Source organism: Sorangium sp. So ce145 (assembly GCF_051525985.1).
Taxonomy (GTDB): Bacteria; Myxococcota_A; Polyangia; order Polyangiales; family Polyangiaceae; genus Sorangium; species Sorangium cellulosum_B.
In genome coordinates, this window is sequence record NZ_CP150315.1 from 57,672 (window position 1) to 173,014 (window position 115,343).

General features: G+C 71.6%; 86 protein-coding genes (2 of these 86 cut by a window edge). 33 read left to right on the forward strand and 53 right to left on the reverse strand.

From position 1 onward, the window contains the following. From WMF34_RS00220 to fadI, 9 genes are all read right to left on the reverse strand, one after another. Positions 1–973, reverse strand: partial view of a tetratricopeptide repeat protein gene (locus tag WMF34_RS00220; protein ID WP_437992022.1) — the 5' portion only. The gene continues 35 nt to the left of window position 1, outside the view; the window shows 973 of its 1,008 coding nt (coding positions 1–973); it begins with the start codon at positions 971–973; its stop codon lies beyond the left edge, outside the window. Further along, entirely contained in the window at positions 960–2,357 is a 1,398-nt protein-coding gene (locus WMF34_RS00225) for a serine/threonine-protein kinase (protein WP_157906335.1), read from the reverse strand. The genes WMF34_RS00220 and WMF34_RS00225 overlap by 14 nt, the downstream gene beginning before the upstream one ends. Before the next feature lie 135 nt (positions 2,358–2,492). Continuing rightward, positions 2,493–3,485, reverse strand: a complete 993-nt coding sequence (locus WMF34_RS00230) for a M14 family metallopeptidase (RefSeq protein WP_437992023.1) — start codon at positions 3,483–3,485, stop codon at positions 2,493–2,495. A gap of 142 nt (positions 3,486–3,627) precedes the next feature. Continuing rightward, positions 3,628–4,605: an agmatinase gene (gene speB, locus WMF34_RS00235; RefSeq protein WP_012232678.1), complete on the reverse strand. Its 978-nt coding sequence runs from the start codon at positions 4,603–4,605 to the stop codon at positions 3,628–3,630. 8 nt (positions 4,606–4,613) lie between these two features. Then, entirely contained in the window at positions 4,614–5,393 is a 780-nt protein-coding gene (locus WMF34_RS00240; protein WP_437992024.1) for a lysophospholipid acyltransferase family protein, read from the reverse strand. Between the two features lie 12 nt (positions 5,394–5,405). Beyond that, positions 5,406–5,966, reverse strand: a complete 561-nt coding sequence (locus WMF34_RS00245; RefSeq protein ID WP_437992025.1) for a GNAT family N-acetyltransferase — start codon at positions 5,964–5,966, stop codon at positions 5,406–5,408. 163 nt (positions 5,967–6,129) lie between these two features. After that, positions 6,130–7,110: an SDR family oxidoreductase gene (locus WMF34_RS00250; protein WP_012232681.1), complete on the reverse strand. Its 981-nt coding sequence runs from the start codon at positions 7,108–7,110 to the stop codon at positions 6,130–6,132. Positions 7,111–7,345: 235 nt separating this feature from the next. Continuing rightward, on the reverse strand, positions 7,346–9,574 hold the full coding sequence (gene fadJ, locus WMF34_RS00255) for a fatty acid oxidation complex subunit alpha FadJ (protein ID WP_437992026.1): 2,229 nt from the start codon (positions 9,572–9,574) through the stop codon (positions 7,346–7,348). Further along, positions 9,571–10,881, reverse strand: a complete 1,311-nt coding sequence (fadI, locus tag WMF34_RS00260) for an acetyl-CoA C-acyltransferase FadI (protein ID WP_012232683.1) — start codon at positions 10,879–10,881, stop codon at positions 9,571–9,573. The genes fadJ and fadI overlap by 4 nt, the downstream gene beginning before the upstream one ends. Positions 10,882–11,349: 468 nt before the next feature. Between fadI and WMF34_RS00265 the strand changes: the two genes are divergently transcribed. Next, on the forward strand, positions 11,350–11,556 hold the full coding sequence (locus tag WMF34_RS00265) for a hypothetical protein (RefSeq protein ID WP_012232684.1): 207 nt from the start codon (positions 11,350–11,352) through the stop codon (positions 11,554–11,556). 187 nt (positions 11,557–11,743) lie between these two features. Here the strand turns inward: WMF34_RS00265 and WMF34_RS00270 are convergent, their stop codons facing one another. The 4 genes from WMF34_RS00270 to WMF34_RS00285 form a co-directional block, all read right to left on the reverse strand. Then, on the reverse strand, positions 11,744–13,690 hold the full coding sequence (locus WMF34_RS00270) for a CBS domain-containing protein (RefSeq protein WP_437992027.1): 1,947 nt from the start codon (positions 13,688–13,690) through the stop codon (positions 11,744–11,746). Positions 13,691–13,839: 149 nt separating this feature from the next. Beyond that, positions 13,840–14,577, reverse strand: coding sequence for a hypothetical protein (locus WMF34_RS00275; RefSeq protein WP_437992028.1), 738 nt, complete (start codon positions 14,575–14,577; stop codon positions 13,840–13,842). Positions 14,578–14,777: 200 nt separating this feature from the next. After that, a complete protein-coding gene (locus WMF34_RS00280) occupies positions 14,778–15,584 on the reverse strand; it encodes a hypothetical protein (RefSeq protein WP_012232687.1) in 807 nt (268 codons plus the stop codon). Between the two features lie 107 nt (positions 15,585–15,691). Beyond that, complete coding sequence (locus WMF34_RS00285) at positions 15,692–17,389, reverse strand: hypothetical protein (protein WP_437992029.1); 1,698 nt, start codon at positions 17,387–17,389, stop codon at positions 15,692–15,694. 80 nt (positions 17,390–17,469) lie between these two features. Between WMF34_RS00285 and WMF34_RS00290 the strand changes: the two genes are divergently transcribed. Both WMF34_RS00290 and WMF34_RS00295 read left to right on the forward strand, forming a co-directional pair. Continuing rightward, positions 17,470–18,795, forward strand: coding sequence for a hypothetical protein (locus tag WMF34_RS00290; RefSeq protein ID WP_437992030.1), 1,326 nt, complete (start codon positions 17,470–17,472; stop codon positions 18,793–18,795). A gap of 70 nt (positions 18,796–18,865) precedes the next feature. Continuing rightward, positions 18,866–22,153 carry a lamin tail domain-containing protein gene (locus WMF34_RS00295; RefSeq protein WP_437992031.1) on the forward strand — a complete coding sequence of 1,096 codons (3,288 nt, stop codon included), beginning with the start codon at positions 18,866–18,868 and terminating at the stop codon, positions 22,151–22,153. Between the two features lie 161 nt (positions 22,154–22,314). Here WMF34_RS00295 and WMF34_RS00300 read toward each other — a convergent pair whose 3' ends face one another. From WMF34_RS00300 to WMF34_RS00325, 6 genes are all read right to left on the reverse strand, one after another. Beyond that, positions 22,315–22,950 (reverse strand): hypothetical protein, encoded by a 636-nt coding sequence (locus WMF34_RS00300; RefSeq protein ID WP_012232691.1) that lies wholly within the window; start codon positions 22,948–22,950, stop codon positions 22,315–22,317. A gap of 483 nt (positions 22,951–23,433) precedes the next feature. Then, on the reverse strand, positions 23,434–25,104 hold the full coding sequence (locus tag WMF34_RS00305; protein ID WP_437992032.1) for an SBBP repeat-containing protein: 1,671 nt from the start codon (positions 25,102–25,104) through the stop codon (positions 23,434–23,436). Then, positions 25,104–26,096, reverse strand: coding sequence for a tetratricopeptide repeat protein (locus WMF34_RS00310; protein WP_437992033.1), 993 nt, complete (start codon positions 26,094–26,096; stop codon positions 25,104–25,106). Before WMF34_RS00310 ends, WMF34_RS00305 begins: the two co-directional genes overlap by 1 nt. A gap of 8 nt (positions 26,097–26,104) precedes the next feature. Then, the gene (locus WMF34_RS00315) at positions 26,105–27,619 is read right to left on the reverse strand and encodes a protein kinase domain-containing protein (RefSeq protein ID WP_437992034.1); all 1,515 of its coding nucleotides are present in this window, start codon (positions 27,617–27,619) and stop codon (positions 26,105–26,107) included. A 278-nt stretch (positions 27,620–27,897) separates the two neighbouring features. Next, entirely contained in the window at positions 27,898–29,253 is a 1,356-nt protein-coding gene (locus tag WMF34_RS00320) for a cyclic nucleotide-binding domain-containing protein (RefSeq protein WP_437992035.1), read from the reverse strand. A 105-nt stretch (positions 29,254–29,358) separates the two neighbouring features. Further along, positions 29,359–30,033 carry a dienelactone hydrolase family protein gene (locus tag WMF34_RS00325; protein WP_437992036.1) on the reverse strand — a complete coding sequence of 225 codons (675 nt, stop codon included), beginning with the start codon at positions 30,031–30,033 and terminating at the stop codon, positions 29,359–29,361. 217 nt (positions 30,034–30,250) lie between these two features. On the opposite strand from WMF34_RS00325, the gene WMF34_RS00330 reads away from it, so the two are divergent. Then, positions 30,251–30,991, forward strand: coding sequence for a hypothetical protein (locus WMF34_RS00330; RefSeq protein WP_049876124.1), 741 nt, complete (start codon positions 30,251–30,253; stop codon positions 30,989–30,991). Between the two features lie 169 nt (positions 30,992–31,160). Here the strand turns inward: WMF34_RS00330 and WMF34_RS00335 are convergent, their stop codons facing one another. The 4 genes from WMF34_RS00335 to WMF34_RS00350 all read right to left on the reverse strand — a co-directional run bounded on the left by WMF34_RS00335 (position 31,161) and on the right by WMF34_RS00350 (position 34,547). Beyond that, a complete protein-coding gene (locus WMF34_RS00335; RefSeq protein ID WP_231864635.1) occupies positions 31,161–32,297 on the reverse strand; it encodes a PLP-dependent aminotransferase family protein in 1,137 nt (378 codons plus the stop codon). Between the two features lie 463 nt (positions 32,298–32,760). Then, on the reverse strand, positions 32,761–33,411 hold the full coding sequence (locus tag WMF34_RS00340) for a cellulose binding domain-containing protein (protein WP_437992037.1): 651 nt from the start codon (positions 33,409–33,411) through the stop codon (positions 32,761–32,763). A gap of 265 nt (positions 33,412–33,676) precedes the next feature. Further along, a complete protein-coding gene (locus WMF34_RS00345) occupies positions 33,677–34,141 on the reverse strand; it encodes an SRPBCC family protein (protein ID WP_049876125.1) in 465 nt (154 codons plus the stop codon). A gap of 223 nt (positions 34,142–34,364) precedes the next feature. Next, complete coding sequence (locus tag WMF34_RS00350; protein WP_162143962.1) at positions 34,365–34,547, reverse strand: hypothetical protein; 183 nt, start codon at positions 34,545–34,547, stop codon at positions 34,365–34,367. Positions 34,548–34,755: 208 nt separating this feature from the next. Here WMF34_RS00350 and WMF34_RS00355 point away from each other — a divergent pair, with 208 nt between their 5' ends. After that, on the forward strand, positions 34,756–36,399 hold the full coding sequence (locus WMF34_RS00355; protein ID WP_437992038.1) for an FAD-dependent monooxygenase: 1,644 nt from the start codon (positions 34,756–34,758) through the stop codon (positions 36,397–36,399). 69 nt (positions 36,400–36,468) lie between these two features. Then, the gene (locus tag WMF34_RS00360; RefSeq protein ID WP_437992039.1) at positions 36,469–37,104 is read left to right on the forward strand and encodes a TetR/AcrR family transcriptional regulator; all 636 of its coding nucleotides are present in this window, start codon (positions 36,469–36,471) and stop codon (positions 37,102–37,104) included. A 50-nt stretch (positions 37,105–37,154) separates the two neighbouring features. On the opposite strand, the gene WMF34_RS00365 is transcribed toward WMF34_RS00360, so the two are convergent. The 3 genes from WMF34_RS00365 to WMF34_RS00375 all read right to left on the reverse strand — a co-directional run bounded on the left by WMF34_RS00365 (position 37,155) and on the right by WMF34_RS00375 (position 44,311). Beyond that, a complete protein-coding gene (locus WMF34_RS00365) occupies positions 37,155–38,021 on the reverse strand; it encodes an Hsp33 family molecular chaperone HslO (RefSeq protein WP_437992040.1) in 867 nt (288 codons plus the stop codon). A gap of 190 nt (positions 38,022–38,211) precedes the next feature. Continuing rightward, entirely contained in the window at positions 38,212–42,471 is a 4,260-nt protein-coding gene (locus tag WMF34_RS00370) for a hypothetical protein (protein ID WP_437992041.1), read from the reverse strand. Positions 42,472–42,484: 13 nt separating this feature from the next. Then, on the reverse strand, positions 42,485–44,311 hold the full coding sequence (locus WMF34_RS00375; RefSeq protein WP_012232704.1) for an OmpA family protein: 1,827 nt from the start codon (positions 44,309–44,311) through the stop codon (positions 42,485–42,487). 346 nt (positions 44,312–44,657) lie between these two features. On the opposite strand from WMF34_RS00375, the gene WMF34_RS00380 reads away from it, so the two are divergent. Beyond that, positions 44,658–45,269 (forward strand): superoxide dismutase, encoded by a 612-nt coding sequence (locus WMF34_RS00380; protein ID WP_012232705.1) that lies wholly within the window; start codon positions 44,658–44,660, stop codon positions 45,267–45,269. Between the two features lie 106 nt (positions 45,270–45,375). Then, a complete protein-coding gene (locus WMF34_RS00385; RefSeq protein ID WP_437992042.1) occupies positions 45,376–46,167 on the forward strand; it encodes a GNAT family N-acetyltransferase in 792 nt (263 codons plus the stop codon). Between the two features lie 45 nt (positions 46,168–46,212). On the opposite strand, the gene WMF34_RS00390 is transcribed toward WMF34_RS00385, so the two are convergent. Together WMF34_RS00390 and WMF34_RS00395 are read right to left on the reverse strand one after the other, a co-directional pair. After that, a complete protein-coding gene (locus tag WMF34_RS00390) occupies positions 46,213–47,547 on the reverse strand; it encodes an acetylglutamate kinase (RefSeq protein ID WP_437992043.1) in 1,335 nt (444 codons plus the stop codon). A 5-nt stretch (positions 47,548–47,552) separates the two neighbouring features. Then, positions 47,553–48,554: an N-acetylornithine carbamoyltransferase gene (locus tag WMF34_RS00395; protein ID WP_437548526.1), complete on the reverse strand. Its 1,002-nt coding sequence runs from the start codon at positions 48,552–48,554 to the stop codon at positions 47,553–47,555. A gap of 488 nt (positions 48,555–49,042) precedes the next feature. Here WMF34_RS00395 and WMF34_RS00400 point away from each other — a divergent pair, with 488 nt between their 5' ends. The 3 genes from WMF34_RS00400 (at position 49,043) to WMF34_RS00410 (ending at position 50,545) form a co-directional block, all read left to right on the forward strand. After that, complete coding sequence (locus WMF34_RS00400) at positions 49,043–49,354, forward strand: hypothetical protein (RefSeq protein ID WP_012232709.1); 312 nt, start codon at positions 49,043–49,045, stop codon at positions 49,352–49,354. A 207-nt stretch (positions 49,355–49,561) separates the two neighbouring features. Beyond that, the gene (locus tag WMF34_RS00405; protein ID WP_437992044.1) at positions 49,562–50,089 is read left to right on the forward strand and encodes a hypothetical protein; all 528 of its coding nucleotides are present in this window, start codon (positions 49,562–49,564) and stop codon (positions 50,087–50,089) included. A 132-nt stretch (positions 50,090–50,221) separates the two neighbouring features. Continuing rightward, a complete protein-coding gene (locus WMF34_RS00410) occupies positions 50,222–50,545 on the forward strand; it encodes a hypothetical protein (protein ID WP_157906340.1) in 324 nt (107 codons plus the stop codon). Here WMF34_RS00410 and WMF34_RS00415 read toward each other — a convergent pair. After that, the gene (locus WMF34_RS00415; protein ID WP_437992045.1) at positions 50,482–54,246 is read right to left on the reverse strand and encodes a UvrD-helicase domain-containing protein; all 3,765 of its coding nucleotides are present in this window, start codon (positions 54,244–54,246) and stop codon (positions 50,482–50,484) included. The two genes, WMF34_RS00410 and WMF34_RS00415, sit on opposite strands and share 64 nt — an antisense overlap. Before the next feature lie 251 nt (positions 54,247–54,497). Here WMF34_RS00415 and WMF34_RS00420 point away from each other — a divergent pair, with 251 nt between their 5' ends. The 4 genes from WMF34_RS00420 to WMF34_RS00435 are packed head-to-tail and all read left to right on the forward strand — an operon-like array spanning position 54,498 to position 57,836. After that, on the forward strand, positions 54,498–55,457 hold the full coding sequence (locus WMF34_RS00420; protein WP_437992046.1) for a prenyltransferase: 960 nt from the start codon (positions 54,498–54,500) through the stop codon (positions 55,455–55,457). Further along, entirely contained in the window at positions 55,454–56,188 is a 735-nt protein-coding gene (locus WMF34_RS00425) for a ferrochelatase (RefSeq protein ID WP_437992047.1), read from the forward strand. The genes WMF34_RS00420 and WMF34_RS00425 overlap by 4 nt, the downstream gene beginning before the upstream one ends. Next, a complete protein-coding gene (locus WMF34_RS00430; protein ID WP_437992048.1) occupies positions 56,185–57,102 on the forward strand; it encodes a prenyltransferase in 918 nt (305 codons plus the stop codon). Before WMF34_RS00425 ends, WMF34_RS00430 begins: the two co-directional genes overlap by 4 nt. 14 nt (positions 57,103–57,116) lie before the next feature. Then, entirely contained in the window at positions 57,117–57,836 is a 720-nt protein-coding gene (locus tag WMF34_RS00435; RefSeq protein WP_437992049.1) for a lycopene cyclase domain-containing protein, read from the forward strand. A gap of 194 nt (positions 57,837–58,030) precedes the next feature. Here the strand turns inward: WMF34_RS00435 and WMF34_RS00440 are convergent, their stop codons facing one another. From WMF34_RS00440 to leuC, 3 genes are all read right to left on the reverse strand, one after another. Beyond that, positions 58,031–59,440, reverse strand: coding sequence for a hypothetical protein (locus WMF34_RS00440; RefSeq protein WP_437992050.1), 1,410 nt, complete (start codon positions 59,438–59,440; stop codon positions 58,031–58,033). Positions 59,441–60,376: 936 nt separating this feature from the next. Then, positions 60,377–60,994, reverse strand: coding sequence for a 3-isopropylmalate dehydratase small subunit (leuD, locus tag WMF34_RS00445; RefSeq protein WP_437992051.1), 618 nt, complete (start codon positions 60,992–60,994; stop codon positions 60,377–60,379). A 27-nt stretch (positions 60,995–61,021) separates the two neighbouring features. Beyond that, the gene (gene leuC, locus WMF34_RS00450) at positions 61,022–62,431 is read right to left on the reverse strand and encodes a 3-isopropylmalate dehydratase large subunit (RefSeq protein WP_437992052.1); all 1,410 of its coding nucleotides are present in this window, start codon (positions 62,429–62,431) and stop codon (positions 61,022–61,024) included. 210 nt (positions 62,432–62,641) lie between these two features. Between leuC and WMF34_RS00455 the strand changes: the two genes are divergently transcribed. Next, positions 62,642–63,553, forward strand: coding sequence for a LysR family transcriptional regulator (locus tag WMF34_RS00455; RefSeq protein WP_044963587.1), 912 nt, complete (start codon positions 62,642–62,644; stop codon positions 63,551–63,553). A 124-nt stretch (positions 63,554–63,677) separates the two neighbouring features. Here WMF34_RS00455 and WMF34_RS00460 read toward each other — a convergent pair whose 3' ends face one another. Continuing rightward, on the reverse strand, positions 63,678–65,222 hold the full coding sequence (locus tag WMF34_RS00460; RefSeq protein ID WP_012232723.1) for an IMP dehydrogenase: 1,545 nt from the start codon (positions 65,220–65,222) through the stop codon (positions 63,678–63,680). 211 nt (positions 65,223–65,433) lie between these two features. After that, a complete protein-coding gene (locus tag WMF34_RS00465; RefSeq protein WP_437992053.1) occupies positions 65,434–66,399 on the reverse strand; it encodes an AraC family transcriptional regulator in 966 nt (321 codons plus the stop codon). Positions 66,400–66,758: 359 nt separating this feature from the next. On the opposite strand from WMF34_RS00465, the gene WMF34_RS00470 reads away from it, so the two are divergent. After that, the gene (locus WMF34_RS00470) at positions 66,759–67,679 is read left to right on the forward strand and encodes a transposase (protein ID WP_437992054.1); all 921 of its coding nucleotides are present in this window, start codon (positions 66,759–66,761) and stop codon (positions 67,677–67,679) included. 507 nt (positions 67,680–68,186) lie between these two features. On the opposite strand, the gene WMF34_RS00475 is transcribed toward WMF34_RS00470, so the two are convergent. From WMF34_RS00475 to WMF34_RS00485, 3 genes are all read right to left on the reverse strand, one after another. Beyond that, positions 68,187–69,308, reverse strand: coding sequence for a DUF4185 domain-containing protein (locus tag WMF34_RS00475; RefSeq protein ID WP_012232726.1), 1,122 nt, complete (start codon positions 69,306–69,308; stop codon positions 68,187–68,189). 202 nt (positions 69,309–69,510) lie between these two features. Continuing rightward, positions 69,511–69,735 (reverse strand): hypothetical protein, encoded by a 225-nt coding sequence (locus tag WMF34_RS00480; protein ID WP_437992055.1) that lies wholly within the window; start codon positions 69,733–69,735, stop codon positions 69,511–69,513. Positions 69,736–70,233: 498 nt separating this feature from the next. After that, positions 70,234–70,890 carry a ferritin-like domain-containing protein gene (locus WMF34_RS00485; protein ID WP_157906342.1) on the reverse strand — a complete coding sequence of 219 codons (657 nt, stop codon included), beginning with the start codon at positions 70,888–70,890 and terminating at the stop codon, positions 70,234–70,236. A 79-nt stretch (positions 70,891–70,969) separates the two neighbouring features. Here WMF34_RS00485 and WMF34_RS00490 point away from each other — a divergent pair, with 79 nt between their 5' ends. The 3 genes from WMF34_RS00490 (at position 70,970) to WMF34_RS00500 (ending at position 73,452) form a co-directional block, all read left to right on the forward strand. Then, positions 70,970–71,953 carry a hypothetical protein gene (locus WMF34_RS00490; RefSeq protein WP_437992056.1) on the forward strand — a complete coding sequence of 328 codons (984 nt, stop codon included), beginning with the start codon at positions 70,970–70,972 and terminating at the stop codon, positions 71,951–71,953. 82 nt (positions 71,954–72,035) lie between these two features. Next, entirely contained in the window at positions 72,036–72,854 is an 819-nt protein-coding gene (locus WMF34_RS00495) for an MOSC domain-containing protein (protein WP_437992057.1), read from the forward strand. Positions 72,855–72,975: 121 nt separating this feature from the next. Then, positions 72,976–73,452 carry a DUF2059 domain-containing protein gene (locus WMF34_RS00500; RefSeq protein WP_012232731.1) on the forward strand — a complete coding sequence of 159 codons (477 nt, stop codon included), beginning with the start codon at positions 72,976–72,978 and terminating at the stop codon, positions 73,450–73,452. Between the two features lie 32 nt (positions 73,453–73,484). Here the strand turns inward: WMF34_RS00500 and WMF34_RS00505 are convergent, their stop codons facing one another. The 13 genes from WMF34_RS00505 to WMF34_RS00565 form a co-directional block, all read right to left on the reverse strand. Next, complete coding sequence (locus WMF34_RS00505) at positions 73,485–74,345, reverse strand: alpha/beta fold hydrolase (protein ID WP_437992058.1); 861 nt, start codon at positions 74,343–74,345, stop codon at positions 73,485–73,487. Positions 74,346–74,471: 126 nt separating this feature from the next. Further along, complete coding sequence (locus WMF34_RS00510) at positions 74,472–75,725, reverse strand: dienelactone hydrolase family protein (RefSeq protein ID WP_437992059.1); 1,254 nt, start codon at positions 75,723–75,725, stop codon at positions 74,472–74,474. Next, positions 75,706–76,557: a dienelactone hydrolase family protein gene (locus WMF34_RS00515; protein WP_437992060.1), complete on the reverse strand. Its 852-nt coding sequence runs from the start codon at positions 76,555–76,557 to the stop codon at positions 75,706–75,708. The genes WMF34_RS00510 and WMF34_RS00515 overlap by 20 nt, the downstream gene beginning before the upstream one ends. Beyond that, entirely contained in the window at positions 76,554–77,537 is a 984-nt protein-coding gene (locus WMF34_RS00520; RefSeq protein ID WP_437992061.1) for a TauD/TfdA dioxygenase family protein, read from the reverse strand. Before WMF34_RS00520 ends, WMF34_RS00515 begins: the two co-directional genes overlap by 4 nt. 506 nt (positions 77,538–78,043) lie before the next feature. Further along, positions 78,044–78,214 (reverse strand): hypothetical protein, encoded by a 171-nt coding sequence (locus WMF34_RS00525; protein ID WP_437992062.1) that lies wholly within the window; start codon positions 78,212–78,214, stop codon positions 78,044–78,046. 141 nt (positions 78,215–78,355) lie between these two features. Further along, complete coding sequence (locus WMF34_RS00530; protein ID WP_437992063.1) at positions 78,356–79,231, reverse strand: transglutaminase family protein; 876 nt, start codon at positions 79,229–79,231, stop codon at positions 78,356–78,358. 30 nt (positions 79,232–79,261) lie between these two features. Next, complete coding sequence (locus WMF34_RS00535) at positions 79,262–79,675, reverse strand: DUF4150 domain-containing protein (protein WP_437297167.1); 414 nt, start codon at positions 79,673–79,675, stop codon at positions 79,262–79,264. Positions 79,676–79,687: 12 nt separating this feature from the next. Then, on the reverse strand, positions 79,688–80,437 hold the full coding sequence (locus WMF34_RS00540; RefSeq protein ID WP_437992064.1) for a DUF3540 domain-containing protein: 750 nt from the start codon (positions 80,435–80,437) through the stop codon (positions 79,688–79,690). A gap of 44 nt (positions 80,438–80,481) precedes the next feature. Beyond that, positions 80,482–82,494: a pentapeptide repeat-containing protein gene (locus WMF34_RS00545; RefSeq protein WP_437992065.1), complete on the reverse strand. Its 2,013-nt coding sequence runs from the start codon at positions 82,492–82,494 to the stop codon at positions 80,482–80,484. Continuing rightward, a complete protein-coding gene (locus tag WMF34_RS00550) occupies positions 82,491–84,857 on the reverse strand; it encodes a DUF2169 domain-containing protein (RefSeq protein ID WP_437992066.1) in 2,367 nt (788 codons plus the stop codon). Before WMF34_RS00550 ends, WMF34_RS00545 begins: the two co-directional genes overlap by 4 nt. Positions 84,858–84,914: 57 nt before the next feature. Then, complete coding sequence (locus WMF34_RS00555) at positions 84,915–87,638, reverse strand: type VI secretion system Vgr family protein (RefSeq protein WP_437992067.1); 2,724 nt, start codon at positions 87,636–87,638, stop codon at positions 84,915–84,917. Next, complete coding sequence (locus WMF34_RS00560; RefSeq protein ID WP_012232743.1) at positions 87,635–89,095, reverse strand: type VI secretion system Vgr family protein; 1,461 nt, start codon at positions 89,093–89,095, stop codon at positions 87,635–87,637. Before WMF34_RS00560 ends, WMF34_RS00555 begins: the two co-directional genes overlap by 4 nt. 162 nt (positions 89,096–89,257) lie before the next feature. Then, positions 89,258–90,847, reverse strand: coding sequence for a DUF2169 family type VI secretion system accessory protein (locus tag WMF34_RS00565; RefSeq protein ID WP_437992068.1), 1,590 nt, complete (start codon positions 90,845–90,847; stop codon positions 89,258–89,260). A gap of 300 nt (positions 90,848–91,147) precedes the next feature. Between WMF34_RS00565 and WMF34_RS00570 the strand changes: the two genes are divergently transcribed. The 8 genes from WMF34_RS00570 to WMF34_RS00605 all read left to right on the forward strand — a co-directional run bounded on the left by WMF34_RS00570 (position 91,148) and on the right by WMF34_RS00605 (position 102,279). After that, positions 91,148–91,723 carry a Uma2 family endonuclease gene (locus WMF34_RS00570; RefSeq protein ID WP_012232745.1) on the forward strand — a complete coding sequence of 192 codons (576 nt, stop codon included), beginning with the start codon at positions 91,148–91,150 and terminating at the stop codon, positions 91,721–91,723. 92 nt (positions 91,724–91,815) lie between these two features. After that, positions 91,816–94,137: a YwqJ-related putative deaminase gene (locus tag WMF34_RS00575; protein ID WP_437992069.1), complete on the forward strand. Its 2,322-nt coding sequence runs from the start codon at positions 91,816–91,818 to the stop codon at positions 94,135–94,137. Beyond that, positions 94,134–95,426, forward strand: a complete 1,293-nt coding sequence (locus WMF34_RS00580) for a hypothetical protein (protein ID WP_437992070.1) — start codon at positions 94,134–94,136, stop codon at positions 95,424–95,426. The genes WMF34_RS00575 and WMF34_RS00580 overlap by 4 nt, the downstream gene beginning before the upstream one ends. Before the next feature lie 484 nt (positions 95,427–95,910). Further along, on the forward strand, positions 95,911–96,879 hold the full coding sequence (locus WMF34_RS00585; protein WP_044963597.1) for a hypothetical protein: 969 nt from the start codon (positions 95,911–95,913) through the stop codon (positions 96,877–96,879). Between the two features lie 394 nt (positions 96,880–97,273). Next, on the forward strand, positions 97,274–98,308 hold the full coding sequence (locus tag WMF34_RS00590; RefSeq protein ID WP_437992071.1) for a hypothetical protein: 1,035 nt from the start codon (positions 97,274–97,276) through the stop codon (positions 98,306–98,308). A gap of 101 nt (positions 98,309–98,409) precedes the next feature. Beyond that, on the forward strand, positions 98,410–99,705 hold the full coding sequence (locus WMF34_RS00595; RefSeq protein WP_437992072.1) for a hypothetical protein: 1,296 nt from the start codon (positions 98,410–98,412) through the stop codon (positions 99,703–99,705). A gap of 170 nt (positions 99,706–99,875) precedes the next feature. Next, positions 99,876–101,573 carry an amidase gene (locus tag WMF34_RS00600; protein ID WP_437992073.1) on the forward strand — a complete coding sequence of 566 codons (1,698 nt, stop codon included), beginning with the start codon at positions 99,876–99,878 and terminating at the stop codon, positions 101,571–101,573. 10 nt (positions 101,574–101,583) lie between these two features. Continuing rightward, complete coding sequence (locus WMF34_RS00605; protein WP_437992074.1) at positions 101,584–102,279, forward strand: acetoacetate decarboxylase family protein; 696 nt, start codon at positions 101,584–101,586, stop codon at positions 102,277–102,279. A 64-nt stretch (positions 102,280–102,343) separates the two neighbouring features. Here the strand turns inward: WMF34_RS00605 and WMF34_RS00610 are convergent, their stop codons facing one another. From WMF34_RS00610 to WMF34_RS00620, 3 genes are all read right to left on the reverse strand, one after another. Next, entirely contained in the window at positions 102,344–102,757 is a 414-nt protein-coding gene (locus tag WMF34_RS00610; RefSeq protein WP_012232753.1) for a PilZ domain-containing protein, read from the reverse strand. Positions 102,758–102,998: 241 nt separating this feature from the next. Next, positions 102,999–107,102 (reverse strand): DUF3344 domain-containing protein, encoded by a 4,104-nt coding sequence (locus WMF34_RS00615; RefSeq protein ID WP_437992075.1) that lies wholly within the window; start codon positions 107,100–107,102, stop codon positions 102,999–103,001. After that, positions 107,099–108,952: an OmpA family protein gene (locus WMF34_RS00620; RefSeq protein ID WP_012232755.1), complete on the reverse strand. Its 1,854-nt coding sequence runs from the start codon at positions 108,950–108,952 to the stop codon at positions 107,099–107,101. Before WMF34_RS00620 ends, WMF34_RS00615 begins: the two co-directional genes overlap by 4 nt. Positions 108,953–109,473: 521 nt before the next feature. On the opposite strand from WMF34_RS00620, the gene WMF34_RS00625 reads away from it, so the two are divergent. The 5 genes from WMF34_RS00625 to WMF34_RS00645 all read left to right on the forward strand — a co-directional run. Further along, a complete protein-coding gene (locus WMF34_RS00625; protein ID WP_437992076.1) occupies positions 109,474–109,713 on the forward strand; it encodes a hypothetical protein in 240 nt (79 codons plus the stop codon). Positions 109,714–109,903: 190 nt separating this feature from the next. Then, positions 109,904–111,121, forward strand: a complete 1,218-nt coding sequence (locus WMF34_RS00630) for a cytochrome P450 (protein ID WP_437992077.1) — start codon at positions 109,904–109,906, stop codon at positions 111,119–111,121. A 728-nt stretch (positions 111,122–111,849) separates the two neighbouring features. After that, on the forward strand, positions 111,850–112,851 hold the full coding sequence (locus tag WMF34_RS00635) for a universal stress protein (protein ID WP_437992078.1): 1,002 nt from the start codon (positions 111,850–111,852) through the stop codon (positions 112,849–112,851). A 154-nt stretch (positions 112,852–113,005) separates the two neighbouring features. Next, complete coding sequence (locus tag WMF34_RS00640; RefSeq protein WP_437994718.1) at positions 113,006–114,841, forward strand: SLC13 family permease; 1,836 nt, start codon at positions 113,006–113,008, stop codon at positions 114,839–114,841. Positions 114,842–114,953: 112 nt separating this feature from the next. Beyond that, a protein-coding gene (locus WMF34_RS00645; RefSeq protein WP_437992079.1) for a glycoside hydrolase family 43 protein crosses the window boundary here: on the forward strand, positions 114,954–115,343 show its start. 1,311 nt of this gene lie beyond the right edge of the window; 390 of the gene's 1,701 nt are visible here — the first part of the coding sequence; it begins with the start codon at positions 114,954–114,956; its stop codon lies off the right edge, out of view.

The following is a 115,343-nucleotide window of genomic DNA, read 5'->3' on the forward strand; positions in this document are numbered from 1 at the left end:
CCGGCGCTGGCGTGAGGACGAGCTCCGCCGCAGGCTTGCCAGGGGACGGCGCCGTGGGCTCGGAAGGGCTCAGCAGGAGCAGCGTGACGCCGGCGCCGATCCCGACCAGGCCGACGCCGGCGAAGACGCCGGCGAGCGTCGAGGCGGTCTTGCCCGTGTCGTAGTCGCCCTGGAGCGACGGCGGGCACTCGTAGGCGCCTCCGCCGGCGGGGGAGCACCCGTCCTCGACCGCGGACAGCGCGCCGGCGCGCACGGCCAGCGCCACGACGGTCGCGATCGCGCCAGCGCCGCCGACGCCGAGCGCGACGTAGCCGCCCATGCGAATGCCGCTCGCCGGCATGCCGGAGGCGCTCGGCGCGGAGAGCGCGTCGCGCCCCGGGAGCGGCGCGGGGACGGCCAGCGTCACGACCTGGCGGGCGCCGGGCGTGAGCTCGGCGCGCTCCGCGATCGGCGCGGCGCCACCGTAGAACAGCTCGACCGTGTGGGCGCCGAGATCGCGCTCGAGCTCGACGCCGAGGAGCCTCGGGTCGAGGGGCTTGCCGTCCAGCACCACCTGGACCGGCGGCCGGCCCTCGGCGCCTTTCAGCAGGACGGTCAACGTCCCGACCTTGCTGCCTAGCGCCCGGTAGCGGGCCTCGGCGTCATCGCTCCACCCGGCGTACTTCGCCTCGTTGGACTGGAGCGCGGCCCGCCGGAGATCCCACCAGTCTCGCCTCGCCGAGGCGTAGCGGCCGAGCTCCTCCTCGCACTCGGCGATGTTCCGGAGCGCGCCGAGCCCCTCGGGGTAGATCTCCAGCGCGCTCCGGAAGGCGATGACCGCCTGCTCGCACTGTCCGGTGCTCCGCAGCTCGCGGCCCCGGGCGAACAGCGTCTTCGCGTCCTCCTCGGCCCCGATGGCGAGCGCGCGCGCCGGCGCCGCCGCGAGCATGGCGACGCTGCAGAGCGTGATGAGCCGTCGCTCAAAAGGTCTCACTCTTGTCGATCTCCTTGCGGCGCCGGGGCACCGTGGGCGCGGCGGTCGCCGTCGCCCGCGGGACGGCCCTGTCAGCCCCGGGGCGGCGCTGCGACGAGCGCGGCTGCGCAGGTGCTACGGAGGCAGGCGGCGCGGGCGCTGCTGCGGAAGCAGGCGGCGCGGGCGCCGCCGCGGAGGCCGGCGGCTCGGCCGCGGCGGGCTGCTGCGGCGGGGGCGGCGAGCGCAGCGCGACCGCCTGGAGCGCGCCCCGCACGCCGGGGGCCATGAGCCGCGCCGGCTGCTCCAGGCGCGGCGGATCGAGCAGGCGCGCCGCCAGCGCGGCCGTCCCCCCGAGCGCGGTCAGGCAGGCCAGCGCCACGGCGGGCGCCACCCGAGGCCGCCGCGGCGGCGCGACCTCCGCGGGCCGCTCGGGCGGCGGCGCCGAGAGCGCGGCATGGTAGGCCCCGACCATCTCGCGGATCGAGGCGAACCGCTGCGCCGGCCCCTTCGCGAGGGCGCGCGAGAACCAGGCGTCGAGCCCCCGGGGAAGCGATCGCCGGACCTCCGTGGCAGGCTCGAAATCGCGGGTGCTGACCGCCACGATGATCTCCGCGATGCTGTTGCCTTGAAAAGGCGTCCAGTCCGTCAGCACCTCGTAGGCCAGCACGCCGAGCGCCCAGACGTCGGCCCGCGCGTCGACCGCGAGCGGCGAGGCGAGCTGCTCCGGGCTCATGTAGTTCGGCGAGCCCAGCATGACGTCGGCCTCCGTCTCCTGCGGCCGATCCAGGCCTAGATCGCCGTGCAGCGCCTTGGCGATGCCGAAATCCGCGACCTTCACCGCCAGCTCCGCGCCGGGGGCGTCGACGAGCATCACGTTCGAAGGCTTCAGGTCGCGGTGCACGATGCCCATGTCGTGCGCCACGGTGAGCGCGTCCCCGATCTGATCAAGGATGTGCCCGAAGCGCACCGGATCGATCGGTCCCTTGTGGCGCACCTCGGCGAACAGCGTTCGCCCCGGGATGTACTCCATCACCAGGTAAGGGATGTCGTCGTGGACCCCTGCGTCGTGGACCGCGACGATGTGCCGCGTGCGCGCGCTCAGGCGGGCGGAGATCTGGGCCTCGAACCGGAACCTCTCCAGGACGGTGCGGCTCCGCTCCGCGTCGCCGGTCAGCGAGGCGTTGAGGAACTTCACGGCGAGCTCGGTCTTGAGCGTGACGTGCACGGCGAGCCAGACCTCGGCCATGCCCCCGCGCCCGAGCGGCTGGACCAGCCGGTATTTGCCGTCGACGACCTCGTCGGGGGTGTGCTGCCAGATGTCCGACTCGTCGGCGCCGGCCTGACGAACCGCCGCGCTCGGGCTGATCCGCACGGTCGGCGGTATGCGGGGCGTGGCGGCGTCCACGCCCGAAGGATAGTGGATGCCGCGCGCGGGACTGGCACTTTTCGACAGCCCTCGCCGCCGTCGCCCTCTGGCCAGCGCGGAATGGCGGCCGCCGGCAGCCGCGCGCCCGGCGCGTACACGAGGAGCGCGGCCGTTTCACTCGGCGGCGTCGGCGAAGAGCTCCGCAGGCGGCGCGTCGATCGGCGGGGCCGCCCGCGAGGCCGCGCCGCCCACGCCGCGGTCGAGGGCGTCGCAGAGGAGCGCGCCGACGCCGGGGACGACGTTGGCGATCGCCTCGTCGGCCTCACGCGGGTTCAGCCACCAGAACGGGTTCAGCAGCCGGCGGAGGTCGCGGAAGGAGCGTGCAGGACGGCTGACCTCCACCGTGAAGGCGAGCGTTCCGAGGGTGGCGTCGAGCCAGTCGTCCATGTCGCCGACCGTGGGGTACCAGTGCGCCGCCTGGCGGATCTCGTACCGCTCGCGCGGCAGAGCCCGGCAGAAGGCGTCGCCGAGCGCCCGGTACAGCGGCTCGCGCGGGTTGGGCACGTCGGTGTGCGCCCACGGGTAGAGCAGGAAGTTGCCGCAGCTGTGAAAGCCGATCGCGAGCGCGGGCCGCGTCTCCAGCGCGACGTCGCGCAGGGCGCGCGACTCGGGCTCCGAGAACGCGTGAGGCCCCGTGTAGTGCGGCGACCACCGGAGCCGCGAGCCCGCGAACGGGTGCAGCGGCCGCGACGAGGACAGCGGCGCGAAATTCCGGTTCAGATCCACGCCGCGGGCGTTGCAGCGCTGCGACGCTCGCCGCCCGCCGCGGAGGCGCTCCAGGTTGTCGGCGAACGCGTCGGGGTTGACGACCGGCACCACGACGAGCCGCGCCCGCGCCGCCACGCCCGCTCGTCCGCCCGCCAGGATCGACCGGACCGCATCGAGCAGCGCGAGCCCGCCGATCACCTCGACCCCGTGCATGAGCGACGTCAGCAGGAACGTCGGACCCAGCGGATCGCCGAAGTCGTAGCGCCGCAGGGGTCTTCCGTTCGCGGACGTCCCGATCGCTATTTCCCGTCCGCCGTAGGTGCGCGCGAGGCGCGCCCAGGCATCAGCGAGCTGCGGGAGCTCGGCGTAGCGGCCGCATAGGTCGGGCGTGCGTGTCATTCCAGCGTCTCTTATGTGACACCGGAATGGCGGCGGGCGCCAGCGGATTGAGCGGATTCATGTGTCGCGATTCCGCGGTTCCGCGATTCGCGCAGAATCGACGATTCGTCGATTCATCGATTCGTCGATTCGTCGATTCGCGTCATCCGCGCGGCTGGTCGCGCTTGTCGCCCTTGCGCGTCGCGAGGAGAGCCAGGCCCTCGAACAGGAGGTGCGCGCCGAGGTGGAGGGTGATGTCGGCGTGATCCAGCGCGGGGCATACCTCGACGAGATCCATGCCCACCAGGTTGATCCCCGCGAGGCCGCGGAGCAGCTGGATCGCCTCGCGTGAGGTGAGCCCGCCGGGCACGGGCGTGCCGGTGCCCGGGGCATAGGCCGGGTCGACGCCGTCGATATCGAAGGAGACGTAGACGGGCGACTCGCCCGCGGCTGCCCTGATGGCGGCGGCGATCGCAGAAGCGCCGTCGCGGTCGATCCGATCCATGCCGTACAGGGTCGCCCCGGCGTGCGCCGCGAAGGCGCCTTCCTCCGGGTGGCCCCACGTGGCGCGGATGCCGATCTGGTGGAGCGCGCTCCGCCCGATGAGCCCCTCTTCGATCGCGTTGCGGAACGGCGTGCCGTGGTGGAACGGCTCGCCCCACACCTCCGAGGTGCTCGTGTCGAGGTGCGCGTCGACGTGAACGACCGTGACGGGGCCGTGGCGCCGCGACAGCGCGCGGAGCACCGGGAGCGCGATCGAGTGATCGCCGCCGACGACGAACGGGACCGCGCCGGCCGCGAGCACCTCGTCGACCGAGGCCTGGATCAGCTCGCGAACGGAGTCTGCGTGAAACGGGGGAAAGGGCACATTGCCCCCGTCGAGCACGTGGATCGCGCGGAACACGTCGACGCCGTGGCCGGGGTGATACGACTGCACGAGCGCGCTCACGCGGCGCAGCTCGTAGGGGGCGAACCGTGCGCCCGGGCGGTACGTGACGCTCCCGTCCCACGGGACGCCGAGGAGCACGGCGTCGGCGCCGGAATAGGCGGACGCGCCGGCCTCGTGGAATCCCGCGGTCGGGAGGCGAAAGAACGGCGTCTGCCCGTGCCGAAGGTACGCGGCTGCTCGTTGTTGGGACATGAGATCTCCTACAGGCTCAAGAGGTCCAGGATCACGGCGCGGGCGCGGTCCGCGAGATCCGCCGCGCCGCCGTGATCGCCGAGCGGCGGGCCGAAGGCGACGCGGGCGCTCGCCTCTCGGCGGCTGGAGAAGCGGAGGAAATGGGGGAGGAAGGTGTCGTCGCCCGCCCAGCAGAGCTCCGGATCATCGTAGGTGATGGCCGCGGGCACGACGGGGACGCCCGCGAGCCGGGCGACGCCGAAGATGCCTTTCCGGAACGGGAGGACCTTCTCTCCGCGGGTGGTCGAGCCCTCCGGGAAATTCAGCACCGGGACGCCATGGCGCAGGGCCCGGAGCGCGCTCCGGAGCACGCGCGCCCCGCTCGCCGGGCGCCGCCGATCGACGAGCAGCACGCCGAGATCGCGCGCGCGATCGCCGATGATCGGCCAGCTGCCGATCTCCTGCTTCGCGATGGCGGTGCAGGGGGTGAGCGACGCGAGGAGGATGGGATCGAGGTAGCTGACGTGGTTGGCCACGACCACGAACGGCGACGCGGGGAGCGCGCCGGTCACGCGGACGCGCAGGGAGTGCAGCGAGCACAGGTCCCGCGCGATCCCGTGGAGGAGGCGCGCCCTCTCGCGGCGGCGCGAGGCGGGCAGCGTGGGCAGGAGGCTGGTCCGGAACACGGTGTCGAGCGCGAGCCCCATCACGCCGGAGACCCGGCTGGCGATGTAGAGCGCCTCGGTCCAGGGGCGGTCGCCCGCCGCCGGCGCGCGGCGGCCGTGGTCGAGCGGAGCGGTGGTCGTCATGGTGCGTCGGCCTCAGGCCACCGCGGCGATGCCGCCGCTCTCCGCCGCGCGCGGCTCCTTCGCGTCGGCCTGGCGATCGACGAGCCCCACCTTCTCGAAGCGGGCCCGGAGCGCCATGAACGCGTCGCGATCGATGCGCGAGATGATGCGCGGGTGTCCGGTGCCATAGAAATCGGGGCGCACCTCGATCTCCTTGGCGCCGAGCATGGCGTGGAGCGCCCGCGCGGCGTGGTTGTCCTCCTCGACGGTGAACCAGCACGACTCGGCCCATCCAAGGATCGACCCGACGAACGCGCGGAGCAGCGTGTGCGTCGCGCGGGAGCCCTGATACTCGGGCAGGACGGCGAGGGTCGTGCAGTAGACCTCCTTGCCGCGCGTGAAGGAGAGCAGGTAGCCCGCGGGCCTCCCCGCGGCCTCGACGAGGAAACACGAGTCCTTGAAGAAGTCGCAGCAAAGACGGATGTAATACCGCCCGAGCTCCCCTTCGCCCGCGCCGCCGAAGAGGGTCGTCTCCAGTTTCATCAGAGTCGAGAAGTCATCGCTCCGGAGCGTGCGCGCCACATAACGGCTCATTGTTGCGCCTCCTTATTTCAATTGAATCGTTGCTATGGGCGCAGCATGCCGGGGCTCCGTGGAGAACACGTCACAGGACCCCCGAGGTTGAGAGACACGTCGGGGGCGATGGCGCGTCGAGATGGGTGGAAAATCGCGTACGGAAGGTGCCAGGACGGCAATGTCATCGTGGCCTGAGGCGCTCTGCCGCCGTGGACGGGAGTGCGAGCGCGAGGCCGGCGAAGGCGCGGGCGGTGTCGAGGAGCGCGGCGACGCCCGAGGACGCGCGCCATCCGCCGGTCACGCCGGTCCAGTGCTTCATGGGCACGAAGATGTTGCCGTCGGTGTGCGGGGCCGCGCGATCCAGGAAGGTCGCGCGGAGCGTGTACGCCGCGAACAGCCGCTCCATGAGGCCCGGGAAGGCGACGAACGCCGCGGCGGTGATGCGGCCGGCGGCGCCGACGTACACATCGCGCCGCGGCCGCTCGGCGAGGGAGACCATCGCCGCCGCGACCCGCTCGGGGTCAACGATCGGCCGGATCGGCTGGACGGCGCGGCCGGTGAAATTGCCGGCGTGCTGGTAGATCGGGGTGTCGATCGTCGCGGGCAGGAGATTGCAGACGTGGATGTCCGGCGTGCTGGAGAGCTCCTGTCTCAAGCAGGACGTGAGGCCGAGGACCCCGAACTTGGAGATCACGTAGGCGCTCATCGTCGGCGCGCCGAACTTGCCAAGAACGGAGACGTTGTTGATGAGCACCCCGGCGCCCTGCGCGCGGAAACAGGGCAGCACGGCCCGCGCTCCGTGCACATAGCCGAGCAGGTTCGTCTCGATGACCTGGCGGTAGGCCTCGTAGGGCGCCTCGTCCGCGCGCGCGTAGAGGAACACGGCGGCGTTGTTCACCCAGACGTCGATCCTGCCGAACACCTCGACGGCGGCGCGGGCGAGCGCCCGGACGGCGTGCTCGTCCCTCACGTCCGTCGGGACGGCGAGCGCCGGCGCGCCGACGCTGGCGCACTCGGCAGCGACCGCCTCGAGGGCCGCCTCGTTCCGAGCGGCGATGACGACCCGCGCGCCGCGCCTCGCGAACGCGAGCGCCGCCGCCCTTCCAATGCCCGAAGATGCCCCGGTGATAACGACCACCGCGTCGCGAATGCACTTCCGCATGACTGGCCCCCTCCCGCGCGGTCTGTCCCTCGCCGAGAGGAGAGCAAGGCGCGGGCCATCAGGGCCCGGGTCGGATGTGGCCGTGGAGCTCGATTGAAGCGGGTAGCGTGGTGGAGGGATGAAGAATTTCAAACGCGAGGGCGCAAAGGCGCAAAGACGCAAGGAGAAGAAGAGATAAATCTTTCTCTCTCCCTCGCGCCTTTGCGTCTTTGCGTTTTTTTTTTCTTCTCTCTCTTCAGCCGTAGAAGGGCTTCCCGGTCCTCGCCGCCTCGACGAGGGCCGGGGCGGGCGTCCAGCGCTTGCCGAAGCGGCGCTCGTAGATCTCGATGCGGCGGAGCACCTCCGCGGCGCCGAGACCGTCGACGTAGCGGAACGGCCCGCCGCGGAACGGCGGGAAACCCAGGCCGAAGATTGCGCCGATGTCGCCGTCGCGCGGGCTCCGGAGGATCCCCTCGCCGAGGCAGTGCAGCGCCTCGTTCACGAGCTGGAGCGAGCAGCGCAGCTGGATCTCCTCGACCGGCACCGGCGGGCCGTCCTTCGCCCTCGGCACCGGCAGCCCGAGCACGCCATAGACGCTCTCGTCGGCGTGCTTGCCCTTGCCCTTCTTCTTCGCCGCAGCGCCGTACAGGTACATCCCGCGCTCGTTCTTGCGGCCCCTCCGGTCGTCGGACACCAGCCTGGCCATCGTGGGAGGCGGCGCGAGGCGGTCGCCGAACGCCTCGAGCATGATCGGGCCGACGTGGGCCGCCACGTCGATGCCCACCTCGTCGAGCAGCGCGAGCGGGCCGACCGGCCAGCCCCACGCGACGAGCGCCGCGTCGACCTGCTCGACCGCGACCCCCTCGGCGAGCAGCCAGCTCGCCTCGTTCATGTACGGCCCGAGGATCCGGCTCGTGTAGAAGCCGACTCCATCGTTCACGACGATGACCGTCTTGCCCTGGCGCTTGCCGACCGCGACCGCCGTCGCCACCACCTCGGGCGACGTCGCCTCGGTTTGGATGACCTCGAGCAACGGCATCTTGTGCACCGGGCTGAAGTAGTGCATCCCGACCACGTTCTCCGGCCGCTTCGACGCGGCCGCGATCCGGGAGATCGGGATCGACGACGTGTTCGACGCGAAGATCACCCCGTCCTTGCCGTGCTGCTCGACGTCCCGCAGGACCGCTTGTTTCACAGCGAGCTCCTCGAACACCGCCTCGATCACCAGATCGGCGCTCCGGAGGCCCGAGCCGTCCGTCGTCGCGGTGAGCAGCGCGAGCTTCTCGTCGCGCTCCAGCGGCGTGAGCTGCTTCTTCTTCACCCGCTCGCCGAGGATGTCGGCCACGTACTTGAGCCCGCGGCCGATCGACGCGTCGTCGCGGTCCCGGAGCCGCACGGAGATGCCGGCGTTCAGGCTGACATAGGCGATGCCGGCCCCCATCAGGCCGGCGCCGATCATCGCGATCTTCTCGACCTTCCTCGGCTGCACGGCGGGGTCGTCCACGCCGGTGTCCTTCTTCATCGCGTTCGTCGCGAAGAAGAGCTCCATCAGCCGGTGCGCCGTGCTCGACGCGACGAGCTCGCCGAACGCGCGCGCCTCGACCTCCTTCGACGCCTCGAAGCCCTTCTCCGCATACGTCCTCAGCACGTCGATGATCCGCTCGGGCGCCGGGTAGTGCCCGCCGGTCTTCTTGCGCGTCTGCCGCGCTGCCTGCTGGAAGAGCAGGGCGCGGCCGATCGGGTTCCGCTCCAGGGCCGCGCGGGTGAGCGCGGCGGAGTCGAGCTTCGGCGCGCTCGCCCGCTTCGGCCGGAACGGCGGGCCGGCTTCGACACGCGCGAGCTTGAGCGCGAGCGCCGCGGCCGTCTCCCTCAGGATGGCCGCGGGGACGACGTCGTCGGCGACGCCGAGCTGCCGCGCCTTCGAGGGGCGCATGTTCTTGCCGGTGAGGCCGTGGTCGAGCGCCGCCTTCAGGCCGGCGCGCTCCGCGAGCCGCTGGAGCCCGTTGATCCCGGGGAGCAGGCCGAGCTGCACCTCGGGCAGGCCGAGCACCGTCTTCCGGTCGTCGCTCAGCACCCGGGCGTGGCAGGCGAGCGCCACCTCGAGGCCGCCGCCGAGCGCGGCGCCGTGGATCGCGGCGACGATCGGCTTCGGCGAGCGCACGATCCGCAGGATCGCCTCGTGGCCGGCGCGGCACATCGCCTCGGCCTCGGCCGCCGTGGCGACGCCCTTCAGCATCTCGATGTCGGCGCCCGCGATCCAGGTGTCGGCCTTGCCGGACACGAGGATCGCCGCCTTGATGAGCGGGTTGCTCGCGATCTGGCCCGCGATCCGCTCGAGATCGCCGGTGAACGTGGGCTTCAGCGTGTTGACCGCCTCGCCCGGGACATCGTAGGTGACGACGGCCACGCCGTCGGGGCGCACCTCGAGAGAGAGCGGGCTCGCGGCCGCGGGGGCCGGCGTGGCGGCGGCGGATGTCGTGGTCATGCGGCCTCCAGGACGACGGCGGCGCCGAGGCCGCCCGCCGCGCAGACGGTGAGGAGCGCGTGATGCCCGCCGCGCTTCTTGAGCTCGCGGAGCGTGGAGAGGACCATGCGCCCCCCCGTGGCCGCGAAGGGGTGCCCGAGCGCGATCGATCCGCCGTTGACGTTGAGCTTCTCCGGATCGATCTCGCCCACGGGGGCGGACCGGCCGAGCTTCTCCGCGGCGAACGACGGCGACGCGAGCGCCTTCAGGTTGGACGCGACCTGGGCGGCGAAGGCCTCGTGCATGTCGACGAGATCCATGTCGGCGAGCGAGAGGCCGGCGCGCTCGAGCGCCCGCGGCACGGCGAGCACCGGGGCCATCAGGAGCTGCCAGCCAGGGTCGACCGCCGCGTAGGACCACGACTTGACGTACCCGAGCGGCTGGTAGCCGAGCGCCTTGGCCTTGCCCTCGCGCATCAGGAGCAGGGCGCTCGCCCCGTCGGTGAGCGGCGACGCGTTGCCCGCGGTGATCGTGCCGTGCCGCCGATCGAAGGCCGGCGACAGCTTCGCGTAGGCGTCGAGGGTCGAGTCGTCCCGGACCACGTTGTCGCGCTCGACCGGCTTGTCATAAGGCGGCGGGATCACGTGCATGACCTCGGCGGCGTAGGTGCCGTCGCGCCAGGCGCGCGCGGCGTTCGTGTGCGAGCGGTGGGCGATCGCGTCCTGCTCGGCGCGCGAGATGCCGTTCTGCTTCGCCATCTTCTCGGCGGCCTCGCCCATCTGCTCGCCCGTGGTCGGCTCGCGCGAGAAGCCCGGGATCGGGGGCACGAGGTCCTTCAGCGAGAGGCGGGAGACGATCTCCAGCCGGGCGCCGAGCGTCCTGGCCTTCTGGAAGTCGGTCAGCGCGGAGGCGAGCTTCCGGGAGACGCCGAGCGGCACGTCGCTCATGCTGTCGGCGCCGCCGACGAGGGCGACGTGGTGCTGGCCGGCGAGCATCGCCTCGGCGGCGCTCGTCATGGCCTGGAGCGACGTGGCGCACGCGCGCGAGACGCTGAACGCGTCGGTGTCCTTGGGCAGGCCGGTGCGCAGCACGACCTCGCGCGCGATGTTGAGCCAGTCGAGCGTCGGCACCACCTGGCCGTAGACGACCAGCGTGACGTCGCGCGGGGTCACCTCGCTCCTCTGGAGGAGCTCCTTGACCACCGTGGCCGCGAGATCGACGGTGCGCAGCGCCTTGAGCGCCGTCCCCGCCTTGGTGAACGGCGTGCGCAGCCCGGCAACGACCGCCACCCGGTCCTTGCCGCCCTTCCCATTCTTGCCTGAAGCCATGTCGACTCCTCTGCTGCCGGAGAGCCCATCGCGAGCCCGCCCCGCGCGCCCCGCGCAGCCCCCCGGATCCCGGCGTGCCAGCGCATACCGGTTGGGGTAAGTCCCTTAGGTGCGCTAACGCGGCGTGTCAACCGCGGGAGGCGGGGGCGTCGCAGGTGGCGAGGCGCTGCGCGAGAGAGCGACGTGGGAGAAAGAACGGTTGGGGCAGCCCGGGTGCTAATTTGGCCCACGCCTGAGCTTGCCGGTAGCGTGGTTGGCCATGCGGAAACTCATTCTATGCAGTGCGTTGCTCTGCGGCGCTCCGGCGCTCGCGGGGTGTGCGACGTTTGCAAGCGACTCGGCGCCGGCGGCGCCGGGTTATGTGTATGTGGCTGGTCACAAGAACAACCAGCCTGCGATGTGGATGTGCCCTGACGCGCCGGGCAAGGCGGAGTGCACCGAGGTCGAGGTAACGACGGAGGCAGGCGAATGAAGCGTTCTTTGATTTTCGGGCTCTTGCTCGCGAGCTTCGGCGCGATCGGCTGTCAGGGGAGCTACACGAGCATCCGGCAGATCGACGGGACGCGGTACCACGTCACGCGCACGAAGCAGGGCTTCTTCAACGCGTACGGCACCGTGTTCGACTGCCAGGCCAAGGGCGACGCGATGACGTGCGTCGAGATCAGCGATCTGTGAGCTCCGCGCGGGAGCGCTGCTCCTCGCAGAGCTTCTAGAAAAGAATAAAAACGCAAAGACGCAAAGTCGCAAAAAGACGTCGAGAAGAATTCTTCTCGCTTCTTCTTGCGACTTTGCGTCTTTGCGCCTTTGCGTTTCATTCTCTCTCTGCAGCTCCGGCTCGCGCGTCACCGGCAGCCGCGCCCGCTCACGCCTCGCGCAGGAAGGCCTCGAGCAGCGCCGCCGAGACGTCGAGGAGATCGCGCTGGGTGACGATGCCCACGAGCCGCTCGCCCGCGACGACGGGCAGGCAGCCGACGCGGTGCTCGCGCATGATCCGCATCGCCTCCAGCGTCGGCGTGTCCGGCGCGACGGTCACGGGGTCGGGCCGCATGATGGACGCCACCGTGGGCGGCGCGGATCCGCTCGGCGGCGCCGCGGCGCCGCGGGCGACGAGCCGGAGCAGCGCGCGGTGGGAGACGACGCCGACGAGCCGGCCCTGCTCGTCCTCGACCGGGACGTGGCGCACGTGCCGCCAGGCCATGACGCTCGCCGCGAAGTCGACGATGTCGGTGGGACGCACCGTGAAGAGATCGGTCGACATGAACTGGCCGACGGTCCGGTAGCTGTCGCGCACGAGGTCCAGGTCGTCCTCGAGCGCGGCGGGCTCCCACGCGTGCACCGGGCGCCCGGCCCCGCCGCCCCGGGCCTCCTCCCGCTGGCGGGCGAGCATCGCGGCGCAGAGGGCGCGGCTTCGCAGCTCCGGGGTGCCCCGCCCGGCCATGGCCGCGAGCGAGCCGAGCGCCCACTGCGCGCCCGTCTGGCCGCGGCGGACCCGCTCCTCGACGACGCCGAGGTACCGGTCGACGTCGGCGGCGTCGATGCCCGCGGCCGAGAGGCCCGCCCGGGCGGCGGGGAGGAGGTGCGAGAGGATGAGCTCCGGGGCAGGGAGGCTCCGGCCGCCGAGCCACGTGAGCTGCGCCTTGAGGCCGTGGCGGGCCGCCGCGAAGAAGTTCGCCTTGGCGTCCTCGAACGGCATCTCGAGGTCGATGCGCGGGTGCTCGGCGGCGAGGCCGGACATGAGGCCGAAGAAGAAGGCGGCGTTCGCGACCTCGTCGAGGACCGTGGGCCCCGAGGGCAGCGCGCGGCTCTCGATGCGCAGGTGCGCGACCCCGGCCAGGGCCCCGTAACAGGGGCGGTTCCAGCGGTAGACGGTGCCGTTGTGGACCCGCAGGGCCTTGAGGTCCGGCGCCTCCCCGCGCGCGAGCACGGCCGCGGGGGGCTCGCCGGGATCGGCGGTCATGATCACGCGGAACCGCGCGATGTCCTCGCGGAAGAGATCGAGCACGCCGCCGTGCACCCAGCCGTCGCCGAAGTGGACGCGGGGCCTCTGCTGCCGCCCCTCGAGCGCGCTCGGGCGGGTGTCGACCGAGGTCTCGAAGAGGGCGATCCGGGTCTCGTGCCAGAGCCGCTGCCCGAGGAGCAGGGGCGAGTTGACCGCGGCGGCGAGGACGGGCGCGGTCACCGCCTGGGCGAGGTTGTAGAGCGACGCGAACTCCCGCGCTCCGACCTGGAGGTGGACCTGGAAGCTCGTGTTGCACGACTCGAGCAGGATGTTGTCGTGGGTCATCTCGAGCTCGTCGAGCCCGTGGATCGAGACGCGGAAGTCGCCCTGGCGCAGCCGCAAGAGCGCGCGGTTGAGCTCGTGGTAGCGAGGCGCCGGCGTGAGGTTCTCGAGGCGGAGGTCGCCGGCGCGCAGGGTGGGGAGGATGCCCGTGAGCAGCACGTCGGCGCCGACGGCGCGCGCGGCCTCGGCCGCCCGCCCGATGACCTCCGAGAGCTCGGCCTCGAGCCGCCGCAGGCAATCGCCGCCGAACGGGAGCGGGGTGAGGTTCGCCTCCAGGTTGAAGCGAGCGAGCTCGGTCGTGAGCCGAGCGTCGGCGGCCCGCTCGAGCACCTCCAGCGCGAGCGGGGCGGGCCGGAGCGCGCGGTCGACGAGGAACATCTCCTGCTCGGCGCCGATGCGGCGCACGCCGGACTCGATGCGATCCTCCAGGAGGAGGCGCTCGAGCGCCGCCACATCGTCGAGCAGCGCCCGCATGAACGCCTTGTGCTGCTCGTCGCTCGCCTGCTCGGAGACGTGCTGCTCGCCCATGGTGATCGCCCCGCCTTTCGCTCGCTCTCGCTCCTGGGAAGCCTACGACGGCGAGCGGCAGGGGGCGCGGGGGATCCCCCCCCGGCGGGGACGGCGGGCGTCTGGCTCGGCGCGGGCGGCGCGGCGGCGGGCGAAGGCGGGCGACGCGGTCAGAAGCTGCGGCCGGCCGCGAGCCGCAGGGTGGCGACCTTGTCCTCGGCGAGGCCGAACCCGAGCGGCGCGTCGAGCGCGACGAGCAACCCTGCCCGGGCGTAGAAGCCAGGCTGCTTCAGCGTGTAGGTGAAGAACGGCTCCATCGCGAGCTGCATCCTGTCGTCGCGGGTGAGCGTCAGCGCGGCCTGGAGGCGGAGCCCGCCGCCGTAGGGGCCTCGGCCGCGCAGCTCGAGCTCGTCGCCCTGCTCGACCACGAGCTCGACGCCGGCCTTGCTGGTCGGGAGGGCAAACATCACCGCGGTGTCCGCGCGGTAGAAGAGCCGCGCGGCGAGCTCTGCCTCGACGCCGCCGTGGGCCCTCAGGGGCAGGTGCCCGGCGGTGAGCCGGTGCAGGTCGAAGGACGCGCGCGCGGGGACGGTCGCCTGCAGCGTGGCGCGGGCGTCGGCGTCCGGGGCGCTGAGGACGGGGATCGAGAGCGCGCCGCCGCCGAAGACGGTGAGCTTGCGCGTGAGAGCGCGCGCATAGTGGGCGCCGACCGTGGGGTTGCCGAAGAGAAGGCTGCCGGCGCTGCTGCTCTCGTCGACGCCGAGCCGGGTGGACCGGAACGAGGCGGAGACGTCGCCATAAGCCAGCGGGAGATCCACGTCGAGGTGGAGCCGGCCGAACCACTCGAGCTGACCTCGGAGATCGAAGGTCAGCCCGAACGTGCTCACCTCGGACGTGACATCGTCCATGGCCCAGGAGGCCGACTTGCTCAGGACGTCGAGCTCGAGCTCCGCACGCGATCCCTGGGATTTAGCCCAGCTGTTCTTTTCTGCCGGGGCGGCAGGGGGTGCCGTGAGCCAGAGCGAGAGCAGGAGAGCGGAGGAGAGCAGCGATCTCGCGTTCAATCAGTCCCACCTGCGAGGACTACCATGGCTCGGCTCGGCCGTGGTCAGCGAACGGCGCCCTCGGCGCCCGCGGCCTCCTCGTCGTCGTCCTCCTCGTCGTCGTCGTCGTCCTCGTCCTCGTCGTCCTCCTCGCTGTCGTCGTCGTCGTCGTTGCGGTCGAACAGCAGGGAGGGAGCGCCTTCGTTGCCGTGCTCCGCGAAGATCGCGTCGGCGGCGATCACGAGCTCCTCCATGCGGTCGGCGTCGACGGGGCCGTACACGGCGAGCGCCATGGCGCGATCCTGCACGAACAGCCACGCGTCGGGGAAGTCGAGCAGGGCGTCGCGGATGCTCTTCGAGAGCCAACGGCCGATGGCCTTCGCTTCGGGCCCCTCGACAAGGAACTGCTCCATGAACTCCGGGTCCTTCTTGAACTGGACGCCGGTGTTGGGGGCACGCCTGCCATCGACGATGGGCAGCGGGCACACGGTGAGCCGGGGCCCGGCCTTGGCCAGCTTGGTGAGGACCACCTGGTACTCGCTGCCGTTCTTCGCGTCCGGGCCCACGACCGCGACGTAGGCGAGCTTCGGGACGAGCTCGTAGCGGGCGAGGACCTCGCCGCCGCCCGTCTCCTGCAGCGTATGCTGGAGGCTGGACGGCAACGAGCGCACCGGACGAGGGCCGTCGCCGACGGCGTCGGCCTTTCGGCCGCCCGGCTTCGCGCCGGGGCGGGCCGGTGCCGCCTCGGGGGTCATCAGCGCGCGCCAGCGCGCGAGCTCGCGGTCGCGCCGCGCCTCGTGCCGACCGCGCAAGCCGGTCAGGAACCAGACGACGAGCAACGCAAGGGGACCTACGTACCAGAGCCAGGGCATGGGGCGGCGATGCTAGCAAACCTCGCGGAGCTGCGGTGGGGTCGCGCGCGCCTGCGGTGAGGCGAGGCGCGGCTGTCGCGGCGAACCTCGCCGCTTCGCGGCGAAGTTCAGGGCGCGGGGGCCGGAGCGGCGTCGTCCGGCCGCTCGAAGACGCACCAGTAGCCGTTCTTGCTGTGGCGCACCATCCCGGCCACCTGGTACACGCCCCGGAAACGCCGGTCCTTGCGGAGCTTCTCCTGCGCCGGGAACGGGAGCTTGTCGCACGTGTCGGCGCCGCCGACGAACACGAAGTAGCGCGGCATCTTGTCGAAGACGTGCTGCACGTAGCCGGGGCCCGTCTTGCGCGTGTAGCCGCCCGGGAGCTTGGAGATCACGGGATCGACGAGGCCGAGGAGATCGAGCACCGGGTAGTCGGTCACATACCCGATGTACCCGATGTCGCCCACGGCGACCTCGCCGGGCTTGCCGTGCTCCACGAACCAGTTGGCCACGCCGCCCGCGGCGCTGTCCCAGAACCGCTTCTCGTCGTCGAGGATCCGGTGCTGGGCGCGCTCGATCCGCTGCGCCCGGAAGGCGCCCAGCGCGATGAGACAGCCGAGCGCGAGCACGCCGGCCCCCGCGGCGAGGGCGATCGCCCCGCCCTCGGGCGCGTCCGCGGCGCGGGCCGAGAGCTGGGCGAGCAGCGGCTCGAGCAGCGCGCGCGCGCCGAGGCCCGCGAGGAGGAAGCAGAACGGCTCGAACGGGCTCATGAAGCGGTAGTACGGCATCCAGTCCCCGCCCACGAGGAGCACGTAGCCGCCCACCGCGAGCGCGAGGGCCGCGACGCAGAGCGCGTCGCGGTGGCGCGCGACGATCGCCACGCAGAGGCCGAAGAGCCCGAGCAGCAGCGCCGGCCAGGTGTGCTCCGCGTACTCCGCGAGGTAGCGCTGCCCCCCGGCCAGCTGCTCCGCGAGGCTGCCGGTCTTGGCGCTCAGCGTGTTCGGCAGCCACGTGCCGTAGTAGCTGTGCCGCCAGAGCATGTGGCACGCGATGGGCGCGGCGAAGACGACGCCGCGGAGGAGGTTCTGCCGCCCGAAGAAGCGCAGGCCGAGGAAGAGCATCGGTATGCCGATGAACATCGGCGCTTCCGGGCGCGTCAGGCCAGCGAGCCCGAAGACGAGGCCCGAATACGGGAAGCCGGTCCCCCGGTCGCGCTCGCGGAACATCATCTCGGTGCCCGCGAGGACGAGCAGGACGAACAGCGGCGTCTCCAGGCCGAAGACGGCATATCCGCTCTGCACGATCGAGCTCGCGAACAGCCACGTGGCGATGCAAGGGACCGCGCCGTGCGGGCGGAGCCGGGCCGAGAGGAGGTAGAGCGCGCCGAGCGAGCCGCAGGCGGCGAGCCCGCCGAGCACCTTGGCGACGACGTCGGGGTCGAGGCCGAGCTTGATGCCGCCCGCGAGCAGCACGGTCCAGAGGAAGTTCGTGTACCCCTCGATGCGCTCGCCGGCGTTGTAGACGAGCCCGAGGCCCCGGGCGAAGTTGCGCGCGTACCGGTACGAGATGTACGCGTCGTCGATCGTGAACGAGCGCACGCGCACCATGTTCACGACGAGCAGGAACGCCGGCAAGACGAGGCCGAACGCGAGGTGCAGGCGCTCGGAGAGCGGCGCGCCTCGCAGCCAGTCGCGCAAGCGTCTGGCCGGGGGCGCTGCTTCGACGACGCCGTCGCCCGCCGCTTCCATGTCGCCGTCGGCCTCGCCGCTCGGAGGGGCGACCCCGAGTTGCCCGTGCTCTGCTTCTTCCGGTTCCAGGAAAGCCATGTGAAGCCTCTCCCTACCATGGATGGTTCATGTCGGGGTCGTTTCTTGGTCGAGGCCCTCATCCAAGCTATCCTCGCGACATGCGTGCAGCCATTGTCGCTCTTGCCGCCTCCTCCGCCCTTTTCGTCGCGCCCCCGGCGCTCGGTGCCCGAGGCGTGCCGTGCGGCTTCTATGGAATCGATCCAGGGGCGCCCGTCGACGCAGGGGAGGTGATCCTCGACGACAAACACGCGAAGCGGCTCGCGCGCGCGGGCGCCGGCGCCGTGCGCGTCGAGTTCCTGCTCGATGACGCCGAGGCGTGGGACGACGACAAGCTCGAGCAGTACGACGCCGTCATCGACGCGGCGCTCGCCGCCGGCCTCGAGCCGGTCGGGCTCCTCTCTCACCGCACGATCGGAGAAGGACAGGACGTCTGGAATGACGATCCGGACCGGGACGGCGACAACGCGTACGTGGAGGCGTTCGCCGAGACGGCAGAGGCGCTCATGACGAGGTACGCCGGGGACGTCGTCCAGTGGGAGATCTGGAGTCAGCCGAACTGCTCCGAGCTCCCCGACCCCGCGCTCGACCCGGAGCACGCCGGCTGCACCTTCATCCTGCCCCGGGTGCTCGCGCAGATCCTCGCCCAGATCCGCATCCGCAACGAGGCGCTCTTCAACGTCGACGCGCTGTCGCTGACCACGGGCGGCCTGCTCGCCTCGGACGACGCGGCCGCGCCGTTCTCGGGGGTCGATTACCTGCGCGAGCTCTACGCGCAGCCGGCGTGGGACGATCTCGAGGCGCGCTTCGGCCAGCGGACGCCGTGGTCTCGCCTCGGTCAACAGCTGTTCTTCCATCAGCGCACCGAGGTCGATCCGGTGACGCTCAACGATTATCTCGACGCGCTGCGCGACCTCGCCGACGAGGAGGGGGACGAGAGCCCCTTCGCCGTGACCGGGATGGCGTGGTCGAGCGCGCTCGCCGGCGAGGAGCTCCAGGCGGCGAACCTGACAACGTCGTTCGAGCTCCTCTCGGAGCGCGACGACGTCGCCGGCGTGGTCTGGGCCAGCTTCCAGGACGCGCCGCTCGACGAGCAGCCCTTCGGCCTCGTCGACGAGGCCGGCGTGGAAAAGCTCGCGCTCGCCGCGTTCAGCGAGTCGGCCGACAGGTGCGAGCCGGCGGTGCAAGGCGGCGGGTCGGGGAGCGGCGGCGGGGGGAGCGGATCGAGCGGCGGCGGCGCCGTGGCCGGCTCGCCGCCCGGCGGTAGCGGGCAGATGGGGCGGCCGATCGACGGAAAGCGGCGCGCGAGCTCCTGCAGTTATGCCGCGGGCGCAACCAGCGGAGGTGGAACGCGGCCAGATGTGGGTTGGCTCGCATTGTTCGCGATCGGCGCGATCGCGATGGTGCGCTGCCGCCGCGTCATTTGAAGGCAACTCGAGCGCTCTCGTCGCCGACAGGTGAGGCATGCCTCACAGCTCGGCGCGCTTCGCGCGGCGGATGGCCGTGCACGTCGGACTTTTGCTCTTCAATGGTTGCGGGCGCGACGGCGCGGGCGGTCGCTTCGGCGTCTGCGGCGATGGCGTGGTCGACGAGGGCGAGGTGTGCGACGACGTCAATACCGCGGAGGGCGACGGCTGCTCGCCGACGTGCCAGCGCGAGGAGCCAGCGGCGCCCCGCTGCGGCGACGGCGCGCTCGACGCGGGCGAGGCGTGCGACGACGGCAACACGGCGGCCAGGGACGGCTGCTCGGCGGCGTGCGAGGTCGAGGTGCCCCCGCGCTGCGGCGACGGCGCCGTCGATCCGGGGGAGCAGTGCGACGACGGGAACGTCGCGACGGGCGACGGCTGCGAGGTCGATTGCACGAAGACGCCGGCCGAGGAGACCGTCTGCGAGGAGCTTTTACCGCTCGCGCAGGGGACGTGCGAGGTGGCCGCCGGCGCGGGCGCGACGCTGATCCGGGGCGTGGTGCTGACCCCGGGCAGGGTGTACCGGGGCGGGCGGGTGCTCGTGGACGAGCGCGGCGCGATCGCGTGCGTCGGCTGCGATTGCGAGGCGGCGGGAGCGACGGAGATCATGTGCCCGACCGGCGTCGTCTCCCCGGCCCTGATCAACACGCATGATCACATCACGTACACGCAGAACAGCCCGTATACCCCGACCGAGGAGCGCTATGAGCACCGGCACGACTGGCGCACCGGCAACAACGAGCACACGAGGATCGACACGCCCGGCATGGCGAGCCAGGCGCAGATCCGCTGGGGCGAGCTCCGCTTCCTGATGGGCGGCGCGACCTCGATCGTCGGCTCGGGGAGCGCGCCAGGCCTCCTCCGGAACCTGGACCGGGCCGACCAGGAGGGCCTGGGCCAGCGCGCGGTCCATCTCGACACGTTCCCGCTCGACGACACGGGCGGCCGCGAGCTCGTGAGCGGTTGCGGCTACTCGGCCGACATGGTGACAGGGAAGGACGTCGAGGGAGAGGACGCCTATTGCCCGCACGTCGCCGAGGGGATCGATGTGTCGGCGCGCAACGAGTTCGTCTGCCTGAAGGCGGCGCCGAACGACGTGCTCGAGCCGCAGAGCGCGTTCATCCACGGGATCGGCCTGACCGCGCCCGACTACGCGGCGATGGCGGCGGAGGGCACGGCGCTCATCTGGTCTCCCCGCTCCAACATCACGCTTTACGGCGACACCGCCGTGGTCACCGCCGCCGCCCGCCTCGGGGTGCAGATCGCGCTCGGCACCGACTGGATCGCGACCGGATCGATGAACCTCCTGCGCGAGCTCCGGTGCGCGGCGGCGCTCAACGAGACGTATTTCGACGGCTTCTTCACCGATGAGGAGCTGTGGAGGATGGTCACCGGGAGCGCCGCCGCGGTCACCGCGACGGACGACGTGATCGGCGCGCTGTCCACGGGGAAGGTCGCCGACATCGCGATCTTCGACGGCAGAGAGCGCGAGGGCCACCGCGCGGTCGTCGCCGCCGATCCCGAGGACGTCGTCCTCGTGATGCGCGGCGGAAAGGTCCTGTATGGCGACGCGGCCGTTGTGTCCGCGGTCCGGGGCGCGGACGCATGCGACGTGGTCGATGTGTGCGGCGTGTCGAAGCAGGTCTGTCTGCGGGACGAGATCGGGATGACGCTGGAGGACCTCGAGCAGCAGGCGGGCGAGATCTACCCGGCCTTCTTCTGCGGCGAGCCCGAGGGCGAGCCGCTCTGCACCCCGTCCCGCGTGGAGAGCGCGCCCCTGAACGCCTCGGTGAACGGCTCGACCGTCTACACCGGGCAGCCGACGGACGCGGATCTCGACGGCGACGGCATCGAGAACGGCGCGGACGATTGCCCGAGCGTCTTCAACCCGATCCGGCCGCTCGACGACGGGGTCCAGGCCGACTTCGACAACGACGGCGACGGCGACGCCTGCGACGCGTGCCCGCTCGACGCGGGCAGCACGCTCTGCTCGCCGCCGGACCCGAACGACGCCGACAACGACGGCGCGCCGAACGGCGCGGACAACTGCCCGAACCTCCAGAACCCCGGCCAGGCCGACGCGGACGGCGACGGCAAGGGCGACCCGTGCGACCTGTGCCCGGACCAGGCGAACCCAGGGGCCCTGGGCTGCACGGTGGCGATCTACGCTATCAAGGACGGCACGCGCGCGGAGGGCGAGGCGGTGGCCCTGGAGAACGTGCTCGTGACCGGGAAGCACGCGAGCGGCTTCTTCGTCCAGGCGAAGCCGGGCGACCCGGGGTACGCGGGGCCGGCGTACTCCGGCGTTTACGTGTACAGCCCGCAGAACACGGTGCTGGTCGGCGATCGCGTGCGGATCACGAGCGCGGTGATCTCGAATTACTTCGGGCAGATCCAGCTCGGGTCCGCCGTGGTCGAGGTGATCGCGTCGCTCGGCGAGGCGGCGCCGGCGCCGGAGCCCGTCGCGCTGGCCGACATCGCGACGGGCGGCGCGCGCGCCGCCGAGCTCGAGGGGGTCCTCGTCGAAATGGAGGGCGTCACCGTGATCGGGCTCGACACGACGGTTCATGAATTCATCGTCACAGGCGATCTGCGCGTGGACGACCTCCTGTACCGGGCCGACCCCTTCCCGGCGGAAGGCGACCATTTCGCGAGGATCCGCGGCATTCTCATCCACCGTAACCACGACTCGAAGGTCGAGCCGCGCGGCGTCGAGGACCTCGTGGCGGTGGTCGCGAAGGCAGGGCTCGTGATCAACGAGGTGGATTACGATCAGCCGGGCGGAGATGGAGCCGAGTTCATCGAGATCTACAATGGCGCCGGCGCGCCCGTGGATCTCACGGGCCATGCGCTCGTGCTGGTCGATGGATCCAGCAGCGCGCCCTCCGCCTACAGGACGCTCGATCTGAGCTCCGCCGGTACGCTCGCGGCTGGCCAGTACCTCGTCGTCGGCAGCACGGCGGTGGTCGGCACCGACACCATGCCAGGCATCGTGGCGGATGGTGCGGTGACGATCGCCTTCTCGGGCGCGCAGACCGATCGGGTGCAGAACGGGGCTCCCGACGGGATCGCGTTGATAAACACCATGACAGGGGCCGTGATCGACGCGCTCTCCTACGAGGGGAGCATCCCCGCCGTCACGATCGGGGGCGCCAGCGTGAGCCTCGTCGAAGGCGACGCGTTGCCGGCCACGGTGGCGGACGGCGGCATGGGGGCTGGCTCGCTCTGCCGCCTGCCCGACGGGACGGACACGAACCAGGCCGCCGCCGACTGGGCGCTCTCCGCGACGATCACCCCTGGTGCCGCGAACGTGCCGTGAGCCCGGCCGAGACGCTGCGCTCCTCGGCGCAGCGCACCTCGACGGCCCGCCGTTCGCCCGGCGCCACGTGGTCCGCGCCGCGCGCGCCGGTGTCTTCGTCCTGTCGGCTGTGTCTGGAGAGAGTGAAGAGAATCAAGGAGGAATGAGCCGTGAGCGGGCGCTCACAGGCAGCCGCAGAGCGGGTCGCCCGCCTTGCACACGCACTTTCCACCCTTCTTGGACGGCGCCGCCGCGCTGGCGCCCCGCGCCGCGCTGGCGCCCCGCACCGCCTTGCCGGACGTCGCCGCTCGGCCGCGGAGGGTTGCGGCCCCCTTGATGTTCGACGTCTTTGCGTCGGCCACGTCCTCGCCCTGCGCCAGCGCCTTGGTCGTCTCCGTCGCCTTGTAATCGGCGAACGCCTTCTGCGCCTTCTCGGCGTCGCTCTTGGCGGCGTCGAGCGCGAGGGTAAGCTCGGTGATCTTCCGGTTGCGCTCGTCGAGCTGGAGGTTGAGCTGCGCGATCCTGTCCTGCTCCGCGACGCGGGCGGCCACGGCCTCGGCCTGAGCCGCCTCGGCTTCCTTCACCTTGCCGGCGAAGGCGGTCACCGCGACCGTGGCCACGGCCGCCACGACCAGACCCACCCCGAACACGAACCGACCCCGCCGCTTCTGCCGAACACCCTGGGCGATCGCCTCGAGCTCGCGTTCAAGGTCCCCCGAGCCCGACATGGGCGGCACGCTGGCAGCGACCGGCGCGATGCTGGCGGGCCCTCTCGTCCCCTGGTAGAGCACTCCCGGGCTTTGTTGCGTGTTCATCATCGCGCGAGACCTCCTCCTGCGTGAGCGAATCCTCCTCTAAGCAAGTGGGGGGCCTCTAAGCAAGTGTGATGCCAGGTGAGCGCGCCTCGACCTGGCGGCGTGTGCATCGTCCGTGAAGCAAACGGCGGTGCAAAGCGAGGACTCACACCGCAACGCGGCGGCTCGCACCGCAAAACGAGGACTCACACCGCAAAATGAGGACTCACGAGGTGCTCCAGAGGCGAGTCCCGCGAGATCCGGGTGGATCACTTGTTCTGGTGCATGGATCGCTCACCGGACCTCGATGCGTCCCCTGGTCCAACGGAGGTCCTGCACCACGCTCCGGCAACACCGGCGCTGCCGGCGGGGAGGGAGGGCCGCATCAGGGCAGCGATCGGAATCGCTCCAATTAAGCCAACGATTCCGGCTACTTGCGTCCGTAGGTCGGCCACCGCCGCGCCCCCGCGGATCCGAGGACGAGAGCGCCTCGTGGCGAGGTGGCCGTCAGGGCTGCAGCTTGGCGACGAAGGCGTCGGGGCCCCCGGAGCTCATCATGGGGTCCCCCCCGAGATCCATCCTGCCGCTGAAGCTGCCCGTCAGCGCGATGGCTCCCAGCTCATCCACGGCGACGGCCCGGGCGCGCTGCTCCGCCGCGTCGCCGAACGATTTGGCCCAGGCCGTATCGCCGTTGGGAGCGAGCTTCGCGAAGAAGGCGTCGTTGCCGCCGAGGGCCTGGAGCCTCGGGCTCGGGGTGCCGAAGTCGATGGAGCTCTCGAACTCTCCGACCACGATGACGTTGCCCGCCTGGTCGACCGCCACCCCCAGCGCCCTCTGATCTTCCGCATCCCCGTACAGACGGTTCCAGAGGTGCTTGCCGTCCGCGTTGAAGGCGGCGACGACCGCGTCCTTTCCTCCGGCGTATCTCCGCGGCGCCCCGTCGAAATTGATCGTTCCCCCGGTGCTCCCTGCGACGACGATGTCCCCCTTCGCGCCCACCGCGACCGCCGCGAATTCCTGGCTCATGGTGTCGCCGAAGATCTTGGCCCAGAGCGGCGTCCCGCCCGCGTCGAGCTTCGCAATGAACGCGTCATCGCCCTGAGCATTGAGGAGCGTCGTGCCGAAGTACACCCTGCCCGCGATGCGGCCGACCAGGACCACGTCTCCTTCGGGCGTGACGGCAGCGTCGTTCGCGACCTCAGCGGTCGTATCGCCGAAGTTCCTGCTCCAGGCGACGTTTCCGAGGGCGTCCATCTTCGCGACGAAGATGTCCTCTCCACCTTCGCTCGTCAGGTGGTCCCCGCCCAGCACGTCGGCCCAGTCGGTGAAGCTGCCAGCGACGACGATGTTGTCGTCCGAATCCACCGCGAGCCCATAAACTCTATCGACGCTCGGGCCGGCGATGGTCTTGACCCAGTCCAGGCCGCCCTCTGCGTCGAGCTTCGCCACGAACACGTCCGAGCTGCCTGTGCTCGTGAGCGGCGTCCCGTCGAAGTTCAGTGTGTTTTCGAAGGTTCCGGCCACGATCACGCCGCCGTTCTTGTCGAGCGCCACGCGATTGCAAAAATCAGAGCCGTTCCCCCCGAGCGCCTTCGACCATTCCGTCGCGCCGCCGGGAGCGAGCTTGACGACGAAGCCGTCGTACGCTCCCTGGCTGCCGACGGAATCCAGGCTGGTGCTGAAGGCACCCGCGATCAGGAGGTTCCCTTCCCTGTCGAAGGTGACGTCATGACCGATCTGCTCGCCGTTCCCTCCGAGCTGGGTGCTCCACTCGTGCGCTCCGGTGCACTCCGGCACACGATCGCAGTTCTCGTCATTCGCCTTCGTCGTACAGGCCTCGGCCTTGGGGACCACCTCGTCCACGCACGAGCCGCCGCGCAGGCAGCCGTCCTTGCACTCGCCGACTCCCCTGGTCGACTCGGGGCCTGTATAACAAGGATCGCAGGGCTCGCTGCCGCCCGCGCCGCCCGCGCCGCCCGCACCTCCCGCGGCGCCCGCGCCTCCCACGCCGCCCGTGCCGCCGGCGCCTCCCGCGGCGCCCACGCCGGCCATCCCGCCTTGCGCGGTGCCGCCGCCGCTGATGGCGCCCGGCACGAGCACGCCTTGGTCGAAGCACCCGCCCAGCGCGCCGGCCACGCCGAGCGCGCCGCAAAGGACCATGAAGCCGTTGCGTTTCATCAAAACACCCCCGTGATCCCGGCACCCCACGGCGATATCCACGGACGGACCGCTGCGCCCTTGGGCCTCGCCGCCGCGGACGGTGCGGTGAGGAGCAGCGCGACGCCGCCCGCGGCGAGCGCCCCGCCCACGATGAACGCCGGCGCAGGGACGAGGCGCAGGTCGTTGTACGAGCCCAGCTTGGCCCGCGTCTTCGGCGTGTCCGGGCACACGACGTCCTCGGTGCACCCGAGGTCGATCAGCTCGCTGCGCCGTGCGCTCGTGATGCCGAACGTGATCCCACCGACCACGAGCGCCGCGGCGCCCGTGCCGACGGCGGTCCAGCCGAGCACGCGCTGCGTGGTGCCCGGCGCCGGGCCGGCGGGCGGGGGGAGGATGATGGGCGGGCGGACACCGGCGGGGAACTCGAGCGCGAGCGCCGCCTCCTGCCGCTCCTGCATCGCGACCTCCCGCCGGACGACACGCCCCGCCCACGCGGCCTCGACGACGTGCTTGCCAGGATCGACAGGCTGGCTGACCCCCACCAGCGCGGGTGGCACCGGCTTGCCGTCGATGGTGATCTGCACCTCGCGCTCCGGGGCGCCGCGCACCCCCACAGAGAGCCTGGGGATTCGTGGCTTGAGATCGTCGTACGCTTTCCCGGCGTCGGCGACAGCGGCCTTGAAGACGTCGCTGGCCGAGGCGTCGAGCGAGGTGCGGCTCACTTGCAGGTAACGCTCGGAGGCCTCGATGAGGCGCCCGAGCTGCTCGAGGCAGCGCGCGGCATAGAGGTCGATCGTCGGCGCCTGGATCAGCTGGTCCGCGCGCCCGAACTTGTCGAGCGCCGCCGCGTACTGGCCCCTGTCGAAGAGGTCGAGGCCCTCTTCGGCGAGGGCACGGGCGGCGTTCATGGTGGCAGGGTCGACGTCGGCCGCCCGCGCGGCGGTCGCGAGCGCGAGCGCGAGCGCGAACGCGATGGTGGCGGTGCCCGAGACCCTCGATCGCGCGCGCATTCGTCTCCTCAGAAGCCGAGGCGGTCGGACCTGGTGCGCGTCGCGCTGGAGGCCGCGGGCGGGGGCGCCGACGAGGGCCTGGGCCGCGGCGGGGAGGACGCGGCCCTGCCCGGGCGAGCGGGCGCCGTCTGGACGGAGGAGGCGGCCGCGGCCGGAGCGCTGGCCGCCAGCGCGGAGCCGGCGCGGGGCGCAGGCGTCGAGGCCGCCGTGTCCTGGGGAGGCGCGAGCTCGGGCGCCCCCCTGGGTGAATTCGCTTCCGCCGGCGGATTGTTCGCGGGGGCGGCGACTGGCGGCGTCTCGAGCGTCCCCCGCGGCGAGGCCGCGCCGGACGGCGGTGCGTGCGGGATCGGGTCGTCCCCGAGCGCGCGCCAGCCGATGAAGAGCACCCCGCCGAGGACCGAAGCCGCGAGGCCGAGCGCGACGGCCGGGCCCGGCGTCTTGCGGCGAGGTCTCGAGTCGGCCCCGGCCTCGTCGTAGAGGCCCGGCGGCGAGGCCACGCTCCCGTCCGGCGAGACGGAGAGCGGAGAGGTGGAGATCGGCGGACCGGAGAGCGGCGCGGCGGAGAGCGGCGCGGCGGAGATCGGCGGGACGGAGGGCGACGTGGTGCCCGCGCCCCCGGGGATCGAGCTCACCGAGGCCCGCCCGCCCTCCTGCGCGTCGCTGGACGGCAAGAGCGCGTCGCGCAGCGCGTCCACCATCGCCGTCGCCGAGGCGAACCGCCCGTTCGGGTCACGGCTGCAGGCCTGCATGAACCACTCGTCGAACGCCGGCGGCACGGGCACAGACGCCACCTTCGAGGGGACAGGCAGCGGATCACTGCATATCTCGAGGATCATCGCGCCAGGCGCCTCGGCCGTGATCGCCGCCCGGCCGCACACGCACTCGAACGCGATCACCCCGAGCGCCCAGAGGTCCGACCGGTAATCGACGGTCGCGCCCTGCGCCTGCTCAGGGCTCATGTACGGCAGCGTCCCGATCAGCACGCCCGCCTGCGTCCCGATGCCCTCTTTGCCGGACATGCGCGTCTTGGCGACGCCGAAATCGAGGACCTTGGCCACCTCCCGGTCGTCGTCGCGGGCGAGGAAGATGTTGTCGGGCTTGAGGTCGCGGTGGACGATGCCGGCGTCGTGGGCCTTGCGCACGGCGCGCGCGACGTCGGCGAAGATGCGCGCCGTATCGGCCGGCTCCAGCGCGCCGACACGCTCGAGCCGGTGCGCGAGGTCCTCGCCCTCGAGGAGCTCCATCGCGATGAAGGGGACGTCGTTCTCGACGCCGTGATCGAGGATCTGCACGACGTTCGGGCTGCGGAGCGCCGCCGCCGCCTGCGCCTCCTGGTAGAAGCGCGCGCGGACCGTCTCGTCCTTCGCATAGAGAGGCCCGAGCATCTTGATCGCGACCGGCGAGCCCAGCGTGAGATCGTCCGCGCGCCAGACGGTGCCCATGCTGCCCGAGCTGAGAGGGCGGAGCAGCCGATACCGGCCGACCAGCACCTGTCCCTCCAGCCCGAACGCGTTCGTCGTCATTGTCGCAGGACCTGTGGTGCGCGCGTGGCCTTCCCTACGCTGGTGGTTGTTCAGTGCTGGTCAACGACAACAACGGGTAGACTGAAAGCCTACGGGGCGTGGCGCGGAGCGTCAATCGGTGCACCCGCCGCGTGCTCGCCGGACGTCGCCAGAGCACCGAACAGGTTGAAACGCCGCGCGCGAGAGAGAGTTTGAACCACAGAGACACAGACGCGACAACAACAAAACCTCCGCGCATCCGCGGTTCGTTTCGTCAATTTTTCGATCGGTTCGGTACCCTAGATCAACACGAAGTCCTCGGCCACGGAGACCTCCTCGGCCATGATGCTCGTGGTCTCCTCGTCGCGCAGGACGGCGAGCTTGTAGAGTTGCGCCAGCACGGCCGGGTGATCCTCGACCAGACCCATGAACTCGGTGGCCGGAAGGTACAGCGTCACGGTGGGGTGAACGGCGATCACATCGGCGTTCGTCGCGCGGCGGAGGACCATCGCGATCTCGCCGGCGACGTCGCCGGGGCCGAGCGTCGAGAGCACGAGCGGCTCGACGCGGGCGTCGTCCGCCGCGTCTCGCCGGACGACGGCGACCTCTCCGGAAGCGATGAGGAACAGGCCGGGGGGCCGCTCATCCTGGACGAGCAGCCGCTCGTTCTTCTCGAACGTGCGCGTGCGGAACCGCTTCACGAGCGCGGGCCTGTCGGCCTCGGGCACGACGCGGAGCACGTCGCTCATCCGGACGAGGTTCTCCACCATGCGGTCCCGGCAGTAGGCCGCGAGCTCCAGGCCCACCTCGGGCTCGCGCTGCGCGATGTCGTCGATCGCGTCGCGCTTCACCTCGAGCACGATGGAGGGCCGCGTGGCGATGACGCTCCCGGTGCGCGGGGCCCGAGAGAGCAGCGCCATCTCGCCGAACATGGCGCCGTTCGCGAGCCGGGCGAGGAGGATCTCCTCGTCCCCGCGCCGGCGCCGCGCCTCGAGCTCCCCGCGCGCGACGAAGTAGGCCTCGCTGCGCGCGGCGCCCTGCTCGATCACGGTCGTCCCCGCCGCCACCCAGACGGGCGTGAAGGCGGCGCACAGGGCGCGGAGCGCGTCGCGCCCGACGGACGAGAAGACCGGCTGGGGCGCGATCCCGGGGTGATGGGCCTGGGCGGCCAGCCTGCGCGTGGCGTCGTGGATGATCTCCGTCGCCTTGTTGAGCAGGAGCGCGCCGGTGAGCACGGACGCGAGCGGCTGGAACGCCTCGGCGGCCGGCAGGGGCGGCGGCGGCGGCGCGCCCTCGCCGAGCCGCGGCGAGTCCCGGCAGAACGCCTCGGCGATCAGGTCGAGCCCGGGCCCGGCATCGCCGCCGAAGCGCTCGCTCTCGCGCGCGGCCGCCACGGCGAGCGGCAGGTTCTCGAGGTCGATCGCGCGGGCGATCGCGGTGGAGCACGCCTCCCGCGCGGCCTCGTGCCGGTTCAGCTCGCCGAGGAGGCGCCCGCAGAGGCAGAGCGCCGACGGCATCGTCGGGTCGTGCCGGACCAGCGCAGCGGCCCAGCGCAGCGCGGCGTCCCGCTCTCCCGCGAGCGCCAGCGAGAGCGCGCGGTCGATCGGCGACTCCGCCTGCTGGATCGAGCCCGGAAGTACCGGGGGGAGGGCCATGTAAGCGTGTATATCAGGGTTCATTGCGCGGTGGCAAAGAACGCGCCTGGTTGACGCCTCGCACGCCCCCGCGCGGATTCCCCGGGGAGGAGCAAGGCGTCGCGCTCAGGCGAGGTGCTGCTTCAGGAACGCGATGCTCCGTTCCCACGCGAGCTTCGCGGCCTCGGGGGCGTAGACCTCGGGGCGCGTGTCGTTCGCGAACGCGTGGTCGGCGTCATAGACGTGGAGCTCCATGGATTGGCCGCGGGCGGCGAGCTCCTTCTGGATCGCCTCGGCGGCGGCCGGCGTCGCCCAGCCGTCGCGCGCGGCGAAGTGGGCGAGGATCGGCGCCTTGACGCGCGTGTAATCGGGCGCGGGGCTCGGGACGCCGTAGAAGGGCACCGCGGCCGCGAGCTCGGGGATCGTCGCGGCGGCGGCGAAGCTCAGCGCGCCGCCCATGCAGAACCCGATGACGCCGACCTTGCCGGTCGACCGCTCGTGCGCCGACAGGAAGCGGGCGGCGGCGGCGATCTCCTCGAGGGCGCGCGGCTTGTCGAGCTCGGTCATCAGCCGGTTGGCCTCCGTGGCGTCCTTGGTGGTCTTGCCGTGGTAGAGGTCGGGCGCGAGGGCGATGAACCCGGCGGCGGCGAGCCGGTCGAGCAGAGAGCGGATGTGGTCGTTCACACCCCACCACTCCTGGATCAGGACGACGGCAGGCGACTTGCCCCCCTGCTTCGGCCAGACGATCTCGCCGGTCGCCGAGGACCCGTCCTTCGCGGGGAACGAAACCTTTTCGGACATGCGACTCCTCCCTTTCGAGACGGGGATCGGCTCCACCGTCCTCGTCAGCAATCGGGGATCGGCTTCCGCCGTTCCCTCATGGCGCGGCGCAGGATAACCGCCCCGCGCACGTTGCGTAGCGCAAACCGCCTGGCATGTGCTCCACGCCGGGACGCCGGCGATGTAGATTGACGGCGTGGATGCGCTGGCGGGACGATGGAGGCGAGCCGTCTCGTCCTTGAAGGAGCTCCGGCTGCGGGTCGCGTTCCTTCGGAGCGAGGTGCTGCGCGCCGATCTCCCCTCCGTCGCCCGCGCGCTCGACGACCTCTGCCGCGACGCCGAGCAGGCCAACCCCCTCGCGCGCGACGTGCTGGGCGCCGTCGTGCCGGTCCTCGTGGATCCTGCGCTCTCGGAGCGCGTCGAGCAGCTCCGCGAGCTCGCGTCCTCCCATGCCCTGCTGCCGCTCTCGCGCCTCCTGCGCCGCAAGGCGCGGCGGCCCGAGGCGCAGCCGGCCTCGCCGGCGCCCGACGAGCGGCTCGTCGCGACGTCGAGCGCCGGTCGCGCGCTCACGCTCGGCGAGCGGCGCGCGCTGGCCCGGCGGCCGACCCGCGCGGCCTTCGACGCCCTGCTCCGGGACCCGCACCCGCTGGTCATCCGCAACCTGCTCGCCAACCCGCGCTTGACCGAGGATGACGTCGTCCGCCTCGCGGCGCGCCGCCCGGCGAACGCGGAGGTCCTGACGGAGATCGCGAAGCACCCCGAGTGGCCGCAGCGCGCGCGGGTGCGCATGGCGATCGTGCAGAACCCGGGCGCGCCGCAGGAGATCGCGGTGCCCATGGTGCGCCTCCTCCTGCGGCCCGAGCTCCTGCGGCTCGCGGCGGCGGCGGACGTGCCCGCGGTCGTCCGGGCCGCGGCGCGGGAGCTGCTCGATCGCCGTCCGCCCGTCCCGCACAAGCCAGGCGGCCCGCTGGCGCAGTGAGGCCGCGCCCTGCGAGAGGTCGGCGGCGTGCGCGCAGGCCGCCGCCGCGGTGCTGCCATCGGAGAGGAGGAGAAGAGAGCAGAGAGGGAGTGAAGGAGAGAGGGAGTCGAAGGAGAGAGGGAGAGAGGTCGTGGCGGGCGCTTCCGTGAATCGGCGCCCGCCGGCGAGGCTACGCGACCTCGGCCCAGCACCGCGCGAGGCGGCGCACGCCCTCGTCCAGGTCCTCGTCGCACGCCACCGAGGAGAAGCAGAGCCGGAGGGCGAACGGGTTCACGGCGCCGTGAGCCCGGAACAGCGAGCCCGGGTCGAAGGCGACGCCGTGCTCGATGGCGGCGGCCAGGAAGAAGGCCTCGTTCGGCTCGGCGTCGGGCTCGACCCAGATCGCGAAGCCGCCCGCGGGCGGGTCGAACCGCCAGCCGGGCAGGTGCTTTCGGAGCGCCCGCTCCATGCGGGCGGCGCGGCGACCGTAGAACTCCCGCAGGCGCACGAGCCGCTGATCGAAGTCCTCTGTGCGGAGGTAGTCTTCCAGGATGGCCTGCGGCAGGCTGGCCGCCTGCTGATCGGCGGATTGCTTCAGCTGGAGGGCCTCGGCCCGGAGCGAGCGCGGGGGCACGAGCCAGCCGACGCGGAGGCCGGGGCAGAGCGTCTTTGAGAACGTCCCGACGTGGAACACGCGATCGGGCGCCTCGGCCAGGAGCGGCCGCGGGGCGGCGCCGTCAAAGGACAGATCCGCGTAAGCGTCGTCCTCGATGATGGGCCGGAGGGTCGAGAGGACCCTGGCTCGATCGCTGCGCGACAGCGTGCGTCCACGCGGATTGGAGACGGCGGGCATGAGATAATAGGCATCGACGTTGCTGTCGCCGTCGACGACCGTCGCGCCGAGCTCCTGGAACCGATCGAGCGCGCCGGGGGAGCTCTCGCGGTCGACGCCGATCCTGGCGCGCGATCCGCGGACCAGCTGCGCGGCGAGGGACACGGCCTGCCGTGCGCCGCTGGTCACGATGACGTCGTCGCGAGCCACCTGGGCGCCGCGCCGGCGCAGCTGCCCGGCGATCCAGGCGCGGAGGTCCTCGTCGCCCTCGGGCCAGCTCCACGGGAGCGCCGGGCGGCTGGGGTTCTGAAGGGCGCGAACGAACGAGGCGGCGAGCTTCGAGCGCGGGAACTCGCCCGGGGCGGGCAGCCCGCCCGCGAAGCTGATGAGGCCAGGTGTGTCCGCGGCGCGCCGCTTCAGAGGGTCGAACCGCTCGAGGCCGTGTCCGAGCCGCGGTCCGCTCCGCGGCGCATCACGCGAGATCGGGGCCTGCACAGGCCGGGTGTGGGACGACGGGGGAGGAGGCGTTGCGCGCGCTGTGGCATCCATAGAGTTCAGGGTCCGAGCGAGGCCATTCAAGGATGGTGCCGCCCGGGCTGCCCGTCTCCAGATGGAGCGGAAGCGCTCGCGTCCCATGGCGGGACGGAATTCCATGGAAAATTGGTTACATCGCGGCAACCTGGGACGGGCCAGGGCGTGTAACGGCATGTTGCGGGGTGTGGCGTGCGCGCGCGGCGAGTCAGGCCGCCACAGGGCATCGAAGGGCGTGGAGGGGCGCGCGTTCGCACAGGGCGGCAGGCCCTGCGAGCCATGTCGGGCTGGTCTGACCGGCGGGGGAGCCGTCCTGAGATCGATCTCCGGAGCTGATCGTATGCCGAGATGCTGCGAGCGTTCGCCCGGGGCGGCTATCGATGTGGCGCTTGCTCCCGCAGGACGTGGAGCTCGTCCTCGTGGCCAGTCAAGGCTCTGTTCCCCAGGTGAGCACGCCGTCGTGGTACACGGTGACCCGCTCGAAAGGCATGAAGGTGGTGTTGGCGCCGAAGGAGTAGTCGTCGGTCTGCGTCATGCGGTCGTAGTTGTCGCCGTTGTGGATGCGGATCTGCACATCTCCGGATGTGACGTTCGGGGCGATGCGACCTGCGGCGGCGAGGAGACCGAGCTCGAGATAGTGATCGGCCTGCGTGCCCGATGCCTCGCCGAACGTCCTTGTGGCGTTGGCGCATCCGCCGAGGATCGACGAGAAGTCGCACTCGCTCTTGAGATCCACCTTCGCGACGTCGGCCGTGAACCAGAAGCGAATCGTCAGATCGCTGAGCGCGATGCTCGCATCGTCCGTGTTCTTGACCTGTACCATGAACGACAGATGCTGGGGCTCGACCGTGGTGTCCGTCGCAGCATATTGCAGCTCGAGCGCCGGTGTGGTCACGCCGCCGGTGGTGGAGCTCGTGGCGCTACCGCCGCCGGCACCATCGGCGCCACCTGAGCCGGACGAGCCCCTCAGATAGGGCGGATGAATGCTGGCCATAAACGGGCGACGTTTCATGTGTTTTGCGGATACCGCGCCACGCCGCGCCAGCGGCGTCGGTGTGGCGTCCCCGGCGTCAGTCATGTGAAGTGACGGGGCCGCGCCAGGCGTCCTCCAGCGGAGGCGGCGCGTGGGCCGGTTGAACTCGGAGTCCGCCATGAACCGCGTTGACCACTGCGCCGGTCTCTCCCCGTCGCCAAACGAGAGCACCGAACCGCAGTACGGGTCGTACTTGCCCTCTGTGGAGGGCGCGCTCCAGCGAGAAGATCGGTCCGCCCTGCCGTAGCTCACGTCCAGGGGAAGGGGCATGAAGACCAGGCGCTGCCTGTCGGTGAGCGCGCAAGCGGAGTCACGTGGCGCGCGCGGGCTGCGAGGCCTCGAGCCGCGCCTTCTCAGCGAGCAGCAGCTCGGTGAACGCCGCGATGAACATGCGCCTGGCGAGCGATCCGAGCGGCTTGCCGACGAGCGGCAGCGGGATGTCGAAGCGCGATGTCCAGTCGATCTCCGTGCCCTCGCCGCGCGGGGTGAAGCGGAGACGCGAGCCCTGGTGCCGGAGCGGCTGCGTGCTCTCGACGATCTGGTAGTCGAACGAGGACGGCCGCTCGAAGGCCGTGATCTCCTCGACGTAGCGGATCCGCTTCCCGACGCGCACCTCGCGGAGGGCGCCGAGGCCGTTGTGCTCGGTGAGCCCTGGCCGGACGACCTTCGTGTGGGTGCCGTCCCCGGAGCGCAGGAAGCGCTCGTGGTCAGCCACCGCGTCGAAGACCCGCTCGACCGGGGCGTGAATGTAGACGTTGACGTGGACCTCTTGCATGCGGCGACCATCGCACGACGACCTCGCCGAGCGAGCACGCGGACACGGTCTGCCGAGCGAGGGCGGGGTGGGGGGCGGGGGAGCGGGGAGTTCGCTGGTGGGCTTCAAGATCCGTTCCTGTTGAATGTGGCGGCATCGCGTCGCCGAACTCAACCAGGGTGCGATCGTTGGCGGCTCGACCTCGGTCGGTCGGCGGCGGCTCAACCTAAGTGCGCTCAGTGGCTCAACCTCGGTCGGTCGGCGGCGGCTCAACCTCGGTCGGCGGCTCAACCTCGGTCGGCGGCTCAACCTCGGTCGGCGGCTCAACCTCGGTCGGCGGCTCAACCTCGGTCGGCGGCTCAACCTCGGTCGGCGGCTCAACCTCGGTCGGCGGCGGCTCAACCTCGGTCGGTCGGCGGCGGCTCAACCTGGCAGCGGCTCAACCTCGGTCGGTCGGCGGCGGCTCAACCCCGGTGCGTGCGGTCGACGACGCTGCTGGGCGAGCTCAACCATGGTGCGGCTGACCGTGTGAATGTGTGTCAATGTGAGACATTCTTTGCCTTTATGCCTTGCCAACCGAAGGGGGTCCTCACATAAGGTGAGTGAATGCTCACTCACCAATCCGGAGGCGGCCTATGACAGAAGCTGTAGATGCGCTGGTCGTCGGTGGAGGTCCGACGGGCTTGACGATGGCCGGAGAGCTTGCTCGGCGCGGGCTCGCAGTGCGGATCGTGGACAAGGCGCTGGAACCCCCGCCGGATCACTCGCGAGCGCTCGTGGTGCAGACGCGGACGATGGAGATCTTCACCAGCATGGGGATCGCAGACGCCGCGATGGCGCGCGCCACGCGCGTCGGAGGGCTCAACGTCCTCCTCTCGAACGGCCAGCGCGCACGCGTGCCGATCTTCGACTTCCCGGAGCTCTCCACGCCCGTTCCAGGCATCTTCGTCATCCAGCAGTTCGACACCGAGCGCGTCCTCGGGTCGCGGCTGTCGGAGCTGGGCGTGACGGTCGAGCGCGGCGCCGAGCTCGCTTCCTATACCCAGGACAGCGCCGGCGTCACATGCACCCTCCGCAGGGTCGACGGGAACACCGAGGTGGTGCGCGCGAAGTGGCTCCTCGGTTGCGACGGCGCGCGCAGCGCCGTCCGCCAGGGCGTGGACATCGCCTTCGAGGGCGACACCTACGACGATCACTGCATGCTCGGCGACCTCGTCATCGACTGGCCGCTGCCGGACGGCGACATCTATATCAGCCCTTCGCGCCGGGGCCTCGCAGCGGCCTTCCCCGTGCCCGGAAGCCACCGGTTCCGGATCGTCCTTATCCTGCCCGAAGCGTCGCCGGCGCGCGGCGCGTCGCTCTCGCTCGAGGAGTTCGAAGGCGTGATGCGCTCGATGATCCCCACGCCCTTCAAGATACAGAAGGCGATCGTCCTCTCGCGCTACCGGCTGCACCACCGCGTCGCCACGCGGCTGCGCAAGGGGCGCGTGTTCCTCGCCGGCGACGCGGCGCACATCCACAGCCCGGCCGGCGGGCAGGGGATGAACACCGGAATCCAGGACGCGTACAACCTGGGGTGGAAGCTCGCGGCCGTCGAGCAGGGCAGGATGCCAGCGTGGCTGCTCGACACCTACGAGATGGAGCGGCTGCCCGTCGCGCGCCGGCTGATCGACTTCACAGACCGCCTCTTCGGGCTCATGGCCGGACACGGTCTCATGGGCCGGGCGCTGCGCATCGTCGCGCCGCGCCTGATGATCCGCGCCATCGGCGTCGCCGCCGTGCAACGCCGGATCCTGGGGTTCGTCTCGCAGCTCAAGATCCGATACCGGAAGAGCCCGCTGTCCATCCAGATCGGGCACCCGCCGGAGCGCGGGCCCCGCGCCGGAGATCGCGCGCCAGACGCCTCGCTGCTCAGCGCGGCGGGACAGCAGGTCCACCTGTTCGAGCTGATGCGCGGCGTCGAATCCACGCTGCTGCTCTTCGCCGGTCCACCCGGTCCACCCCATGGCAGCGCGAACACCGAGGCGCACGGGCGCGCCCGGCGGCTCGCCGCGGAGCTCGGCCGGCCGGACCTCAAGGTGCTGGTCATCAGCGCGCCCGAGGCCGGAGGGTACGCAGATCCGGACGGGCGCGCCCACGCGGCGTACGGCGTCGACGCGGCAGCCGCCGTCCTCGTCCGTCCGGACGGCTACGTCGGCGTGCGCTGCGATCCGCTCGATGAGCGCGCGCTCAGGCAGGCGCTCGACCGGCTCTTCACCCGCAGGTCCGAGGCCGCCTAGCGCACGCCGCCCGCAGCGCGCCCGAGCCGCCGCGCGGCGCTGCTAGATGTCGAGGAGAGAGGACACCGAATGAGCCGACGCCCGCGCCCGCACGACACGTTGACCGAGGCGCAGAAGAAGATCGTCGACGCCGCGGTGGCCGCCTTCGCCGAGCAGGGCTTCCACGGGACCGCGACCAAGGAGATCGCGCGGCGCGCAGGGGTCGCCGAGGCGACGATCTTCAAGTACTTCCCGAGCAAGCGGGACCTCCTCTTGGGCGTCATCGGTCCCGCCGTCGAACGGCTCGTCGGGCCCGCGATGGCGCGCTCCATGGACCCGCTCTTCGACGCGACGTACCCGACCTTCGAGGCGTTCTTGCGGGCGCTCCTCGCCGAGCGCATCGCCTTCGTGCGCGCGCACCCGCAGCTGGTGCGCATCCTCGCGCAGGAGCTGCCGTTCGACGCCGAGCTGCGGCTCGGCATCGCCGGCAGGGTCTTCGGGCCGCTCCTCGAGAAGGGGATCACCTTGATCGAGCACTTCCAGCGCGAAGGGCAGATCGTCGGGTGGCCGCCGCCCCTCGTCCTCCGCTGCGTCGCCTCGACGTTCGTGGGGTACATCGTCCACCGCGTGTACATCGCCCCCGATGCGGCATGGGACGACGAGGCGGAGATCGAGCGGGTCATCACCTTCGTGATCCGCGGCCTCTCGCCTCGCGAGCCCGCGTGACCCCGTGCGTGGGTGTGCGGCCCGCCGGCCGCGCGCAGGCGCGCGGCGGCTCAGCTCGTCGTCAGCAGCGAGCGGAGCTGCGACGGCGACACCTGGTAGTCCTTGCCGCAATAATCGCAGCGGATGTCGAGGACCTTCCCGTCCGTGACCATCTCCTCGATGTCGCTCCGCGGCAGGCTCGCCAGCGTGGCCATCACCCGGAGCTCGCTGCAGCGACAGCTGAAGCTGAGCGGCGAGTCCTCGAGCCGTGAGAACGGCATGCCGTACAGCAGCTCCCCGAGCAGCACGTCCGCCGAGGCTCCCTCGTGCGCGAGCACGTCGTCGAGGCGCTCGAAGTCCTTGAGCCGCTCGGTCATCACCATGAGCGGACCGCGCTCGACCTCCGGGAGCAGCTGCACGAGGTAGCCGCCGGAAGCGCCGACGCCGTCCGCGCCGATCAGCGTCGCCACCGCGATCATCGAGACGACCTGCTCCGATTCCTGCATGTACGTCATCAGGCCCGCGGAGATGCCGCCCTCGGCCGGGATCTCGACGACCCCCTGGTGGAGCATGCCGCTCGGCAGCGTGCGCATGACCTGCAGCAGCGACCCTCCGCCGATCTCCACCGCGCTCTCCGCCGTGGCCCCCTTGCCCAGGTTGACGAGGCCGCGGCTCGTGCCGTCCGGGTGCGAGTCGGCCACCAGGGACCCGTGACCGGCTGCGCCCTTGACGATCGCCTGGACCCGCAGGTTCGGCGCCATCGCCTCGCGCACGAGGATGGCGCCGGTGATCAGCTCTCCCAGCCGCTGCGCGGTCGCGCCGGTCGCAGATTGCACCGCGACGGCCCCCCGCACGGTCTCGGTGGTCAGCGCCGTGATGACGCGAAAAGCGCCATCCATCGTGATGGCGCGGACGACGGAATCAGAAGGTCGGGGCAAGATGCACTCTCCCGTGGGAAAACATCGTTAGGCCACGGACGGCCGATGGCAACCCGCGGCGCATCGGTCGCCGGAGGCGGAGGCGCCCCGCAGGCGGGCGCGCCTCGCATAAAAGCATAGTTATTCCGTTGGCTTGTAGCACAGGCGCGCCCTCCTGCGCGGCGCGGGGGGCGCCGACCGGGGGGAGAGCTCAGCTGCGCCGGCGGCGCCGGTGCAGCACGGCGGCGCAGGCGCCGGCCGCGAGCAAGGCCCACGGCGCCGAGCGGCCGCCGTCGCCCTCCGCGCCCACCGTGCAGGCGCAGCCGCCGCCTTCCACCACGACGCCCTCACCGGGGAGCGGCGTGGTGCACGGGCCGATCGTGTCGTCGGGGTTGCGGCAGCCCGGGACGCACTCCTTCGTGGCCTCGTCGCACACCATCCCGGCGCCGCAAGCGCTGTCCTGCTCGCACTCCGCGGGCTGATCGTCCGCGGGGTTGTTCGGATCGCGCTCGCCCTCGTCGACCACCCCGTCGTGGTCCTTGTCCTCCTCGCCGTCGATCACGCCGCCGCCGTCGGTGTCCGCCTTGATCGGGTCGGTCGTCGTGGCCCCTGCGTCAGCGTCGGGGATGCAGCTTTCCGCAGCGGCGTCGGTGGCCGGGTGCGAGCAATCCTTGCCGAGCTCGGTGCCGTCGAAGAGCCCGTCGTTGTCGCTGTCGGGGTCAAGGGCGTTGATCCTTCCGTCATCGTCGCTGTCGGCGCCCGGCTCGATCTCCTCGCCGTCGAGCACGCCGTCGTCGTCGCTGTCGGCGTCGTCCGGGTCGGTCCCGAGGCTTGCTTCCTCGCTGTTCGAGAGCCCATCGCCGTCCCGATCGCCGGGGTCGTCTGCAGCGTTGTTCGGATCGGTCTCGCCCGCATCGAGCATGCCGTTGTGGTTCGCGTCCTCCTCGCCGTCGCTCACGCCGCCGCGGTCGGTGTCCGGGTTCACCACGCTCGTCTTCGTCGCACCGCCGTCGGCGTCCGGCGTGCAGCTTTCGGCGCCGGCATCGGTGTCCGCGTCCGCGCAGTCCTTCCCCGCCTCGGTGCCGTCGAAGAGCCCGTCGCCGTCGCTGTCCGTGTCGCGCGCGTTCGGCAGCCCGTCGCCGTCGGCGTCATCGCTCGGGTTCGGCTCCTCGCCGTCGAGCAGGCCGTCGTCGTCGGTGTCGCGATCTTCCGGATCCGAGCCGAGGAACACCTCGAGATCGTCGCTCAGCCCGTCGCCGTCGCTGTCGACGTTCTGGCTGTCGTCGTCGCCGTGGCCGGCGGTCGGGTCGGTCTCGCCGGCCTCGATCGCGCCGTTCAGGTTGCTGTCCTCGGAGCCGTCGGTCGCGCCGCCCCGGTCCGTGTCGCGGTGGACAGGCGACGTCGTCGTGGCCCCGCCGTCAGCGTCCGCCACGCAGTGGGCGGCGTCCGCGTCGGTGCCAGGGCCGTCGCAGCCGAGGCCCATCTCGGTGCCGTCATAGAGGCCGTCGTCGTCGCTGTCGACGTCGAGCGCGTTGATGAGCCCGTCGCCGTCCGTGTCGTCGGCCGGGTTCGGCTCGCGTCCGTCCAAGACGCCGTCGTCGTCGGAGTCCGCGTCGCCCGGATCCGTGCCCAGCATCACCTCGAGGTCGTCGCTCAGCCCGTCGTCGTCCCGGTCATTGTTCTCGCCGTCGTCGTCGGCGTGCCCGCGGGTCGGGTTGGTCTCGCCGTTGTCCGCGACGCCGTTCAGGTTGGCGTCCTCGGAGCCGTCGCTCACGCCGCCGTCGTCGCTGTCCGCATCGATCGGCGATGTCCTCGTGGCGCCAGCGTCGCTGTCAGCGATGCAGTGCCCGGCCGACGCGTCGGTGTCGGGATCGCTGCAATCGAGGCCGAGCTCGGTGCCGTCGTAGAGGCCATCGTCGTCGCTGTCGACGTCGAGCGCGTTGATGAGCCCGTCGCCGTCCGTGTCGACGGCCGGGTTCGGCTCGCGCCCATCCAGCACGCCGTCGTCGTCGGAGTCCGCGTCGTCCGGATCCGTGCCGAGGTGCTCCTCGAGCTTGTCGCTCAGCCCGTCGCCGTCGCTGTCGGTGTTCTGCCCGTCATCCGCCCCGTGGCTCGACGTCGGGTCGGTCTCGCCCGCGTCGATGACGCCGTTGAGGTTGACGTCCTCCGACCCGTCGGTCGCGCCGCCGCGGTCGGTGTCCGGGTCGATCGGCGAGGTCGTGGTGGCCCCGCTGTCGCCGTCGGGCGTGCAGCTGCCCGCCGCGGCGTCGGTGCCCGGACCGCCGCAGCCGAGGCCGAGCTCGGTACCGTCGAAGAGGCCGTCGTTGTCACTGTCGGCGTCGAGCGCGTTGATGAGCCCGTCGCCGTCGTGGTCGTCCGTCGGGTTCGGCTCGCGCCCGTCGCGTACGCCGTCGTCGTCGGAGTCGGCGTCGTTCGGGTCCGTGCCGAGGTGCTCCTCGAGCTTGTCGCTCAGCCCGTCGCCGTCGCTGTCGGTGTTCTGGACGTCGTCGGCCCCGTGGCCGGTCGTCGGATCCGTCTCGCCAGGGTCGAGCACGCCGTTCAGGTTCGTGTCCTCGGAGCCGTCGGGCACGCCGCCGTTGTCGGTGTCCGCGTCCAGCGGATCGGTGGTCGTCGCCCCGGCGTCGCCGTCGGGCACGCAGTGCCCCTTCCGCGCGTCCGTCCCCGGGCCGGTGCAGTCCGCCTGCCCGACCTCGGTCCCGTCGAGGAGGCCGTCGTTGTCGCTGTCGACGTCCCGCGCGTTGATGAGCCCGTCGCCGTCGGTGTCGCGGTTCCAGAGCTCCTCGTCGCCGTCGCTGATGCCGTCGTCGTCGGTGTCGGCGTCGTTCGGGTCCGTGCCGGCGCGCTCCTCGTCGCCGTCGCTCAGCCCGTCGCCGTCGCTGTCGACGAGGATCTCCGTGGCCGGCGCGCCAGGCTCCGCGCCGTTGCCGTCCGTCGGGTAGTCCTGGGCAGCGCCTCCCTCGGGGCTCCGCCCGGTGACGATGGCCTGGTTCGCGATCGCGCCGCCCGTGCCCGGATCGATGGTCACGCGGAACCGCACTGTCGTGGTCTCGCTGACGCCGAGCGACCCGCCCTGGGCCGCGTCGGCGCCGTCGCCGAGCCGGACGCGGACCGTCCTCGATGCGGCGACGTACTCGCCCTCGTCATCGCCGGGCGCGTCGGTCACGCCGCCCAGGTTCGGGCCCGAGGCGATCTCGAGCGAGCCCGGCACGTAGGCGACCCCGGCGGGCAGCGGGTCGCTCAGCACGACCGCCGCGGCGTTGTCATCCCCGGTGTTGGCGACGATGATCGTGTATTCGAGCGTGTCGCCAGGCGTGACATTGCCGCCGTTGAGATCGAGGACCGACTTGGTCGACGTGGAGAGATCCGGGAGGCGCGTCGGCACGGACGTGATGAGGCCGCCGAGCAGGTAGCTGTCCGCGCCGTTGACGGCCGCTCCGATCTGGGCCTCCGTGTCGCCGGCCATGAGCAAGTTGGCCGGCACCTGGACCACGTCGATGTCGATGCCGCTCATGCTCAGCGGTCCGCCGGTGAGCCTCGGCAGATCGCCCACCGAGGACATCGGCGCGCCGAGGAACGAGCGGGAGCTGTTGAAGAAGTTGTTCACCGGGTTCTGTAAGTCGAACAGCGCGGTCCCGTTCCACTCGATCGCGTCGCCGGTGGAGCTGTCGCCGTCGTACCCGACGACGCCGAGCTTCGCCTGGCCAGCGCTCGAGGGGACGACGAACCCCGAGACCCTCCAGGCGACCGTCGCGCCGTCGATCACCTGATCCAGCCCGTCGAAGACGGCGAGGTTCCGCGCGGGCGCGGTCGTCAGCTCGTAGAGCACGACCATCCACCAGCCGGCGAACGCGATTTGCTGGCTCACGCTGTCCAGATCGGTCCCGTTGGAGATCCCGCTCAGGCGATATGCCCCCTGGCCGCGCGTCTGCACGATCGAGGTGACGTTGGCGACCACCTGGGCGTGGGCGAGGCCCGAGATCTCCGTCTGGCCCGAGATCGTACCGGTCACGCTCGAAGAGAAACCACCAGCCCGATCCAGGGTCACGGTGAGATCGGCCGAGGTGCCGCTGTCGCGGCTCACCGTCCAGTAGAGGTACGCGTGGGTCACCCGAGCGCCCGCGGGGAGGCTGAGGACCGCGGTGCTGCGGGCGGCCGCGGGATCGACGGTGTTGTTCGCCTCGGCCTGCCCGGAGAGGGGGCTGTCGCCCCGCCAGTAGATATCGGGCGCGGAGTCCCCCAGCGTCGCGGCCGTGCCGCACGTCCCGACCGTGCCCACCAGCGGCGCGGGCGTGGGCGACGCGCAGTCGTGCGCGAGCGTGTTGCCGATGAGGACGAAATCACCCCGCTGCGCGACCTGGACCCGCCGCACCGGAGCCGCGCTCGCGGTCCCATAGAGCGCCCCGAGCAGCGCGGCGCTGGTGAGCCCCGTGAATGCCAATCGCTTTGCCATCGACGCCTCCAGCCTAGGGCTGCTTCTTTTCTTTCTCGATGATGTTGAACTGGACGCGCCGGTTCTTCTGGCGACCCGCCTCGGTCTTGTTCTCCGCGATCGGGACGTCGGGGCCGTAGCCCTTCGCCTGCAGGCGCTGGGCCGCGATGCCGCGCTCGACGAGCGCCTTCAGCACCGACTCCGCGCGGGCCTGGCTCAGCTTCGTGTTGAACTGGCGCGTGCCGCGGTCGTCCGTGTGGCCCTGGACCTCGATCTTGAGGATCTCCGGGTGGTCCTTGAGCACGCCGGCGACCTCGTCGAGCAGCTCGTTGCTCACCGGACGGATGGTCGCCTTGCCGGTGTCGAACTGCACCTGCTGCAGGATGACGATCTCGGTCTCGGTCACCCGGACCGCGACCGGGCACCCGTTCTGCGTCGGATCTTCGTTCGGCTTGCCCTTCTCGTTCGGGCAGGCGTCCTTGTCGTCGCGGATGCCGTCGCCGTCGGTGTCGCCCGGGCAGCCGTTCGTGGCCGGGTCGGTCGTGACGAGGCCGGGCAGATCCGGGCAGGCGTCCGACGCGTCGGGGACCGTGTCCCCATCGCGATCGGGCGGCGGCGGGCACCCGTGCTGCTTCGGGTCGTCGTTCGCCGGGCCGGCCTGCTCCGGGCAGGCGTCGACGTCGTCCGTGATGCCGTCCTTGTCGCGGTCCCCTGGCGGCGGGCAGCCGTTCTTCTTCGGGTCCGGCGAGGCGACGCCGGCCACGGCGGGGCAGGCGTCGACCGCGTCGAGGATGCCGTCGTGGTCCGCGTCCTTGGGCGGCGGACAGCCGTTCTTCGTGGGATCCGGGCTGCGGACGCCCGCGGTGTGCGGGCACGCGTCGTCCGCGTCGGCGATGCCGTCGGCGTCCTGGTCCTGCACGGGCGGCTTCACCTCGGGCGAGTAGGCGACCATGGCCACCGCGCGGAACGAGGGCGTGCCGACGCCGGGGGTGAGGCCAGGGCCCACGCCGAGCCCGGCCTCGAAGTCGTCCGCGAAGCGGTAGCGCCCGCCGAGCAGGGCCTCCAGGTTGGTCGTGCGCTGTTGGACGTCGGTGACCGTGATCGCGCCGGTGATCTCAGGGCCGATCTGCAGGCGTCGCTCGTCGTCGAGCAGCAGCCCGACGCCGGCGCCCCAGTGCACCGTCATCCCCTGCTCGACGTTGGCGAACTGCTTCGTGGACCGGAACTCCGGCCCCGCGGCGAGCGACCACACCGCGCGATCCAGGTGGCCGCCGAGGATGAGCTGCGGACCGCCGCGCACGCTGCCGTCGCCCGAATACGCCTCGGGGTCGCCGGTCGGCAGCCACACGTAGCCGCCGAGCGCGATCTGGAACGGATCGAAGTAGCCGCCGACGAGCGTCGCGCGCGCGCCGAGCCGGAGATCCCCGAGGGCGCTGCTGGTCGGCGGCGGCAGCAAGGCGCCGGAGGCGGCGCCGCCGTCGCCCGACTGGAGCGCGAGGGGCAGATCGACGTTCACCGTGAGGCGCTCCCACAGAGAGAGCGAGGCGCTCAGGTGGAGCAGGAGCTGGCTGCCGACGACCTTGCCGTCGCCGATGTCCTCGTTCCCCGACAACCGCCGCAACACGAGCGGATCCTGGGCGTAATCGCCGAGGAGCATGATGTGGGGCGCGGCGCTTCCTGCCGTGTAGGCGGACTGGACTCCGAACATCCTGTCGCCGGCGGGTGCAGGCTGGAACCTGTCGAGCGCGAAGCCCTCGGGTCTCTCAAGTTCCTGCGCCTCGGCGTGAGCCGCTGCGCCGAGCAGGCACAGCGCCGCCGCGAGCGCGGCCGTCGGATGGGTCCCCTGTGTACGAGCCGGCATGAACGAGGTCGCCTCCTTGCGCGAAGGAACAGCAAGCACCAGGAGTATCGACCGAAACGGCGGCGGCGTTCAACGTTTCACGAGGTTTGGGGGCGCGCGCCGGCCGATCGGGCCAGCTCGGGCGCGGCGCCCTGCGGCGCGCGGGGGTCGTGGCGTCCTGCGCGGGATCACGGCGCGGCTCGAGCCGGCGTCCGGAGTTTCCTGCGTGGGAGGTCAGGCCCGATGGCGTCGTGAGTCGGCGGTGTGTCGCGTCGCACGGCAGGGTTGCTACCGGAGAGCGGCAGCGGTAGAGCGGCCACCTGACCCCGCGGCACGCAGTGCTTGCGGTACTCGTTCAGGAGGCACCATGTCCCGCGAACCCAAGAGTTTCGACAACCTCCTCGGCGGCAACGCCAAGGGGCTGAGCGACCTCCAGCTCAAGGCGCACTTCACGCTGTACCAGGGCTACGTGAAGAAGCTCAACGAGATCTGGGAGCAGCTTGGCAAGGCCGACCGCAGCGCGCCGAACTACTCGTACAACGCGTACAGCGAGCTGAAGCGTCGCGAGCCGGTCGCCTTCAACGGCACGGTGCTCCACGAGCTGTACTTCGAGAACATCGGCAACGGCTCGACGCAGCCGAGCGCCCAGTCGAAGAAGCTCATCGAGGCGTCGTTCGGCAGCTTCGACGCCTGGCTGGCCGACGCGAAGGCGTCGCTCCTGAGCGCGCACGGCTGGACGGTGCTCGTGTACGACTACCAGGAGCAAAAGCTCTTCAATAACCTCGTCCGGACCGAGCACGATGTCGGTCTGTTCGCGAACACGCATATCATGGTCGCCATCGACGCCTGGGAGCACGCGTACTTTGCGGACTACCAGACCAAGAAGGCGGACTATGTGGCCAACGTGCTCTCGGGCCTGAACTGGGACGTGATCAACGCGCGCCTCGCGCAGATCGGGCCGCACGCTCAGCAGGGTTAGCCCCTTGGTTGCACGGCGGGGGCGCGCGCCCCCGCCGCCCCACCACCCCGCGATCCATTTACCCCATGTGCCCCGGCCGCGTTCGTCCTGTAGACTGGGCGCGGCGATGAGCAAGGCCGAGTCGAGCACCCGCGCCGCCGGGGAAGAGAGCCTCATCTACGTGCGCCGGATCCACCGGCGCGACCTGAACCGGGTCTGGGAATTCCTCAAGAAGGTGTTCCGCGACGTCAACCGGGAGACGGTCGAATACCAGCGGCCTCGCTCGAAGAAGCGGTTCCTCGAGGTCTACGAAGAAGAAGGGGTCGAGCAGCTCCTCTTCGAGGTCCGGGCGGCGCATGGTCAGGAGATCGTCGGCTACGCGGAGTGCGCCTTCGAGATCACCGGGACCGATAACTGGATGAACGAGCGCTACTTCACGAAGCACGACATGCGCCCGCTCTTCGTCGAGGAGCTCGCGGTCCACCCCGAGTACCAGGGCCGCGGCGTCGGCGCCTTCATGCTCGAGCAGCTCGAGCACCTCGCGCGCATCCACGGCTGCACCCACCTCGTGCTGGAGGTGGCCGAGAACAACGACGGCGCCCTCAAGTTCTACCGGAAGCGCAGCTTCTACCGGCTCGACGCCGCGATCTTCATGGCGAAGAAGGTCGCTGTCGACGCGGAGCTCCTGCCGCCTCGGGCGCTCAAGAAGCCCCGCAACCCGGAGGCGCTCGGCGCGCCCGCGAAGCCGAAGCGAGCGCCGCGGCGGACGCCGAAGGCGCGCGGCGGCGAGAAGAGGTCGAGCGCCCCGCCGCCCGCGTCGCGCCCGCCGCCCGCGTCGCGCCCGCCGGGCCCCGTGACGGACGAGGCGATCGATCCGCTCGACGAGGCGGAGCGCGACGGCGGCGGCGACCCGCCGTGAGCCCGAGCGCGACGGGGCGCCCTCGCCACGGCGGGTGAGGGCGGGTCAGACCGTGCCGTGCTGGCGCAGGGTTGCCGGCAAGCACAGCGCGTGATCGATGCAGGCGCGGATGTCGTCGAAGCTCGACAGGCCGTACCAGAACACTGTCCAGTTCTCGTTGCGGTAGCTGCCCTCGGCCTGCTGGAAATACCAGGGGTTGATCTCGTTGCCGTTCCGGGCGCGCCAGAACAGCTTCGGGTTCTCGCTCTTCATCCGCGTCCAGAGCGAGCCGCCGATCCCCACGCCCTGCGCCTCCGAGGTCACCGCGAACTTGTCGAGGTACGGAGTGAGCGGGGCCCTCCCGCCCGGGTCGAGCGTGAGGATCGCCGTCGCCCGGTAGGAGTCGGACAGGTAGATGCGATAGAAAGGCTTCTTGTCGAAGTAGTGCTCGTCGAGCTTCCGCTGGAAGCACGCCTCGAGCAGATCGCGAAGCCGGTCGCGGTCGATGCCGTCCAGCGTGTCGTGCCGGAGGATCCGCTCGCCGCGGCGGACGAGCGTGCCAGAGCCCGTGTGCGTGAAGAGCTCCTTCGCCAGGTGATCCGGCGACGTGATCGAGACCGAGGAGGTCGCCGGCAGCCCGTCGAGCAGGAGCTTGATCTCCTGCAGCTTGAGGCGCATGCCGCCGTTCAGCGAGGGCTGGGCCATGAGGCCCGCGAAATCCTCCTCGAGGTTGATGGCCGAGATGATGCGCCCGTGCTCGTCGAGGAGGCCGCCCGTGCTCGTGAGGAAGATCATCTTGAACGGCTGCGTCGCGAGCGCGAGCTCGCGCGCGGCGACGTCGGCGTTGATGTTGAGGATCTGCCCGCCCGGCGTCTCCCCGAGGCAGGCCAGGATCGGCAGGTGCCCGGCGCGGAGGCTGGACCTCACCGCGTCGACATGGACGCGCTCCACCTTGCCCACCAGCCCGAGGCGCGGCTCGTCGAGCAGCGACGCCTCGAAGACGCCCGCCGTGATCGGCCGCGTGCGCGTGCCCATCTCCTCGAGCGCCTCGACGAGCCGCAGGTTCTCGCGGAGGAAGACGCGGCGGGCGATCTCCAGGATGCGGGGCGTCGTGACGCGCAGGCCATTGACCCGCTCCGTCGGGATGCCCGCCTGGGCGAGCGCCCGATCGAGCTGCGGCCCGGCGCCATGGATGACGACGGGATACAGCCCGACCTGGTTGAGGAACACGAGCGAGGTCGCGAGCGCCTCGAGGTCCTCGTCGAGGATGGCGCCGCCGACCTTGATGATCGCAAACTTCTGCTGATCGACGGCCGCGTACTGCTTCAGGTACTGCTCGACCTCCTTGCGGCTGCCGAGGTTCCTGAGCAGGCGGACGATGACGTCTTGCGTCGAGCCCATCGTTGTCACCACCCGTTGGCCAGCACGTCCATCACGGCCTTCTGAACATGCAGCCGGTTCTCTGCCTCGTCGATGACCATCGATGCTGGCGAGTCGATCACCGCGTCCGTGACCTTGACGTTGCGCCGGACCGGCAGGCAGTGGGAGAAGAGCCCCCCCGCGGTGAGCGCCATCTTCTGCTCATCGACGATGAAGTGCTTGTTCTTGTCGCGGATGGGCTTCTCCTGCTCCCAGCGCCCGAAGTAGGGAATCGCGCCCCAGCTCTTCGCGTACACGACGTGGGCGCCCTCGTAGGCGGACTTGATGTCGTAGGTGATCGAGAGCTTCTGCCCGTTGCCTTCGGCGCTCTTCCTGGCGGCGTCGAGGTAGCGCTCGTCGAGGTGGTACTCCTCGCTGGGGCAGAGGAGGGTCACGTCCATGCCGAGCTTGGACGCGATGAGGACGGCCGAGTTGGCGACCGCGGTGTTGAGCGGGCGCGGGTGATACGTCCAGGTGAGGACGAACTTCTTGCCGTCGAGGCGGCCGAGGCGCTCCTTCATGGCGAGCGCGAGCGCGAGCTCCTGGCAGGGGTGGGTGATGGTCTCCAGGTTGATGACCGGCACGGTGGCGTGGCGGGCGAAGCCCTGGAGCACCTTGTCCTGACGATCGTCCTCCCAGCGCTGGAACTTGGGGAACGCGCGCACGCCGATGAGGTCGGCGTAGCGGGAGAGCACGCGAGCGACCTCCTGGATGTGCTCCTCCGGCTCGCCATCCATCGCGATGCCTTCCTCGAACTCGATGGGCCAGGCGCTCCGGCCAGGCTCGAGCACGACGGCGTGGCCGCCGAGCTCGCGGATGCCGACGTCGAAGGAGGTGCGCGTCCTCAGCGACGGGTTGAAGAAGACGAGCGCGATGGTGCGATCCTTGAGGCGCGGCTCGATCGGCCGCCGCTTGAAGCGCTGCGCGCGCTCGAGGAGGCCCTCGATCTCTGCGCGGGTGTAGTCCATCGTGGTCAGGAAGTGCCGCATCGGATGCCTCCTCGTTTGAACGGCGCGGAGCGGGCACTCGCATTGGAGCAAGCCTGGCGGTGATGTCAACGCTGCTCGCGCCGCGCGGCTCGCGGGCGATTCGAGGCGGCGGCCCTTCGCCTCCGGCGAGCGGGGAGCGCCGCGCGATGCGAACGAGAGACCGGTGAGCGTGGTTCGCTTCGAGGAGATTCCGGGAGCGGGAACCGACGCCGGTGGCGGACACGGTCTCGTGCCGGCCCCACCACCCGCTGGACGGGCTCGTCGACAGCGTCGGGGATACCAGGATTGCAGGTGCTGATTTCAGGAACGAAAGGAGTACGCAGGTCCCCTAGGGAAATACTCGCGGAAACCGGGGGTGCAACCCTTGGCCTGCATCCTGCTAAACAGGTAGGGCAGAGCGCCCGTGACGGTTTCCCCCCCCACCGTCGAATGGGCGCTCTTTTTTTTGTGCTTTGGTGGTGGGGTGGCGTGAAGGAGCGGGTGTTCCTGTGACGCTGGTCGTGATCCTCACGGTGCGCTGCGAGGCGCTCGACGCGTTCCGCGCGTACGAGAGGAAGGCCGCGGCGGTGATGGCGCGGTACGGCGGTGCGATCGAGCGGACGGTGGTGACCGCGCCCGACGGCGCTGGGCTCACCCTGAAGGAGATCCACCTCGTCACGTTTCCGGATGAACAAGCCTTCTCGGCATATCGCGGCGACGCCGAGCTCGGGGAGGTGGCGCACCTGCGGGGCGCGTCGGTCGTTCATACCGAGATCCTGCGCGGGGAAGAGGGACCGGACTACCACGTCGCCCCTGTCTGACCGGCGCCGCGGCAGGGCGCTGCATCACGTTCCGAGGACGGTGCCGCTCTCCGCTTGCAGGGGCGGTTCGGCGATGCACGCGGTGGCGACGCGCCGGAACCCGATCCGCTCATCGACGCGCGCGACGCGCGTGCCACGCGGCCGCCTGTCCGGCCGGAGCACGGCCGCGGCGGCCTCCCGCTCCGCCGGTCCGTGTAGACTCGTCCGATGCACCGACGTGGCTTTGGCGCGACCTGCGCCGCCCTTGCGCTCGCGACGCTCTACTCCATCGGCTGCGGTCCCTCGCCAGCTCAGCTGTCGTCTGGCGCCGCCGCCCCGGTCGAGCTCGTCCTTCCGCCCTCGCGCCCTGGCGCGATCGAGCCCAGGCTGGCGGCGGATGAGCCGGAGTCCCGGAGGAACGAGACACAGCGTCTGCCCTTCGTGGGCACGTGGGTCAGCGAGGACGACGGCTCGCTCATCGAGTTGAGCGCGACGAGCTTCCACCACCGCTTTCCGTACATGGGCGCTCCGCGTGACCTCTACGCGCGCGTCACCTCGTACAACACCGAGCGTGGCCACATCGCGCTCGAGTACACCCGCATCCTGCAGGATGGAGTCGAGGAGCCCATCGAGGAGCCCGTCGTGTACATGCGCTACGAGATCCGCGACGGCGGCCTGTACAAGCACGTCGACGCCGAGGATTTCCCCACCACCGTGGACGACGAGCGGTTCGTGCGGACCCCCGGCCGGCGGTGAGACGCGGCCACTACGTCGCCGGCAGCGGCTGCAACGTCGGCCTCCGTTATGGACTCAAGTTCTATACGCCCATGGTCGCCACCCGCAGCGCTGATCTTGAAGGCCACCCTGTACCGTGAGGAGGGCGGGGTCATGGTCCAGAAGAAGGAAGTGACGCTGCAGGGCAACTACGAGGACTTCGGTGGCTGCATGGTCGGCCCCCCGTGGGGAATCGACTTCAGCTCGTTGAGCCCGAATGAGCTGAAGGCCGGATTCGACCACCGCATCGTCGTCAGCGCTCGGAGTGGCAGCTGGAGCAGCTTCCCGATGCGGAAGTTCAAGATTCAAACGATGTGGGAGCCCCCGATCCGATCCGTTGAGCGCGAGCGCGGCGCAGGCCGCGACGGCGCCCCTCACACCCTGAGCACCACCCCTCTCGCCCTCTCACCCGTCGCCTCCGCGATCGCCTGCACGTAAAGCCGCACCTGCGCCTCCTGCGCCGCGTGCGCCGTGCCCGCGTCGGAGCCGGTCTTGAAATCGACCACGGTCCAGATCCCCACGTCGCCCACGCTCTCCCGGAACGAGAGGTCGACGATGCCCTCGGCGATCGTCCCGTCCTCGAGCCGCAGGAGCAGCGGCGTCTCCCGCTCGCACGCCCCGCGCGCGGCGCTCTCCGCTGCGCGCCGGAGCAGCGGGTGATCGAGCGCCGCGACCGCCGCCGCGACCGCCGCGTCGAGCTCCTCGGCCGGCGCCCCGAGCAGCCTCGCCTGCGCCGCCGCCACCGTCCTTACCTCGTCCTCGCCCGCCCGGAGATCCACCTCGGCGAGCACCGCGTGCACCAGCGTCCCGAACCGCTTGCCGTAGGGCCGGCCCTCGCGCGCGATCTCCGTCTGCTCGAACGAGATCACCGGCAGCGCGTCCGCCCTCTCCCCGCGCGCCGCGCCGCCGCCGCTCCGCTGCGCGGCCGCCGCCCCCGCTCCGGCCGCCGCCGCTGCCGCTTCCGCCGCCTCGTGGCTGATCTCCGTCGCCGTCTTCACGCGGACCGCCGCCGTCGCGCCGTCCACGATCGCCCGCTGCCGCGCCTCCTGCCAGGCCTCGTGCCCGCGCTGCCCGAGCTCCGCTGCCAGCACGGCGCTCGCCGTCGCCCCGCTGCTCCCGAGGACCCCGGCGCCGCTCGCTGGCCCGGCGCTCACCGCCGCCCCGCCCGCACCGGCGCCGCTCGCGTCCGCCTGCAGGATCCGCTGCTGGCGCAGCCCCGCCTCCGGCTCGCGATCCAGATCCAGCGCGCCAGGATCCCACCACACAACGCGGTGCGAGCCCGCCATCGGCGCGTGCTCCCCGGGCGCGACCGCGTCCCGCTCGTCGGCCTCGCACCGCGCCGGACGCTCCAGCACCGTGTCGGTCCCGAACGGCGGGCAACCGAGATCCTCGCAGCGCCGAGGGCTCCGTCGCTCGCGCGGCGCCGGGTAGAGCACCGGGTGCAGCACGTCGAGCCAGCCGTCGCTCGTGCCGTCGCCCGGGCGCGCGTCGCCCACCGCGGGCACGACCAGGAGCTCGCGCGCGCGCGTCGCCGCCACGTACGCGAGCCGCACCGCCTCCTCGCGATCGCGGCGCAGCACCTCGTCGCGGCGCTCGACGAGCTCCGCGGGCACGCAGCCGGCGATGGGCTCCGCCCACAGTCCGAGCTCCGGATCCACGTGCCGCGACGGGAGCTGGTGCACCGCCGGCGACGCCGGATCCGCCAGGATCACCACCGGGAACTCGAGCCCCTTGGCCCGGTGCACCGTCATGATCCGCACCCCCTCCGTCCCCTCCTCGACGACCGGCGCCTCCGCGACCTCGCCCCGCTCGGCGTCGAGCTCGAGCCGCTCCACGAACGCGCGGAACGACGTCGCGCCGGCCGCCTCGAAGCGCCGCCCGAGATCCATCACCCGCAGCACGTTCGCGAGCGCTTGCTCCCCCGTCGGCCAGATCGCGATGCCCGCGTGCGCGCGCGTCTCGTCGAGGAGCCCGCCGAGGGTGTCCGCGATCGGCCGCCGGTTGCGCTCGCGGTGCAGCCTGCCGAGCACCGCGAGCGCCTCCGCGACCTCCCGGAGCGGCCGCGCGCCGCCCTCCACCGCGAGATCGAGCGATCCGTCGTCCGGCGGTTGAAACAGCGGGTGCAAGCGCCGGAAGCGGTCGCGGTAGAGCAGGAGCACGTCGTCCGTCAGCGCGAAGAGGGGCCCGCGCAGCGTCGCGTAGACGCTGAGCTCGTCGTCCGGCCACTCGATCGCGAGCAGCGCGCTCCGCACCGCCATCACCTCCTCGCGATCGTGGAACGACCGCCCGCCCACGAGCACGTGCGGGATCCGCCGCGCCTCGAGCGCCCGCACGTAGGCGCGGGTCGCGTCCTCCCCGAAGGTCTGGAAACGCTTGAACAAGAGACAGATGTGCCGCGCCTCGAGCGGCACCCGCTGGCCCGGGCGCTCGCGCTCCGTGACCGTCCAGCGCCGCGCGCCGTCACCGTCCAGCGCCGCGCCGGCGCCCGCGCCGCCGTGGATGAGGTGGTGGACGAAGGCGCCGACCGCGTCCGGGATCGACTGCCGCACACGGAAATCGGAGATCTTGCCGAAGTCGCCGTAAGGCCGCGGCACCGGGAGCGCGATGACCGTCGGCTGCTCCGGCGGATCGTCCCGGAACCGCTCGAGCGCGACGTACCGCGCCTGGGTCGCCGCGCGCTCGCCCTCCGCGGTGCCTCCTTGCATCAGCGGCGCGAACGCCGCGTTGACGGCCTCCTGGATCGACGGGGCGCTGCGGAAGCTCGTCGACAGGTACAGGACGCTCGCGCCGCACGCGACGAGCCGGGCCTTGGTCGCCTCGTAGAGCGCGACCTCGGCGCGGCGGAAGCGGTAGATGGACTGCTTCGGATCGCCGACCACGAAGAGCTTGCCGGGCACCGGGCGCGCCCGCGTCCAGTCGGCCTCGGAGAGGTCGTCGGCCGCGAGCAGGAGCAGGATCTCCGCCTGGAGCGGGTCGGTGTCCTGGAACTCGTCGACGAAGAGGTGCGAGAAGCGGAGGTTGAGTTCCTCGCGCACGCCGCGGCTCGATCGGAGGAGGTCCCGGGCGCAGAGGAGCAGGTCGAGGAAGTCGAGCTTGCCGGCGCGGGCCTTGAGCGCGTCGTACGCCTCGATCGGCGGCCGGAGCTCGCGCGAGAGGCAGGCGGCGAGATCGGCGCTCGCGGCCGTGAGCACGGCGTCGAGCTCGACCTTCACGCGATCGCGCTGCGCGAGCACCTCGGCGCGCGTGAGATCCCCGCCGAACGCCTTGCCTGAGCCCTTCCAGCGCCATTCCTTCCAGCGCGCGACGTCGCCGAGCTCGGCCTCCAGGCCGTCGTGGTCGCGCCCGCCCGTCACCTCCTCGCGGCGGCGGAGCTCCGCGAGGTAGCGGTCGAGGTTCCGGAGGCTCTGCGCGAGGTAGTCGCCCTCCCGGTCGGCCTCGGCGCCCAGGTCCGCGAGCGCCGCGAGGCGGTCCAGGATCTCGTCGATCGCGCGCTCGCGGTCGAACGGATCGCGCCGCCAGGGGCGCGTGAAGTCGCGGTGCTCGGCGAGCCTCCACGCCGCGCTCCGGAGCAGGTCGCGCGGGCCCTGCGCGCCGTCGCGCGGGCGCCGTCGCAGGATCCGGCGCACGCCCTCGGGCGGGTCGTTCAGGGTGCGCTGGAACCAGGCGTCGAAGGCCTGGTCGAAGAGCGCCTCGGCCTGATCCGCGGCCGCGACCTGGAACAGCGGGTCGACGCGCGCCTCGACCGGCCACTCGCGCAGGAGGTCGGCGCAGAAGGAGTGGATGGTCCCGATGCGGGCCGCCTCCAGGTGCGCGAGCGCCTCGTCGAGCCGCGCGCGCTCCGCCGGGCCTGCGCCCGGGTCGCTGCGCGCCCGCTCGATCTCGGCCCGGAGGCGCAGCTTCATCTCGCCGGCCGCCTTCTCCGTGAAGGTCACCGCGACGATGCGATCGAGCGTCCCGCCGCCCTCCTCGGGCGCCCTCCGCAGCACGGCGACGATCCGCGACACGAGCGCGGTGGTCTTGCCGGTGCCCGCGGCGGCCTCGACGACGAGCGTCGTCCGCAGATCGTCGCGGATGCGGCGGCGGGCGGGCTCATCCGCGAGCTCCCGCGCGCCGCGCGGCCGGGTCGCGTCGGCGGTCACGCGCGCCTCCGCGCGGGCTCGAGGCGCTGCCCGGGGGCGCGCGGCAGGAGCGCGCCGGCCAGGCTCGGGGAGGGGAGGAAAACGTGCCGCACTGGGTCGCGTGGGGAGGCTGTCGGGGGGAGTAAGGTGGCTCAGATCGGCGTCGAAGGAAACGCTGCCGTGCCCGGCGGAAAGGCGGTCCGTTTTCCGGACGGGCTCATGTAGCCCCTGAGCGTGGATGTTCTTGTGCTAGCAGCAGGGGGAGCTGATCCATGCGCCTCGAGTCGATGAGCCCTGGAGCGCGGTGGGCGTACGCGCTCAAACCCGCGAGCTGGCCCAAGGTGCTCGTCCCGGCCGTCTGCGGGCACGCGGTGGGCGCGGCCGCCGCCGGCCGGCTGTCCCCGGGGGCCCTCGCCTTCGGCGCGCTGTGGATGATGGCCGACGTCGCCTTCGTCGTGCTCCTGAACGACTGGGGCGATCGCGAGGTGGACGCCCTCAAGCGACGCATGTTCCCGGACGGCTGCTCGCCGAAGACCATCCCGGACGGCATCCTTCCCGCCAGGGCCCTCCTGCTCGCCGGGCTCGGGGCCGGTGTGTCCGCCTTGCTCATGGCCTGGGGGGCCGGCGCCGCGCTCGATCGCCCGCTGCTGCTCCCCCTGGCCGCGCTCGGCCAGCTCGTCTTCGTCGCTTACACGCTGCCGCCGATCAGGCTCAATTACCGCGGCGGCGGCGAGCTCCTCGAGATGGCCGGCGTCGGCGGCGTGCTCCCCGCGCTGCACGCGTATACCCAGTGCGGCGTGCTGGCGCCGGCGTGGCTCGTCGCGCTCCTGCCGGGGTTGCTCCTGCTCGCGCTGGCGAGCGCGCTGGCCAGCGGGCTGTCCGACGAGCAGAGCGACCGCGCCGGCGGCAAGCGCACCGTGGCCACGCTGCTCGGCAATGCGGCCACGCGCCGGGTCACCGAGGCCCTCGCCGGCCTCGGCCCGCTCCTCTGGCTCGCGGCGCCCTTCCTCGCCGAGGACGCGCCGCCGCTCTGGTCGGTCGCGCCGGCGGCGGCCGTGGCGCTCTTCTTCAGGGCGCGGCTCCTCGAGAAGAGCCCCGAGGCGGTGACGAACGCCTTCGCCGCGCAGGCGGCCTACAAGCGCGAGCTCCACCGCGCGATCCAGTGGGGCATCGCCGCCCTGTCGGCGGCCGTGCTCGCCGCAGGGCTCCGCGCCGGGGGAGGGCCGACATGACGGGCGTCGAGGTCATCCCTCCGGAGGAGCGCGACGCGCTCGCGCGCCTCACGCCCCTCCTGGGCGCGCGGGCCTCGGTCGCGCCGGACCGGCCGTGCGCGCCCACCCCCGCCGCCCTGGTCGAGCAGATCGTGAACGGCAGCGAGGACGCCGAGCGCGCGCGCGCCTTTGCCCGCGGGCTCGGCGAGGTGATCCGCGCGGTCGCCGACAACTTCCCCGACAACATCTTCTGGGATGTCGACTACCTGGCCTGCTGCCTGTGGCAGGCCGGGAGCGCGCCCGCGATCGGCGACTTCGCCCGCCGGGTGGTGTCGCTCTGCCTGGGCTTCGGCAACAAGTCGAAGCTGCGCTTCCGCTACGCGCACGACTTCCTCTACGGCTACGACTGGGCTCGCTGGGTGATGCGCAAGCCGGAGGAGCGCGCGGGCATCGGGCCCTTCGACGTCTCGTTCTTCGACTACCTCGACGGCCGGCAGAGGGCGCTCGTCGAGCTCGTGGCCAGCAACGACCGCAAGTACTCGCAGCTGAACGGCCGGGAGTACCGCAACCCCTTCTCGTTCATCCGCGAGCCGCCCGAGGAGTCGCAGCTCCACTGCCTGCTCGCCCAGGTCGACCTGATCCCGCTCAAGGCCTGGCGCCTCGACGGCGAGCGCCGCTGGGACCTCCCCTTCACCGATCTGCGCGCCAAGCTGGCCGATCGCCTCGGCCTGTCGCGGGGCGAGGGGCGATGAGCGCCCGGCCGGGCGCGCTTCGAGCGTGGCTCGATGCGTCGCGGCTGGCCTCGCAGCCGAGCATCGCGCTCCCGCTGCTGCTCGGGCAGCTCGTCGGCGCGCGGGCGGCAGGCCGACCGCTCGACGTGGGGACGCTCGCGGCGGTCCAGCTGTTCGGCCTGCTGGACCAGCTCTTCATCGTCTACGCGAACGACGTCGCCGACCAGGAGACCGATCGCCGCAACCGGACCGCCACGCCCTTCTCGGGCGGCTCGCGCGTGCTGGTCGAGGGGCGCCTCTCGCCCCGCGCGCTCGGCGCCGCGGCCGTCGTGTGCGCCGCGGCGCTCGTGGCCGTCTCGGCGGCGCTCGCCGCGGCGCTGGCGACGGCCGCCGCGCCGCTCCTCGTGCTCCTGGCGATCGCGGCGCTCCTGCTGCTCTGGGCCTACAGCTACCCGCCGCTTCGCCTGTCGTACCGCGGCGGCGGGGAGCTGCTCCAGATGGTCGGCGTCGGCGCGGTCCTGCCGCTCTACGGCTACATCGCCCAGGGGGGCGACCCGGCGCGCTTCCCCTTCGCGCTGCTCGCGTTCCTGCTGCCGAGCCACCTCGGCTGCGCGATCGCCACCGCGCTCCCGGACGAGCCCTCGGATCGCGCGAGCGGCAAGCGGACGCTGCCCGTGCGCGTGGGCGGAGAGCGGGCGGCCCGGTGTGTGGTCCTCCTGAACGGGCTCTCGCTCGTGCTCGCGCCGGTCGGCCTGGGCGCTGTGGGCCTGAGCCCTGGGGCGGGCCTGCTCGCGCCGGCGGCGGCGGCGCTCGTCGTGCTGCTGGCCCGCCCAGCGCCGCCGGGCTCGCGCCTGCTGCTGGTCCGGGTCGCGGCGGCGGGCGCGGCGACGCTGTCGCTGGTCGGCTCGACCGTCATCGCCCTCGCCGCGCGCTGAGGAGCGAGGGCGCCATGTCGCACGAGTTCCTGCTGCTCTCGTTGCTCTTCCTCCTGCCAGGAGGTGTCATCTGGCTCGCGCGCCCGGATCTGCGCCCCCTGATGAAGCGGATGGCGCTCGCCTCGCTGCCGTTCGCGGCGACCGAGCGGCTGTTCTACCCGAGGTACTGGGCTCCGAAGTTCGTGTTCGACCTGGCCGATCGGATCGGGTTCGGCATCGAGGACGTGCTGTTCGTCGTCGGGCTCAGCGGATTTTCCTCGACCGTCTATGCCGTTGTGTTCCGCCGCGCGCCGGTGCCCTGCGCGGCGCAGGGGGCGCCGCGCGCGCGACCGTGGTTGCGTGCCGGGGTGGTGATCGCGCTCGCGCTCGCCGCGGCCTGGGCGCTGGTCGCGGCGGGGGTGCCCGTCCTCTACGCCGCGGTGGCGGCGATGACGGCGTTCGCCGCGGCGCTCGTGGGGGCGCGCCGCGATCTGCTCGTGCCGGCCCTGCTCGGAGCGCTCCTGTCGGCGGCGCTCTACCTCGGCCTGTGCCTCGTCTTCGCGGCGCTCGTGCCTGGCGTGTTCGAGCGCACGTGGCGGCCCAGCGTGCTGCTGCCGGGGAGGGCGCTGCTCGGCGTGCCGCTCGACGAGGTCCTCTACGGGCTCGGCGCGGGCTTCGCGGCCACGGTGTTCCCGGCGTGGGCGTTCGGGTTCAGGTACGCGAAGGCGCCTCCGGTCGGGTCGCGCGCGGGCTGACGCCGGGGCCGCGCAACGCCGGGGCGGTGCTGTCCTGGAACGCCGATGCGCCGGGAGCGCCAGGGGATCGTGGTTCCCCTGGCGCTCCCGGCGCCTTCGTCATCGGATGGGAGCGGCGGCGCTCCAGCGCGCGGGCGGCGGCGTTTCGCTCGCGGAGCCTCCCGCGGTCGGGGGGATCGCCCGCGCCCGTCGCGTCACGGCAGCATCAGGACGCACTCGGTCCGGCAGACCGGGCCGGCGGCGCCGCCGCCGCTCGGCTCCTCGCAGATGGTCCGGATGATCGCGCCGGGGGGGCAGGTGGCTCCCTCCACGCACTCGATCCAGCAATCGCCGGGCGGGTACGCGTCAGCGCCGCCCATGCCGGTGCCGGTGCTGCTGCTGCTGCTCTCGCCGGAGCAGACCTTCTGCTCGATCATGCCCGCGGGGCAGTAGGGCTCGACGGGCACGCACTCGGTCCAGCAATCGCCGGGGTAGGGCATGGCGCCCATGCCGGTGCCGGTGCTGCCGGAGCTGCCGACAGAGACGGAGCTGCCGCCGCCGCAGACGGTCTGCGGGATGCTGTTCGGCGGGCAGTAGGGCTCGGTGGGCACACAGTCGGTCCAGCAGCCCCCGCCGGGGAAGGGCATGCCACCCATGCCGGTGCCGCTGCTGCTGCTCGTGCCGGGCACGGGCTCGCCGTCTTCGCAGATGGTCTGCTGGGTCGTGCCCGGCGGGCAGTAGGGCTCGACAGGCACACACTCGGTCCAGCAGTACTCCTGGCCGGGGTACGGGTCCTGGCCGGGGTACGGGCCGCTGCCGCCGTAGCCGGTGCCGGTGCTGCCCGAGCTGCCGACCGAGACCGCGCTGCCGCCGCAGACGGTCTGCGGAATGCTGTTCGGCGGGCAGTAGGGCTCGGTGGGCACGCAGTCGGTCCAGCAACCGCCGCCGGGGGGGCGCGGCGCGGCGAAGCCTGGATCGGAGCCGCCGATGCCCCCGCCGGCGCCGCCGGCGCCGCCGGTACCCGCCCAGCCGCCCGAGCCGCCGACGCCGACGCTGGTGCTGCTGGTGACGGAGGAGCCGCCGTCGCAGTAGGTCTGCGGGGTGGTGCCCGGCGGGCAGTAGGGCCCGGTGGGCACGCACTCGGTCCAGCAGCCGCCGCCGGGGTACGGCGGGCTCGCGCCCCCATCGGCGCCGCCGGTACCCGCCCAGCCACCCGAGCCGCCGGCGCCGCCGGTGGTGCTGCTGGTGACGGTGGTGCCTTCGTCGCAGAAGGTCTGCGGGGTTGTGCCGGGCGGGCAATAGGGCTCGACGGGCACACACTCGGTCCAGCACGGCTCGGAAGGCATCGGCATGCCGCCAGCGCCCCAGCCGCCGGAGCCGACAGCGCTGGCGCTGCCCCAGCCACCGGTGCCGCCGACGCCGGCCGTGGTGGTGCCGCCGCACACGGTCTGCTCGATCGTGCCCGGCGGGCAGTACGGCCGCGGCGGGATGCACTCGGTCCAGCACTGGCCCGGATCGACGGGGATGGCGGTGCCGCCGGCGAAGCCACCCTGGCCCGAAGAGGTGGTGCCGCCGCTGCAGATGGTCTGCTCGCTCCAGTCAGGAGGACAGATGCTGTCGGGCACACACTGCTCCTCGCACATCTCGCCGATCTCGCACGGTGAACAGACCGTCTCCCAGTGGAAGCCAGGTCCGCAGTCGGGCTCTGGTGGCGGTGAGGGCTCGTCCACGCCCCCACAGCCCTGCCCCTTGGCGCCGGTGAGCACAACGAGCGCGGAGAGCGCAATCAGACCCTGGAGAGAGGAGCGAGCGGCTGACGAACGCGAGATAAGAGAGGAGAAGATCGCGAAACGCATGGGGGGTACTCCATCCTGCGTGCCTGTGCGAGACACGCGATCAAGGAACGATGGCTCTGCGCCGCGGCATGCGAGCGCTGCTGCGCGCGGCGCCTCAGCGCCGACTCGGAGAGCTCGCGTGGAGATAAAGCACTGGACATGCCAGGCGCGTCCGCCCGCTCGGTGGCGTCACCGGCCGCACGGAGCGACGCGTATCGGCCGGCTTTTCGCGGCCGCGCGGCGCCGGCTGCGGGCATCCGCCCAGCGCGACGGGCCGCAGTGTGACGGGGAGCGCTGGTTACGTGTCACGTTGAGCCAACTGGCGCCACAGAGGGTGCCGGCAGGCAAGGGAATGGAAGGATGGGGAATTTTCTTATTGAGTGGGCTGGATTACAAGACCCAGGGGGGATGACCCGACCCGGATGACCCGACCCAGGTTGAGGCTCGCGGGGGATGACCCGACCCAGGTTGAGGTTCGCGGCTGGGATGACCCGACCCAGGTTGAGGTTCGCGGGGGATGAGCCGACCCAGGTTGAGGTTCGGCTGGGGATGACCCGACCCAGGTTGAGGTAGCGACCCAGGTTGAGCGGATCGCGACCCAGGTTGAGGTAGCGACCCAGGTTGACCCAGGTTGAGGTGCTCGACCCAGGTTGAGGTGCTCGGGGGATCGCGCGCCCCAGGCTGGGGCAGCGCCAGGTTGGGCCAGCGCCCCGATCCCGCGCGGAGCTACTGCGCGGAGGCGGCCCGCACGTAGGGCAGCCGCGCCGCCACCTGCCGGACCTCCGCGGCCCCCTCGAGCAGCTGGGCGATCGGATCCCAGGTGCCCCGGATCAGCGACTCGCGCGCGCCCGGCTTGATCGTGAAGGGCACCGTGAGATCGCTCCCCGCCCGGACGACCTGCTCCTGCAGGTCCACCGTGACGGGCGTCGTCGGGTCGGCGTTCACGCGCGCCACGAGCGCGGCGCGGTCCTCGCGGCTCACCGAGACGCAGGGAATGCCGAGCGTCGTCGAGTTGCCGAAGAAGATCTCGGCGAAGCTCTCGGCGATGACGGCCTTGAAACCCGCCTTCGCGATCGACTGCGGCGCGTGCTCGCGCGACGACCCGCAGCCGAAGTTGCGATCGGCGATCAGCACCGTGGCCCCCGCGAAGCGCGGGTCGTTCAGCGGGTGCTCCCGCTTCTCGCCGCGCTCGTCGAAGCGCACGTCCCGGAAGAGGTGCTCGCCGATGCCGTCGAAGGTGACGCACTTCAGGAAGCGCGCCGGGATGATGCGGTCCGTGTCGATGTCGTCCCCCGGAACGTGAACGGCGCGACCGGTGACGGATTGAATCAAATCGAGTGCCATTGGGATCTCCCTCGGGTGCGAGCGTCGTCAGATTCCGAACACGTCACGAGCGTCGGCGATCTCGCCGCGGACGGCGGCAGCCGCGACCATCACCGGGCTCATGAGCACGGTGCGCCCGGTGGGGCTCCCCTGCCTGCCCTTGAAGTTGCGGTTGGACGAGGAGGCGCACAGCTCATCCCCGATGAGCTTGTCGGGGTTCATCGCCAGGCACATCGAGCAGCCCGGCTCGCGCCACTCGAAGCCCGCCTCGCGGAAGACCCGATCCAGCCCCTCGGCCTCGGCCGCGCGCGCCACCTCCATCGACCCCGGGACGGCCAGCGCGCGCACGTGCGGCGCGACCCTGTGCCCCTGGATGCGCCGCGCCACCTCCCGGAAATCCGAGAGGCGCCCGTTCGTGCAGCTCCCGATGAACGCCACGTTGATCTTCGTCCCCTCGATCGGCTTGCCGCCCTCGAGACGCATGTACTCGAGCGCCTCGCGGATCAGCGCCCGCTCGGACTCGTTCGTCACGTCCTCGGCCGCCGGGACCTTCTCCTTCACCGAGATCGCCTGCCCCGGCGTGATGCCCCAGGTGACCGTCGGCGCGATCTCGCTCGCGTTGATCCGGACGACGTCGTCGTAACGCGCGTCCTCGTCCGAGGCGATCGAGCGCCAGTACTCGAGCGCCTTCTCCCACGCCTCGCCCTTCGGCGCGTACGGACGCCCCTTCATGTACTCGAACGTCACCTGGTCCGGGTTGACATAGCCGACCCGGGCGCCGCCCTCGATCGACATGTTGCACAGGGTCATCCGCTCCTCCATCGAGAACCCCTCGATGGTCGACCCGCCGTACTCGTACGCGTAGCCCGTGCCGCCGGACACGCCGAGCCGGCGGATGATCTCGAGGATGATGTCCTTCGCGTAGACGCCCGGCCCGAGCTTGCCCTCCACCTGGATCCGCCGGACCTTGAGCCGCTGGAGGCTCAGCGTCTGCGTGGCGAGCACGTCGCGCACCTGCGTCGTCCCGATCCCGAACGCGATCGCGCCGAACGCGCCGTGCGTCGACGTGTGCGAGTCGCCGCACGCGATCGTCATGCCCGGCTGCGTGAGGCCGAGCTCGGGGCCGATGATGTGCACGATGCCCTGCTTCCCCGACTCGAGATCGAAGAACGTGACGCCCTGCTCGGTGCACGCCTTCTTGAGCGCGTCGACCATCCCCTCGGCCAGCGTGTCCTTGAACGGCCGCTTGCGGTCGTCGGTCGGGACGATGTGATCGAGGGTCGCGAACGTCCGCTCGGGCATGCTCACCCGCAGGCCGAGATCGCGGAGCATCCCGAACGCCTGGGGACTCGTCACCTCGTGGATCAGGTGAAGGCCGATGAAGAGCTGGTCCTCGCCGCTCGGCAACGTGCGGACTTTGTGGAGGTCCCAAACCTTGTCATAGAGACTCTTACCCATGATGGCCTCTCGCGGTGCGCTGGATACGGGTGAAGGGGACGGCGTGCGGACCGGCCCGACGCCGGCGCCAGGGCGCGCCAGCGGCCTCCCTCGAAGGCGGCCGGCCGCCGCCGGTCTGGCGGTTCAACGTCGGGCGGGCGGCATGACTATGCGGGCGCGAGAGGATTAAGTCGAATGAAACTTTTTTCACGATCGATTAAGTAAAGCTACATGGACGCGTCGCTGCTCCCCGCGCTCGAGGACGTGCTGATGGTCGCCCGCTCGGGCTCGGTCGCCGAGGCGGCGCGGCGGCTGCACAAGACGCCGTCGGCGATTAGCCAGCAGGTGCGCCGGGTGGAGGAGCGCTTCGGGGTGGCGCTGTTCGAGCGCGACGGGCGCGGCGTGCGGCTGAGCCCGGCCGGCGAGGCGGCGCTCGGCGCGATCACGCGGCTGTTCGACCAGGCGGAGGGGGTGTTCGAGCTGCTCTCGGAGCTGGCGGGGGAGCCGTCGACGACCCTGCGCGTGGCGGCCAGCGACTACCTCGGCAAGGGGCTGCTCGTGCCGGTGATCCGCCAGATGCTCGAGAAGCGCGCGCCGGTGCGGTTCGCGATCACGACGGCGAACTCGGTCGACGCCGCGCGGGGGGTGGAGCGCGGCGAGGTGGATCTTGGCCTCGCGTCGGCGTCCTCGGCGGGCGGCGACCTCGTGAAGCAGCCGCTGTTCGTGCAGCCGTTCCTCTGGGTGGGGCCGCGGCTCAAGGGCACGGCGCCGGCGCTGCGCGAGCGGCTCCGGCACGAGCCGCTGCTCCGGCTGGCGCCCGGCAGCGTGGGGCGGCGGATGCTCGACGCGTACCTGGATCGCGAGCGGATCCGGCCCATCTCGACGATCGACGTGTCGAGCGTGTCGCTCCTCGTCTCGTACGTCTCCGGCGGGCTCGGCATCGGCCTCGCGCCGGCGCTCGCGCTGACCGAGGTTGCGCGCTCGCGGCTCGACGTCGAGGTCGCGGAGGTCGACCCGCTGCCCGTCGAGCTGATGACCCGCGAGAATTTCCGGCGCAACCCGATCGTCGAGCGCTTCGTCGAGCGGCTCGCCGCCGAGGGGCGCCGCGCGGAGCAGCGGACGCGCGCGCTCCTCGGCGGCTGACGCCGCGCGAGGCGCGCCGCCGCCCGTCAGGTGGACGGGGGCGCGACACGAGGGCTCGCTCCGTCGACCGGAGCGCGCGCCCTGGGGCGCCAGAGCGACGGTCGGCGCGGCCGGCCTGCGCGGCTCAGGGCTCGCGCGTGTTGCCGCGCGTGTCCTTCAGCATCACGTCGTGGACGCCGCCCTCGTGGATGCTCACCGCGGACGCGACGGTCAGGCGCGCGCGCATGTACAGGTCGCGCAGCGAGGTGGCGCCGCAGTTGCACATCGTCGAGCGAACCTTGGCGAGGGTGACGTCGAGGTTGTCCTTCAGCTTGCCGGCGTACGGCACGTAGCTGTCGACGCCCTCCTCGAACTCGAGCTGATCCTTCTTCTTGCTGGTATCGCCGTGGTCGTAGCGCTGCCAGTTGCGCGCGCGGTTGCTCCCTTCACCCCAGTACTCCTTCATGAACTGGTTGTTCACGCGGACCTTGCGCCCGGGCGACTCGTCGAAGCGCGCGAAGTAGCGGCCCATCATGACGAAGTCGGCGCCCATCGCGAGGGCGATGGTGATGTGGTAGTCCTGGCTGATGCCGCCGTCGGAGCAGATCGGCACGTAGACGCCGGTCCGCTGGAAGTACTCGTCGCGCGCCTTGGCCACCTCGATGACGGCCGACGCCTGGCCGCGGCCGATCCCCTTCTGCTCGCGCGTGATGCAGATCGAGCCGCCGCCGATGCCGACCTTGACGAAGTCCGCGCCGGCCTCGACCAGGTAGAGGAAGCCCTCGCGATCGACCACGTTGCCGGCGCCGACATAGGCCGGCTTGCCGAGCGACTTCACGAAGGCGATGGTGTCGCCCTGCCACTCGGAGTAGCCGTCCGACGAGTCGATACAGAGCACGTCGGCGCCCGCCTCCACGAGCGCCGGCACGCGCTCTCTGTAGTCGCGCGAGTTGATGCCGGCGCCGACGATGAGGCGCTTCTCGTGATCCACGTTCTCGAGCGGGTGCGCCTGGTGCGACTCGTAGTCCTTGCGAAACACCAGGTACTGGAGGTGCTGTCGCTCGTCGATGACGGGCAGGGTGTTGAGCTTGTGACGCCAGATGAGCTCATTCGCCTCCTGCAGATCGAGGCCGACCTTGCCGCAGTGGATCGACTTGAACGGCGTCATGATCTCGCGCACCGGCGTGCTCAGCGGCGTCTTGCCGAGCCGGTAATCGCGGCTCGTGATGATGCCGACGAACCTGCCCGTGGGCGTGCCGTCCTCGGTGATCGCAATCGTGGAGTGGCCCGTGCGATCGGTGAGCGCGAGCACGTCGCCGAGCGTCGCGTCGGGGCGCAGGTTCGAGTCGCTCACGACGAACCCGGCCTTGTAGTTCTTCACGCGCCGCACCATGGCGGCTTCCTCCTCGATGCCCTGCGAGCCGTACACGAACGACAGGCCGCCGCAGCGCGCGAGCGCGATCGCGAGCTCGGCGCCCGAGACCGACTGCATCATCGCGCTGGTGACCGGCACGCTGATCGTGAGCGGCGCGAGCCTCGGATCCGGCGGTGTCGCGCCCGGATCGGCCTTGAACCGGACGACAGGAGCCGTGAGATCGACGTTCGAGGGGACGCAGTCCTTCGTCGTCAGATTCGGGACGAGCAGGTACTCGCCAAACGTCCTGCTCGGCTCATCGTAGATGAATGCCATGTCGGCTCCTAGTGCAAGGATCCCCGGCTGTCAAACGCGAGCGGCGCCGCTCTCCCATGAAAGTCGTGTGATATCGATGGCTTGCGGGGGCAACGGCGGGCTCTGAAGGGCGGCGCGAGGGGCGAGGCGACCGGGGCTCGGCCGCCCGCCAGCGTCGCGGCGAGGCGGTGCAGGAGCCCGGGCAGGAGGACCGGGCTCCCCGGGGCCGGAGCTAGAGCGGGCGCACCGGCAAGCAGAGCTCGCAGCGGAAGTTGTGGGTCTTGGGATCGTGGAACTCGCCCTGGTAGAGCTCGAAGCAGGGCCGATGGTCGGGCTGATAGCCGCTCTCAGGGAGCCACTTCCCGAAGAGCTGGTCCCAGGCGGAGCCGATCGCGCGCGCGTCGCCGATCCACGCGCCCGCGGCGTACTTGCCGCCGGCGATGTCGGTCACGTTGACGTCGCCGTCCGCCTTGAAGTCCTGCGGGATCACGATGGCGGCGTCGAGGCGGCACTTGGCAGGCTCGGTGACCTTGGGGTTGTCGTGCGCGATGCTGAGGCAGATGCGGTCCGGGGTCCACAGATCGCGCGCGCTGGCCCAGCGGACGAGCCGTTGCCAGGCCTCGCCGACGCTCCCTTCCGGGCCATAGGGGCCGACGTTTCGGACATAGGCCACGTGGTAGCTCGGCAGGGTCTTCACGGTCACGTTCATGATCTCCTCCTCGTCCTGGCGGGCGTCCGTGCCCGACGAGGAGGCATCTTGGTCGGGCGCGCAGGCCGCTGCTTTGCACGGGTTGCGCTCGACTTGACCCGGCTTGCGATCCGCTTGCCGCGCGTTGCGCTCGTCCGTGGCGACACCGTTGCGCCACGCGGAGGCGCTCATGCCGAAGCGCTCCTTGAAGGCGCGCGCGAAGGCGCTCGCCGAGCTGAAGCCGTTCTCGAGGGCGATCTCGAGGATGTCGGCGTGCGGCCGCTGCACGAGGTGGCTCGCCGCGGTCTCGAGGCGCGTTCGCTGGATGAACTCGCGGAGGTTCTCGCCCGTCATGGACTTGAACACGCGGTGGAAGTGAAACGGCGAGAACGCCGCCACAGCCGCCAGCGTGTCGAGGGAGAGGTCCTCCGCGCGATGGGCCTGGATGTAGTCGACCACGCGGTTGACCCGCCGCTGGTACTCGGCGCGGCTCCTGTCGGAGGTTGCCACAGGCGGAGGATAGCTGATGGCTGGTGGCAGAAAAAAGCGCCTCGGCGGCGACCGCACCCAGGTTGAGGGGGGCACGACCGCACCCAGGTTGAGGTGATCGGGCGACCGCACCCAGGTTGAGGTGATCGGGCGACCGCACCCAGGTTGCGCGCACCCACCCAGAGCGCGCGCCTCGGTTTGTGTGAGCCGGAGGTTCCAGTATCCAGCCGATGGCGCCAAGGCTAGCAGCCGGCGCTGCGACTGCGGTCCAGGTGGCGGACCACGTGGCGGCCGCCACCCGTCGTACCCGTCGCGTCAGCATAAGTCATTGAAATCATTGCTCACGATCCCTGGTACGGCATTTGTTCGTATGCCCGGCCATGAGCCAGCCTCGTGAGATCGCTCCCGGCGCCACCTACCTCATCACCCGTCGCGTCCTACGCCGGCATCTCCTTCTCCGCCCGGATGCTGCCCTCACCCAGTTTCTTGTCTACGCTCTCGCCGTTTCGACCCATCGATTTGGCATCGAAGTCCACGCTCTTTGCGCGATGTCAACGCATCTGCACCTTGTCGTGACCGATGTGCAAGGCGTTTTGCCACGCTTCTTGCAATTTTTCCACCGCATCGTTGCGCTCGGAACGAAGGTCCTCCGCACGTGGGAAGGACCGGTGTGGGACCACGAACCCACGAGCGTGGTGCGGCTGCTGACGCGCGCGGCTGTGGTGGAGAAGATCGCCTACGTCCTCGCGAACCCCGTAGCCGCTGGCCTCGTCCGCCACGCGCACCAGTGGCCGGGCGCCAAGTCGGATGTGAGCGAGCTCGGCGGCGGCGTGCTCCGTGCAGCGCGTCCCTCCGTGTATCTTGATCCAGAGAATCGGCAGTGGCCGGAGGAAGTAACGCTTTCGCTCGCGCTACCACCCGCCATCGAGCAGGACAACGCAGAAGGATTTCGCCGTGAAGTCGCGGCCGAGCTTGAGCGACAGGAAGCGCAAGCCCATGCAGAGTTGCAGCGGCAAGGGCCCCGATTCTTAGGCACCAAAGGCGCCAGTACGGTCTCCCCTTACAGCCGCGCGACGAGCTTCGAGGCGCTGCGCGACCGCAATCCGACGTTTGCCGTCGGCCGTAACCAGGGCGATGCATGGCGAATCGCTGGTGCCGCTGTGCGAGCGTTTCGTGCGTCATACCGTGCGGCGCTCGAACGATGGCGTGCCGGGGTACGAAGCGCCGTCTTTCCGGCGGGGACGTGGTGGATGCGCATCTATCACGGTGCCAGCGTGGCGGACGTCGTGCTTATGACGTAGGCACCTCGGCGGTGCGTTACAGCGCCACAGCAGGGTGGGCTAAGGCGCCGTCGTGGGGAAGGTGAAGCGAGCGGCAGCGTTCACGTGGCGCTGGGGATGGATTGCCGCGCCGGGGTCGCGCGAGGCCGGGTTAAGGTTGTGGTCGGCTGGGTCTGAGCGAATGGCACCTCGGGTGCCGGTGAAGTAGACCTGCCCAACCGAGGGAGCGATCCGGCCGGGGGCATTCGGGTTAGGTTCATGGCGGATGGTCGACCGAGCCAGGTCGTCTCAACCCGGCTCGACTGTTTTCAGCTGGCCCTCTTCACCTGGTCGGGCGGCCTCCAGCAGGCCGCAGGCCTCAACCTCGCAGGCCTCAACCTGGGTCAGGCCGCAGGCCTCAACCTGGGTCAGGCCGCAGGCCTCAACCTGGGTCGGGTTGGCCAGGGCAGGCCGCAGGCCTCAACCTGGGTCAGGCCGCAGGCCTCAACCTGGGTCGGGTCGGGGGCAGGCCGACCTGGGTCGGGTCGTCTACTCGAGCTCCAGCTCGACGAGTCGGATCTCTCCCTCCAGGAACCCCGTCTCCCGGAAGTATGTCACGTACTCCACTCGCCCTCCTTCCCGCGCGAGCTCCGCGTGCACGAGCCCGGCATAGGGCCATGCCTCCGGGGTAGGCGGGACCTCGGCGGTGAAAACTACCGCACTGTCCGACCATGGCCCCTCCGGCGCCGGCGCCGTCCGGAGCGAGATCTCCGACGATACCGGCTCGCTGTACAGCGCGATGTACCTGCCGATGTGCTCGTTCCAATGCACCGACATCATCGGTGCCCCCGCCATGACCGGCTCCGCCTCCCCATGGCCCTCCACCCAGCGCCCGTCCGAGAAGAACCGCCACGCGTCGCGCTCGGTTGCTTCCGCGAGCGCGGCTCGCGCGACGAGGCACGGGCACGTGAGACCCGAGCACGCGCAGGCGTAGGCGTAGAGCATCCCCTCGCGGACGAGCGCCGCCGACGTGAGTGATGGCTCATCCGCACCGAAGAGGAGCGTCCGATCCGCAGCGCCCGGGCGTACCTCCGGGCGTGTGAGGCGCGCATCGAAGCTCTCCCAGACCGCGATCGACGAACCCATCATGTCGAAGTCGAACGCCCCGAGCCGCCCCGTCACCTTGCTGTAGAAGACGAGCGCACGGCCGGCCGCCTCGTCGACGACGATGGGGCCCGGCCACAGCGCATAGCGCGCTCCGCAGTCCTCCTCGCACGTCTCCTCCGCCCGAGGGTCGGAGTGCGCGAGGTTGAACGCGAGCTCCTCCTCGGTGAACGGCAGGAACTCCCGCGGCGCGCCGGCCGCGTCGAGCGGCTCGGTGAGCGACGAGAGCCCATCCGACGCATCCAGATCGTCGGTCGCGCAGAAGGTGCTCGACCTCCACAGCGCTCCGTCTTCCCCCGGCATCTCCAGGGTCGTGTCGCCGAAGACCCACACCGATCGGTCGCCCCACCGCGCGCTGTAGCCGCCGTCCCGCCCTCGAATCGCCGGGGCAAACTCCAGCGCACCCAGGTCGCGCACCGCGAGCACCGCAGCCTCGGGCGCGTCCTTGCCACACCCGGCGCACAGGAGAGCGAACCCGGCGGCTCCCATGGTCCTTCGATAACGCATGCGCGCGAGGGTACCATGGGGAGCCAGAACGCCGCCGCCGTCGGCGTCGCTCCGCCGCCGGACCACGCGCGACCGCGGCGCCGACGGGCCACCGCGCGCGCGAGGGCTCTGGCCGGGAGGAGCGCGGCGATCCGCAAAAGGCGAGGAAAGCTACTCCGCTGCTCGGCTCCCGGTCCGACGGAACACCATGTCTCCGCCGCTCTCAGATCTGCCGGCAGGCGGCAGCGCAGCGGCGGCACTCGTCTGCGCACGTCCTCATCTGCGTATCACCCGTGAGCTTATCGCAGCTCGCCGCGCACTGTTCGCAGAGGCTCGCGCACACGCTCATCATCTGGGTGATCTGCGGCGAGCTACGCAGGAGGAGCTTCGACGTCGCCTCGCAGATGTCGGCGCAGTCCTGGAGCAGCCGCATGTGCGGGGCGCTCACGTGAGAGCCTCCCATCTCAAGGCAATACTGCGCCGCGTGCGTGCAGATCGAACCACAATCCTGGGTGAACCGGGCCACCTCCCGGAACGATCTGTCCCCCGGAAATTTGATCATGAGAACCCCCCCCTTGACCCAACTGGCCGCCTCTCGCCGCGAGTAAGCCTCGCGACAAGGCGGCAACTTCGGTATCTGGAGGGTGCATGGATTCGATGGCTTTCGCATGTCGGGCCATCCCGCATATAGGCCTCGGAACAGCGACCGACGCCGAGACCGCCGCGCCCTGAACGCGCCTCGCGGACGGCCGGGACGCCGCGAGACACGCGCGAACGCCCCGCCCGAACGGATGTTCCCGCCCTGGTCGCTCTCTCCGCGCGACAGCGCGACACCACGACACGCTAGCTCGCGATCGACGCCCGGACATCGACGGTCAGATGGGCGAACCGCATCGGAGGGGCTGGATCGAGCGTCGTGGCGGTCCGGTAGGACCCTGCCTGAACACTAGCACCCAGGCGCGCGGCAGATACCCATCTTCAGGCGGGCGATCTCCTGGAGCTCCTCGGCGATCTCGAGCGTGCGCATCGCGGCGGCGCGCGCGAGCGCCTGGGCCTCCTCGGTGTCCGCGAGGCGCGTGAGGAGCCGCCGGCCCATCTCGTGGTGATGGCCCTCGTCCGGCTGGATGACCTCGCGGTAAAGGCGCGCGGTCTCGGCGTCGCCTTGCGACTCGCAGTAATCGATGAACGCCTGGTTGTGCACCTTCGCGAGCGCCTCCCGCGTGAACTGGCCCGCCGCGACGCGCTCGACCGTGGAGCCGAGCCCCTTCAGGTACCCGAACATCGGCGTGGGCGGCCCGAACTTCGCCGGGATCGCGGCGGGGTCGACGCCGAGCGCGCGGAGCCGATCGGCGATGAGCCGGTAGTGCCTCGCCTCGTCGCCGCACTGGCGGGCGAGGGCGAGCTTCACCTCCACGTCGGTCTCGGTGGTGAGCCAGAGCGCAGCCTCCTCGGTCGCCTCGAGCTCCTTCTTGAGCGCGGTCGCGAGCAGCGCCGGGATGCCGACGCCGCTCGCCGGCTCCGCCGCGCGGGCCGCTGCGCCGATGTGGGCGAGGCGCTCACCGACCTTGCGGTCGAGCTCGTCGAGGAATTCCTCTGGCTTCATGCGGGGCATGATGGGCGCGCCCCGTGCGGCGGGTCAATAGGCCGCGCTTCCGGCGGCCAGGGGGGTGTACCCTCCTCGAATGGCCTGGAGCTTCCTGCCGTCGTGGATCGATCTCGAGTCGGTCTCGATCTCGTTCGATCTCCCCGCTCGCACCGTCCTGAGGCGCACCGGAATCGCCGCGCTCGCCACGTCGAGCGCGACGGCGCTCCGCCTGACGCTCGCGCCGGCGCTCCTGCGGATCACCTTCGAGCCGTACCTCGTCATCGACCTGCCGCCGCCGCTCGGCGACATGGGGCTCCAGCAGGTCGAGTACGACTTCCGTTCAGGCGCGATGACGCCCAACGTCTTCTACACGGGAGGGCTCGTCCAGGTCGGAAAGGGATCGGCGGAGGACGAGGCGCGCGCCTTCATGCGCGGACTGGTCACGTCGACGCCCATGGCCATGCCCCCGTACGACCCCACGAGCGATCCCGATCTCGTCGTGACGGTGCGTCAGGTGCTCTCGAACCTCGAGGCCGGCGGCAGCACGGCCGTGCGGGGCGCCCGCTTGTCTGCGCGGCTGACGCTTCACCAGGAGCTCGCGGGCGGGGTGGGCTCGGACGGGTTCCGCATTCCGGCCGGCGCGACCATCGCGGCCAGCGTCGATATCGAGGGCACCCGGCAGGAGATCGAGACCGCGCCGCGCGTGCAGCGCATCGAGGTCGACTGCTCCTCGGCGGTGCTCCACAAGGGGGGAGTCGACCAGGCCGACGTCCGTCGCTTCGTCGTGAAGCGCGGCGGCGAGATCGCCGTCGAGCGGATCGAGCCGCTCGGCGCGGCGCGCCAGGCAGCAGGCGCCGAGTCGCTCGTGCGCCTGTTCGGCGCCCTGGTCGCGGGCGGCGGCGTCGCGCTCGACCCGCAGCGCCTCGGGCCGAGCGTCGTGGAAGGGCTCGTCAAGGAAGAGATCGCGCGCGCCCTGCGCCCCGCGCTCGTCGAATGGGTGCAGCAGAACGCCGACGTCGTCGTGGGGATGGACCTGCGGCAGGTGCTCGGGATACCGGCGGAGGGAGGCGCCGTGGCATGACGACGGGGAGCGCGGGCGCTCGGGACGTGCGCGCCGCGCTTCTCCGGGCGTCGAGCGCCCGAGGGGTGTTATAAGCTCCGGAATGCGACTCTCCGCGATCCACATCTATCCCGTCAAAGGTTGCCGGGGCCTCGCGGTCGACGCGGTCGCCGTCGACGCGCTCGGCCTCGCGGGCGATCGGCGGTTCATGATCGTCGACCCCGAGGGAAAGCCCCTCACGCAGCGCCCGCTGCCGCGCATGGCGCTCATCGAGACGCAGCTCTCCGTTAGCGCGCTCACGCTCGGCTTCGCCGGCAGGCCGCCGATCTCCGTGCCGCGCAGGGCCGAGGGCGCGCGCCTGCTCACGGTCGAGGTCTGGAGCAGCAGCGGCCTCCTGGCCGAGGATTGCGGTGACGAAGCCGCCGCGTGGCTCAGCGGCGTCCTGGATCACCCGGCGCGCCTCGTCCGCATCGGCGAGGCGTTCCGGCGGCCCGTCCTCAAGGCCTCGGTGGCAGGCCCGGAAGACGTCGTGTCGTTCGCCGACGAGTTCCCGCTGCTCGTGATCTCCGAGGCCTCCCTCGCCGATCTGAACGCTCACCTCGAGGGCCGGGGCGCCGCGCCGTTGCCGATGGATCGCTTCCGGCCCAACCTCGTCGTGAGCGGCTGCGCTGCCTTCGACGAGGACCGGTGGGGCCGCGTCCGCATCGGAGACCTCGTGCTCCGCGCCGGCGGCCCGTGCGCCCGCTGCGTCGTCACCACGACCGACCAGCTCACCGCAGAGCGCGGTCCGGAGCCGCTCCGCACGCTGGCCACGTACCGGCGCGACGCGCAGAAGCCCAGCGACGTGAACTTCGGACAGAACTACATCCAGGAGACGAAAGCCGGCACGTTGCGCGTCGGAGACGAGGTGACGGTCGTGTGACCGAGCGCCCGAACGGCTCCTGCGTGGCGGCTCCTCGGGTGTCGCGGCGGCTCCGGGGAGGGGATGCGGCGGGCCTGCCTGCGCGGCGCGGATCGCGGCGCGGTCGTGATACAAAGGGCCCATGAAAAAGCACGCGCTTCGTTCATGGATCGTCTCGCTCGCCGTTGTGACCCTGCTCTCCTTCGTGTCGCTCGGCAGCGCGTACGCCGGAGAGGCGGAGAAGAAGCTCGCCCTGGAGCTCACGCACCTCGTGATGCCGAAGGACGTTTACAATGCGCTCCTCGATCAGCTGATGACCAACATGGGAGCCTCGATGCAGCAAGCGGGCGCGAAGGTCTCTGCCAGGGACGCCAGCAAGCTGAAGGCGGTGGTCGCCGAGGTGCTGCCGTACGACGAGCTCGTCCAGTGGAACGTCGAGATCTATGCGGGGAAGTTCACAGCCGATGAGCTGAAGGAGCTCATCAAGTTCTATGGCACGCCGGTCGGAAAGAAGGCCGCGAAGCTCCTCCCGGAGATCAGCGGCGAGGTGGGGAAGAAGGTCGGGACGGTCATCGTCCAGCGGATGCCCGCGGCGATGAAGAAGGCCGGTATCCAGTAGCGGGCGCGGCGCTCGGCGGTGCGCTTTGCGCGCTACCGCTTCTGGGCCAGGAAGCCGGCGACGGCGTCGAGCAGCGCCCGCGGCTCGTCAGCGCGCACCCAGTGGCTGCTGCGCTCGAAGACACGTAGATCCGCGCCCGGGATGAGCCGCGCGATCTCCTCGGAGAGATCGGGTGGGCAGATCCAGTCGTGTCGGCCGGCGATGACGAGCGTGGGCACAGCGATCTCGGGGAGGCGCGGCGTGAAATCGAATCTCCGCATGAACCCCTCCAGGCCGACGTTCCACGCGTCGACGTTGTAGATGGTGCGCGCGCGGGCCTCGGCCGCCTTCTGTGGGTCGAAGGTGGTCGAGTAGAGGGGCCCCAGGATCTGGAGGAGGTCGGAGAACCGCTCGTCGCTCTCGATCTCGCCGGCCCAGAGGCGTTCGCACGCCGCTCTCTGCTGCTCCGTGCCGCGCTCCGCGACGATCCGCTTCGCCCGGTCGATGAGGCGATGGCTGGCCGCCGTGGCCACCAGGATGAGATGGGAGATGTTTCGCTGGTATTCGAGCGCATAGGCCATGGCCACCATGCCCCCATAGGAGGTGCCCATCACCACGATACGATCGAGGCCGAGGTGCAGGCGGAGCGCCTCCATGTCCTCGACGTTGTTCTCGAGGGTATACGTTTCCTTTGGCCCGCGCGCGGAGCGGCCCTGTCCGCGATGATCGAAGTAGACGAGCTGCGCCTGGTCGGCGAGGGGCGTCATCCCGCCCTTGTGCGAGGCGTGATCTGCGCCAGGTCCGCCATGTACGACGAACATCACCGGCTTCTCGCGCATCCGCGGGCCGTCGGGGACGAGGCCCATGCCCTCGACGTCGAAGTAGAGCTCGGTGTCTCGGATCCTGGCGCGCACCGCGTCAGGGTATCCGATCGCGGGGCGCGGTGGCGCGGGCGTGGGGTGCGTAAGGAGTAGCAGTGGAGGCGCAGCTTGTTGCCGGGGCAGCAGGGATCGCCGGGGCGCTGTGGCGGCCGGTCGCCGTCAGGCGACGCCGTGTCGTGCCAGCCAGTCGAGCTGGCGCTGCCAGGCGTCGGCGGCGGCCTCCGGCCGGTAGCTCGGCCGGTAGTCGGCGTAAAAGGCGTGCGGGACGTCAGGGTAGACCCGGATTTCGGAGTGCGCGGCGCCGGGCGCGCTGCCGGTCTGGGAGGCGGAGCGGAGCGCCTCCTGCAGCGCGGTGACCGTCGGGAGGGGGATGCCCTGGTCCTGTCCGGCATAGAGGCCGAGCACGGGGGCCTGCAGCGCGCTCGCCACGTCGATCGGGTGCTTGGGCTGGGCCTCGGTCCGATCGCCGGTCAGGCGTCCGTACCAGGCCACGGCCGCCTTCAGCGCCGGGTTGTGCGCGGCGTACAGCCACGTGATGCGCCCGCCCCAGCAGAAGCCGACCGCGGCCGCCTTGCGGACGTCGGCCTTTCCGGAGGCCTCGGCGAAGGCCACGCTCGCATCGAGATCCGAGAGCACCTGCCGGTCGGGCACGCGGCCCGCCAGAGCCCGGAGCTCGTCGACGGTGCGGAGGTGGCTCGGGTCGCCTTGCCGAACGAACAGATCCGGGGCGAGGGCGTAGTAGCCGCGGTGCGCGAAGCGACGGACCACGTCGCGGATGTGCTCGTGGACGCCGAAGATTTCCTGGATCACCAGCACCAGAGGGAAGGGGCCACCGGAGGCGGGGTGGGCGCGGTAGCCGGGGAGGTCGCCGGCGGGCGCGGGAAGGGTGATCGCGCCGGCGATGAGTCCGGCGTCGTCGGTATGGATGGGCTTCGGAGCGTTGCTCTCGGCGATGGGCGTGGAGGCGGTCATGGCGCGCCTAGCAGCATCCGTGCCATGGGCGGGACCGACCCGACCCAGGTTGAGGTTCGAGGTTCCGACCCGACCCAGGTTGAGGTTCGAGGTTCCGACCCGACCCAGGTTGAGGTTCGAGGTTCCGACCCGACCCAGGTTGAGGTTCGAGGTTCCGACCCGACCCAGGTTGAGGTTCGAGGTTCCGACCCGACCCAGGTTGAGGTTCGAGGTTCCGACCCGACCCAGGTTGAGGTTCGAGGTTCCGACCCGACCCAGGTTGAGGTTCGAGGTTCCGACCCGACCCAGGTTGAGGTTCGAGGTTCCGACCCGACCCAGGTTGAGGTTCGAGGTTCCGACCCGACCCAGGTTGAGGTTCGAGGTTGAGGTGTCGGAGGTGTCGCAGGTTGAGGTGCCGGAGGTACCAGCGACGGAGCTGCGGCTACCCTGCAGCGCGCGCACCCTCGCCGGCGACGGCCTGCGGTCGCCATTGCGCGACGTTGCCGGTGCGCTCGGCGAAGAATTCCCGCGTGCGCCGCCACGAGAGCTGCGCCGCGTCGGCGTGGTACGCCGGCCGCGTCTCGTTGAAGAACCCGTGGCGCGTCCCAGGGTACACGAACGAGATCAGCTCCCGCCCCGCTGCCCTGAACGCCTCCCCCACCGCTGGCGCCGTCGGGGTGATCGCCGGATCCTCCTCGGCATAATGCACCTGCAGCGGAAACCGCACGTTCTTCACCTGCTCCAGAGCCGGCGCCTGCCCGTAGAACACCGCGCCCGCCGCGAGCGCCACGCCTGCGACCGCGAGCTGCCCCACGAGCCCTCCGCCCAGCGAGAACCCGACGGCGGCGACGCCCCCCGGCCGCACGTCCGACCGGCCGACGAGGTGCGCCGCCGCCGCCCTCGCGTCGGGCAGGTACGTCGACGTGTCGCGGCTACCGAACCAGGCGAACACCTTCTTCAGCCGCTCCTGCTCGCTCGCCGGCAACCGCGCGACCACCTCGTCGCGATCGGCCGCGCGCAGCAGGCTCACCCCCCGGGCCACCTCCGCCTCGGTGAAGGTCCGGTGCGTCGCGTCGTGCGAATACAGGTTCGGCGCAAACGCGAGGTACCCTTCCTGCGCGAAGCGCCTTGCCAGCTCGATCGTATGGACCGTGAGCCCCAGCCCCTCGTGGAGGATCAGCACCGCCGGCGCCGGCGAGCGCCCACCCGACGCCGGGCGGACCTGCACCGCGTCCACCGGCCCATGGGGCCCCTCGAACGACGTCCTCTCGACGCCTGCGCTCGCGGCGCTCATGCCTGCACCTCCGCCTCGGGCGCCTTGTCCTTGCGGGCGGGCTTTACCTTGCTCGGAGGCCGCTTGCCGAACGGCTCCCCGGCCACGATCTCGGAGCGGACCCCGTCGACCCCCACCGGGATGTCTCCGGTCAGCGTCACCCGGTAGAGGACGCGCTCGACGTCGAGGTGCCCGAGGTCCTGCGGCCCCAGGTGCGCCGTGGCCCGGTTGTCCCAGAACGCAATGCTGCCCGGCTCCCACCGGAACCGCACCGTGTACGCCGGGCGGCTGATCTGCTCGAAGAGCAGGTCGAGGATGGCGCTGCTCTCGCGCGGCGACAGCCCGACGATGTGGCTTGTGAAGCCCGGGCTGACGAACAGCGCCCGCTCCCCGGTCTCGGGGTGGACGCGCACCACGGGGTGGATCGAGATCAGCGGGTTCTCGCGCACCTTGCGCAGGTACGGGCTGTCCTGGTCCTGCGGCGCGAACCGCAGCCCGAAGCGGTGCTCCGCGCGCAGGCCATCGACGAGCGCGCGCACAGGCGCGGACAGCCCCTCGTAGGCTGCCACGAGGTTCGTCCAGGTCGTGTCGCCGCCGTAGGGCGGCAGGATGTGCGCCCGCAGGATCGACGCCGCCGGCGGGTTCACGGCCGCGGTGACGTCGGTGTGCCAGCGGTTCTCGTAGCTGAAGCGCCTGCCGTAGCGGCGATCGTAGCGGCGGCTGTCGATGGCGAGGATCTCCGGGTGCTCGTCGAACGGCTCGTCCTCGTGCGGATGGGCATAGGTCACCTCGCCGAAGCGCGCGGCGAAGGCGATCTGCTCGGCGTGGCCGAGCGGCTGGTTCCGGAAGAAGACGACCTTCCACTTCAGCAGCGCCGCGCGGATGGCCGCCACGGCCTCGTCGGGCAGCGGCTTCGAGATGTCGGCGCCGTGGATCTCGGCGCCGATGTGCCCTGCGAGCGGCTTCACCTGGATGGCTTGATCGGATGCTCTCTGGCTCATGGGTCTCCTCCGCGTGGTCCCCCCCGCCACGTCCTTCGCGACGGTCGGTATGCGGGCGCCGTGCCAGGGAGCGAGCGGCGGCGTGCGCGCGGGGACGCACGAGGCGGGGCGCGCGTGCGGAAGTCCGTTTGGCGGGGGACCGAGGTGGCCGGGGCATCGTGACGTCGCCGCCCGCGGCGAGCGCGTCGAACACCTTCGTCCTCTCCGCGATATCGCCGAAGTGCAAGCAACCTCGGTGTTGCTCCCCTTTGCGGCCGGCGTGCCGGGCATCGTGTCGCTGACCATGATGACGCCAGGACCGATGTGCAGCGTGGCGTGGATGATCCGGCACTTGCTCTCGGGAGATGGGTTGTCGCCCGGCACATCGCCGAAGCGCATCACACCTTCACGCTTCGCCCCGAGCGCGCTCTCATAGAGCTTGATGGCCCTCTCGGCGGTTCCGTCGAACATCAGACAGGGATCCAGGCATTTGAACGATATGGGTGTGCTGACGAGCGGGAAGGGCGTCAGGGAGGCGTCAAGTCCACTGCCGCCGTCACGATCCACGCGGCGCTCGCCTTGCGCACGCCCTCCGGGCCGTCGTGCGGCGCGACCGCCTCGCGCACGGCGGCTCGCACGCGGTCGACGACCTCCGGTGTGGGGCTCGCCTCGCGCGGCGCCGCGGCCGACGCGCCCATCTACAGGAGGAAGTCCACGGTCTCATCGAGCGACCTCCCGCCCGTCACGAGGGCGTTCGGTCCGGCAACCTCGATGATTGCTCGAGCTCCTTTCGATTTTCGGCTGGGTACGCGCGACCCGCTCGTGCAAACGGCGCGACGTCATTCGCTTCCCTGCGGCGCCACCGCGATCTCCGTCCGCAGCTGGACGCCGCGCGCGCCCTCGGCGGTGCCCCTGAGGGGCGCGACGTCATCGTAGTCGCGTCCGTAGCCCAGCACGATGTGCCCGGGCGCGCCCACGCGCCCGAGCGTCGGATCGAGGTCGTGCCAGCCGCCCGACGGCAACCACACCGACGCCCACGCGTGCGAGGCGCGCGCCGGCGCCGAGGCGGAGCCGGCCACGTAGCCGCTCGCATAACGCGCCGCGAGGCCCATCGATCGCAAGCACGCCACGGCGAGGTGCGCGAAGTCCTGGCAGACGCCGCGCCGGAGCTCGCAGAAGACGGCGATGCCGGTGTCCGCGGCGGTGACGCCCGGGGTGAAGGTGAAATCCCGTCGGATCTGGTCGACCAGCCCCTCCAGCGCGCCGCCGAGCGGGAGGCCTTCCCGGAAGCACCCCCGCGCGTAGTCCGCCATCGCGCCGCTCCGCGGCGCGCGCGCCGTGCCCTCCACGAGCGCGCGCAGCGCCGGGTCCTCCGCCGCGGCGGCCGCCGTGCGCGCCGCCACCGCCCGCCAGTCGTCCCCGAGATCGCCGGCGCCGCCCGCCGCCTCCTCGCAGAGGCGCACAACGCTGAGGGCCGTGACATCGATCGCGCCGAAGCTCCCGCAGATCTCTATCCGCGCGCAAACGTTGCCGAAGGCGTCCTCCTCGACCCGCCTCGAGCGTGGCAATGGCCGCACCACGAGCTGGTGAAACTCGACCGCTTGATGCGGCAGCGCGCGCGGGGTGAGGTGCGCCTCCAGCCGGCACGCGACCGCGCCCTCGGCCCCGAGCTCGTACCGGCTGCGGTGAACCACGCGGTAACGACGCGCCGCCACGTGGACCCCCTCCTCCAGCCGCGCGGCCCCTCAGCCGCCCACCATCACCTTCGCCTGCGACGGCGCGACCTGCACGCCCATGGGCATGTTCGGGCTCTTTCCGTTCTGCGCCACCGCGCACGCGTGGAACACGACCGGATTGCCCTCGGCCTTCACCTTCGCCGAGAAGCTGCGGAACATCGCCTCGCCCTTGATCTTGCCGCTCACGACGCCGCCGGCAGCGCCCGCCTCGTCGCCGGTCGACATCGGGATCTCGCTCTGCTTCGTGAGCACCGGCTTGCCCTCCACCAGCACCTTCAGGGCGCAGGTGCTCGGGAGCGCCTGGTTGCACATCGCCACGTTCGGGTACGGCAGCGGCACCGGCGGACCAGGCGGCGCAGGGGTCTTGCACGTGTCCGGCATGGCCTGGCAGATCCCGGCCTGCGTCGTGGTCACAGGGAACATCGCCGCGCCCTCCTAACCCAGGTTGATCCGCTGGCCATCGATGCTCACATCCTCGCGCGCGTCCACCGATACCTCGCGCCCGCGCAGCTCGATCACGTCCTCGACCAGCGCGCGCACCCGCCCGGCGCGGAGCTGGTGCAGCTCGCGCACCTCCTGGAAGAGATCCCCCGCCCGCGCGATCACCCGCCCGGCGATCGACTCGATCTTGCCCACGGTGGTGTGCGCCCGCTCCAGCACGGCGGTGAGCGCCCGCCCCTCATAGCGCGCCTCGGCGATGCGCACGTCGCCCCGCTCGGCGACGGCGGCGAGCGCCTCCCCGGCCACGGTGACCCGCCCGGGCGCGACTTGCACCGTCGCGCCGCGCTCGCCGGCGCGCGCGCTCAGGGTCGCGCCGCTCCGGCTCGCGATCGCAACCTCGCCGGCCGCCCAGCAGCGGATGGCGCCGCCCGCCACGAGATCGATGTCGCCCCCGGGCGCCGCGAGCGAGAGGCCGCCCGCCGCGACGAGGCTGCCCCGACCGGTCTCCGCGTCGTACTCGAAGAGCAGCCGGCCGGCCCGGTCGTGCACCGCGACGACCTCGTGGCCGTCGCGCTCGACGATCGACGCCGAGGCGCCCGCGCGCGCCACGATGCGCAGCGGGCGCTCCTCTGACGACACGCACGACACGCACGGCGCGCACGGCGCGCCGTCGCGGAGCTCCTCGGGGCGCGCGTCGGAGGGCGGGGGCTCGACGGGGAGAGCAGGGAGGGCAGCGGTGGGCATGGCGGGGGTCCTCGGGTCGTGGCTTCGCGGCCGTCGTCGGCCGTTCATAACAGCGTGGGCGTGCGCCAGTCCTCGGCGCGGGCACGATCCGGATCGGTCCCGCGTGCGCCCTCGCGCTTCGCGCCGTCCCAGCGCGTGTGCGCGGTGGCCGCCCGGTGCAGGTTCACGCCGCGGCAATCGGCGCCCGACAGATCGGCGCCCGACAGGTCGGCGTGCGACAGATCCGCGCCGACGAGCGAGGCGCCCTCGAGCCGCGCGCCGCTCAGATCCGCCTTGCGCGCCATCGCCTCGTCGAGCCGCGCGCCGCCGAGATCGGCGCGCGTGAGCGCGGCGCCGTCGAGGCACGCCCGGGAGAGATCCGCGCCGGCGAGCCGCGCGCCCCGGAGGCTGGCGCCGGTCAGGTTCGCGACCCCGAGGCGCGCCGAGACGAGCGAGGCGCCGCCCAGCTGGGCGCCGGCCAGGCTCGCTTGCACCAGATCGGCCCCGTCGAGCCGCGCGTCCCGGAGGTCCGCGCGCGACAGGTCGCAGTCGCGGAGCACCGCGCCCGAGAGATCCATCCCGCCGAGCTTCGCCTCGACGAGCGAGCTCTTCGCGAGCCGCGCGCCGGCGAGCCGCGCGCCCCGGAGATCGAGCCCGAGCAGCGAGGTCCCCTCGAGCGAGGCCCCCCCGAAATCCGCGCCGGAGAGGGCGGCGCCGGCGAGCTGCGCGCGCTTCAGCGTGGCGCCGTGCAGGCGCGCGCCGGACAGGTTCGCGCCGCGGAGGCGCCCGCCCGCGACGCGCGCCTCCGAGAGATCGGCGCCCGCGAGGTCGGCGTCCGAGAGATCGACGCCGGTGAGCTCGGCCCGGGCGAGGCGGGCGCCCGGGAGGCGCGCGCGGCGCAGATCCGCGCCGTCGAGCGCGGCGTCCTGGAGCGACGCCTCGGCGAGCTCGGCGCCGGTGAGCTCGGTCCCGCGCAGCGCGGCGGCTGCGAGCAGCGCGCCTCGCAGGCGGGCGCCGCGCAGGCGCGCGCCCGAGAGATCGCAGCCCGACAGGTTGGCGCCGGTGAGGTCGGCCCCCTCGAGGCCGGCGCCGTCGAGCCGGGCGCCGTCGAGGTTCGCGCGCTCGAGCACCGCGCCCTCGAGGTCGGCCCCGCTCAGCGTGGCGCTGGCGAGGCGCGCGCCGCGCAGCGAGGCGCCGCGCAGCGAGGCGCCGCCGAGCGCCGCGGACGGGAGCTGCGCGCCGTCGAGATCGGCCGCGTCGAGCCTGCAGCCGCGCAGGTCGAAGCCGGACAGGTCCGCGCCGGCGAGGTTCGCGCCCGTGAGGTCGCCGCCGGCGAGGTCGCGCGGGAGCGCCGCGCCGCGGAGGTCCTGGTTCGGAATGCGGAGCCCGCGGACGAGGCGCGCGCGCGACAGGTCGAGCGCGCCGAGCGCGACGCCGATGAGCGTCACGGCGGCGAGCTCGGCGTCGATGAAGCTCGCGCCCGCGAGCGCGCAGCGGTCGAGCTCGACCTCGCGGAGCGTCGCGCCGTCGAGGCGCGCGCCGTCGAGGGCGCACTCCACAAGCGCGGCGCCGGTCAGCGTCGCGGCCGAGAGATCGGCGCCGGCGAGGTCGACGCCCTCGAGGCGCGCGCCCGACAGATCGGCCCCGCGGAGCGACGCGCCGGCGAGCGACGTGGCCCCGGCGGCATACCCCGCGTACCCGGCGGCGCGCAGCGCATCGACGGCCTCGGCGCCGAGGTCGCGATCGGCCTCGAGCGGCAGCGTCGCGGCCGCGGCGTCGCGGGTGAGCCGCGCGTGGCGCGCGAGCACCGCGCGCTCGAGGCGCGCGCCCGACAGATCGGCCCCGCGGAGCGTGACGGCCAGGAAGACGGCGCCGGCGAGCCGCGCGCCGGCGAGCCGCGCGTCGCTCAGGTCGACGCCGTTGAAGAGCACGCCCGAGAGATCGCGGCCCGCGAGGTCGACGCCGCGCAGGTCGAGGCCGACGATCATCGGCGGATCGAGCGGCCCGGCGTCGAGGCGCGCCAGGAGATCTTCCTTGTCCCGCGCGAAGCCCGCGGAGGTGGCGGCGGCGGAGGTCACGTCGCGCCTCGATCGCTCGTGAGCAGCGTGGACGCGAGCTGCGCGTCCTCCAGGTCGGCGCCCTCGAGCCGCGCCTGCCACAGGGCGGCCTCGTACAGCCCGGCGCCGCGCAGGTCGGCGCCGCGCAGGTCGGCGGCCTCGAGGCGAGCCCCGTGCAGGTTCGCCCGATCGAGGCGGGCGCCGCCGAGCCGCGCCCGCGTCAGGTCGGCGCCCGCCAGGTCGGCGCCGCGCAGGTCGGCGCCCGCCAGGTCGGCGCCGCGCAGGTCGGCGCCGCCGAGCTCGGCCCGGCCGAGATCCGCGCGGCGCAGGCTCGACAGCGCGAGGTCGGCGCCCGTGAGATCGGCGTGCATCCAGCGTGAGCCGTCGGCGCGGGCGCCGCGCGCCTGGGCGCGCGGCAGGCGGGTGTGCTCCGAGGCGCGCAGCCCGCGCAGGTCGGCGCCGCGCAGGTCGACCGCCTCGCCGTGCGCCCCCTCGAGGCTCGCGCCCTCGAGCGCCGCGCCGCCGAAGGACGCGCGGTCGAGCGCCGCGCGCGCGAGGCGGGCGCCGGCGAGCTGCGCGCCGTCGAGCCGCGCCCCGGTGAGGTCGGCCTCGAGGAACGAGGCGCCGGCCGCGGCCGCGCCGGTCAGGACGGCCCCGCGCAGCGCCGCGCGGTCGAGGCGCGCCTTGCCGAGCGCCGCGCCGGTCAGGTCGGCGCCCGCGAGGTCGGCGCCGGAGAGGTCGGCGTCGTTCAGCCTGGCCGCCGGGAGCCACGCGCCCGCCATCCTGGCGCGAGCGAGCGTCGCGCCGTCGAGGTCGGCCCCGGCGAGGCGGGCGCCGGTCAGGTCGGCGCCGACGAGCAGCGCGCGCGCGAGGCTCGCCTCGCTGAGGTCGAGCCCCGACAGGTCGAGCCCCGAGAGATCGGCGCCCGCCATGCTCTCGCGGATCGACAGGCAGAGCTCCACGCGCTCGCGCGTCCACGGCGCCGCGCGCTCCGTGGCTGCCCGGTCCCGCGCCTCGTCCTCGCGGTCCAGCGCGTCGAGCTGCGCCGGGTCGTGCCCCCCGGCCTCGAGCGCCTTCTTCATCTGCTCGCGGCTCTTCCGCTGGATCTCGTCGAGCTGCGCCGGATCCCCGCCGAGCTTGCCCAGCCACGCCTCGAGCTCCGCGCCGGGCGTGCCGAGCGAGGCCACGAGCGCCGCGGGGGCGCCGCCCCGCTCGAGCGTCGCGCGGATCTGCGCGAGGAGCTCGGCGTCGTCGACGCCGGCCAGGGGAGGCGCTCCGTCGTTGTCGTTGCCGGGCGGCGCCGCCGCGGCGGGCGCCTCTGCCACGGCAGGGCGCGCCTCCAGCAGCGCGAGCGCGAGCCGCTCGCGGTAGCGCGCGGCCGCGACGCGGCCCTCGCCGAGCGGCTCGCTCTCGAGGAGCACGTGCCGCACCTCGGGGTGGTCCTCGGCGGAGACGGGCGCGTGGCCCCGCCACACGAGGATGAGCGCCTCGGCCTCCATGTCGACGCGGACCGTGTCGAGGTGCAGCTGCACCTCGCGGAAGCGCTCCGCGCCGCCCGCGAGCTCGTCGAGGAAGCAGCGCATCCGGACGCCGGGGAGCCGCGCGCGGTACTCGCGCCGCGCGCGGTGCAGGTTGTGGCAGACGATTTCCTCGTCGCCGCGCGGGTACTCGGCCTGGAGCGCCGGCACGGCCGCGTTGAAGTGGCTCCAGTCGAAATCGTCGGGGAAGAAGGGCCAGCGCTGCTTCAGCCAGCGCTCGTCGTAGGTGCCGAGCTTGCTCGCGCGCAGCGCCCAGGCGGCGGCGAGCGGCCCGAAGCCCGCGGGCGGCGGCCGCGCCGCGGGCGAGTCGACCGGCGCGCGCGGATCCTCGATGTTGGGCAGCGGCCGTCGCCGGAGATCGCGCTCGCCCGGGTCGAACACGCCGCGCCCCGCCGGGTTGGCCGCGAAGCCCGGGCCCCCGAAGGCGCGGTCGAAGCCGAGCGGCATCTCGACGAACGGCTGCGGGTCGGTGCGCTTGCCGGCGGCCGGGTCGGTCCAGTACCGGTCGCCGGTCACCTGCAGCGCGAGCGACGTCTTGCCGACGGCGAAGCTCACCGGCAGGGAGCTGACGGGCCGGCGGCCGGGCGCGTGGGCCTTGCCGGTCAGCAGGAGATCCGCCTTCGGCTTGAAGGGGGCGAAGTCGGACGCATGGAGAAGCGCCCCGCGCGGATCGTCGCCCTCGTGCACGTCGCCGAGCGGCGGCTCCGGGGCGCCGGCGGGGATCGCCGGCTCGCCGGGCACGAGGCGGTAGGTGCCCTTCGCGATCAGGCACAGGGCCCATTGCGGGGGCCGGATCTGCCAGGCTACCGCGGCGAACGTGGTGGGGGTATGATTGACGATTTTCATGGCAGCTCTCGACGCGCGCAGGGGCGCGCGCACGTCTGCCCGCCGAGCGGGCCCCTCCTACATGAACTGAGTCCGGTCCCCCTTGACGACGATTCCCCCCATGTCCGCCGTGACGTTGTTCTCGGCAAATTGCAGGGAGGCGGCTTGGTTATCGAGTATCAGGAAGGAAGAGGCTGTATTGGCCCTGATTTGGGCGCCTGGGCTCGTCTCGAGCGTGATCCCGGTGGCGGCGCTGAGCTTGAGCTTGGAGGGACCGCAGGCGAGCTCGATCGCGGCGGGCTCGATCTTGATGTACGCGCCGCCGAGCCCGCCGCAGCGCAGCAGGAGCTGGGCCGGCTCGATGATCAGCTCGGCGTCGTTCACCGGGTTCGCGTGGGCGAGCTTGTGGACCAGGTACGTTCCGACGAGCGCCCCGAGCGTCGCGATGCCCCACGTCGTGGCCGTGAGCCCGCCGCCCTTCTCGAGATCGTCCTTGCCCGCGGAGGCGCCGAGCGGGCCCGCCACCGCGCCCAGGGCGCCCGCGACCACGGCGGCTGCCCACGGCTTCGCGGCCTCGACCGTCGGGGCGTCGGTGCTCCGCACGCGCAGGTGCACCTTGGAGCGCGCCTTGATGTCCTGCTCGTCGGCCGTGGTGAGCTTCTTCGTGCTGCCGAACTCGAGCACCGGGCCGTACGCGATGTTGCAGCTCATCCCGGCCGTGATCCCCGTGTTGAGCCCGAGGAAGACGTTGCCGTTCACGCCCGCCGCGATGCTGTAGTTCCCGCCGAGGCTCGCCCCGAAGTTGACGCCGGTGAAGAAATTCGAGTTGTCGCCGTACGTGAGGTTGACCGTCGAGACGTGGCTGCGCGTCGTCTTTCGCCAGCCCTGCCAGTCCTTGCTGAACGTCATCGAGTAGAAGTCCACGTCGAAGATGCCGAGCGTCCGGTTCGGGATGACGAGCCGGTAGTTCCCGAGGACGACGTCGGTGCGGTTGCCCGTGGTGACCGACTGGTAGTCCCCCTGGGTCACGACCGTGCGGTTGCCGTCCGTGTGATCGTAGACCCCGTCGCTCGCCGCCCAGCCGAAGTGCGCCGCTTTCCCCTTGTCGCTTGCGTCCGAGCTCGTGTCGTAGCCGTTGTCGAGGCTCGACCACGTCCAGCCGCTGTCGCCGAACCCCGCGGTCGGATCGAGCCGCGCGGACTCGGTGAACGTACCGGCCGACGCGGTCGCCCGCTCGCCGTAGCGCAGGTAGCTGTACTTCCCGTCGCTGTGGGGGACCGCGATGCGGATCCAGTCCTCCGCGCTGCTCGCGGTGGTCGTCATCTCGTCCTGGCCGAGCTGCTGCTCCGTCGGCAGCGCGCCCTCGGCGCCGGCGCGCGTCGCGGGCCCGCCGCGCGCGCGCCCGAAGCCGCCTCCCATCTCGACCATCGCCCCGTTCGGCATCCGGATGCGGCCGCGCCCCTCGTCGGCGCTCGTGACCACGCGGCTCTTCGCGTTGGGCACGACGCCGGTGATCACCGGCCGCTCGGGATCCCCGCCGACGCCGGTCCACAGCACCTCGGCGCCCTTGCGCAACGTGAAGTGCATGCCCTCGTCGGCCCCGCCGTAGGGCGTCGCCAGGCGCATCGGCACCGAGCCCTGCGCCTCGGCCGCGCCGCTCAGATCGAACGGCATCACCACGCGGTAGCGCCCCTCGGCGTCGACCGCGGCGACGCCCTCCGGGCCGCGCGCGTCGACGTGGGCGACCATCGCGCCCTCGAGGCGCGGCCTCGGCGTGGCGCGCGGCGGGCGGTAGCGCGTCGAGGCCGGGATGGCCTCGAACTCGCACGCATAGCGCGGCTCATCGCCCGCCCCGGCGCGGTGCACGGCGCGCGTCACCAGGTAATCGCGGTTCCAGTCGGCTCGGAAATGGCCGGAGAGCCCGAGGCGCTCGCCCGCAGCGATCGGCGCGCCGATCGCGCCGTCGTACACGGTCGCGCGGCAGCGCAGCTCCTCGGCGCGCACGGCGGCGAGCGCGGCGCCCTCCTCGGGCGCCGCGAACGAGCCGCCCTCGTCGACGAGCAGCCCGAAGCCGCGCGCGTCGACCTCGGCCTCGGCCTCCAGCGGCACCTCGGGCGTGCGATCGTTGTAGTCGAGCAGCACGAGCGCGCGCGGCGACATCCGGCGCCGGCAGCGCAGCGCGCGCACGCCGCGCACCTCCCCCTCCCCTCGGGCCTCCCCCATCGCGGCCTCGACCGCGCCCCGGAAGCCGCCCGGGTGGTCGCAGAGGACGAGCCGCTCCGCCCCCTCGCGCGGCTCGATGAAGTAGCTGACGCCCGCCTGCTCCAGCTGCCGCGACATGAAGTCGAGCGCGCTCTCCTGGTACTGCACGGCGTGCTCGCGCGGCGGATACGCCCGCTCGAGCCGCCGCTCCACCTCGATCCCGAGGCCGCTCCCGGCGATCACCGCCTCCACCAGGTCCGGCACGCTGAGCCGCTGGTAGATGCGCGTCTGCCGCGCGAGGCCGAGCAGGGCGAGGCGCGGCACGAGCACGACCCGGTAGGCGTACCGATCGCCGCCGAGCGCGCCGCCCTGCTCCACCTCGGCCACGACCCCCGGGACCGCGCGGCCGGCGAGATCGAGCTCCCCGGCCGTGCCGACGAGGTCGTCGAGCGGCAGCGCGGGATCGGGCGACGCGAGATCGATCTCGAAGCGGTACGGGCGCGACAGCGCCTCCTCGCCGCGGAGCCCCAGCACCGTGAACGCCCCGGCCGGGGCGGCCTCGGAGCGGAAGTGGATCCCGACCGTCGTGGGCTTCGTCATCGCTTCTCCGAGATCTCGAGCATGGCGCCGGACGCCGTGGTGATGCGGCTCTGGTTGGCGTTGCGGGCCGTCACGGGCGACGGCGCGAGCGGGTTGAACATGGCCCCGAGGATCACCGGGCGATCCGGGTCGCCGTTGGCGAACGCCACGACGACCTCGGTGCCCGGGCGGAGCGGGAAGTGCATCCCGTGGCCCACGCCGCTGAAGGGCTGCGCCATCCGGACCGGGCGCGAGGCCCTCTGCTCGCCCGGCTCCGCCGTGTCGAAGTGGAGCTGGACCGTGTAGCGCCCCTCGGCGTCGAGCTGGGCGACGCCGTTCGTCTTTCCCCCGTGCCCCGGCTGCACGATCCCCGTCACCACGCCGGAGATGCGCGGCCTCGGCGTCCGGCGCGGCGGCCGGTAGGCGACGCGCGCCGGGATGGCGCGGAATGCGTTCCTGTAAAACGGGCTCTGCTCGCCGGCGTCCTTGAACGCGGGGAACCTCGCCTCGTGCTCCACCTCGACGAGGAGCAGCTCCTCCGGCTCCGGGAAGCGCGGGTGCTCGATCAGGGTCACGCGCCGCCCGGCGGACAGCGCCGCGCGGCTGGCCTTGCCCTCGTACACGCGCTGCCGCGACAGCCGCTCGTCCGCCCGGATCTGCGCCAGCTTCCCGGCCTCCTCGGGCGTCTTGACGTGGCTGCCGTACTCGACCACGCCGCCGCCGTCGCCCGAGCCCAGGCTGGCGTAGGCCGTCAGGTCGAGCTGCGGTGCGCGGTAGTTGTAGTCCTGCACGACGTAGCTGGTGGGCACCAGGTCGGTCGTCACCTCGAGGGCGAAGATGCCCGCGGCCTCGCCGCGAGCGCGGAAGGGCACCGTCTCCGCGCCCGAGGCGGGGCGGAAGCCGGACGGGTGGTCGGTGAAGACCATCCTGTCGCGGCCGCCCTCGTGCTCGAAGAAGAAGCTGATGCCGACGTGCTCGGCCAGTCGGCTGATGAACGCGAGATCGCTCTCGCCGTACTGCACGACGAACTCGCGCTCGGGGTAGCTCTCGAGCAGCCGCAGCTCGACGTCCTCGGAGCCCAGGCCGTGCCGCTCGAGCTTGCTCCGGAGGATGTCGGGAACGCTGCGGTCCAGGTAGATCTCCTGCGTCTCGACGAGGGTGAGCCGGAACGCGCGCGGCACGAGGCGCAGGCGGCAGGTGGCGCGCTCGGCCAGCGGCTCCAGGCGGTCCCGGATCGGGCCCAGCATGCCCGAGACACGGCGGATCTCCTCACCGTCGGCCTCGAAGACCAGGCTGACCTCGGCGCCGGGCGCGGCGTCGGCCGGGAGCTCGCGGCCCTCGTCGATCACGACGTCGAGGTCGAACGAGAAGAGCTGCGAGATCGCCTCTCGCCCGGAGAGCTCGCGGACCTTCACGTGGTCCCACGGCCCCCGCTCTGACTCGATGCGAACGCTCAACGTCCCGGAGGCTTCCTTCATCGCTCGTTCTCCGATTCCGCCGCGGCCTTCCCTGGGGCACCGGAAAGGTGGAGAGGCCGCGTGGGCGTGCGCGCCGCGGGGGCGCCGGGATGGCCGCGTGAGGGCTGCTGGCACCCTGCGCCGCCAGGGCTCGCTCGTCGGGGGTTCACGGGCATCGGAGCGTCAGCCTCGCCCCTTGCCGGTGCCGTACAGGAGCGCCCGCACATCGAGCTTCGCGGGGCGCTTCGGCGCTCCTGGGGGCGGCGGCTCCGGGGGCGGCGGTTCGGGAGGCGGCGTCGCCCAGGCGAAGGTGCCCCCCGCGGCCGCGGGGCTCGCCGGCTCCGGCGTGGGGACCGCAGGCGCTGCCGCGAAGCTCGCCGGCTCCGGCGTGGGGACCGCGGGCGCGGCCGCGCTGGCGGCGGGGGCGCTCGGCTCGGCCGGCGGCGGCGGATCGGCCGGCGGCGCGCGTGGCGGTTCGGCCGTGAAGGGAGTCGCCGGCTGGCGCGCCGCATGGATGCCGACGTCCCTCGGCATCTGCATCGTCCCCGACCTGCCGAGCGGAGCCTCGGGCGGCGATGGTGCAGGCCGTTTCGGCGGCGACGGCGAGGCGCCTGCGTGGTCCGGACGAAACGGCAGCGTCGCCGGGACCGCGAGCGCCGTGTCCGGCGCGATGTCCAGCGTCCCGGTGGGACCCATGCTCGCCGCGGCGGACAGCGCGACGGTCGACTCGAGGGCGGCGTCGTCCTCATCGCCCGCCGCGCCCGCGCGGGGCGCCGTCGCTCCGGCCCTGCTGACCGCGGCGCCCGGAGCGGGCCACGCGATCGGCTCGCCCGGGAGCTCGACGCCGGCGAGGATGCGCATGCGCGGGAGCACGTCCTCCGAGGGCACGGGGAAGCTGCCGCGCCACGTCACCGTGCAGCGCTGCTCGTCGCCGTCGATGCGCAGCACGTCGGCGCTCAGCGGGAGCTCCTGGTGCTCGGCGAGGCCGAGGCCCGCAAGGCCGTGGATGCGCGCGAATCCGCGCGCGCCGGGCAGGCGCATGCGCATGCGCGGCGCGCTCGGGTGCAGGCCGTCCATCACGATCCACTCGTCGCCGCGCAGGAAGTGCGTGCGCTGATCCGGCGGCGCCGCCTGGAAGTAGTCCCAGCTGAGCTCGTCCGGGATCTCGGGGATACCGCGCTCCAGCAGGGCGCGCGGGGTCGCCCCGAGGAGCCGCCGGCGGGCGGGGATGGCCTTCGAGAGCGGGCCGAAGCCAGCCACGCGCCTCGCGTCGACCGGATCGAGGATGTTCGGCTCGCCCGAGCCCTGCGGATGGCCCTCCCCGAACGGGTTGTCCGGGAAGCCGATCCCGCCAAAAGCGTGCTCGTAATCGATGGGGAGCCGCACGAAGCCGCCCCGCTTGCGGACCATCAGCGTCTTGTCCAGCAGCGTCCAGCTGCTCGAGAAGACTCCCAGCCGGACATGCGCCGCCTCGACGGGGCGGCCGTGCGGCGCATGCGCATGGCCCGTGAAGAGCACGTCGGCCTTGAGCAGGCGAGGGACCAGATCGGTCGTGAACCGGATGCTCCGCGAGAGGAGCCCGCCGTGATGGACCTCCTCCCGAATGATCTCCTGCGGCGCGATGCGCTGCATCATCGTGTCGCTGGCGAACCCGAAGGTGGCTTTCACCATCGCGGTCACCCAGAGCTTGCCCTTGAACCTCCATGCGAGGGCGGCGGCGGTCGCAGCGCCGATCGGCGTCGCGCTCACATGCGGAGGGCTGCTCGTCGCCATGGATCCACCAGCGATGAGACCCGCCCTCCGACGCTGCTGTCAAGCCATTGTGGCCGTCACGCGGCGCAGCGATCACCGGCCCAATCGGCGCGTCCGCGCATCGGCATTCTCGGCGGGAGATTCGATGTCATCGACGCACCGAGCGGAGCCTGCGAGCCGTTGAACCAGGTGCTGCCGTGCGGTCGCGATGGTGAGGAGGGCGCCGGAGACGCCGCCTTGCGGCGTCGGACGCGGAGGCCGCGCCCGAGCGCCCGCCACCCGCGGCGAACGCCGTGCGCTGTGCCATACTGCGTGGCCACGGTGGCCCCGGCACATCGCATCCACTACACGTACGCCGAGTACCTGGCCCTCGAGGCGTCCAGCAACGTCAAGCACGAGTACCTGGACGGCCAGATCTACGCGATGGCGGGAGGTACGCCCGAGCATGCCGCGCTCGCTGCGGCGGTCATCGGCCTCCTCTTCCTCGAGCTTCGCAGAGGTCGATGCCGTGCTTACGACGCCGCTCTTCGCGTGGGTGTGCCGTCGACAGGCCTCGCCACCTACCCCGACGTCACGGTCGTGTGTGGGCCGATCGAGCGCGACGCCCAGGACGAGCAAGCCGTGACGAACCCCACGCTCATCGTCGAGGTGCTGAGCCGCAGCACCGAGGAGTACGACCGTGGCGACAAGTTCGAACATTACAAGAGCCTCGCCTCCTTGCGCCAGTATGTCCTGGTGTCGCACCGGGAGCGCAGCGTGGAGGTGTGGACTCGCGACGTCGACGGCGACTTCACGTCTGCCATCGCGCGGGACGGCGACGTCGCGCACCTCGCGTCGATCGGCGCCCGGCTCGACGTCCGCGAGCTGTACGAGGCTGCGGCCGAGCCGGGGGCCTGAGGACGGCGCTATCGACAGGACGTTGTGACAACCTGGCGGTCGAGCGGAGCGACGGCACGCGCGTCTCGTACGCCTACGATCGAGAGCTCGACATGGTACGCATCGTCAACGAGGAGGGGGACGTGCACACCATCGAACGGGATCTCGAGGGTCGGATCCTCTCCGAGCGCACCTTCGACGGTCGCTTGCTGCGGTACAGGAATGACCAGGCAGGGCGGCTGTCGAGGATCACCTTCGACGATGGCGAATTCGTCGAGCTCGTCTATGACGAGCTCGATCGTCTGATTGCGCGTACCTTCTCGGACGACACATCCCACAGGCTGGAGTACGACGAGCGCGGGCGCCTCCTGGGCTTCGAGACGGAGGCCGTCAGCACGCTCTATACGTACGACGCGCGAGGGCGTTGCATCCGCGAGGACACGGAGCGGAAGGACGATCGCTCGTCCGCGACATCGCTCCGGCACGTCTACGACGCCGGCCTGCATCGCACGAAGGTGGAAGTGCTCGGCGCTTTCTCGATCGCCGCCCCGCGCGACACCGCCGGGCGATGCGCCGCGCTCGTCTTCTCGGATCTCTCGGGTGCCCAGGGTGCGAACCAGCCGATCGCGAGGTTCGCGTACGACCCGACGGACGGCGAGACGGGGCGCTTCTTCGCCGGCGGTGGCCGCATCGAGCTCACGAGGGACGCGCACGGCAACGTCCTCCGCTCGGCGGTCTTCGGCGGTGGCACTGCCGTCATCCGACCGGGCGAACCCATGTGGGTCGGCGCCCTGGCCGGCCCGGAGACCCTGCGGTTCGACTACCGATGGTCGCCTGCCGACGAGCTCCAGGTGCTCGCCGATCGCGATCGTGGGGCACAGTCCTTCCTGTACGACGCGCGCGGCCGAATCGCGCAGAAGCAGCATGAGGGGCGGGCCAGGACCGAGGACTACGTGCTCTCGCCGCGAGGCGACGTGCAGTGGATTGACGGCCGCGCGCAGTCCCACCTCAGCGGCGGCCGCCTCGTGACCACGAACGGCGCGGCCCTCACGTACGACGCGCGCGGCCGGCTCGTGAAGAAGGTGGAGGGCACCGCGGTGACCACCTACGCATGGAGCGCGCTCGGCCTGCTCTCGGGCATGACGCTGCCCGACGGCACGCGCCTCGAGTTCGTCTACGATGGGTTCGCGCGGCGGATCGAGAAGCGGGTGCTGCGGCGGGACGCGGCGATGGTGCGGCACCGCTACCGCTGGGATGGCGAGGACCTCCTGGAGGAGACGGTGGAGCGCCAGGCGAGCGCCACAGGCGCATCCGCGGCGTTCGCGCTGGTGGAGCGCCGGCGCTACGCGTACTCGCCGAGCTCGCCGGCGCCGGTCGCGCAGGCGATCGACACCGAGGCGGGCCCGGGCGCCTGGAAGTACTTCGTGCACCGGGACGGGGCGCCTGTGCCGCTCGGGCTCGTCAATGCTGACGGGAGCGTCGACCAGGTCTTCGAGACCGATGCGTACGGTCGGGTGATCGCGGGCGACGCGGCCGCCACGCTGGTCCGGTTCCCGGGGCACTGGTACGAGCCGGAGACGGGGCTCCACTACAACCGCTGGCGGTACTTCGATCCGGCGAGCGCGACGTACCTGAGCCCGGAACCGCTGGGGCTCGAAGGGGGGCTCGAAGCGTACGGGTATGTGAGCGGGAGGCCGCTCGCGCTGGTCGACCTGGATGGGCTGATGGGCTCCGACCTCAGCACCCGGCGCCTTCCGCAATCTCAAGGAGGCGGCACGCGGGAGTTCACCGGACAGTCAGCCCGCTACCGCAACCCTCAGGGCGAGGGGCCGCTGTACGATCTGCATCCTGCCGTCGCCGCTGCGCTCCCTCAAGACTCCGGGCGCGGCCAGGGCAGGGATCCGTCCTGGTGCTCCGAGCCCCATGCGATTAGCAACTATCTCCGTGACTACGAAGACCGAAATGGGGTGAGATGCGATCCGGGTACACCGGAAGGCCAGCGGCACCTTCGCCGCGCCTTGCGTCGCATGGGACCGATCGGAAGCACCGATGTGAATGGAACCGCATGCGCACCGTGTCCGAACTGCTCGCAGACCTTGGCTCGTTTGCATGCGCTGGCGGGCACAGGCCAGCAGCCCGAGACGATTCCCGCGTCACCCCCGAGAGGCGGACCGCCCCTCAACTTCAGGCCCGCAGGGGCGGGGGCACCGCTGGATCGCGCGCGGCAACAGGCCGCCCAGGGAAACACAGCGCCCCTGGACGACGCTCGCCGGGCCAATGCGACGCGGTACCGAGCGCAGCTCGAGGCTGAGCGGGCAGCAGGGCGCAATAATCTATCAAATGCGGAGATTCCGCGCCGCACCAATTGCGTGACCGGAATGACTCCGCGCGTCTTCGGAGGCACCGGGGAGAACAACGATTGGGGGCCGAGGTGAAAACTCGATTCAGCCATCCCCTGCTCGGAACCATCGAGAAAGGTGCGTTTAGCCCCCAGCTCCGATCCATCTGCGGGGCCAAGCAGCTCACGGCCTCCCTGGCGCAGCTGAACGAGGTGGCAGAAAGGCTCGAGCCGTGGCGTGCTCCGAGATTCGAGCTGCGCGCGCGTGTCGATCTCGGGAACTTCTATCCCAAGACGGGACCGGTCACCGCTCTCGACAAGACGAACGCTCTCGTCAAGGGCGTTGCTGGCCGGGTCGGCCAGGCGAGTCGCCAGTCTCGCCTGCACGGGTTCGTGTGGCATGTTTGCGACGGGGTGCTCGCATGGCGCGACGACGTGTTCTTGCGCGTGCTGGGCCCCACTGCGGCCAGCCTGCGGCCCTGGCTTGAAGAGTGTGCGGCCCTGCGGTTGCAGTGCGTCTTTCCGGTGGTGCGAGCGGCCGGCGAGTCGCCTATCGCACCGGAGTCTGGCTGGATCGAGTTTCGTGACGATTTCGTCGATGCGACTGGGCGAGCAGCCCTGGACAACGAAGCCTGGCACCTGGATCTCCCGCTTGCGGCGCGAGATAAGCGATTTCGGCAGAGCGTGGTCGGGTTTCTCTGCGCAACCGTAGATCCAGCGTCGAGGACGCTTCCGTTGTCACCCCGCGTGAAAGAGGCGGCATCGCGTTGGCTCTGCCGGCTGCACGATCCCGGCGACCCCGTGCGGCTCGCCTCGTGGATGCTGGAGAACGGCGGTAGCGAGGCGCTCGCCAGAGCGGCAGAAGACGCCGAGAGCTCGTTTGGCGGCCTGCGCAGCGTCGATCGGATCCAGCGCTTCGGCGGGATGCTGATGCTCGATCGTGCCCTCGCCGAGGGGAGCGTCGCGGAGTGGCCTATTCAGGAGACTCCCGGCGGCCCTGCGATTCTCCTGAGCCAGGATGACCTCGACAACCAGGATACGCTCGCTTGTATGACAAGGGATGGCAGTATGTGGGCATACGATTTCAGCTGGGGCGAGTGGGAGCGCACGAGCGACTCCGTGCGCACGTTCGTCGCCCGCATTGCGCTGTGGGGACACCCCAAAGAAGTGCCGACCCATGTCGCGCTGTCGCCGCTTGGCCGTGAGCTCTCCCGGGCGCTCGGCCTGAGCGAGGTCGAAGAGGCTAGCGACTCCATCGGCACGTTCTACGCCGGCGAGGCGGCGCTGGTGTTCGAGCGGAGGCGACCCGACCGAACCGTGACGCGCATGCGCGAGCTGCGCCCAGAGGCAGTGCTTGCCTGGGACGAACTCACCTCGTCTGTCTGAGGTGCCGCGGTCCATGAACGCGAACTGCTCGCAGAAGCTAGCTCGCGCGCACTGGTGGGCATGGGCCAGCTGCGTGGGAAGATTCCCAAGTCGTCCCCGAAAGGCGGACCCGCACTTCGGCTTCAGGTCTGCGGCGACGGGGACACTCCTGGCTCCCGCGCGGCAACAGGCTACCGGGGAGAGCGCAGCAGCCCTGGACGACGCTCGTCGGGCCAACGTGACGTGGTATTCACAGTAAATCGAGGAAGCTGTGATCTCACCGCAGACGCTACAGAGGCCCGATTTCCCTGCGCTCCCTGGCGTCCCATCCAGGGATCGCGAGCGGCTCCGTTCGCGCTTCGCGGGTTGGGAGGACTGCTACCTCGCCTGCACGGGCGCCCCCACCGTCGCTCGCGATGAGATCCTCGACGCCGTCCGCGCACGTGGTGGTGATGTGCCATCTGCTTCGGAGACGTGTGGTTCATTCAGATGGTATGAGGGCTCCGTGCTGGTCACCGAGAGCCGGGACACGTGGTGCCTTTACGCACGAAGCGCCGAGCGACTCATCCCCTGGATCCAGGCTTTCGGCGAGCGGCATCCACACAAGCCGATCTGGTTCCCTGCCTACTCGGCCGTGCTCGCCGAGGGCGAACCAGTGGAAGGCGAGGGGCTATCGTTCGACGACCGGGAGCCGGGCGTCGAGGGATCCTTTGGGGTGTGCAATGGCAGCGCGGCCGTCCGCTACCGCCTCCCTGGCGGAGGGGTATCGCTGGGGCTCGGGAAACGAGCGATCGCACGCTTGCATTCTCCGTGGCAATCGTCGTTTAACGACGTGACCACGGCCCCGCGGTTCGTGGTCGTCAACAACGACGGCATCCCCGCTTTCCTCGCATGGTTCCACGCACAGGGAGCATCGTCCCGCCTTGGCGATGCCGTCTCGGAAGCGCTCGGCCTCGCGCACGGCGTCCGGCGGTTCGATCGAACTGCCATGTGCGGTCCTGTGCTCTGCCACGCTGAGTTCTTCGCGGGCGCGGCTTCCGCGCAGGCGTTCGAATCGCCGCTCCTCGTCTCCGGCGACGCCTGGCTTCCGCCTGGTGGGCCATCGCGATTGCTGGTCGGCTACTGGGACATCGGGACGTCTGACGCGTTCGTCTATCTCGGTGAGGACCGCCGTATCCACCGGTACGCGTTCGAGGAGGGCCTGTGGTCCATCTCGGCATCGAGCTACGCCGCCTACGTCGAGCGAATCCTTCGCTTCGATGCGAGGGTGGCAGCCACGCGCGAGTCGGATCTCCCGATGAATGAACTCTGCGAGCGCCTGGGGCTCGTGATCGACCCGATTGGAACGGACGACTGCGCCTCATTGGCGATCTCTGCCGATCTCGTAGCATTCCAGCGCTCCGGTGAGCGAGCGCTGTTGAAGTGCTTCACCCCGCAAGCCGAGGCACGGGTGTGCGAGACCCTCGCGGGGTAGGTCCTCCGTTGCGGCGGTTTCCGCTCCCTTTAGCGGCACGGCAGAGCATGCTCCCCGTCGGCGGGCGTGCGTACGCCTGGCCCGACCAGGAGCGCCGAGCGAGCCACCCGCCGATCCCCCGCCATCACTCGTCGGGGTCCTGGAGGCCACGCCTGTGATGTTCAAGGAGCGCGACGATCTACCGAGCGCCCCGGGGCTCGAGAATCTGGGACCACTGGGCTCACTCGCCCTGTACAACGGGGCGGCGGTGCGCGTTCCACTCGCCGGGAACCCCTTCGAACCGCGACCTCCGGTGCCCGTTGACGATCCGGCTGTCCTCCGCGAGGCAGCGCGGCTGGTCTCCGAGGGGCTCGTGCTCCGCGAGCGCCACAACCACGGGGCGCAGGGAGCGCTCATGACCACGTGGGTCGAAGGCACGTTGGGACCGCCGTGCGCAGTTCGCTCGATCGGGCGTTCGGAGCAATTGCTCTGGTTCGAAGGCGCGATCGTCCTGCTGCTGCGCGACGCGCTGACGGTGGCGTGCGCGACCAGCGAGCGACTTCGGGCTTTGCTCGCACACCCCCTGCCGCGTGGCCTCTCGCCCACGCCGGCGAGGTACTCGTACGGCTCAATCGCCGGTGTTCCGCCGCGGGGGCCGCTGCTCGGGTCGGTGGACCACATGGATAGATACTTCCCAGAGGCGTTCGAGCTGTACGAGACAGCGACCGGTTGCTGGATTCGCGGGGTGCTCGACGGCGCTTTCGAGACGCAGTTCCACATGACGGCTGGTGGGAGCATTGCCACGGTTCCGCGTCATCCCGATCGATTCGCGGGCGCCAGCTCGTTCGGAGAGTGGCAGCCTGGTCTGCGGAATCGTGATGGTCTGCGCGCACAGCTCGAGCGATACCGGGCATCGGAGGCGCTTGCCAACGCTGTCTTCGCTGTGGACGAGCTCGTGGGGGGCTTCCGCGGGCAGAGGGGAATTTCACTCGTCGCCCCATGGGCGGCGGGCGCAATCCGGGAACGGACCGCGCCTGGCATCTGGTCTGAGCCAGTCCATCCTTACAACGGCGCCTGGTTCATCGGTTGGATTGAGAACTCGTCGGTGCGCACGAGCCTGTATGTCGATGAGGCGGGCGGCGTGTGGGCCTCGTGGCAGGAGCCGGACGACGACGATGTGCAATTGCGCCTGGTGGGCACGAGCGTCGGGCGCTGGTTCGAGCGCCAAGTCTACCTTCTCGAGAACGGCTACGCATCGGAGGCCACATGCCGTTCGGAGGAGGTGCTGCCCCACGGACTCAGTCTCCGCGGAGACCTCTCTGACGCTGCAGCGCAGGTCTGCGTGGACGGAGATGCCGTCTGGCTCGTCGAGGAGTGCGGCATTCAGCGAATGTCCCGATGCGTGTCCAGCGTGTCGGACGTGCTGGCCATCGCAGAACGCTTCAGATAGAGGTGGCTCGGATGCCGAGATTGTGTGCCGCGTCAGTCGAGTGGCCAGAATGACGCCGGGTATCTTCGGAGGACCGGCCAGAACAACGACTGGGGGCCGACGTGAAGCCTCGATTCAGCCATCTCCTCCTCGGAACGGTCGAGAAGGGCATGTTCAGCCCCAAGCTCCGATCCATCTGCGGAACCAAACAGCTCACGGCGTCCGTTGCCCAGTTGAACGAGGTGGCGGAGAGGCTCGAGCCATGGCGTTCGCCGAAGTTCGAGCTGCGCGTGCGTGCCGATCTCGGTAACTTCTACGCCGAGACGGGACGGGTTACCGCGCTCGACAAGACGAACACCCTCGTCAAGGGCGTGGCTCGCCGGATCGGCCAGGCGAGTCGCCAATCTCGCCTGCACGGGTTCGTGTGGCACGTCTGCGACGGGGTGCTCGCCCTGCGCAATGACGTGTTCTTGCGGGTGCTGGGGCCCACGGCGACCAGCCTGCGGCCGTGGCTCGAAGAGTGCGCGGCCCTGCGGTTACAGTGCGTCTTTCCGGTGGTGCGAGCGGCCGGCGAGTCGCCTATCGCTCCGGCGTCTGGCTGGATCGAGTTTCGCGACGATCTCGTCGATGCGACCGGGCGAGCAGCCCTGGACAACGGAGCCTGGCATCTGGACCTCCCGCTTGCGGCGCCAGATAAGCGATTTCGGCAGAGCGTGGTCGGGTTTCTCTGCGCAACCGTAGATCAAGCGTCGAGGACGCTTCCATTGTCACCCCGCGTGAGAGAGGCGGCATCGCGTTGGCTGTGCCGGCTGCACGATCCCGGCGACCCCGCGCGGCTCGCCTCGTGGGTGCTGGAGAACGGTGGCAGCGAGGCGCTCGCCAGGGTGGCAGAAGACGCCGAGCGCTCGTTCGGCGGTCTGCGCAGCGTCGACCGGATCCAGCGCTTCGGCGGGATCCAGATGCTCGATCGTGCCCTCGCCGAGGGGAGCGTCGCAGAGTGGCCGCTTCAGCAGACGCCGGATGGCCCCGCGATCCTTGTGAGCCCGCGAGACATCGACAACCCCGACACCCTCGCATGCGTGACGGAGGACGGCAGGATGTGGGCCTATGGGTTCGGCTGGGACGAGTGGGAGCGAACGAGCGACTCGGTGCGCGCTTTCGTCTCCCGCATTGCGTTGTGGGGACACCCCAAGGAAGTGCCGGTTCATGTCTCGCGCTCGTCGCACGGTCGTGAGCTCGCGCAGGCGCTCGGCCTGGACGAGGTGGAAGAGGCGACCGACTCGACCGGCACGTTCTACGCCGGTGACGCGGCGCTGGTGTTCGAGCGGAGGCTGTCCGAGGGGCGCGCAGTGACGTGGTTGCGCGAGCTGCGCCCCGAGTCGGTGGGTGCCTGGGACGACCTCACCTCGTCTGCCTGAGCTCCGGGTCGCGGCGGCCGACGTCCCAGGCCCTCCCACGCGCGGATCGACGAGGAACGACGACCGGTCCCGCTACCGACGACACGCAGCTACGGCGTGATCTCGCGGACTCGCGGAGCACCCTGACCATGAGCGCCGCGCCCCCCGGCCCGTCGAGTAAGCTGCGGCGCATGAAGGTCCCCCGACTCACCGGCCGCGCGCTCACCGCGGCGCGCCTCGCCGCCGAGGCGCCCGGATCCTCCGCCGCGCTCCGGGAGGTGATGAAGCGCAGCCTGGGCATCGATCGCCTCGCCTCGCTTCCGGACGCCTTCCGCGACGACGTCCCCGCAGAGGCGCGCCCCCTCCAGGCCGCGCCGCCGCGGCGCTGGGAGGACGCCGGGCTCGGCGCGCCCCCCGTCCGCGACTGGCCCAGGCCCTCGGTCGCCTACGCGGCGGCCTACCGCAAGGGCGCCACCACCCCGCTCCGCGTCGCCGAGCGCGCGCTCTCGGCCCTCGAGGCGCTCGCGGCCGAGCGCCCGTGCATGAACATCGCCGTCGCCACCTCGCGCGAGGCGACGCTCAGGGACGCCGACGCCTCGACCGCACGCCACGCCGCCGGGCGGCCGCGCGGGCTGCTCGACGGCGTGCCCCTGCTCGTCAAGGACGAGTTCGACGTCGAGGGCCTCCCGACCACGCTCGGCTCGCCCTGCGGCCCCCAGCCGCCCGCGCCGCGCGACGCCGCCGTGGTCGCGCGGCTCCGGCAGGCGGGCGCCGTGTTCCTCTGCAAGACCGTGCTCACCGAGTGGGGCATGTCGCCGATCGGCAACAGCGTCCACCAGCGCATGCCCCACAACCCGCACAACAAGGAGCGCGCCGCGGGCGGCTCCTCCACCGGCTCCGCCGTCGGCGTGGCGCTCGGGCTCGCGCCGCTCGCGGCCAGCGGCGACGGCGGCGGATCCATCCGGGCGCCCGCCGCGCTGAACGGCGTCTTCGGCATCAAGCCGACCTTCGGCCGCGTCAGCCGCGCCGGCGACGGCTTCAAGGGCTCGGTCGCCCACGCAGGGCCGATCGCCAGCAGCACGGCCGATCTCGCGCGCTTCCTCGACGCCGTCGCCAGCGAGCCCGACCCCGACGACGACCTCACCGCATGGGCGCCCCCGCCGCCCCCCGGAGGCTTCGGCGCGCGCCTCGGCGCCGGCGTGCGCGGCCTGCGCATCGGCGTCGACGAGGCGGAGTGGCGCGACGCCTCCACCCCGGTCGCGAGCGTGTGCTGGGGGGCGCTGCGCGCGCTCGAGCGCGAGGGCGCGACCCTCGTGGACGTGAAGATCCCCCTCGCCAGGCACGCGGCCTCCATCGGCTACCTCGTCATCGGCCCCGAGTCGCTCGCGGCGTTCCAGCGCGCCTGGAGGGAGCAGCGCGACCTCATCAGCGAGGACCTGCGCGTCACCTTCAGCCTCCTCTCGGGCGTCACCGCGCTCGAGCAGATCGACGCCGCGCGGCTGCGCGCGGGCATGCGGCGCGAGGTGGCGCGCGCCCTCGCCGGCGTCGACGTCCTCGCGCTCCCGACGACGGCGATCACCGCGCCCCCTTACGCGCAGGCCGAGGAAGGGCGCGCCTTCCTGGATCCCGTCGCCCTCGACGGCATGTGCCGCTTCGCCTTCCTTGGCAACCTCACCGGCCTCCCCGCCGGCACGGCGCCCGTCGGCGTCGACGCCGAGCGCCTGCCCATCGGCCTGCAGATCCTCGGCGACGCGTGGGACGAAGCGGCCGTCCTCGCCGTCCTCGCCCACCTCGAGCGATCGGAGCTCGCGAGCGCGCGGCGCCCCCCGGGGGCGATCGATCTGCTCGAGGTCCCTGATCCCGTCGAGCCCGAGGAGAGGTCGCGATGAGGAGGTCGTGATGAGCCAGAGCGCCGGAGGTCATCCTCCCGACGTGAAGCCAGCGCCGGCGCCGTGGACGCTTTCTGGCGATGCAACCATCGTGATGCTCGAGCTCCCGGAGCGGCTGCGCAAGGAGCAGAGCTTCATCCCGGAGGCGCTCCGCCCCCGCTTCGAGGGGCGCTACAGCCTGCTGATGGCGCTCGACTACACGTCGTCGAACGTGGGGCCTTATCGCGAGCTCCTGTTCATCCCCGGGCGCTTCCGCACGCGCCGCGGCCTCTGCTGGTCCATCAGCAAGATCTACGTCAGCTCGTGGGACAGCGTGGTGAACGGGCAGCTCAACTGGGGTATCCCCAAGGAGCACGCCGATTTCGAGATCGCGCGCGAGGCGGACGGGAGCGAGCGCTTCCGTGCGTCGCAGGGCGGCGACGTCTTCGCCGATCTGCGCTTCGCGGCCGCGGGCCCGAGCCTGCCCGCCTCGAGCGCGCTCGTGCCCGCGCGCCTCCGCCGCCTGGTGCACCACCGCGACGGGCACGACCATTTCTGCGCGCCGACCGCGCGCGGGAGCGCCCGCCACGCGCGCCTGCTCGAGGCGCGCGTCGATCCGGCGCGCATGCCGCGCGTCGACGAGGGCCGCGTGGTGTTCGCCGTCCGGCTCTCCGGCTTCCAGGCCGGGTTCCCGGTCGCCGACGTCGAGCCCCATCGCTCGCTCTGATCGCTCACCGCGTGGAGCTGCCCCGCAGCGGCGTCAGGGCCGCTCGGTCGATCGAGCGTGCGGATCAGCTGAGCGCGATCATCGCGGCCGTCGCCGCGTAGTCGACGCGCTGCGCGCGGTAGGGGTACGTCGGCGGGAAATGCTCGAGCGCCGCGCGGAGGCGCCGGCTCGACGCCCTGTCGAGCGGGTCGAAGCGCAGGCCCACGGCGCGCCCCGGGTCGCCCAGGCGCCGGCCGTGGAGCGTGCGCGCGATCGTCGCCGTCGCGTCGATCCAGACGCTCGTGTCCGGGATCCGGAACGAGACGATCACCGGCTCACCCGTGAGCGGGCGGGCGCTCGTCAGCACGAGCATGCCGTCGATCGACAGGTCGATCGCCCGGGTCCCGAGCAGCCGGAAGCCCCGCTCGCGCACGGCCTGGCACTCCACGATCGCAGCGCGGCGCGTGGCGCGGCGCTCGCTGGCGAGCAGCATCTCCATGGTCGTTCTCCTTGGCGCGGTACGCTACGGAGGACGGCTACAGTTGGACAAGAAACTTACATGATGGCGCCCCGCGCTGCGGGTGGCGAGGGCGAACGCAGGGTGCAGGTAGGGGAGCGGGTGGGGGGGATCTTGGCGCCCCTGAGGGCGCTCGCGGTGAGAGGTGCCCGCGGCCGCTGGAGGGGTCGCCGCCCCGCCAGGTGGGCGGGGCGGCGCGCGGCCGTGGGCCTCTATCCGCCGACTAGCGGCCCGCGCGGCGCCGGCGCAGGGCGAGGCCGGCGAGGGCGGCGAGCATGGGCAGGAGCGCGGCAGCGCCGCGGGTGCTGCCCGCGGGGGTGGGCCGCGCGGCGCAGAAGCCGTTGCCCTCGGCGAAGATGCCGGTCGGGTCGTTCGTCTCGGTGGCGGGCTCGCAGGTGCCCGCCGTGCTGTCGGTCGAGCTGCACACCTCGCCGGACGGGCAGCTGTTGCCGTCGCTGCCGCGGCAGCCCTCCACGCAGGCGTGATCCTCGCAGATCATCCCGCTCGTCGCGCCGCCGCAGTCGATGTCCTGCCTGCACGCCGGCTGATCGTCGTCGCCGTTGTTGGGATCGGTCTCGCCCTCGTCGACGGCGCCGTTGTGGTTCGCGTCCTCCACGCCGTCGGGCACGCCGCCGTCGTCCGTGTCCGGATCGAGCGGGTTCGTCTTCGTCGTGGGATCGGCGTCCGCAATGCAGGTGCCCGCGCCCGCGTCGGTCGCCGCGTTGTCGCAGGGCAGGCCGAGCTCGGTGCCGTCGAACAGGCCGTCGCCGTCGCTGTCGGGGTCGAGCGCGTTGATGAGGCCGTCGCCGTCGTGATCGTCGCTGAAGTTCGGCTCATCGCCGTCGATCACGCCGTCGTCGTCGCTGTCGGCGTCGTTCGGGTCGGTGCCGAGCTCGTCCTCGAGCGCGTCGACCAGCCCGTCGCCGTCGCTGTCCGCCGGCGTCCCGTCGTCCTCGCCGAGGTTGGGATCGGTCTCGCCCGCGTCGACGACGCCGTTCAGGTTCACGTCCTCCTGGCCGTCGGGCACGCCGCCGTCGTCGGTGTCGGCGTCGAGCGGGTCGGTCTTGGTCGCGCCGGCGTCCCCGTCGGGGCGGCAGTGGCCCGCCTCCGCGTCGGTGCCCTCGTTGTCGCAGGGCAGGCCGAGCTCGGTGCCGTCGAACAGCCCGTCGTTGTCGCTGTCGACGTCGAGCACGTTGATGAGGCCGTCGCCGTCGGTGTCCTCGCCGGGCTTCGGCTCCTGGCCGTCGGGCACGCCGTCGTCGTCGGTGTCGGCGTCGTCCGGATCGCTCCCGATCGCCTCCTCCTCCGCGTCGGGCAGCCCGTCGCCGTCGCGGTCCTCGTCCACCGCGTCGTCGTCGCCGTTGTTGGGATCGGTCTCGCCCTCGTCGATGGCGCCGTTGTGGTTCGCGTCCTCCGCGCCGTCGGAGATGCCGCCGTCGTCCGTGTCCGGGTCGAGCGGGTGCGTCGTCGTCGCGGGGTCGGCGTCCGCGATGCACTTGCCCGCGGCGGCGTCCGTGGCGGCGTTGTCGCAGGGCAGGCCGAGCTCGGTGCCGTCGAACAGACCGTCGCCGTCGCTGTCCGGATCGAGCGCGTTGATGAGGCCGTCGCCGTCGTGATCGTCGCTGAAGTTCGGCTCATCGCCGTCGATCACGCCGTCGTCGTCGCTGTCGGCGTCGTTCGGGTCGGTGCCGATCTCCTCCTCGGTCGCGTCGCTCAGCCCGTCGCCGTCGCTGTCCTCCGGCGTCCCGTCGTCGGCGCCGTTGTTCGGATCGGTCTCGCCCGCGTCGATCTCGCCGTCGAGATCGAGGTCCTCCTGGCCGTCGGGCACGCCGCCGTCGTCGGTGTCGGGATCGACCGGCGAGGTCTTGGTCGCGCCCGCGTCCGCGTCGGCGCGGCAGTGGCCCGCGGCGGCGTCGGTGTCCTCGTTGTCGCAGGGCAGGCCGAGCTCGGTGCCGTCGAAGAGCCCGTCGTTGTCGCTGTCGACGTCGCGCACGTTGATGAGGCCGTCGCCGTCGGTGTCGTCGGCGGGGTTCGGCTCCTGGCCGTCGAGCGCGCCGTCGTCGTCGGTGTCGGCGTCGTTCGGATCGCTGCCGATCGTCTCCTCGAAGTCGTCGCTCAGCCCGTCGCCGTCGGTGTCCACCGGCGGCACGTCGTCGGCGCGGACGTTCGGATCGGTCTCGCCCGCGTCGACGACGCCGTCGAGATCGAAGTCCTCCTGGCCGTCGGGCACGCCGCCGTCGTCGGTGTCGGCGTCGAGCGGGTCGGTCTTGGTCGCGCCCGCGTCCCCGTCGGCGCGGCAGTGGCCCGCGGCGGCGCTGGTGGCGGCGTTGTCGCAGGGCAGGCCGAGCTCGGTGCCGTCGTAGAGCCCGTCGTTGTCGCTGTCGGGGTCGAGCGCGTTGATGAGGCCGTCCTCGTCGGAGTCCTCGTTCCAGCGCGGCTCATCGCCGTCGAGCACGCCGTCGTCGTCGCTGTCCGCGTCGTTCGGGTCGGTGCCGGCCTCGAGCTCGTCGGGATCGTCGACCCCGTCGTTGTCCGAGTCGCAGCCGTCGTTGATGACCCCGTCGCAGTCGTTGTCGATCGAATCGTCGCAGACCTCGGCGCCCGTCGGCTCGCAGACGCAGGCGTGCGTGTCGGGATCGCACGTCGGCGAGAGCGCCCCGCAGTGTGCGTCCGTGAGGCACTCGACGCACTCGTTGGGCTCCGCCGCCGTGTCGCAGTGAGGCGTCGGCGCGGCGCACTGCGCGCTGGTCTCGCATTCGTCGATGACGACCTCGGTCGGCGGCACGCCGTCGGTCGGGCCGTTGCCGTCGGTCGGCGTGTCCTCTTCGGGCGCGCCCTGCTGCCCGGAGGCGCGGACGATCGCCTGGTTCGCGATGACCCCCGAGGCGTTGGCGTTGACCGTCACCTGGAAGGTCACCCGCGACGACTGCCCGGCGGGGATCGACCCGCCCGCCGTCCCGTTCGCGCCCGCGCCGAGCCGCACGCGGACCGTGCGCGTCCCGGCGTCGTACTCGCCCTGGTCGTCGGCGGCCGCGTCCGTCTTCGCGCCCATGTTCGCGCCCGTCAGGATGGAGAGCGAGCCGGGCACGTAGGTGACGCCCGCGGGCAGCGGATCGGTGAGCACGGTGCCGCTCGACGCGTCGTTGCCGCTGTTGACGACCTCGATCGTGTACTGGAGCACGTCGCCCGGGAGCAGCAGCCCGCCGTTCACGTCGACGGCCGACTTCGAGGAGGACGTGAAGTCCGGCTTGAAGGTCGAGATCGACGTGATGAAGCCGGCGAGGAAGTACAGATCCATGCTGCTCGACGCCACGATGGGCGCCGAGGTCTGCCTCGGGGTCACGAGCGAGGTGATATCGAAGACGTCGATATCCATGCCCGCCATGGTCCCCTGGGTGCCGGCGAGCTGCGGCAGATCCCCGACGTTCGACACCGGCGCGTTGAAGTAGGAGCGCGTGCCGTTGAAGAAGTTGTCGGCCGGGTTCTGCGTATTGCCGAGCGCGGTCCCGTTGAAGAGGAACTGGTCGCCCGTGTGGGCGAGGTCCCCCTCGAACGCGACCATGCCGATCTTCGCGTCGTAGCCCGCGTTCGGCACCAGGAACCCGTCCAGGATGGCGTTCTGGGTCGACCCGCTGGCCACCGTGTCGAGGCCGTCGAAGAGCGCGAGGTTGCGCGGCGGCTCGGAGGCGAGCTCGTAGAACACGACCAGCCACCACCCGGCGAAGTGGTTGTTGAAGTCGCTGTTCACGAAGCTCGCGCTGTTGATGCCGCTCACCCGGTACGCGCCGGACCCGTGCTCCTGCACGAGGGCGGTGATGTTCGCGACCGACTGGTAGTAGACGCGATTCGAGCTGACCGTCTCGACGAAGTCGATGGCGGTCACCGCCTCGGAGAAGCCGCCCGCGCCGGGCCGCTCCAGGGTGACGGCTTCGTCCGCGTCCCCGGTGGGCCCGAGGTGCGCGCCCCAGTAGAGGTACGCGTGGGTGACCGTCGCGCCGGCCGGCACCTCGAGCACGGCGGTGGTGCGCGCCTGGGCGGCGGTGATGTTGGTGTTCGCCTCCGCCTGGCCCTCTGCGGGCGAGTCGGCGCGCCAGTAGGTGTCGGGCGCGCTGTCACCGGTGCCGCTCCCGCACGGGCCGCGGTCGCCCACCACGGGCGACTCGATGTCGTCGCTGCCGCACTCGTTGCCCAGCGTGTTCCCGATCAGAATGAAGTCGCCCCGCTGGTCGACCTGCTCGCGCAACTCGGGCGCGGCGTGCGCGGCGCCGCTCTGCCCGCCCACGCAGGCGAGACCGACAAGACTACCTAGGATCCAACGTCTCTTCACGGCGCCTCCTGCTGCTGCTTCGGCTTCTTCTCGAGGATCTTGAACTGCACGCGGCGGTTCTTCTGGCGTCCCTCGTCGGTGTCGTTCTCCGCGATCGGGACGTCGGGCCCGTAGCCCTTCGACGCCAGCCGCTCGGCCTCGATGCCGCGCTGGACCAGCGCCTTCGTGACCGACTCGGCCCTCGCCTGGCTGAGCTTGATATTGTACGCGCGTCCGCCGCGCGGGTCTGTGTGCCCTTGCACCTCGATCTTGGTGATCTCCGGGTGCTCCTTCAGCACACCCGCCACCTCATCGAGGAGCGGATCGCTCACCTTCTTGATGGTCGCCTTGCCGGTGTCGAACTGCACCTGCTGGAGGATGACGATCTCGGTCTCCGTCATGCGCACCGCGACGGGGCAGCCGTTCTTCGTCGGATCCGGATCGGGCTTGCCCTTCTCGTCGGGGCAGGCGTCCTGATCGTCGCGCACCGTGTCGCCGTCGCGGTCGCCGGGGCAGCCGTTCGTCGCCGGATCCGAGGTGCGGATACCGGGGATGTCGGGGCAGGCGTCCTCCGCGTCGATCACGCCGTCGCCGTCCCTGTCGGGCGGCGGCGGGCAGCCGTGCTTCTTCGGATCCTCGTTCGCCGGGCCGGCCTCGTCCGGGCACGCGTCGACGTCGTCCGTGATGCCGTCCTTGTCGCGGTCCCCGGGCGGCGGGCAGCCGTGCTTCTTCGGGTCGTCGTTCGCGATGCCGGGCGTGTCCGGGCACGCGTCGACGCGATCGAGGAAGCCGTCCTCGTCGCGATCGGACGGCGGGCAGCCGTTCTTCTTCGGATCCGGGTCGCCGACGCCGGGCACGTCGGGGCAGGCGTCCTTCTCGTTGACGATGCCGTCCTTGTCGCGGTCCGGGTCCGTGCGCCGGACCTCGGGCGAGTACGCGAGCATCGCGACGGCGCGGAAATCCGGGGTGCCGATGCCCGAGGTGAAGCCGGGGCCGGCGGCGACGCCGAGCTCGAAGTCGCGGAGCGTCGGCGCGAAGCGGTAGCGCAGGCCGAGCAGCGCCTCGACGTTCGTGTTGCGGGCCTCCGGGTCCTCCAGCACCGTCGACACGGTCGCCTCGGGGCCGATCTGGAGCTGCTCCTCCGAGCCCAGCAGCAGGCCGACGCCCGCGCCGCCGTTGAACATCAGGCCTTGCCGCACCTGCGCGAACGTCTGCGCCGGGCGCAGATCGACGCCGGCCGCGGCCGACCAGACGAAGCCCGGGATCCGGCCGCCGGCGAGGATCTGAGGCAGGCCGCGGACCGAGTCCTCGCCCACGAACGAGCCGTCGCGGTCGCCCGTCGGCACCCAGACGAAGCCGCCGACGGCGAGCTGGAACGGGTCGAAGTAGTCGCCGAGGAGGCGCAGGCGCAGCCCGACCCGGAGATCGCCGAGCTGCACGTCGCTCGGCGACCTGAACGAGAGGCCCTCGGCCGCGGGGCTGTCGCCCTGCTGCAGCACGGCGAGCGGCAGGTCGACGTTGACGTGCAGCCGGTCCCAGAGCGTGAGCGAGGAGTTCAGGTGCAGGAACAGCTGGTGCCCGACGATGGCGCCGAGGTGCTCGTCGCTGCCCTGCCGCGTGAGCACGAGCGGGTTGTGCGCGTAGTCACCGAGCAGCATCACGTGCAGCGTCGCGCTGCCGTCCTGGTTCGGCGAGGCTGCGTACGGCGACGGCACACCGAACATCCGGTCGCCGGCGGGCGCGGGGCTGAAGCGGTTGAGGGCGAGGCCGCGCGCCGGTCCCGCTTCCTGAGCGGACGCTGGCGCGGCCCACGCCGCCGCGGCTAGGGCGGCGGCGCCGCAGATCCATCGAGGGGGCAAGGGGGCTCTCATGCGCAGGATCACCTTGGGTGCTTTGGGCGAGCGGCCGTCGACTGCTCCGGCGCGCAGGCAAGTTGGGGGAAACGCGGCGTGCTCGACGAGGAGGATCGGCGAGCATGCTCGAAATTCCGGGCCGTCTTATAAGCTTCACAGGACGCTACCGGTGGACTTTTCGATGCGCGGCCGTCCGAATTCGGATCGGCCTCGACAGGGCGGCTCTGCTGCGAGCCGGCCTTCGCACCGCGGCCTATGCAAGGCGTGTGCACGCCTCGCCGTCGCGTGGGGCGGGTGGTCTGTCGTGGATCTCGCGGCTCCGGCCGGCTCTGCGGCGGGCCGATTGAGGCCTACAGACATCAGCACTGCGGCCTCGGTGCGGCGGTCTCGAGCGGGATCGAGCGGGATCGAGCCGGGGGCACGTCGTCGCGGCTGGTTGGCGGGCTCTGCGTTGCTCGCGGCCCCGGCGCTGCGTTGCCGGAGGCCCGGGCTCACCGTGGGATCAAAAGTTCGTTCGGACGGCGCCGCTGAATTGAAAGATGCCAGGGTTCGAGCCGATCTTGCCAACGGCGGTGAACCTGGATCCTGGCGTGACGGCCAGCACCGGCGAGCGGAGCGCGTCGATCGGTGAGGTCGACTCGGCCTGGCTCGTCGCGCAGGGCGAGCTCCTCCTGATCTCTGCCCGGAGATACGAGCTGCCGCTCGTCACGGCGGCCCTTGCCCATGCCGCGTTGCAGCTCGCCGAGCACCGGAACACGATCTTCCCGACCGCGGTGTAGCCCGACATGATGTCGCTCGACGCCCGCGTGACCGCGTCGGCGGTCGGGCGCCGCGTCCGTCCGGGTCGTGTCGACTGGCGCATTCCGCGCGGGAGGCGCGTTCCCGCGATCCATCTCGTGGGTGCATCGATTACCATCGTCTCCGAAGGGCGGCTGCCACCGGCGACTCCAGACGACGGAGGTTTCGACGATGAACCTTTTCCCGGACGAGATGCGGCGTGATCCTTATCCCCTCTACGATCAGCTGCGGACCGGCTCTCCCGTGTTCCATGTCGCTCCGCTCGATCTCTGGATGGTCTTCGATTACGACGGGGTGAAGCGCGCGCTGACCGATCATGAAGCGTTCAGCTCCGCGGTGACGCCTCCCACCGGCAAGGCGCCGGACTGGATCGTCTTCTCCGACCCGCCGCGCCACACCAAGCTTCGATCCATCGTCCTGCGGGCGTTCACGCCGCGCTCGATCGCGGGCCTGGAGCCGCGCATCCGGGAGCTGTCGCGCGATCTCCTGGATCCGTGGATCGAGCGCGGGGAAATGGACCTCGCGGCGGACTACGCGGGGCCGCTGCCCACGATGGTGATCGCGGAGATGCTCGGCGTTCCCCCCGAGGACCGGGCGCGGCTGCTGCGCTTTAGCGAGGTGATAGTGAACCTCAGCCACGCGATCTCCGGCGGCGAGGAGGCGGCGAGGGCCGTGAGCGAGCACGCCGTGGTGAAGGAAGAGATGAAGGTGTATCTGGCGGGCCTGATCGAGGCGCGCCGGAGGGCGCCGGCGGAGGACCTCTTGACCCGGCTCGTCGAGGCCGAGGTGGACGGCGAGCGGCTGACCGAGGGAGACATCCTGAACTTCTTCCAGTTCCTGCTCGCGGCGGGCACCGAGACGACAACGAACCTGATCGACAACGCGATCTTGTGCTTCCTCGAGAGCCCGGCGGAGCTCTTCCGCCTCCGGGCGGCGCCCGAGCTCTTGCCCTCGGCGATCGAGGAGGTCCTGCGCCACCGCTCGCCGCTGCAGATGGTGTTCCGCGAGACGAGGCGCGCCGTCGAGGTGCACGGCCAGGTGATCCCGGCCGGGAAGCTGGTGCTGCCCGTGATCGGCTCCGCCAACCGGGATCCGCATCAATTCCACGACCCTGGCCGCTTCGACATCGGGCGCGACCCCAACCCGCACGTCGCGTTCGGTCACGGCATCCACTTCTGCATCGGGGCGGCGCTGGCGCGCCTGGAGGCGCGGATCGCGCTGCCGGATCTCCTCTGCCGGCTGAAGGGCCTCCGGCGCGCGAGCGACGAGCCGTGGGAGCCGCGCAAGGCGATCATCGTGCACGGTCCGGCGCGCTTGCCGATCCGCTTCGAGCCAGGGAGGCGCGCCGCGGTGCACGCCGCGGGCGCGCACACGCCGTGCCCGGGGTAGAGGGCGCGAGGACGTTGTGGGGGTGGGGGAGGGGGCTCTGGACGGGCGGGGCCGCGGTGGGTCCAGGCTCGTCGATGGGACGAGGGTCAGGGCGCTGGGATGCGCGGGCCCCGTCTCGGCGGCCCCGGCCGGGGCGGGCGGAACGCCGTGAACCCATCCGGGTGAGCTGGCTCGTCCACGCGGGAGATGGGTGGCACCTGTCTCCGGGTGGAGGTGCCTCCACAAAAGGATGGGTGGCACTCGTCTCCGGGTGGAGGTGCCTCCACGAAAAATGAGTGGCACTCGTCTCCGCGGTGGAGGTGCCTCCGAAAAAAGACGGGTGCACTCGTCTCCGCGGTGGAGATGCCTCCAGAAAAAGACGGGTGCACTCGTCTCCGCGGTGGAGGTGCCTCCAGAAAAAGACGGGTGCACTCGTCTCCGCGGTGGAGGTGCCTCCAGAAAAAGACGGGTGCACTCGTCTCCGCGGTGGACATGGCTCCAGCGTAAGATGAGCAGCAGGCGGTTCAATCGAGATGGATTCCCATGCCGAGAAGTTTGCCAAGATCGCCGAGCGAATTGAACCAACGATCTCGGCGGCGACGGCGGAGTACACGTCTGCGCTCGCCGCCATCAAGGCCTCCTCGCGTTGATGGGGCTGCCCCCCACGTCGCTGGCGGAGGTGGTTCGCGCCGCTCGGCGGAGCAGCGCGACGCCTGGCGCGCGGCTTGCTATGCTTGCGCGACCAGCCGATGCGCCGCTCCAACGCCACGCCCACGACGCCGCCCAGCTCGCCCGCCCAGGCGGAGCCGGCCCCCCAGCGCGACGGCCGGACGACGAGCACACCGCGCCGCGGGGCTCGCCTCGGCGACGTCCTCGCTGCGACCGATTTCTCGCCGGGCGCTCTCGCGGCGATCGAGCGCGCCGCGCGCCTCCCCCTCTCGGCCGGCAGCACCTTGCACCTCGTTCACGTGCTGCCAGCGCCCGCCTCGCCCGCGGAGGGCGAGAGCGCGGAGCAGGCCGCGCGCCGCTCGCTCGACGAGATCGCGGCCCGTGCCCTCGACGTCGCCCGAGGCGCGGGGAACGCGGGTCTACAGGTCGCCCCGAGCGTGCTCGTGGGCAGAGAGTTCGTCGAGATCATCCGTCATGCGCGCAGCCGCGGCGCGGAGCTGATCGTCCTCGGCAGGCACGGGGAGCGCTCGATCCTCGATCTCCTGCTCGGGTCGACGGCCGAGCTCACCGTCCGTCACGCCGACACTCCCGTGCTCGTCGTACAGCGACCCTCCGCCGGCGCCTACAGGCGGCCGCTGCTCGCCGTCGAGCTCTCGGACGTCGCGCTCCGGAGCGCCGCGCTCGCGACGAAGGTCATCGACCCCGAGGTGAGCCGCATCCGCGCGATCCACGCCTACCACGTGCCCTTCGAGGACAGGATGGCGCTCGCCCTCCCCTCGATCGAGTTCGCGGCCTACAAGGCTCGATACCATGACGACGCGCGCGCCGGCCTCCGGCGCCTCCTCGACTCGTTCGACGGGCTCGGCGTGGCGTGGGAGTCGTCGGTCCGGCGCGGCGACGCGAGGCGCGCGATCGTCCGCGAAGCCGGGCGGTGGAAGGCCGATCTCATCATCATGGGCACGCACGGGCGCTCGGGGATCTCGCGCGCTCTCCTGGGCAGCGTGGCCGAATCCGTCATGCGCTCGGCGCCGTGCGACGTGCTGGTCGCGCGCCCCTCCACGTTCGTGCTGGAGCTGCCCTGAGCGGCGCGGCGGCGGAGCATGCTCCGGCGGCGCCTGGCTGGACGCGCGCTTCGACTCGACCTGCCGAGGGCAGGACGGCGCGAGCGCCGGTGAGACGGTGAGGCGATAGGGGGTTGGATCTGCGGCCCCCTCGGCTAGGCTCCGCCGTCGCATGATGCCGGAAGCCGCTCTCACGTTGGCCATCCTCGGAGCCACGATCGTCCTGTTCGTGAGCGATCGCCTGCGGCTCGACGTCGTGGCGATGATGTCCTTGCTCGCGCTCACCCTCTCCGGCGTCACCACGGTCTCGGACGCGCTCGCCGGGTTCAGCAACCCGGCCGTGCTCATGATAGCTGGCCTGTTCATCGTGGGGGCCGCGCTGACGGACACCGGCGTCGCCGACTGGCTGGGCCACCGCCTCGAGCGCGTCGCGGGATCGGGAGAGGCGAGGGTGATGGTGGTCGTGATGGGGGCGACGGCGCTCCTGTCCGCCTTCATGAGCTCCACAGGGACCGTGGCGATCCTCCTGCCGGTGGTGGGGACCCTCGCGTTGAAGCGCGGAATCGCGCCCGCGAGGCTCCTCATGCCCGTGGCGTTCGCCGCGCACCTCGGGAGCAACCTTACGCTCATCAGCACGCCGCCGAACCTCCTCGTGAGCGACGCCCTCCGTGAGGCGGGGCGCGAGCCATTTCGCTTCTTCAGCTTCATCGTCCCCGGCCTCGCCGTGCTCGTGATCGGCGTGGCCTACGTCGTGTCGCTCGGTCGTCGCATGCTCCCTGGCAAGGCGGACGCGGCGGACGCGGGCGCGCCGCGCTCGCTCACGCTGGGCGATCTCGCGATGGAGTACGAGCTGGACACGTCGCTGCGCGCCTTGCGCGTCACCGCGCGCTCGAAGCTCGCCGGCCTCACGCTCGGCGCCGCGAACCTCCGCGCCGACTTCGGCGTGACCGTGGTGGGGATCGCGCACGCCGGGCCTCGTGGCCCCTTGGCCAAGCGCGTCGTTCCGCACGCCGTGTTCGTCGTGGGCGACAAGCTGCGCGTGCTCGGGAGCGACAGCGCGATCGCCGTGCTCGCGGAGCGCTTCGGGCTCGAAGCGCTCCCGGAGCGCCCCGTCTTCTCGTTGCCCGACGAAGAGTCCATGTGTGAGGTCGTGCTCCCGCGGCGCTCCCAGCTGGCGGGACAGACCCTGCGGGAAGCCAAGTTCCGCGATCGCTACCGCGCCAACGTGCTCGCGATCCGCCGAGGCGGAGGATCGCTGCCGGTGTTCCATGCGACGCCCGAGCTGCGCGATCTCAAGCTCCGCGCCGGCGATACGCTCCTCGTGAAAGGGCGGCAGAAGCACCTGAGGAACCTCCGCGACGAGCGGCGGGATCTCGTGCTCGTCGCCGAGCCCGACGCGCCGAGCGCCGTGTTCGTCGATCGCAAGCGCGCCCTCGCCGCCGTGGGGGTCACCCTGGGGATGCTCGTCGTCATGGCGTTCGGGTGGCTGCCCAACGTGGTCGCCGTGCTGCTCGCCGCGGTCTTCCTGGTGCTCGCGCGGTGCGTGCGCCCGGCGGACGCCTACCGCGCCGTGAACTGGGAGAGCGTCGTGCTCATCGCGGGGATGATCCCCGTCTCCACGGCGCTGGAGCGCACCGGGGCGATGGGGGCCGCCGTGTCCGCGGTCGAGGCGCTCCTGACCGGGGCGCGGCCCACGGTGGTCCTCGGCTTGCTCGTCCTCTTCACCTCGGCCCTCGGGATGGTCCTCTCCAACACGACGACGGCCTTGCTCATGGCCCCCCTGGCGGTTCGTCTGGCCGACGCGCTGGGCCTCGCGCCAGAGCCATTCCTCATCGGCGTCGCGTTCGCGTCCTCCGCGGCGTTCGCCACGCCGATCGCCTCTCCGGTGAACGTCCTGGTGATCGCGCCAGGCGGCTATCGCTTCAACGATTTCACGCGCGTGGGGCTGCCGCTGCAGCTCCTGGTGCTCGCGACCACCGTCATCGTCGTCCCGCTCGTGTGGGGCTTCTGACCGCGGCGATTCGCCCTGGATATCCTCGAATCGTTTCACTTTTCCTTCCCCCCATTCCTCGATATCCTCGGCGCGATCGTCCTCTGGACCATCGCCGGCGAGCCATTCATCCATGCCTGAACCCGTCATCCGCAATCCGATCCTGCCGGGCTTCAACCCCGATCCGTCCATCGTCCGCGTCGGCGACGACTACTACGTCGCGACCTCGACCTTCGAGTGGTACCCCGGCGTGCAGATCCACCACTCGCGCGACCTCGTGCACTGGCGCCTGCTCTCGCGCCCGCTCAACCGCGCGAGCCAGTTGAACCTGCTTGGCGACGGCGATTCGTGCGGCGTCTGGGCGCCGTGCCTGACGTATGCGGATGGCCTGTTCTGGCTGATCTACACCGACGTGAAGCGCTACGGCCGGACCAGCGTCGGGGGCGCGTCCGGCGCGTCCGGCGCGTCCATGCGCGACTTCCACAACTACCTGGTGACCAGCCCCACCGTCGACGGCGAGTGG

Excerpts from the sequence above, each read along its gene's own strand:
- WMF34_RS00230 (WP_437992023.1), bottom strand. The coding sequence starts at position 3,485 with ATGACACGCACGCCCGACCTATGCGGCCGCTACGCCGAGCTCCCGCAG.
- speB (WP_012232678.1), bottom strand. The coding sequence starts at position 4,605 with ATGTCCCAACAACGAGCAGCCGCGTACCTTCGGCACGGGCAGACGCCG.
- WMF34_RS00240 (WP_437992024.1), bottom strand. The coding sequence starts at position 5,393 with ATGACGACCACCGCTCCGCTCGACCACGGCCGCCGCGCGCCGGCGGCG.
- WMF34_RS00245 (WP_437992025.1), bottom strand. The coding sequence starts at position 5,966 with ATGAGCCGTTATGTGGCGCGCACGCTCCGGAGCGATGACTTCTCGACT.
- WMF34_RS00250 (WP_012232681.1), bottom strand. The coding sequence starts at position 7,110 with ATGCGGAAGTGCATTCGCGACGCGGTGGTCGTTATCACCGGGGCATCT.
- fadJ (WP_437992026.1), bottom strand. The coding sequence starts at position 9,574 with ATGACCACGACATCCGCCGCCGCCACGCCGGCCCCCGCGGCCGCGAGC.
- fadI (WP_012232683.1), bottom strand. The coding sequence starts at position 10,881 with ATGGCTTCAGGCAAGAATGGGAAGGGCGGCAAGGACCGGGTGGCGGTC.
- WMF34_RS00265 (WP_012232684.1), top strand. The coding sequence starts at position 11,350 with ATGAAGCGTTCTTTGATTTTCGGGCTCTTGCTCGCGAGCTTCGGCGCG.
- WMF34_RS00270 (WP_437992027.1), bottom strand. The coding sequence starts at position 13,690 with ATGGGCGAGCAGCACGTCTCCGAGCAGGCGAGCGACGAGCAGCACAAG.
- WMF34_RS00275 (WP_437992028.1), bottom strand. The coding sequence starts at position 14,577 with ATGGACGATGTCACGTCCGAGGTGAGCACGTTCGGGCTGACCTTCGAT.
- WMF34_RS00280 (WP_012232687.1), bottom strand. The coding sequence starts at position 15,584 with ATGCCCTGGCTCTGGTACGTAGGTCCCCTTGCGTTGCTCGTCGTCTGG.
- WMF34_RS00285 (WP_437992029.1), bottom strand. The coding sequence starts at position 17,389 with ATGGCTTTCCTGGAACCGGAAGAAGCAGAGCACGGGCAACTCGGGGTC.
- WMF34_RS00290 (WP_437992030.1), top strand. The coding sequence starts at position 17,470 with ATGCGTGCAGCCATTGTCGCTCTTGCCGCCTCCTCCGCCCTTTTCGTC.
- WMF34_RS00295 (WP_437992031.1), top strand. The coding sequence starts at position 18,866 with ATGGCCGTGCACGTCGGACTTTTGCTCTTCAATGGTTGCGGGCGCGAC.
- WMF34_RS00300 (WP_012232691.1), bottom strand. The coding sequence starts at position 22,950 with ATGATGAACACGCAACAAAGCCCGGGAGTGCTCTACCAGGGGACGAGA.
- WMF34_RS00305 (WP_437992032.1), bottom strand. The coding sequence starts at position 25,104 with ATGAAACGCAACGGCTTCATGGTCCTTTGCGGCGCGCTCGGCGTGGCC.
- WMF34_RS00310 (WP_437992033.1), bottom strand. The coding sequence starts at position 26,096 with ATGCGCGCGCGATCGAGGGTCTCGGGCACCGCCACCATCGCGTTCGCG.
- WMF34_RS00315 (WP_437992034.1), bottom strand. The coding sequence starts at position 27,619 with ATGACGACGAACGCGTTCGGGCTGGAGGGACAGGTGCTGGTCGGCCGG.
- WMF34_RS00320 (WP_437992035.1), bottom strand. The coding sequence starts at position 29,253 with ATGGCCCTCCCCCCGGTACTTCCGGGCTCGATCCAGCAGGCGGAGTCG.
- WMF34_RS00325 (WP_437992036.1), bottom strand. The coding sequence starts at position 30,033 with ATGTCCGAAAAGGTTTCGTTCCCCGCGAAGGACGGGTCCTCGGCGACC.
- WMF34_RS00340 (WP_437992037.1), bottom strand. The coding sequence starts at position 33,411 with ATGACTGACGCCGGGGACGCCACACCGACGCCGCTGGCGCGGCGTGGC.
- WMF34_RS00345 (WP_049876125.1), bottom strand. The coding sequence starts at position 34,141 with ATGCAAGAGGTCCACGTCAACGTCTACATTCACGCCCCGGTCGAGCGG.
- WMF34_RS00355 (WP_437992038.1), top strand. The coding sequence starts at position 34,756 with ATGACAGAAGCTGTAGATGCGCTGGTCGTCGGTGGAGGTCCGACGGGC.
- WMF34_RS00360 (WP_437992039.1), top strand. The coding sequence starts at position 36,469 with ATGAGCCGACGCCCGCGCCCGCACGACACGTTGACCGAGGCGCAGAAG.
- WMF34_RS00370 (WP_437992041.1), bottom strand. The coding sequence starts at position 42,471 with ATGGCAAAGCGATTGGCATTCACGGGGCTCACCAGCGCCGCGCTGCTC.
- WMF34_RS00375 (WP_012232704.1), bottom strand. The coding sequence starts at position 44,311 with ATGCCGGCTCGTACACAGGGGACCCATCCGACGGCCGCGCTCGCGGCG.
- WMF34_RS00380 (WP_012232705.1), top strand. The coding sequence starts at position 44,658 with ATGTCCCGCGAACCCAAGAGTTTCGACAACCTCCTCGGCGGCAACGCC.
- WMF34_RS00385 (WP_437992042.1), top strand. The coding sequence starts at position 45,376 with ATGAGCAAGGCCGAGTCGAGCACCCGCGCCGCCGGGGAAGAGAGCCTC.
- WMF34_RS00390 (WP_437992043.1), bottom strand. The coding sequence starts at position 47,547 with ATGGGCTCGACGCAAGACGTCATCGTCCGCCTGCTCAGGAACCTCGGC.
- WMF34_RS00395 (WP_437548526.1), bottom strand. The coding sequence starts at position 48,554 with ATGCGGCACTTCCTGACCACGATGGACTACACCCGCGCAGAGATCGAG.
- WMF34_RS00405 (WP_437992044.1), top strand. The coding sequence starts at position 49,562 with ATGCACCGACGTGGCTTTGGCGCGACCTGCGCCGCCCTTGCGCTCGCG.
- WMF34_RS00410 (WP_157906340.1), top strand. The coding sequence starts at position 50,222 with ATGGTCCAGAAGAAGGAAGTGACGCTGCAGGGCAACTACGAGGACTTC.
- WMF34_RS00420 (WP_437992046.1), top strand. The coding sequence starts at position 54,498 with ATGCGCCTCGAGTCGATGAGCCCTGGAGCGCGGTGGGCGTACGCGCTC.
- WMF34_RS00425 (WP_437992047.1), top strand. The coding sequence starts at position 55,454 with ATGACGGGCGTCGAGGTCATCCCTCCGGAGGAGCGCGACGCGCTCGCG.
- WMF34_RS00430 (WP_437992048.1), top strand. The coding sequence starts at position 56,185 with ATGAGCGCCCGGCCGGGCGCGCTTCGAGCGTGGCTCGATGCGTCGCGG.
- WMF34_RS00435 (WP_437992049.1), top strand. The coding sequence starts at position 57,117 with ATGTCGCACGAGTTCCTGCTGCTCTCGTTGCTCTTCCTCCTGCCAGGA.
- leuD (WP_437992051.1), bottom strand. The coding sequence starts at position 60,994 with ATGGCACTCGATTTGATTCAATCCGTCACCGGTCGCGCCGTTCACGTT.
- leuC (WP_437992052.1), bottom strand. The coding sequence starts at position 62,431 with ATGGGTAAGAGTCTCTATGACAAGGTTTGGGACCTCCACAAAGTCCGC.
- WMF34_RS00455 (WP_044963587.1), top strand. The coding sequence starts at position 62,642 with ATGGACGCGTCGCTGCTCCCCGCGCTCGAGGACGTGCTGATGGTCGCC.
- WMF34_RS00460 (WP_012232723.1), bottom strand. The coding sequence starts at position 65,222 with ATGGCATTCATCTACGATGAGCCGAGCAGGACGTTTGGCGAGTACCTG.
- WMF34_RS00470 (WP_437992054.1), top strand. The coding sequence starts at position 66,759 with ATGAGCCAGCCTCGTGAGATCGCTCCCGGCGCCACCTACCTCATCACC.
- WMF34_RS00475 (WP_012232726.1), bottom strand. The coding sequence starts at position 69,308 with ATGCGTTATCGAAGGACCATGGGAGCCGCCGGGTTCGCTCTCCTGTGC.
- WMF34_RS00485 (WP_157906342.1), bottom strand. The coding sequence starts at position 70,890 with ATGAAGCCAGAGGAATTCCTCGACGAGCTCGACCGCAAGGTCGGTGAG.
- WMF34_RS00490 (WP_437992056.1), top strand. The coding sequence starts at position 70,970 with ATGGCCTGGAGCTTCCTGCCGTCGTGGATCGATCTCGAGTCGGTCTCG.
- WMF34_RS00495 (WP_437992057.1), top strand. The coding sequence starts at position 72,036 with ATGCGACTCTCCGCGATCCACATCTATCCCGTCAAAGGTTGCCGGGGC.
- WMF34_RS00500 (WP_012232731.1), top strand. The coding sequence starts at position 72,976 with ATGAAAAAGCACGCGCTTCGTTCATGGATCGTCTCGCTCGCCGTTGTG.
- WMF34_RS00515 (WP_437992060.1), bottom strand. The coding sequence starts at position 76,557 with ATGAGCGCCGCGAGCGCAGGCGTCGAGAGGACGTCGTTCGAGGGGCCC.
- WMF34_RS00520 (WP_437992061.1), bottom strand. The coding sequence starts at position 77,537 with ATGAGCCAGAGAGCATCCGATCAAGCCATCCAGGTGAAGCCGCTCGCA.
- WMF34_RS00525 (WP_437992062.1), bottom strand. The coding sequence starts at position 78,214 with ATGGGCGCGTCGGCCGCGGCGCCGCGCGAGGCGAGCCCCACACCGGAG.
- WMF34_RS00535 (WP_437297167.1), bottom strand. The coding sequence starts at position 79,675 with ATGTTCCCTGTGACCACGACGCAGGCCGGGATCTGCCAGGCCATGCCG.
- WMF34_RS00540 (WP_437992064.1), bottom strand. The coding sequence starts at position 80,437 with ATGCCCACCGCTGCCCTCCCTGCTCTCCCCGTCGAGCCCCCGCCCTCC.
- WMF34_RS00550 (WP_437992066.1), bottom strand. The coding sequence starts at position 84,857 with ATGAAAATCGTCAATCATACCCCCACCACGTTCGCCGCGGTAGCCTGG.
- WMF34_RS00555 (WP_437992067.1), bottom strand. The coding sequence starts at position 87,638 with ATGACGAAGCCCACGACGGTCGGGATCCACTTCCGCTCCGAGGCCGCC.
- WMF34_RS00560 (WP_012232743.1), bottom strand. The coding sequence starts at position 89,095 with ATGAAGGAAGCCTCCGGGACGTTGAGCGTTCGCATCGAGTCAGAGCGG.
- WMF34_RS00565 (WP_437992068.1), bottom strand. The coding sequence starts at position 90,847 with ATGGCGACGAGCAGCCCTCCGCATGTGAGCGCGACGCCGATCGGCGCT.
- WMF34_RS00575 (WP_437992069.1), top strand. The coding sequence starts at position 91,816 with ATGGTACGCATCGTCAACGAGGAGGGGGACGTGCACACCATCGAACGG.
- WMF34_RS00590 (WP_437992071.1), top strand. The coding sequence starts at position 97,274 with ATGACCACGTGGGTCGAAGGCACGTTGGGACCGCCGTGCGCAGTTCGC.
- WMF34_RS00600 (WP_437992073.1), top strand. The coding sequence starts at position 99,876 with ATGAAGGTCCCCCGACTCACCGGCCGCGCGCTCACCGCGGCGCGCCTC.
- WMF34_RS00605 (WP_437992074.1), top strand. The coding sequence starts at position 101,584 with ATGAGCCAGAGCGCCGGAGGTCATCCTCCCGACGTGAAGCCAGCGCCG.
- WMF34_RS00610 (WP_012232753.1), bottom strand. The coding sequence starts at position 102,757 with ATGGAGATGCTGCTCGCCAGCGAGCGCCGCGCCACGCGCCGCGCTGCG.
- WMF34_RS00620 (WP_012232755.1), bottom strand. The coding sequence starts at position 108,952 with ATGAGAGCCCCCTTGCCCCCTCGATGGATCTGCGGCGCCGCCGCCCTA.
- WMF34_RS00625 (WP_437992076.1), top strand. The coding sequence starts at position 109,474 with ATGCCAGGGTTCGAGCCGATCTTGCCAACGGCGGTGAACCTGGATCCT.
- WMF34_RS00630 (WP_437992077.1), top strand. The coding sequence starts at position 109,904 with ATGAACCTTTTCCCGGACGAGATGCGGCGTGATCCTTATCCCCTCTAC.
- WMF34_RS00635 (WP_437992078.1), top strand. The coding sequence starts at position 111,850 with ATGCGCCGCTCCAACGCCACGCCCACGACGCCGCCCAGCTCGCCCGCC.
- WMF34_RS00640 (WP_437994718.1), top strand. The coding sequence starts at position 113,006 with ATGCCGGAAGCCGCTCTCACGTTGGCCATCCTCGGAGCCACGATCGTC.